The organism is Desulfovibrio sp. ZJ746 (assembly GCF_011039155.1).
Classification (GTDB): domain Bacteria; phylum Desulfobacterota; class Desulfovibrionia; order Desulfovibrionales; family Desulfovibrionaceae; genus Desulfovibrio.
Genome location: NZ_JAAKEK010000007.1, coordinates 1 through 110,568 on the forward strand (window position 1 = coordinate 1; position 110,568 = coordinate 110,568).

109 protein-coding genes and 1 tRNA gene (1 of these 110 only partly in view) are annotated in these 110,568 nt (G+C 66.8%); 48 read left to right on the top strand and 62 right to left on the bottom strand.

Annotated features, from left to right (window positions below):
- Window positions 1–221: 221 nt before the first annotated feature.
- Window positions 222–1,880 (bottom strand): lytic transglycosylase domain-containing protein, encoded by a 1,659-nt coding sequence (locus G7Y54_RS10430; RefSeq protein ID WP_165079423.1) that lies wholly within the window; start codon window positions 1,878–1,880, stop codon window positions 222–224.
- A gap of 168 nt (window positions 1,881–2,048) precedes the next feature.
- On the opposite strand from G7Y54_RS10430, the gene G7Y54_RS10435 reads away from it, so the two are divergent.
- Complete coding sequence (locus G7Y54_RS10435; protein WP_165079422.1) at window positions 2,049–2,879, top strand: RNA methyltransferase; 831 nt, start codon at window positions 2,049–2,051, stop codon at window positions 2,877–2,879.
- A 323-nt stretch (window positions 2,880–3,202) separates the two neighbouring features.
- Here the strand turns inward: G7Y54_RS10435 and fliQ are convergent, their stop codons facing one another.
- The 19 genes from fliQ to G7Y54_RS10530 all read right to left on the bottom strand — a co-directional run bounded on the left by fliQ (window position 3,203) and on the right by G7Y54_RS10530 (window position 19,928).
- On the bottom strand, window positions 3,203–3,472 hold the full coding sequence (gene fliQ / locus G7Y54_RS10440; protein WP_165079421.1) for a flagellar biosynthesis protein FliQ: 270 nt from the start codon (window positions 3,470–3,472) through the stop codon (window positions 3,203–3,205).
- A 15-nt stretch (window positions 3,473–3,487) separates the two neighbouring features.
- Entirely contained in the window at window positions 3,488–4,156 is a 669-nt protein-coding gene (gene fliP, locus G7Y54_RS10445; RefSeq protein WP_165079432.1) for a flagellar type III secretion system pore protein FliP, read from the bottom strand.
- 37 nt (window positions 4,157–4,193) lie between these two features.
- Window positions 4,194–4,862, bottom strand: a complete 669-nt coding sequence (fliO, locus tag G7Y54_RS12695; protein WP_241159467.1) for a flagellar biosynthetic protein FliO — start codon at window positions 4,860–4,862, stop codon at window positions 4,194–4,196.
- Window position 4,863: 1 nt separating this feature from the next.
- Window positions 4,864–5,460 (bottom strand): flagellar motor switch protein FliN, encoded by a 597-nt coding sequence (gene fliN, locus G7Y54_RS10455; protein WP_165079420.1) that lies wholly within the window; start codon window positions 5,458–5,460, stop codon window positions 4,864–4,866.
- A 21-nt stretch (window positions 5,461–5,481) separates the two neighbouring features.
- A complete protein-coding gene (locus tag G7Y54_RS10460; RefSeq protein WP_165079419.1) occupies window positions 5,482–6,099 on the bottom strand; it encodes a flagellar basal body-associated FliL family protein in 618 nt (205 codons plus the stop codon).
- Between the two features lie 66 nt (window positions 6,100–6,165).
- Window positions 6,166–6,897 carry a YggS family pyridoxal phosphate-dependent enzyme gene (locus G7Y54_RS10465; protein ID WP_165079418.1) on the bottom strand — a complete coding sequence of 244 codons (732 nt, stop codon included), beginning with the start codon at window positions 6,895–6,897 and terminating at the stop codon, window positions 6,166–6,168.
- Window positions 6,894–7,841, bottom strand: a complete 948-nt coding sequence (gene era / locus G7Y54_RS10470; RefSeq protein ID WP_165079417.1) for a GTPase Era — start codon at window positions 7,839–7,841, stop codon at window positions 6,894–6,896. Before era ends, G7Y54_RS10465 begins: the two co-directional genes overlap by 4 nt.
- Before the next feature lie 160 nt (window positions 7,842–8,001).
- Window positions 8,002–9,177, bottom strand: a complete 1,176-nt coding sequence (locus tag G7Y54_RS10475; RefSeq protein ID WP_165079416.1) for a phosphoglycerate kinase — start codon at window positions 9,175–9,177, stop codon at window positions 8,002–8,004.
- Window positions 9,178–9,229: 52 nt separating this feature from the next.
- A complete protein-coding gene (tkt, locus tag G7Y54_RS10480; RefSeq protein WP_165079415.1) occupies window positions 9,230–11,245 on the bottom strand; it encodes a transketolase in 2,016 nt (671 codons plus the stop codon).
- A 2-nt stretch (window positions 11,246–11,247) separates the two neighbouring features.
- Window positions 11,248–11,988, bottom strand: a complete 741-nt coding sequence (rpe, locus tag G7Y54_RS10485; RefSeq protein ID WP_165079414.1) for a ribulose-phosphate 3-epimerase — start codon at window positions 11,986–11,988, stop codon at window positions 11,248–11,250.
- Window positions 11,985–12,341, bottom strand: a complete 357-nt coding sequence (locus G7Y54_RS10490) for a MerR family transcriptional regulator (RefSeq protein ID WP_165079413.1) — start codon at window positions 12,339–12,341, stop codon at window positions 11,985–11,987. Before G7Y54_RS10490 ends, rpe begins: the two co-directional genes overlap by 4 nt.
- Before the next feature lie 65 nt (window positions 12,342–12,406).
- The gene (pheT, locus tag G7Y54_RS10495; protein ID WP_165079412.1) at window positions 12,407–14,812 is read right to left on the bottom strand and encodes a phenylalanine--tRNA ligase subunit beta; all 2,406 of its coding nucleotides are present in this window, start codon (window positions 14,810–14,812) and stop codon (window positions 12,407–12,409) included.
- An 82-nt stretch (window positions 14,813–14,894) separates the two neighbouring features.
- Complete coding sequence (locus tag G7Y54_RS10500) at window positions 14,895–15,167, bottom strand: translation initiation factor IF-2 (protein ID WP_165079411.1); 273 nt, start codon at window positions 15,165–15,167, stop codon at window positions 14,895–14,897.
- Between the two features lie 121 nt (window positions 15,168–15,288).
- A complete protein-coding gene (gene pheS, locus G7Y54_RS10505; protein ID WP_165079410.1) occupies window positions 15,289–16,332 on the bottom strand; it encodes a phenylalanine--tRNA ligase subunit alpha in 1,044 nt (347 codons plus the stop codon).
- A 64-nt stretch (window positions 16,333–16,396) separates the two neighbouring features.
- On the bottom strand, window positions 16,397–16,753 hold the full coding sequence (gene rplT / locus G7Y54_RS10510; RefSeq protein WP_165079409.1) for a 50S ribosomal protein L20: 357 nt from the start codon (window positions 16,751–16,753) through the stop codon (window positions 16,397–16,399).
- A 174-nt stretch (window positions 16,754–16,927) separates the two neighbouring features.
- Window positions 16,928–17,125: a 50S ribosomal protein L35 gene (rpmI, locus tag G7Y54_RS10515; protein ID WP_165079408.1), complete on the bottom strand. Its 198-nt coding sequence runs from the start codon at window positions 17,123–17,125 to the stop codon at window positions 16,928–16,930.
- An 81-nt stretch (window positions 17,126–17,206) separates the two neighbouring features.
- Window positions 17,207–17,731 carry a translation initiation factor IF-3 gene (gene infC, locus G7Y54_RS10520; protein ID WP_206214952.1) on the bottom strand — a complete coding sequence of 175 codons (525 nt, stop codon included), beginning with the start codon at window positions 17,729–17,731 and terminating at the stop codon, window positions 17,207–17,209.
- 7 nt (window positions 17,732–17,738) lie between these two features.
- Window positions 17,739–19,691 carry a threonine--tRNA ligase gene (gene thrS, locus G7Y54_RS10525; RefSeq protein WP_165079406.1) on the bottom strand — a complete coding sequence of 651 codons (1,953 nt, stop codon included), beginning with the start codon at window positions 19,689–19,691 and terminating at the stop codon, window positions 17,739–17,741.
- 160 nt (window positions 19,692–19,851) lie between these two features.
- Window positions 19,852–19,928: transfer RNA gene (locus tag G7Y54_RS10530), tRNA-Val, on the bottom strand.
- 147 nt (window positions 19,929–20,075) lie between these two features.
- Between G7Y54_RS10530 and G7Y54_RS10535 the strand changes: the two genes are divergently transcribed.
- The 6 genes from G7Y54_RS10535 (at window position 20,076) to G7Y54_RS10560 (ending at window position 27,240) form a co-directional block, all read left to right on the top strand.
- Window positions 20,076–20,957 carry an amino acid ABC transporter permease gene (locus G7Y54_RS10535; RefSeq protein WP_206214953.1) on the top strand — a complete coding sequence of 294 codons (882 nt, stop codon included), beginning with the start codon at window positions 20,076–20,078 and terminating at the stop codon, window positions 20,955–20,957.
- Between the two features lie 33 nt (window positions 20,958–20,990).
- Complete coding sequence (locus G7Y54_RS10540; RefSeq protein WP_165079405.1) at window positions 20,991–21,857, top strand: transporter substrate-binding domain-containing protein; 867 nt, start codon at window positions 20,991–20,993, stop codon at window positions 21,855–21,857.
- Between the two features lie 65 nt (window positions 21,858–21,922).
- Complete coding sequence (locus tag G7Y54_RS10545; protein ID WP_165079404.1) at window positions 21,923–22,855, top strand: amino acid ABC transporter permease; 933 nt, start codon at window positions 21,923–21,925, stop codon at window positions 22,853–22,855.
- A 44-nt stretch (window positions 22,856–22,899) separates the two neighbouring features.
- Window positions 22,900–23,526 carry a uracil phosphoribosyltransferase gene (upp, locus tag G7Y54_RS10550; RefSeq protein WP_165079403.1) on the top strand — a complete coding sequence of 209 codons (627 nt, stop codon included), beginning with the start codon at window positions 22,900–22,902 and terminating at the stop codon, window positions 23,524–23,526.
- 135 nt (window positions 23,527–23,661) lie between these two features.
- A complete protein-coding gene (locus G7Y54_RS10555) occupies window positions 23,662–25,824 on the top strand; it encodes an AAA family ATPase (RefSeq protein ID WP_165079402.1) in 2,163 nt (720 codons plus the stop codon).
- A gap of 3 nt (window positions 25,825–25,827) precedes the next feature.
- Window positions 25,828–27,240, top strand: a complete 1,413-nt coding sequence (locus tag G7Y54_RS10560) for an LlaJI family restriction endonuclease (protein WP_165079401.1) — start codon at window positions 25,828–25,830, stop codon at window positions 27,238–27,240.
- 90 nt (window positions 27,241–27,330) lie between these two features.
- Here G7Y54_RS10560 and G7Y54_RS10565 read toward each other — a convergent pair whose 3' ends face one another.
- The 7 genes from G7Y54_RS10565 to hydE all read right to left on the bottom strand — a co-directional run bounded on the left by G7Y54_RS10565 (window position 27,331) and on the right by hydE (window position 34,332).
- Window positions 27,331–28,053, bottom strand: a complete 723-nt coding sequence (locus G7Y54_RS10565; protein WP_165079400.1) for a flagellar basal body L-ring protein FlgH — start codon at window positions 28,051–28,053, stop codon at window positions 27,331–27,333.
- 61 nt (window positions 28,054–28,114) lie between these two features.
- On the bottom strand, window positions 28,115–29,389 hold the full coding sequence (gene flgA, locus G7Y54_RS10570; protein WP_165079399.1) for a flagellar basal body P-ring formation chaperone FlgA: 1,275 nt from the start codon (window positions 29,387–29,389) through the stop codon (window positions 28,115–28,117).
- 32 nt (window positions 29,390–29,421) lie between these two features.
- Window positions 29,422–30,207 carry a flagellar basal-body rod protein FlgG gene (gene flgG, locus G7Y54_RS10575; RefSeq protein ID WP_165079398.1) on the bottom strand — a complete coding sequence of 262 codons (786 nt, stop codon included), beginning with the start codon at window positions 30,205–30,207 and terminating at the stop codon, window positions 29,422–29,424.
- Window positions 30,208–30,240: 33 nt separating this feature from the next.
- Entirely contained in the window at window positions 30,241–31,035 is a 795-nt protein-coding gene (locus tag G7Y54_RS10580) for a flagellar hook-basal body protein (protein ID WP_165079397.1), read from the bottom strand.
- A 240-nt stretch (window positions 31,036–31,275) separates the two neighbouring features.
- Window positions 31,276–32,277 (bottom strand): type I glyceraldehyde-3-phosphate dehydrogenase, encoded by a 1,002-nt coding sequence (gap, locus tag G7Y54_RS10585; RefSeq protein ID WP_165079396.1) that lies wholly within the window; start codon window positions 32,275–32,277, stop codon window positions 31,276–31,278.
- A 30-nt stretch (window positions 32,278–32,307) separates the two neighbouring features.
- On the bottom strand, window positions 32,308–33,234 hold the full coding sequence (gene fba, locus G7Y54_RS10590; RefSeq protein ID WP_165079395.1) for a class II fructose-1,6-bisphosphate aldolase: 927 nt from the start codon (window positions 33,232–33,234) through the stop codon (window positions 32,308–32,310).
- A 132-nt stretch (window positions 33,235–33,366) separates the two neighbouring features.
- Entirely contained in the window at window positions 33,367–34,332 is a 966-nt protein-coding gene (gene hydE / locus G7Y54_RS10595) for a [FeFe] hydrogenase H-cluster radical SAM maturase HydE (protein ID WP_165079394.1), read from the bottom strand.
- Between the two features lie 167 nt (window positions 34,333–34,499).
- Here hydE and G7Y54_RS10600 point away from each other — a divergent pair, with 167 nt between their 5' ends.
- The 5 genes from G7Y54_RS10600 (at window position 34,500) to G7Y54_RS10620 (ending at window position 38,146) form a co-directional block, all read left to right on the top strand.
- Entirely contained in the window at window positions 34,500–35,282 is a 783-nt protein-coding gene (locus G7Y54_RS10600; RefSeq protein ID WP_165079393.1) for a DUF4198 domain-containing protein, read from the top strand.
- A gap of 66 nt (window positions 35,283–35,348) precedes the next feature.
- Window positions 35,349–35,996, top strand: coding sequence for a cobalt transporter CbiM (cbiM, locus tag G7Y54_RS10605; protein ID WP_165079392.1), 648 nt, complete (start codon window positions 35,349–35,351; stop codon window positions 35,994–35,996).
- Window position 35,997: 1 nt separating this feature from the next.
- Entirely contained in the window at window positions 35,998–36,666 is a 669-nt protein-coding gene (locus G7Y54_RS10610; RefSeq protein ID WP_241159465.1) for a cobalamin biosynthesis protein CbiL, read from the top strand.
- Between the two features lie 3 nt (window positions 36,667–36,669).
- Entirely contained in the window at window positions 36,670–37,410 is a 741-nt protein-coding gene (cbiQ, locus tag G7Y54_RS10615) for a cobalt ECF transporter T component CbiQ (protein WP_241159464.1), read from the top strand.
- Complete coding sequence (locus G7Y54_RS10620) at window positions 37,403–38,146, top strand: ABC transporter ATP-binding protein (RefSeq protein WP_165079391.1); 744 nt, start codon at window positions 37,403–37,405, stop codon at window positions 38,144–38,146. The genes cbiQ and G7Y54_RS10620 overlap by 8 nt, the downstream gene beginning before the upstream one ends.
- Before the next feature lie 111 nt (window positions 38,147–38,257).
- Here G7Y54_RS10620 and G7Y54_RS10625 read toward each other — a convergent pair whose 3' ends face one another.
- Both G7Y54_RS10625 and G7Y54_RS10630 read right to left on the bottom strand, forming a co-directional pair.
- Window positions 38,258–39,676 carry an MBOAT family O-acyltransferase gene (locus tag G7Y54_RS10625; protein WP_165079390.1) on the bottom strand — a complete coding sequence of 473 codons (1,419 nt, stop codon included), beginning with the start codon at window positions 39,674–39,676 and terminating at the stop codon, window positions 38,258–38,260.
- A 258-nt stretch (window positions 39,677–39,934) separates the two neighbouring features.
- Entirely contained in the window at window positions 39,935–41,380 is a 1,446-nt protein-coding gene (locus G7Y54_RS10630) for a hypothetical protein (protein ID WP_165080262.1), read from the bottom strand.
- A 431-nt stretch (window positions 41,381–41,811) separates the two neighbouring features.
- Between G7Y54_RS10630 and G7Y54_RS10635 the strand changes: the two genes are divergently transcribed.
- From G7Y54_RS10635 to G7Y54_RS10665, 7 genes are all read left to right on the top strand, one after another.
- Window positions 41,812–42,888, top strand: a complete 1,077-nt coding sequence (locus G7Y54_RS10635; RefSeq protein WP_165079388.1) for an RluA family pseudouridine synthase — start codon at window positions 41,812–41,814, stop codon at window positions 42,886–42,888.
- 37 nt (window positions 42,889–42,925) lie between these two features.
- On the top strand, window positions 42,926–44,308 hold the full coding sequence (gene der / locus G7Y54_RS10640) for a ribosome biogenesis GTPase Der (protein WP_165079387.1): 1,383 nt from the start codon (window positions 42,926–42,928) through the stop codon (window positions 44,306–44,308).
- Between the two features lie 197 nt (window positions 44,309–44,505).
- The gene (locus G7Y54_RS10645; RefSeq protein WP_165079386.1) at window positions 44,506–45,633 is read left to right on the top strand and encodes a branched-chain amino acid ABC transporter substrate-binding protein; all 1,128 of its coding nucleotides are present in this window, start codon (window positions 44,506–44,508) and stop codon (window positions 45,631–45,633) included.
- Between the two features lie 120 nt (window positions 45,634–45,753).
- The gene (locus tag G7Y54_RS10650) at window positions 45,754–46,662 is read left to right on the top strand and encodes a branched-chain amino acid ABC transporter permease LivH (RefSeq protein WP_165079385.1); all 909 of its coding nucleotides are present in this window, start codon (window positions 45,754–45,756) and stop codon (window positions 46,660–46,662) included.
- Window positions 46,663–46,664: 2 nt separating this feature from the next.
- A complete protein-coding gene (gene livM, locus G7Y54_RS10655) occupies window positions 46,665–47,903 on the top strand; it encodes a high-affinity branched-chain amino acid ABC transporter permease LivM (RefSeq protein ID WP_165079384.1) in 1,239 nt (412 codons plus the stop codon).
- Window positions 47,900–48,685 carry an ABC transporter ATP-binding protein gene (locus G7Y54_RS10660; RefSeq protein WP_165079383.1) on the top strand — a complete coding sequence of 262 codons (786 nt, stop codon included), beginning with the start codon at window positions 47,900–47,902 and terminating at the stop codon, window positions 48,683–48,685. Before livM ends, G7Y54_RS10660 begins: the two co-directional genes overlap by 4 nt.
- Window positions 48,678–49,382, top strand: coding sequence for an ABC transporter ATP-binding protein (locus G7Y54_RS10665; protein WP_165079382.1), 705 nt, complete (start codon window positions 48,678–48,680; stop codon window positions 49,380–49,382). Before G7Y54_RS10660 ends, G7Y54_RS10665 begins: the two co-directional genes overlap by 8 nt.
- A gap of 479 nt (window positions 49,383–49,861) precedes the next feature.
- On the opposite strand, the gene G7Y54_RS10670 is transcribed toward G7Y54_RS10665, so the two are convergent.
- Window positions 49,862–50,443, bottom strand: coding sequence for a DJ-1/PfpI family protein (locus G7Y54_RS10670; RefSeq protein ID WP_165079381.1), 582 nt, complete (start codon window positions 50,441–50,443; stop codon window positions 49,862–49,864).
- Window positions 50,444–50,581: 138 nt separating this feature from the next.
- On the opposite strand from G7Y54_RS10670, the gene G7Y54_RS10675 reads away from it, so the two are divergent.
- The 8 genes from G7Y54_RS10675 to G7Y54_RS10710 all read left to right on the top strand — a co-directional run bounded on the left by G7Y54_RS10675 (window position 50,582) and on the right by G7Y54_RS10710 (window position 55,718).
- Window positions 50,582–50,839, top strand: coding sequence for a zinc ribbon domain-containing protein (locus tag G7Y54_RS10675; RefSeq protein WP_165079380.1), 258 nt, complete (start codon window positions 50,582–50,584; stop codon window positions 50,837–50,839).
- A gap of 219 nt (window positions 50,840–51,058) precedes the next feature.
- On the top strand, window positions 51,059–51,301 hold the full coding sequence (locus G7Y54_RS10680) for a hypothetical protein (protein WP_165079379.1): 243 nt from the start codon (window positions 51,059–51,061) through the stop codon (window positions 51,299–51,301).
- A gap of 118 nt (window positions 51,302–51,419) precedes the next feature.
- A complete protein-coding gene (locus G7Y54_RS10685) occupies window positions 51,420–51,713 on the top strand; it encodes a hypothetical protein (protein ID WP_165079378.1) in 294 nt (97 codons plus the stop codon).
- Between the two features lie 26 nt (window positions 51,714–51,739).
- Window positions 51,740–52,660 carry a DUF2333 family protein gene (locus tag G7Y54_RS10690; protein ID WP_165079377.1) on the top strand — a complete coding sequence of 307 codons (921 nt, stop codon included), beginning with the start codon at window positions 51,740–51,742 and terminating at the stop codon, window positions 52,658–52,660.
- Window positions 52,661–52,916: 256 nt separating this feature from the next.
- Complete coding sequence (locus G7Y54_RS10695) at window positions 52,917–53,693, top strand: nitroreductase family protein (RefSeq protein ID WP_165079376.1); 777 nt, start codon at window positions 52,917–52,919, stop codon at window positions 53,691–53,693.
- Between the two features lie 179 nt (window positions 53,694–53,872).
- Complete coding sequence (locus tag G7Y54_RS10700) at window positions 53,873–54,202, top strand: MarR family winged helix-turn-helix transcriptional regulator (protein WP_165079375.1); 330 nt, start codon at window positions 53,873–53,875, stop codon at window positions 54,200–54,202.
- Window positions 54,203–54,339: 137 nt separating this feature from the next.
- Entirely contained in the window at window positions 54,340–55,125 is a 786-nt protein-coding gene (locus G7Y54_RS10705) for a nitroreductase family protein (protein WP_165079374.1), read from the top strand.
- A gap of 59 nt (window positions 55,126–55,184) precedes the next feature.
- The gene (locus G7Y54_RS10710) at window positions 55,185–55,718 is read left to right on the top strand and encodes a flavodoxin family protein (RefSeq protein WP_165079373.1); all 534 of its coding nucleotides are present in this window, start codon (window positions 55,185–55,187) and stop codon (window positions 55,716–55,718) included.
- 61 nt (window positions 55,719–55,779) lie between these two features.
- Here the strand turns inward: G7Y54_RS10710 and G7Y54_RS10715 are convergent, their stop codons facing one another.
- From G7Y54_RS10715 to G7Y54_RS10725, 3 genes are read right to left on the bottom strand one after another with little or no spacing between them, the layout of a single operon-like run.
- Window positions 55,780–56,463 carry a class II aldolase/adducin family protein gene (locus G7Y54_RS10715; RefSeq protein WP_241159463.1) on the bottom strand — a complete coding sequence of 228 codons (684 nt, stop codon included), beginning with the start codon at window positions 56,461–56,463 and terminating at the stop codon, window positions 55,780–55,782.
- Window positions 56,460–57,509 (bottom strand): thiamine-phosphate kinase, encoded by a 1,050-nt coding sequence (thiL, locus tag G7Y54_RS10720; protein WP_165079372.1) that lies wholly within the window; start codon window positions 57,507–57,509, stop codon window positions 56,460–56,462. The genes G7Y54_RS10715 and thiL overlap by 4 nt, the downstream gene beginning before the upstream one ends.
- A 1-nt stretch (window position 57,510) precedes the next feature.
- Window positions 57,511–59,793 carry an ATP-dependent helicase gene (locus G7Y54_RS10725; protein WP_165079371.1) on the bottom strand — a complete coding sequence of 761 codons (2,283 nt, stop codon included), beginning with the start codon at window positions 59,791–59,793 and terminating at the stop codon, window positions 57,511–57,513.
- Window positions 59,794–60,232: 439 nt separating this feature from the next.
- Here G7Y54_RS10725 and G7Y54_RS10730 point away from each other — a divergent pair, with 439 nt between their 5' ends.
- From G7Y54_RS10730 to panB, 3 genes are all read left to right on the top strand, one after another.
- The gene (locus tag G7Y54_RS10730) at window positions 60,233–60,790 is read left to right on the top strand and encodes a hypothetical protein (RefSeq protein ID WP_165079370.1); all 558 of its coding nucleotides are present in this window, start codon (window positions 60,233–60,235) and stop codon (window positions 60,788–60,790) included.
- A 399-nt stretch (window positions 60,791–61,189) separates the two neighbouring features.
- Window positions 61,190–62,086: an agmatinase gene (gene speB, locus G7Y54_RS10735; protein ID WP_165079369.1), complete on the top strand. Its 897-nt coding sequence runs from the start codon at window positions 61,190–61,192 to the stop codon at window positions 62,084–62,086.
- Window positions 62,083–62,916 carry a 3-methyl-2-oxobutanoate hydroxymethyltransferase gene (gene panB / locus G7Y54_RS10740; RefSeq protein ID WP_165079368.1) on the top strand — a complete coding sequence of 278 codons (834 nt, stop codon included), beginning with the start codon at window positions 62,083–62,085 and terminating at the stop codon, window positions 62,914–62,916. Before speB ends, panB begins: the two co-directional genes overlap by 4 nt.
- A 77-nt stretch (window positions 62,917–62,993) precedes the next feature.
- Here the strand turns inward: panB and G7Y54_RS10745 are convergent, their stop codons facing one another.
- Window positions 62,994–63,239: a helix-turn-helix transcriptional regulator gene (locus G7Y54_RS10745; protein WP_165079367.1), complete on the bottom strand. Its 246-nt coding sequence runs from the start codon at window positions 63,237–63,239 to the stop codon at window positions 62,994–62,996.
- A 186-nt stretch (window positions 63,240–63,425) separates the two neighbouring features.
- Between G7Y54_RS10745 and G7Y54_RS10750 the strand changes: the two genes are divergently transcribed.
- A complete protein-coding gene (locus G7Y54_RS10750) occupies window positions 63,426–65,048 on the top strand; it encodes an outer membrane homotrimeric porin (RefSeq protein WP_165079366.1) in 1,623 nt (540 codons plus the stop codon).
- A gap of 250 nt (window positions 65,049–65,298) precedes the next feature.
- Here G7Y54_RS10750 and G7Y54_RS10755 read toward each other — a convergent pair whose 3' ends face one another.
- Genes G7Y54_RS10755 through recA form a run of 6 tightly spaced genes read right to left on the bottom strand, consistent with a single transcriptional unit; the run spans window position 65,299 to window position 73,017 of the window.
- Complete coding sequence (locus G7Y54_RS10755; protein ID WP_165079365.1) at window positions 65,299–65,823, bottom strand: AsnC family transcriptional regulator; 525 nt, start codon at window positions 65,821–65,823, stop codon at window positions 65,299–65,301.
- Window positions 65,813–67,015: a heme b synthase gene (gene ahbD / locus G7Y54_RS10760; protein WP_165079364.1), complete on the bottom strand. Its 1,203-nt coding sequence runs from the start codon at window positions 67,013–67,015 to the stop codon at window positions 65,813–65,815. Before ahbD ends, G7Y54_RS10755 begins: the two co-directional genes overlap by 11 nt.
- Complete coding sequence (gene hemB, locus G7Y54_RS10765; protein ID WP_165079363.1) at window positions 67,015–68,001, bottom strand: porphobilinogen synthase; 987 nt, start codon at window positions 67,999–68,001, stop codon at window positions 67,015–67,017. Before hemB ends, ahbD begins: the two co-directional genes overlap by 1 nt.
- Before the next feature lie 23 nt (window positions 68,002–68,024).
- Window positions 68,025–69,209: a 12,18-didecarboxysiroheme deacetylase gene (gene ahbC / locus G7Y54_RS10770; protein WP_165079362.1), complete on the bottom strand. Its 1,185-nt coding sequence runs from the start codon at window positions 69,207–69,209 to the stop codon at window positions 68,025–68,027.
- The gene (gene alaS, locus G7Y54_RS10775; protein WP_165079361.1) at window positions 69,206–71,887 is read right to left on the bottom strand and encodes an alanine--tRNA ligase; all 2,682 of its coding nucleotides are present in this window, start codon (window positions 71,885–71,887) and stop codon (window positions 69,206–69,208) included. The genes ahbC and alaS overlap by 4 nt, the downstream gene beginning before the upstream one ends.
- Window positions 71,888–71,937: 50 nt before the next feature.
- On the bottom strand, window positions 71,938–73,017 hold the full coding sequence (recA, locus tag G7Y54_RS10780; RefSeq protein ID WP_165079360.1) for a recombinase RecA: 1,080 nt from the start codon (window positions 73,015–73,017) through the stop codon (window positions 71,938–71,940).
- A gap of 294 nt (window positions 73,018–73,311) precedes the next feature.
- Here recA and nth point away from each other — a divergent pair, with 294 nt between their 5' ends.
- From nth to fliR, 3 genes are read left to right on the top strand one after another with little or no spacing between them, the layout of a single operon-like run.
- Window positions 73,312–73,989, top strand: coding sequence for an endonuclease III (nth, locus tag G7Y54_RS10785; RefSeq protein WP_165079359.1), 678 nt, complete (start codon window positions 73,312–73,314; stop codon window positions 73,987–73,989).
- A complete protein-coding gene (locus G7Y54_RS10790) occupies window positions 73,986–74,942 on the top strand; it encodes a chemotaxis protein (protein ID WP_165079358.1) in 957 nt (318 codons plus the stop codon). Before nth ends, G7Y54_RS10790 begins: the two co-directional genes overlap by 4 nt.
- A 58-nt stretch (window positions 74,943–75,000) precedes the next feature.
- Complete coding sequence (fliR, locus tag G7Y54_RS10795; protein WP_165079357.1) at window positions 75,001–75,792, top strand: flagellar biosynthetic protein FliR; 792 nt, start codon at window positions 75,001–75,003, stop codon at window positions 75,790–75,792.
- 38 nt (window positions 75,793–75,830) lie between these two features.
- Here the strand turns inward: fliR and G7Y54_RS10800 are convergent, their stop codons facing one another.
- The gene (locus tag G7Y54_RS10800; protein WP_165079356.1) at window positions 75,831–76,697 is read right to left on the bottom strand and encodes a class I SAM-dependent methyltransferase; all 867 of its coding nucleotides are present in this window, start codon (window positions 76,695–76,697) and stop codon (window positions 75,831–75,833) included.
- A gap of 279 nt (window positions 76,698–76,976) precedes the next feature.
- Here G7Y54_RS10800 and G7Y54_RS10805 point away from each other — a divergent pair, with 279 nt between their 5' ends.
- From G7Y54_RS10805 to G7Y54_RS10820, 4 genes are all read left to right on the top strand, one after another.
- Entirely contained in the window at window positions 76,977–77,180 is a 204-nt protein-coding gene (locus G7Y54_RS10805; RefSeq protein ID WP_165079355.1) for a hypothetical protein, read from the top strand.
- A 76-nt stretch (window positions 77,181–77,256) separates the two neighbouring features.
- Window positions 77,257–77,988, top strand: coding sequence for an AzlC family ABC transporter permease (locus G7Y54_RS10810; RefSeq protein WP_165079354.1), 732 nt, complete (start codon window positions 77,257–77,259; stop codon window positions 77,986–77,988).
- Complete coding sequence (locus tag G7Y54_RS10815) at window positions 77,985–78,341, top strand: AzlD domain-containing protein (protein ID WP_165079353.1); 357 nt, start codon at window positions 77,985–77,987, stop codon at window positions 78,339–78,341. The genes G7Y54_RS10810 and G7Y54_RS10815 overlap by 4 nt, the downstream gene beginning before the upstream one ends.
- Window positions 78,338–78,604 (top strand): DUF4911 domain-containing protein, encoded by a 267-nt coding sequence (locus G7Y54_RS10820; protein WP_165079352.1) that lies wholly within the window; start codon window positions 78,338–78,340, stop codon window positions 78,602–78,604. Before G7Y54_RS10815 ends, G7Y54_RS10820 begins: the two co-directional genes overlap by 4 nt.
- A 29-nt stretch (window positions 78,605–78,633) precedes the next feature.
- Here the strand turns inward: G7Y54_RS10820 and G7Y54_RS10825 are convergent, their stop codons facing one another.
- Entirely contained in the window at window positions 78,634–80,649 is a 2,016-nt protein-coding gene (locus G7Y54_RS10825) for a monovalent cation:proton antiporter family protein (RefSeq protein WP_165079351.1), read from the bottom strand.
- A gap of 142 nt (window positions 80,650–80,791) precedes the next feature.
- Here G7Y54_RS10825 and G7Y54_RS10830 point away from each other — a divergent pair, with 142 nt between their 5' ends.
- Window positions 80,792–81,301 (top strand): nitroreductase family protein, encoded by a 510-nt coding sequence (locus tag G7Y54_RS10830; protein WP_165079350.1) that lies wholly within the window; start codon window positions 80,792–80,794, stop codon window positions 81,299–81,301.
- A gap of 17 nt (window positions 81,302–81,318) precedes the next feature.
- Window positions 81,319–82,617, top strand: coding sequence for a glycosyltransferase family 2 protein (locus tag G7Y54_RS10835; RefSeq protein WP_165079349.1), 1,299 nt, complete (start codon window positions 81,319–81,321; stop codon window positions 82,615–82,617).
- Here G7Y54_RS10835 and ybaK read toward each other — a convergent pair.
- The 14 genes from ybaK to G7Y54_RS10900 all read right to left on the bottom strand — a co-directional run bounded on the left by ybaK (window position 82,604) and on the right by G7Y54_RS10900 (window position 95,005).
- Entirely contained in the window at window positions 82,604–83,092 is a 489-nt protein-coding gene (ybaK, locus tag G7Y54_RS10840; RefSeq protein ID WP_165079348.1) for a Cys-tRNA(Pro) deacylase, read from the bottom strand. The genes G7Y54_RS10835 and ybaK overlap by 14 nt on opposite strands.
- A 5-nt stretch (window positions 83,093–83,097) precedes the next feature.
- Window positions 83,098–83,523, bottom strand: coding sequence for a hypothetical protein (locus G7Y54_RS10845; protein ID WP_165079347.1), 426 nt, complete (start codon window positions 83,521–83,523; stop codon window positions 83,098–83,100).
- A gap of 392 nt (window positions 83,524–83,915) precedes the next feature.
- Window positions 83,916–84,242 (bottom strand): hypothetical protein, encoded by a 327-nt coding sequence (locus G7Y54_RS10850; protein WP_165079346.1) that lies wholly within the window; start codon window positions 84,240–84,242, stop codon window positions 83,916–83,918.
- A 307-nt stretch (window positions 84,243–84,549) separates the two neighbouring features.
- Complete coding sequence (locus G7Y54_RS10855; protein WP_165079345.1) at window positions 84,550–85,218, bottom strand: flagellar basal body-associated FliL family protein; 669 nt, start codon at window positions 85,216–85,218, stop codon at window positions 84,550–84,552.
- Window positions 85,219–85,270: 52 nt separating this feature from the next.
- Window positions 85,271–85,651, bottom strand: coding sequence for a chemotaxis response regulator CheY (locus G7Y54_RS10860; RefSeq protein ID WP_165079344.1), 381 nt, complete (start codon window positions 85,649–85,651; stop codon window positions 85,271–85,273).
- A gap of 17 nt (window positions 85,652–85,668) precedes the next feature.
- Window positions 85,669–86,451 (bottom strand): FliA/WhiG family RNA polymerase sigma factor, encoded by a 783-nt coding sequence (locus G7Y54_RS12700; RefSeq protein WP_165079343.1) that lies wholly within the window; start codon window positions 86,449–86,451, stop codon window positions 85,669–85,671.
- A 117-nt stretch (window positions 86,452–86,568) separates the two neighbouring features.
- Window positions 86,569–87,384, bottom strand: coding sequence for a MinD/ParA family protein (locus tag G7Y54_RS12705; RefSeq protein WP_165079342.1), 816 nt, complete (start codon window positions 87,382–87,384; stop codon window positions 86,569–86,571).
- Between the two features lie 32 nt (window positions 87,385–87,416).
- Complete coding sequence (locus G7Y54_RS10870; protein ID WP_165079341.1) at window positions 87,417–88,550, bottom strand: flagellar biosynthesis protein FlhF; 1,134 nt, start codon at window positions 88,548–88,550, stop codon at window positions 87,417–87,419.
- A 179-nt stretch (window positions 88,551–88,729) separates the two neighbouring features.
- Complete coding sequence (gene flhA, locus G7Y54_RS10875; protein ID WP_165079340.1) at window positions 88,730–90,844, bottom strand: flagellar biosynthesis protein FlhA; 2,115 nt, start codon at window positions 90,842–90,844, stop codon at window positions 88,730–88,732.
- A gap of 57 nt (window positions 90,845–90,901) precedes the next feature.
- A complete protein-coding gene (flhB, locus tag G7Y54_RS10880; protein ID WP_165079339.1) occupies window positions 90,902–91,978 on the bottom strand; it encodes a flagellar biosynthesis protein FlhB in 1,077 nt (358 codons plus the stop codon).
- A 120-nt stretch (window positions 91,979–92,098) separates the two neighbouring features.
- Window positions 92,099–93,064, bottom strand: a complete 966-nt coding sequence (locus G7Y54_RS10885) for a Smr/MutS family protein (protein ID WP_241159462.1) — start codon at window positions 93,062–93,064, stop codon at window positions 92,099–92,101.
- Window positions 93,065–93,145: 81 nt separating this feature from the next.
- Window positions 93,146–93,580 carry a preprotein translocase subunit SecG gene (gene secG, locus G7Y54_RS10890; RefSeq protein WP_165079338.1) on the bottom strand — a complete coding sequence of 145 codons (435 nt, stop codon included), beginning with the start codon at window positions 93,578–93,580 and terminating at the stop codon, window positions 93,146–93,148.
- Between the two features lie 90 nt (window positions 93,581–93,670).
- Window positions 93,671–94,435 carry a triose-phosphate isomerase gene (gene tpiA, locus G7Y54_RS10895; protein WP_165079337.1) on the bottom strand — a complete coding sequence of 255 codons (765 nt, stop codon included), beginning with the start codon at window positions 94,433–94,435 and terminating at the stop codon, window positions 93,671–93,673.
- A gap of 36 nt (window positions 94,436–94,471) precedes the next feature.
- Window positions 94,472–95,005: a GNAT family N-acetyltransferase gene (locus G7Y54_RS10900; protein ID WP_165079336.1), complete on the bottom strand. Its 534-nt coding sequence runs from the start codon at window positions 95,003–95,005 to the stop codon at window positions 94,472–94,474.
- Here G7Y54_RS10900 and G7Y54_RS10905 point away from each other — a divergent pair.
- Window positions 95,004–95,552, top strand: coding sequence for an NUDIX hydrolase (locus tag G7Y54_RS10905; RefSeq protein ID WP_165079335.1), 549 nt, complete (start codon window positions 95,004–95,006; stop codon window positions 95,550–95,552). The two genes, G7Y54_RS10900 and G7Y54_RS10905, sit on opposite strands and share 2 nt — an antisense overlap.
- A gap of 4 nt (window positions 95,553–95,556) precedes the next feature.
- On the opposite strand, the gene G7Y54_RS10910 is transcribed toward G7Y54_RS10905, so the two are convergent.
- Genes G7Y54_RS10910 through G7Y54_RS10920 form a run of 3 tightly spaced genes read right to left on the bottom strand, consistent with a single transcriptional unit; the run spans window position 95,557 to window position 98,464 of the window.
- Window positions 95,557–96,381: an inositol monophosphatase family protein gene (locus G7Y54_RS10910; RefSeq protein WP_165079334.1), complete on the bottom strand. Its 825-nt coding sequence runs from the start codon at window positions 96,379–96,381 to the stop codon at window positions 95,557–95,559.
- 17 nt (window positions 96,382–96,398) lie between these two features.
- A complete protein-coding gene (locus G7Y54_RS10915) occupies window positions 96,399–97,424 on the bottom strand; it encodes a rod shape-determining protein (RefSeq protein ID WP_165079333.1) in 1,026 nt (341 codons plus the stop codon).
- Between the two features lie 2 nt (window positions 97,425–97,426).
- Entirely contained in the window at window positions 97,427–98,464 is a 1,038-nt protein-coding gene (locus tag G7Y54_RS10920; RefSeq protein WP_165079332.1) for a GAF domain-containing protein, read from the bottom strand.
- A gap of 193 nt (window positions 98,465–98,657) precedes the next feature.
- On the opposite strand from G7Y54_RS10920, the gene G7Y54_RS10925 reads away from it, so the two are divergent.
- The 7 genes from G7Y54_RS10925 to G7Y54_RS10955 are packed head-to-tail and all read left to right on the top strand — an operon-like array spanning window position 98,658 to window position 106,069.
- Entirely contained in the window at window positions 98,658–100,391 is a 1,734-nt protein-coding gene (locus G7Y54_RS10925) for a hypothetical protein (RefSeq protein WP_165079331.1), read from the top strand.
- Window positions 100,388–101,290, top strand: coding sequence for an RsmE family RNA methyltransferase (locus tag G7Y54_RS10930; RefSeq protein ID WP_241159461.1), 903 nt, complete (start codon window positions 100,388–100,390; stop codon window positions 101,288–101,290). The genes G7Y54_RS10925 and G7Y54_RS10930 overlap by 4 nt, the downstream gene beginning before the upstream one ends.
- A complete protein-coding gene (locus G7Y54_RS10935) occupies window positions 101,287–102,516 on the top strand; it encodes a replication-associated recombination protein A (RefSeq protein WP_165079330.1) in 1,230 nt (409 codons plus the stop codon). The genes G7Y54_RS10930 and G7Y54_RS10935 overlap by 4 nt, the downstream gene beginning before the upstream one ends.
- Window positions 102,513–103,403: a lysophospholipid acyltransferase family protein gene (locus tag G7Y54_RS10940; protein ID WP_165079329.1), complete on the top strand. Its 891-nt coding sequence runs from the start codon at window positions 102,513–102,515 to the stop codon at window positions 103,401–103,403. Before G7Y54_RS10935 ends, G7Y54_RS10940 begins: the two co-directional genes overlap by 4 nt.
- Window positions 103,400–104,383, top strand: coding sequence for a metal ABC transporter substrate-binding protein (locus G7Y54_RS10945; RefSeq protein WP_165079328.1), 984 nt, complete (start codon window positions 103,400–103,402; stop codon window positions 104,381–104,383). The genes G7Y54_RS10940 and G7Y54_RS10945 overlap by 4 nt, the downstream gene beginning before the upstream one ends.
- Entirely contained in the window at window positions 104,373–105,218 is an 846-nt protein-coding gene (locus tag G7Y54_RS10950; protein ID WP_165079327.1) for a metal ABC transporter ATP-binding protein, read from the top strand. Before G7Y54_RS10945 ends, G7Y54_RS10950 begins: the two co-directional genes overlap by 11 nt.
- Entirely contained in the window at window positions 105,215–106,069 is an 855-nt protein-coding gene (locus tag G7Y54_RS10955) for a metal ABC transporter permease (protein WP_165079326.1), read from the top strand. Before G7Y54_RS10950 ends, G7Y54_RS10955 begins: the two co-directional genes overlap by 4 nt.
- Here the strand turns inward: G7Y54_RS10955 and G7Y54_RS10960 are convergent.
- The 3 genes in view from G7Y54_RS10960 to G7Y54_RS10970 are tightly spaced (each overlapping or abutting the next) and all read right to left on the bottom strand, a layout consistent with a single transcriptional unit that may run on beyond the window.
- The gene (locus tag G7Y54_RS10960; protein WP_241159460.1) at window positions 106,038–107,066 is read right to left on the bottom strand and encodes a glucokinase; all 1,029 of its coding nucleotides are present in this window, start codon (window positions 107,064–107,066) and stop codon (window positions 106,038–106,040) included. The two genes, G7Y54_RS10955 and G7Y54_RS10960, sit on opposite strands and share 32 nt — an antisense overlap.
- A complete protein-coding gene (gene rfaE2 / locus G7Y54_RS10965; RefSeq protein ID WP_165079325.1) occupies window positions 107,059–108,537 on the bottom strand; it encodes a D-glycero-beta-D-manno-heptose 1-phosphate adenylyltransferase in 1,479 nt (492 codons plus the stop codon). Before rfaE2 ends, G7Y54_RS10960 begins: the two co-directional genes overlap by 8 nt.
- Window positions 108,537–110,568 carry the 3' portion of a glycosyltransferase gene (locus tag G7Y54_RS10970; protein ID WP_165079324.1) on the bottom strand. 98 nt of this gene lie beyond the right edge of the window, so the window shows 2,032 of its 2,130 coding nt (coding positions 99–2,130); the start codon falls outside the window, past its right edge; the stop codon is at window positions 108,537–108,539. The genes rfaE2 and G7Y54_RS10970 overlap by 1 nt, the downstream gene beginning before the upstream one ends.

Here is a 110,568-nt window from a genome sequence, read left to right on the forward strand (position 1 = left end):
CGCTATTCACTTGTCAATGAACCACCGCCGCCTTTTCGCGGCGCGACGCGTTATATGCGTCCGATTCCCGCCCTTGTCAAGGGGCCTTGCGAAAATTTTTTCACTTGCCCCGGTTCTCGGCGCGGAGTGCTAAAATAGGTTCGCACACCATCCCTGTCAAGGGAATTTTTCAAACTTTTTTCAACGACCCGCAAACCACCGCCGGGCGCGACGTTGCGGGCCTATTCCTCCGCCACCACGAGGCGCGCCCCGGAGCGCAGGCTCTTTTCATCCACCCGGTTCCAGCGCTTGAGGTCGTCCACGCTCACATTGTGCTTACGCGCGATCTTCCAGAGATTGTCATTGGCCTGCACGGTATAGGTGGCCTTGGACGGCTTTTTCTTGCCGATGCTGCCGCTCGCGCCCGCCGTGGGCGCTTTGGCCTGAGACTTGCCGGCCGTACCGGGGATGCGCAGCACATGGCCCTGGCGCAGCCTGCCCGGATCCTGGATGCCGTTGTGCTCCTGAAGGGCGGCCACGCTGACATTGTATTTCCTCGCCACGGCATAGAGCGTTTCATTGGCCTGAAGCGTATGCTCGCCGGCTGCCACGGCCAGCGCGGCCGCGCCTGCCTGCCCTGCCGGCGCTTTCTGGACGCACTTGCCGGCCTTCTCGCCCTTCGCCGACTTCGCGCCCTTGGCCGCCTTTCCGTCAAGGGCGGCCACGGCGGACTTGGACATGTTGACGCCCTTGGGCGCGAGGATGGTCTGGCCGGCCTTGAGCCTGGCGACCTCGGGATTCACGGCCTTGAGGCGCTCCACGGGCACGTTGGCGCGGCGGCTCAGCTTTTCCCAGCTGTCAGCGGAGCTCGCCACCGTGACCGGGCCCCAGCCCGCATAGTTCGCCGGCTGGGCGGTGCAGAGATATTGCTGTGCCTGCTGCTGCGAGCGCAGGGGCACATAGACGAAGGTCGTGTGGTCCGTGCAGGTGATGCGGCGTTTGTGGTGCCGGTTGTAGCTCGCAAATTCGGGCCAGCTCAGGTTGCAGGCCTTGGAAAAGGCCCCGAGGTCGGTGCCGGGCTGGGCCGTGAAGCGCAGCACGCCCGGCGTCTTTTCCGGCTGGATGGGCTCGAAGCCCAGCTGGGGCAGGTTGCGCATGATCTTGGTGACGGCCATGAAGCGCGGCACATATTGCTTGGTCTCTTCGCGCAGTTGCGCCTTCTCGTCGAGAGTGTGGTTGAGCGCCTTGACCTCGAAGAAGTTGCGCCCGCCCGTGCCCTGCTTGGCGCGGCTCATCTTGCCCTCGCCCGCATTGTAGGCCGCGATGGCCGTGGGCCAGTCGCCGAAATCGTTGTGCAGCTTCTGCAGATAGTCGGCCGCGGCTTCCGTGGCCTTGTAGGGGTCGAGGCGCTCGTCCGTCCACCAGTCCTGCCGAAGGCCATAGCGGGTGCCCGTGCCGGGCATGAACTGCCACGCGCCCGCCGCGCCCGCCGGGGACTGGGCGTCGGCCCGGTAGCCGCTCTCCACGATGGCGAGATTGGCGAGCTCCTCGGGCATCCCGCGCGAGCGGAACACCTGCCGCGCATAGTCCAGGTACTGCTCCGAGCGCTTGGAGAAGGTGCACATGGTCTGCCGGCCCTTGCGCAGGAAATACTTGTACTGGAGCGCCACGTCGGCCATGGCCTGGTCGGGCACATCCCTGTCGATATGGCCCGTGGACCTGAGGGCGCTCATCTCCGTCTGGGTGAGCGGGTCGGCGCCGCTTTCCGGCACGATGACGCCGGGCATGGCCACTTCCGGCGAGGCGCCCTTGCGGGCGCCGCAGCCCGTGAGCACAAGACAGAGCGCGCAAAAGACGAGACCCAGGACCGCCGGCCGGAACCGGCGTTTTCGCTGTACCATTTCTCCGCTCCCCAGCAGATGTGGACCCTGCTGCTCTCCCATGCCGGCGCCGCTGTCCGCGGCGCTGGCTGTTCTTCGGCGCTTGCCATCCCGCGCAAAGGTGCGTAGAGAGCCGGAAATCCCCGTTTTTCCCTTGCCGCGCCTGCGGCCCAAGCCAACGGAGTTCCTATGGCGAACGTCACTTCCGAACATGCCCCGCATGCCGCGCCCACCGAAGGCGCGGATGGATCCCTGCTCCTCCCGGGCATGAAGCCCGTGCTGGAACTTTTGGCCGCCACGCCCCAGCGCGTCAGCCAGGTCTATTGCCGCAAGGGGCTCGCGGGCCCCGATGCGGACGAGGTGCGCCGCCTGTGCCGCAAGCACGGCATCCGCTGCAACGCGGTGGACGCCGCCACCCTCGACCGCCTGTGCGGGCGGCCGCGCCGCGGGCATGCCGTGGCGCATCAGGGCGTGGCCGCGCGGCTTGCGGCCACGGAATTCACAAGCCTCGAGGCGCTGCTCCAGTCCGTGCCCGAGGCGCCGCTGCCGCTGCTCCTGGCGCTCGACCAAGTGCAGGACCCGGGCAATGTGGGCACCCTCTGCCGCACGCTCTATGCGCTTGGCGGGGCCGGGCTGCTCGTGCCGAGCCACAACAGCGCCTATCTCGGCCCGGCGGCGCGGCGCACGGGCGCGGGCGCGCTGGAGCGGCTGCCCGTGGCCCAGGTGACCAACCTCGCGCACGCCCTCGACAGCGCCGAGGAGGCGGGCCTTGCCATCTACGGAACGGGGATGGCGGCGGGCGCCGCGTGCGTGGACGCCTTCACCACGCCCATGGAGCTGCCCGCGGTGCTCGTGCTCGGCAATGAGGACAAGGGGCTCAGGCCCGGCGTTGCCAAGCGCTGCGCAGCCTTTCTCCGCATCCCCTTCGCGCGGGACTTTGACTCGCTCAATGTGGCGCAGGCTGGGGCCATCCTCATGGGGCTGGCCGCGCGGCATCACGCACAAAATCCTGTTCGGTAAATGGCAGGGAAACTATAGTGAGGCAATGGGCAAATCTGTAAATATAGTGCCAATATGTTGAAAGACAAGGGAATAAAAAATATCTGTGTCAGCGGAGGACGGGAAGATATTTAGTAGAGATATTCAATAAGCAGTATAAATAAAATCTAGACTTTTTCTGTGTACTCGTGGTAAAGTACATTGGGGCTTTGTTTTTCCTCCATATACAAAAAAAGCGCCCCATGAGGGACGCGATTCCAGTGTTGCGAAACAGGTGCCGTTCGCGGGCCGCCATGGGGCCGACGCAAGCAGAGATACTTTTCGTCAGTCCTTTGGGAAAAGGCCTACTGTACGTACTGCGGGATATTGATGAACACGTCCCTCGTGAAGGTGGTCATGCGCTCCATGAGCCAGGGGAGCGCCACCAACAGGGCGATGAACATGCAGATGATCTTGGGGATGAAGGTCAGGGTCTGTTCCTGGATCTGCGTGGCGGCCTGGATGATGCTCACCACAACGCCCACGCAGAGGCCCACGCCCAGCATGGGGAGCGCCATCATGAGGCAGAGCTCGATGGCCTGCCTGCCGAAACCGATGACAAATTCTGGCGTCATGGCGTCCTCCGGGAGTTACAGAAGAAAACTGTTGACGAGCGAGCCCACCAGGAGGTTCCAGCCGTCCACCATCACAAAGAGCAGCAGCTTGAACGGCATGGAGACCATCATGGGCGGCAGCATCATCATGCCCATGGCGAGCAGGACGCTGGAAACCACCATGTCCATGACCAGGAAGGGGATATAGATGAGAAAGCCGATGGTGAAGGCGGTCTTGAGCTCGCTTATCACATAGGCCGCGGCGAGCATCATGGTGGGCACTTCGTCCTTGTTGCGCGGAAGCTCCATCTGCGAGATGGAATAGAAGATGGAGAGATCCTTTTCGCGCGTGTGCTTGAACATGAAGTTGCGCAAGGGGATCTGCGCCCGGTCAAGCGCCACCTTGTAGTCGATCTGCTCGTTGAGGTAGGGCTGGATGGCGTCGTCGTTGATGCGCTTGCCCACCGGGAACATGATGACCACCGTCATGAAAATGGCGAGGCTCGCCAAAATCTGCGTGGGCGGCAATTGCTGCACGCCCATGGCCTGGCGCAAAAAGCTGAACACGATGATGATGCGCGTGAAGCTCGTGACCGTGAGCATGATGGCCGGCGCCACCGAGAGCACGGTGAGCAGGAAAAGGATCTCCAGCAGGACGGAGACCTTGCCGGGCTCGGGCGCACCGCCGGCAAGGGTGAGGGACATGGTGGGCAGCGTGAGATCCTGCGCGGCGAAGGCGGCGTCAGGCAGCAGGCCCGTCAGGGCCGTTGCCAGCAGCACTGCCGCGGCGGGCTTGCTCCATGATCCCCTGAAAATCGTTGTCACGCGGCGCATCGTGTACTTCTTCCTCTTTGAGCAGGCATATCTGCTGTTCCGTGACCCCCAGCAGCAATCGGGTATTCAAGAAGCGTACCACCATCAGGCCCTTGCGCGGCCCGAGGGGCATCTGCGCCTCCATGATGAGGGAGCCGCGCGGCAGCGCGCCGGGCCTGGGCAGAAAGTTGAAGCGGCCGTACCGCCGCACCAGCCAGAGCGCGAACCACAGCCCGGCCAGGAGCAGGCAGAGGATGCCGATGGCCTGCACATAGCCGCCCCAGCTGAAGACGCTCTGGCCGAGAGCCTGGCCGCCCGCGGCGGACGGCGCCACATCGGCGGCACGCTCGAAGGCCATGCTCGAGGCCGCGTCCACGGATTCGCCCACGGCGTGCCGCGCGAGGTCGAGCCCCTTGAGGATCTCTTCGGCGGCGGCGCGCACCGTGTCGGCGATGTCGCCGGCCGTGGCCGCGCCCCAGTCCGGCGAGGGGACAGGCTGGGCGGCGTCAGTCACGCCCGGCGGCGGGGCGACATTGTCGGCGATGCCGCGCACGGAATTGCCGGAAAGTCCGCCGTTCACCGCGGCGTCCGCGCGCACGTCAGCCAAGCTGCTTCACCCTTTCGATGGGGCTGATGATGTCCGTAAGGCGCACGCCGAATTTCTCGTTGATGACCACGGCCTCACCGCGCGCCACCAGCTTGCCGTTGACATAGACCTCCAGCGGTTCGCCGGCGAGCTTGTTGAGCTCCACCACCGAGCCCTGGCCGAGCTGCAAGAGCTCGTTAATGAGCAGGCGCGTGCGCCCGAGCTCGGCCGAGACATCCAGCGGGATGTCGAGGATGAAGTCGAGCTCGCGCTTGAGCTTGTTGTCGCGCGGCTGGCGCGACATCTCGGTCATGTCCTGGAAATGGGCGTCCTGCGCCTGGGAGCTGAAGGTGCCCCCGCGGGGATTGGTGCCCGCGCCGGAGGCGGCGTTGCCAAAGGTGGCGGGGCCGCGCTCCTCCTCTTCCGCGGCCAGGGCGTCGGCCCACTGGGCCGCCAGCGCCTCGTCGTCCGCGCTGGCGCCGCCGGTGTCGTCCGGGGCGGCTGCCGCCGCGGCCGCGGCCGCTTCAAACGGGTCCGGCTGGTCCCCGCCGTCGCCTTCAAGCTGGGCCGCCCACTGTGCGGCCAGGGCTTCTTGATCGTCCTGCGCCATGTTCAACCTCGTCTACGGATGCTATTCCACCACAAAATCTGTCAGATAGACCCTGACGACCCTTTGCGCCCCGAGGATCTGGTTGAGCCTCGCCGCGATCTCCGCCTTGAGCAGCACCTTGCCGTCGGGCGTGGAGATGTCGCCATAGGACTTCCCGGCGAGGAGCATGATGACGGCGTCGCGGATGCGCGCGCTGTTGGCCTTGAGCTCGGCCGAAACATCGGCGTTCACCTCCACTTCCATGCCGAGCTTGAGGTAGCGGCGGCCACCCGGGTCGGAAAGGTTGACCGTCACCGGCGGCAGGGGCAGCACGAGGCCGCCGCTGCGCGGTAAATCGCTCTGGCGCTCGATGCGCGCGCCCGGCGAGGGCTGGCCCGGCGCGCCCGGGGCTGCCGGCGCCGGAGCCTTGCCCGGCGCGCCCTGCGGCGCCTCGGCGCCGGCTTCGGCTGGCGCCGCCGGAACCTCGTCCACGGGCGTGCGCAGGAAGAGCCACCAGTAGGCGCCGATGCCCGCGCCGCCGAGCGTCATCAGCAATATCGCCAAAATAATGACCAGGCGCTTGAGGCGCGATTTCTTGCGCGGCTTTTCCGCCTGCCCCTCGGGCAGGGCCGCTTCCTTGTCTTTGTCCTTGGCCGCCATGGGCATCCTCTCCGGGCAAACTTCGGGCGGAGCGCAGGGCGCCCCGCACAGTCGTTCATGCAGCCATCATGCCACGGGCGCGGGCGCCTTCAGGGGCCGCGGCCCGAAAATATCCGTGCCGATGCGCACGATGGTGGCGCCCTCGGCCACCGCCGCCGCAAAATCGCCGCTCATGCCCATGGAGAGCTCGGGCATGGCGACGCCGAGGCTGGAGCGCAAGTCTTCGCCGAGGCGCCTCAAGCGCGCGAAATAGGGCCGCGCCGCCTCGCCCGCGTCAAAGACCGGGGGCAGGCACATGAGCCCGCGCAATTCGAGGTGCGGGCAGGCGGCGAGCACATGCGCGCCCAGCGCCTCGGCAGCCTCGGGCATGACGCCGGCCTTCTGCGGCTCGGCGCCGATATTGATCTCCATGAGCACCGGCTGGAGCTGGCCGGTGACGGCGAGGCGCCGCTCCAGCGCGTCGGCCAGCTTCACCGAGTCGAGCGTGTGGATGAGCACGAAGGCCCCGGCCACCTGCGCGGCCTTGCGGCTTTGCACATGGCCGATCATGTGCCAGCGGATGCGCGCGGCCGCCGGGTCGTCCGCGAGCTCGGCCCGCTTTTCCAGCGCCTCCTGGACGTAGTTCTCGCCAAAATCCCGCTGGCCGGCCGCGGCCACGGCCGCGATGTCCGAAGCGGGGTGGAACTTGGACACGGCCACGAGCAGCACATCTTCCGGCCGGCGGCCATTGTCCCGGCAGGCCCGGGCCAGGCTCTCGCGCACCTTGAGCAGGCGCCCGGCGAGATCCTCCGGGGTCATTCCCCGCTCCCCCCGGAGGACTGCTCGAGCTCGCGCAAAAAGGCCGCGTCTTCCGTCCAGTTTTCGCGCACCTTCACCCAGAGCTCAAGGTGCACCTTGCCGTCTATGAGCTCGGCGATCTCCTTGCGGGCCTCGCTGCCGATCTTCTTGATGCCCGCGCCGCCCTTGCCGATGACCATGGACTTGTACGTCGGCCGCGCCACATAGATGACGGCGTGGATGACCGTGAGGCCGCGCTCCGGGTCTTCCTGCCAGCTTTCCACCTCCACGGCGACGCCGTAGGGCACTTCCTGGTGCAGGTAGAGGAAGAGCTTTTCACGGATGATCTCCGCGGCCATGAAGCGCAGGGGCGCCGTGGAGACCTGGTCTTCGGGGAACTGCGCCGGCCCCACGGGCAGTTTGGACTCGATGAGCTCCCGAAGTTCCACGAGGCCGTCGCCGTTCTGCGCGGAGACCGGGAAAATCTCGGCGCGCGGCCACAGCTCGTGCGCCCGCGTGAGCAGGGGCAGCATGCGGCTCTTGTCGCCGAAAACGTCCACCTTGTTGGGCACCACGATGGTGGGCCGCTCCTCTTCCGCGATGGCCTGGCCGAGCGCCCCGAGGTCGCGGTCGAGATATTCGGGATGGCGGATATAGAGATGCGCGTCGAGCACGAGCAGGATGACATTGGCCTGGTTGAGGCTCTGCCATACCGCCTGGATCATGGACTTGCTCAGGTGCCCGCGCAATTGCGCCACGCCGGGCGTATCCATGAAGATGATCTGCGCGCGGGAGTCGGTGAAGATGCCCACGATCTGGTTGCGCGTGGTCTGCGGCTTGGGCGTGACAATGGTCACTTTCTGGCCCAGAAGCGCGTTGAGCAGGGTGGACTTGCCGGCATTGGGGGGGCCGGCGATGGCCACCCAGCCGCAGCGGAACCCGGGGGTGTTTTCTGCTTCGCTCATCGTTTCTCTCCTGAAACCGGCGTGGCGCCGATTCCCCATGAGAGCATGTTTAGAGTTTTTTTACAATGGCGGCGCGAACCCGCCCCACGCCACAGATATGAGCCCCTGCCCGCCCGCGGAAACGGACAGGCAGGGGAAGAAGCGGGCCTGTGGCAAAAGCCTAGCCGGCGGCGCGGGCTTCCAGCGCCGCCACCGAGGGCAGCACCTTGCCCTCGAGCAGTTCCAGCGAGGCGCCGCCGCCCGTGGAGATGTAGCCCATCTTGTCGGCGAGGCCGTAGCCCTCCACGGCGGCCACGGAGTCGCCGCCGCCCACCACCACGAAGGCCTTGCTCTTGGCCAGCGCCTCGGCCAGCGCCTTGGTGCCGGCGCCGAAAGGCTCGGTCTCGAAGGCGCCCACCGGGCCGTTCCAGACCACGGTGGCGGCCTTGTCGAGGATGCTCTCATAGAGGGCCACGGTCTTGGGGCCGATGTCGAGGATCATCTCGTCCGCGGGCACGTCGTCCACGGAATGCACCGTGGCCTTCTGCCCGGGCTCCAGCGCCTTGGCCGTCACCACGTCCACGGGCAGCGGCAACTGCTTGCCCTGGGCCTTGGCGTTTTCCATGATCTTTTTCGCTTCGGGGATGAGGTCGGGCTCGTAGAGCGAGGCGCCCACGTTGTAGCCCGCCGCCGCCAGGAAGGTGTTGGCGATGCCGCCGCCCACGATGAGGCTGTCCACCTTGGCGAGCAGGTTGTCCAGAAGCCCGAGCTTGGTGGACACCTTGGAGCCGCCGATGACCGCCACCAGCGGCCGCGCGGGCTTGTCGAGCACCTTGGCGAAGGCGGAAAGCTCCGCCTCCATGAGCGGGCCGGCGCAGGCCACGACGGCCTCGCGCACGGCGCCCTCGGTGGAGGAATGCGCCCTGTGGGCCGCGCCGAAGGCGTCCATCACATAGATGTCGCCGAGGGAGGCGAGCTTTTTCGCCAGCGTCGGGTCGTTCTTTTTCTCGCCCTTGAAGAAGCGGATGTTCTCGACGAGGACGACCTCCCCGGGCTCGGCCTTGGCTGCGTCGGGCGAAACGGCGATGCGCACGGGCTTGCCCAAAAGCTTGCCGAGATGCGCGGCCACGGGCTTGAGCGAGAACTTCTCCTCAAATTCGCCCTCGGTGGGGCGCCCGAGGTGCGAAAGCACGATGACGCCCGCGCCCTTGTCCAGCGCCATTTTGATGGTGGGCAGCGCCGCGCGGATGCGCTTGTCGTTGGTGATGACGCCATCCTTCATGGGCACGTTGAGGTCCTCGCGGATGACCACGGTCTTGCCCTTGCAGTCCACATCGCGCAGTGACTTGACGGACATGATGCCTCCTTGACGTTTATGCGGAACCAGTCTGCCGAAAAAACCCGGGGCCTCAGCGGGCCTTGACGCCGTGGCGCGCGAGCAGGTCGAGCGCCCGGGCCACCACGTTGTCGGCCGTGAAGCCGAAACGCTCGAACAATACCGAGCCCGGCGCGGACATGCCAAAACCCTTCATGCCGATGATCTCGCCGTCGAGGCCCACATAGGTGGGCCACCAGCCGGGCGAGGCGGCCTCCACGGCCATGCGGCAGCGCACGCCGCCCGGGAGCACGCTCTCGCGCCAGGCCTCGTCCTGCGCGTCGAACACCTCGGCGCAGGGCATGGAGACCACGCGCACCCGATAGCCCCGGGCAGTGAGCGTCACCGCCGCCCCCACGGCGAGCGAGGTTTCCGAGCCGGTGGCCATGAGGATGAGCTCCGGCTCGCCCGCGCAGTCCCTGAGCACATAGCCGCCGCGGGCGATGGCCTTGACCTGCGCCTCGTCCCGCGGGATCTGCGGCAGCTTCTGGCGCGACAGCGCGAGGCAGGTGGGCGTGGTGGCGCATTCCAGCGCCGAGCGCCAGGCCACGGCGGTCTCCACATCGTCGCAGGGGCGCCAGACATGGAGATTGGGCACCATGCGCAGGGTGGGTATCTGCTCCACGGGCTGGTGGGTGGCGCCGTCCTCGCCCACGCCGATGGAATCGTGCGTCAAGACCCAGATGACGCGCAGGCCCATGATGGCCGAAAGGCGCAGGGCATTGCGCGCCTGGTCGGAAAAGGCCATGAAGGTGCCCGCATAGGGGATGAAGCCGCCGTGCAGGGCGAGGCCGTTCATGATGGCGCCCATGCCGAACTCCCGCACGCCATAATACAGGTAGTTGCCGCAATGGGTGGCCGCGTCAAGGGCGGCCGAGGCCTTGGTCTGCGTGCCCACGGAGCCCGAAAGGTCGGCCGAGCCGCCAATGAGCTCGGGGAGCGCCGGCACCAGCACCTCCAGCGCCTTGCGCGAGGCCACGCGCGTGGCTTCGGGCGCGTCCGCGCCTTGGGCGGCCGCCATGAGGCGCGCCGACACATCCGGCCAGTCCGCCGGGAGTTCCCCCTTCATGCGGCGCAGAAATTCCGCCGCCAGCTCGGGGTGCGCCTTGCGGTAGGCCGCGAAGGTCTCGTCCCAGGCGGCTTCGAGGGCGCGGCCCTCCTCGCGCGCGTCCCAGGCGGCGCGAATGTCGTCCGGGATCGCGAAGGGCGGCGCCGTCCAGCCGAGGGCGCGCTTGGTGGCCTCGGCGGCGTCGGCGCCCAGGGGCGCGCCGTGGCTCGCCGCCGAATCCTTCTTGGGCGAGCCGAAGCCGATATGCGTATGGCAGATGATGAGAGTGGGCCGCCGCAGGTTCGCCCGGGCCGCGGCCAGCGCCGCGTCCAGCGCCGCGCTGTCATGGCCGTCCACCGGGCCGATGACCTGCCAGCCGTAGGCCGCGTAACGCTGGCCCACATTTTCACAGAACCAGGCGTCCACCTTGCCGTCGATGGAGACGCCGTTGGCGTCGAAGAGCACCGTGAGCTTGCCGAGGCCCCAGGCCGCCGCCAGGGCGCAGGCCTCGTGCGAGACGCCCTCCATGAGGCAGCCCTCGCCGCAGAAGGCGTAGGTGCGGTGATCGACGATGGTGTATTCGGGCGTATTGAACTGCGCGGCCAGCATGGCCTCGGCGAGCGCCATGCCCACGGCCGAGGCGATGCCCTGCCCGAGCGGGCCGGTGGTCATTTCCACCCCCGGGGTGAGCCCGCGCTCGGGGTGGCCGGGCGTGGCCGAACCCCATTGGCGGAAATTCTTGATTTCCTCCATGGGGAGGTCATAGCCCGTAAGGTTGAGCACGGCATAGAGCAGCATGGAGGCGTGCCCGTTGGAGAGCACGAAGCGGTCGCGGTCGGGCCAGGCCGGGTCGGCGGGATTGTGCCTGAAGCCGTGCCGCCAGAGGGCTTCGGCCATGTCGGCCATGCCCAAGGGCGCGCCGGGATGCCCGGACTTGGCCTTTTCGATGGCGTCGATGGCGAGGGCGCGGATGGCATTGGCGCAGTCTCGGCGGCTCGGCATGGTCATTTTCCTTCTTGCTGGCCGGCCTTGTGCCGCCAGGCTTTCGCGGCGGCGAGGGCCGGGCGCCGCCGCATCTCTGGGGAAAGGCCGGCTTCGGCCGCGGCGGCGAAGGCGGCGAGCCCGGCCGCATAGTCGGCATTGCGGAAAAAGGCCGAGCCCGAAACGAGGATGTCGGCCCCGGCGGCCACAAGCTCCCCGGCGTTCTTGAGCGAGACGCCGCCGTCCACTTGCACCGGCACCTCTGGCCGCCCCCATGCGTCCAGCGCTTCGCGCGCCGCGCGCACCTTGGCCGTGGTCTCAGGCAGGAAGGACTGCCCGGAAAAGCCGGGATTCACGCCCATGATGAGCAAAAGGTCGATGTCCGGCGCGAGCCAGCGGGCGGCGGCAATGTCCGTGCCCGGGTCGAGCGCGAGACCGGCCTTGACCCCCAGCCCGCGGACGGCAGAAAGCGCGCGCTCAGCGTGGCGCACGGCCTCCACATGGATGACGAGCAGGTCGGCGCCGGCCGCGGCGAAGTCTTCCAGGTAGCGGCCGGCCTCCTCCACCATGAGGTGCACATCGAAAAAGAGGCCGCAGCAGGGCCTGAGGGCCTTCACCACCGGCGCGCCGAAGGTGATGTTGGGCACAAAGGCGCCGTCCATGATGTCGAGATGCAGCCAGGGCACTCCCGCGGCCTCGAGGGCTGCCACCTGCTCGCCCAGGCGCGAAAAATCGGCGGAAAGCAGCGAGGGGGAAAGGATCATGGCCGGCCGTCCTCCGTGGGCACGAGCAGCGCGCGCACGGCCACGAGCTCCTGCCGGAGCATGCGCATGAAGGCCGGGTCGGGCACGGCGCTCACGCGCTCCGGCACGGACTCGTCGAGCACGGCGCTGCCCTCGAGCACGCGGCGCGCGCCCTCGATGGTCATGCCCTGTTCGTGCAAAAGCTGGCGGATGCGCCGCAAAAGGGCGAGATGGCTTTCGGTATAGAGGCGCTGGCCCTTGTCCGTGCGCAGGGGGGCGAGCTGCGGGAACTCGCTCTCCCAGAAGCGCAGCACATGGGTCTTGAGGTCAAGCAGCTCGGCGGCTTCGCCGATGCGGTAGGTCTTTTGCTTCACGCCCCATTCTCCCCGGCGCGGCCGGATGGCGCCGGCCTGTCCCGGCGCTTGCGCTTGCGCCCGCGCTAGATGCGGACGCCCAGCCGCCTGGTGAGGGATTCTGCCACCTTCGCCCGCACCTTGTCCACCTCCGCGTCGTTGAGCGTGCGGTCTGCATGACGGAAGGTGAGGCGGAAGGTGAGGTGCCGCTCGCCGTCCGCCTTGTCGCCTTCCGGCTCGAAGCAGTCCACGAGGGCCACGTCTTCCAGCAGGGGCAGCCCGAGCCCGCGCACCGCCTCGATAACCTCGCCCACGGCGAGCCCGGGCCGCGCGATGACGGTGATGTCGCGGCGCACCGGGGGATAGACCGGGAGCGTCCTGAAGGTCACGGCAACCTTGTCATGGAGGCGGCGCAGGGTCTCCAGGTTCAGCTCCGCGAGCCACACCGCCTTGCGCGCGTGGAACTCGGCGGCCATGGCCGGTACGACCCGGCCCATGACGCCGATCTTTTCCCCGTCCACAAGGATGTCCACGGCAGGCAGCAGGAAGGGATGGCCCTCGGCCTGGCGGCACTCCGGCGCCGGCAGGTGCAGGAAACCGAGGAGGTTGGCCACCATGCCCTTGATGTCGGCATAGTCCATGTCCGCCTCGGCATGCGGCCACGCCGCCTCGTGCCGGCGCCCGTAGAGGAGGATGCCGAGCATGCCGGTCTCGCGGGCCGTGGTCTCGGAGGCCGGGTCGGCCTCAAAGATGTTGGCGAGCTCGAAGAGGCGCAGCCCCTGCACGCCCTGGGCGAGATTGTTGCGCAAATCGTGCAGCAGGCCCGGCGCGAGCGCCGTACGCAGCACATCGAGGTCGGCCGAGAGGGGGTTCATGATGGAGATGCGCCCCCCGGCCGGGAGCCTGAGGAAGTCAAGGTCCCCGTGCCCCACAAAGCTGTAATTGACCGCCTCGTTGAGCCCGAGGCCCGCCCCCCACGCACGGATGCGCCCCCAGAAGGCGAAGCGGCTTTCGGGCGCGCCGGCGGCGTCGAGGCGCCGCCGCATGGGTGGCAGCTCCGGCTCGATGGCGTCGAGGCCGTAGATGCGGCCCACCTCCTCGATGAGGTCGGCCTCGCGGGTGAGGTCCGGGCGCCACGAGGGCTGGATGGCCGTCCAGGCGTCGGGGCTGTCCTTTTCCACCGCGCAGCCGACGCTTTCGAGCGCCTCCGCGCAGAAGGCGGGCTTGAGGTCCACGCCCAGAAGGGCGTCGGCGCGAGAGGGCCGGAAGGGAATGCGGCAGGGCCGGAAGGGCCTGGGCTCGGCCACGGAAAAGCCCTGGCGCACGAAGCCGCCGCCGAGCCGCGCCATGAGCGCGCAGGCCCGGTCGAGCGCCCAGACGGTGCGCCGCTGGTCGATGCCGCGCTCGAAGCGGTAGGAAGCCTCGGAGGAAAGGCCGAGCCGCCGCGAGGTGCGGCGGATGGTCTGCGGGCGGAAGACCGCGCTCTCGAGGAAGATGTTACGGCTTTCGGGCGTGATCTCGGTGTTCTGGCCGCCCATGACGCCGGCGAGGCCCACGGGGCGTTCGGCGTCGCAGATGCAGAGGTCGCGCGAGGTGAGCACGCGCTCCTTGCCGTCGAGGGTGACGAAATGCTCGCCCTCGGCCGCCGGGCGCACCACGATGCGGCCGCCCCTGAGCTTGTCGAGGTCAAAGGAGTGCAGCGGCTGGCCGCATTCAAAGAGGATGTAGTTGGTCACATCCACGATATTGGAGATGGCGCGCACGCCCACGGCATAGAGGCGGTAGCGCACCTTTACCGGCGAGGGCGCCACCTTCACTTCGGAGATGACGCGGCCGGAATAGAGCCAGCAGAGCTCCGGGTCGGTGATGTCGATGGGCACTTCAACGGGGGGCGCCTGCGTCTCGAGGATGAGCGGCAGCTCCGGCACCTTGAAGGGCAGCTTGAAGGCCATGGCCGTCTCGCGCGCGAGGCCGAGCACGGAGAGGCAGTCCGCCCGGTTGGGCGTGACGGAAATATCCAGCACTTCGCGGTCCAGCTCGAGCGCGTCCACCATGCGCGAACCCGGCAGCAGCCCCTCGGGCAGCACGAGGATGCCGTCATGCGCGTCGCTCAGGCCGAGCTCGCGCTCGGAGCAGATCATGCCCATGGAGGGCTGGCCGCGCAGCTTGGCCTTCTTGATGACCGTGCCGTCCGGGAGGCGCGTGCCCACCAGGGCCACGGGCACGATCTGGCCGGTGGCCACATTGGGCGCGCCGCAGACGATGTCCAGTATCTGGTCATCGCCCACGTCCACCTTGCAGCAGTGGAGATGGTCCGAATCGGGGTGGGGTTCGCAGAGCGTCACCTTGCCGACGCGGATGTCGGCGATGTCGGCGAAGGGGTTGACGATGTCCTCCAGCTCGAGGCCGAGCATGGTCAGCCTGTCGCCGAGCGCCTCGGCGGTGCCCTCATAGGGCGTGAACTCGCGGAGCCAGGAAAGGGAAAGCAGCATGACGACATCCTTGCCGGGAGGGGAATGATCGGGGCGCGCCGGCCCCCGCGGCCCAAGCCGGGCGCGGTAAGCGGCGGAGCAGTTATTTAAATGACCAGACCGGGGGCGCATCGGTGGCCGCCCCCGGGTCGGGCAGCGGCCGTTCCTGCGGGGCCGCGCCGTAGCCGCCATAGGCGCCCGCGCGGGGCCGCTTGCGCGGCTCCTTTTCGGGCGGCGGCACATCGTCCAGCGTATTGCCGTAGGCGTCCGTATAGCCCATGCCGCCCTCGGCCGTGCGCGTGGGGCCGCCGCCCGGCATAACGTCCGAGGTGCGCGGCCCCCCCGGAGGCTCCATGCCCGAATGCCGCGGGCTCATGGCCGAGCGCGCCTGCGCAGGGGCTGACGTAAGGGCCGCGAGCGCGCAACACAGCAGGCAGGCCCCGAGCAGCCGGCACGCGCGCGCCGCCACAGCCCTAAGCGGGCGCCGCCCCACGGCCCTAGGCGCCCCGCCCGAACTGGGCGAGGAAGCGCACATCGTTCTCGAAAAACATGCGCAAATCGCCGATGCCGTACTTGAGCATGGCGATGCGCTCCACCCCGAGGCCGAAGGCAAAGCCGCTCACCTCGGGCGGATAGTCCACGGCGGCGAACACCGCCGGGTCCACCATGCCGCAGCCCAGAATCTCCACCCAGCCCGTGCCCTTGCACACGCGGCAGGGCTCGTCGCCCACATGGCCCGAGCCGCCGCAGATGCGGCAGGAAATGTCCACCTCGGCCGAAGGCTCGGTGAAGGGGAAAAAGCTCGGGCGGAAGCGCACCCGCGTGTCGGCCCCGAAAACCGCGCGCACAAAGGCCGTGAGGATGCCGCGCAAATGCGCCATGCTGATGCCGTCGCCCACCATGAGGCCCTCGATCTGGTGGAACATGGGCGTGTGCGTGAGGTCGGAATCCCGGCGGTAGACCTTGCCCGGCGCCACCACGGCCAGCGGCGGCTTCTGCGCGAGCATGGTGCGCACCTGCACCGGCGAGGTGTGGGTGCGCATGAGCACGGTCTCGGTGATATACAGGGTGTCCTGCATGTCGCGGGCCGGGTGCTCGGGCGGCATGTTCAGGGCTTCAAAATTGTAGTGGTCGATCTCCACCTCCGGGCCGGAGGCGATGTCGAAGCCGAGGCCCCGGAAGATACCGCAGACCTCGTTCATGACCAGGGTGGTGGGATGGAGCGAGCCCTGCCAGAAGTCGCGGCCGGGCATGGTGGGATCGAAGCGGGCGAGCGCGGCGGCTTCGCGGCCGGCCTCGATGGCGGCCTTGCACGCGGCGAAAAGCTCGCCCATGCGCGCCTTGATGCGGTTGGCGGCCTGCCCGGCGGCGGGCCTGTCGGCCGGGGCGAGCGAGGGGAGCTCCCCCATGATGCGCGCGAGCCGGCCCTTGCGGCCCAGAAACTCCACGCGCAGCTCCTCGAGGGCGTCCAGCGAGCCGGCCTCACTGAGCCCCTTTTCCAGTTCCGGCGCCAGGGCCTCCAATGCTGCCATGAGATCCATGGAATCCCCCATGCTCGAGGTGGCCGGGCGGCAGGGCGCCGCCCGGCAAATGCGGCGGCGCGCCCTACTTCTTGAGGGCGGCTTTCGCCAGCTCGACCACGGCCGCGAAATCGTCCTTGCGCTCGATGGCGAGGTTGGCCAGGACCTTGCGGTTCAGGGCGATGCCCGCGGCCTTGAGGCCGTGCATGAAGCGGCTGTAGGAAAGGCCGCCCAGGCGGCAGCCGGCGTTGATGCGCATGATCCACAGCGCGCGGAAATCGCGCTTGCGCTGCTTGCGGCCGGCAAAGGAATTCTGCCACGCGCGCTCGACGGCCTCGCGGGCGGTGCGGTACAGGCGGTGACGGGCGCCGCGAAAACCCTTGGCCGCGTCAAGATATTTTTTGTGCCGGCGGTGGGTGGTCATTCCTCTCTTCACACGCATGGGTGTTCCCTCCTTCGCCCGGCAAGGCGGAGGCATGCCCGCCGGGGGTAGCGTACTTCAAATTCCCGGGCGCCGGGCGCACCGGGAAGCGGACGCCGCACGGCCCGGGCCCGTTCCGCGGGGCCCGGCGCGCTCGCCCGGACGCCGCGCACGGCGCGGCCCCGTAAAAACCTTCTAGCCGTTGGGCAGCATGCGGCGCACGGCCTTCTCGTTGGCCTGATCGACCAGGGTGGCCTTGCCGAGGCGCATCTTGCGGCCCGGGGACTTCTTGGTGAGGATGTGGCGCATATTCTGGCGCCGGCGGCGGTACTTGCCGCTGCCGGTGAGCTGGAAACGCTTGGCGGCGGCGCGCCGGGTCTTGATCTTGGGCATGACGCACTCCTTGTGGTTCCGGCGGCCATCCCGGACGCCGGGGCTGCATAGTGCCGCAAAAACCGTGCGGCCGCAAGGGGATTATTTTTTCGGCACGAGGAGCATCTGGAGGGTGCGCCCCTCGGCGCGCGGCTCCTGCTCCATCTTGGCCACATCGGCCAGATCCTGCACCATGCGCTCGAGGATGGCCACGCCGCGGTCCTTGTGGACGATCTCGCGCCCCCGGAAGAACACCGTCACCTTGCAGCGGTCGCCGTCCTCGAGGAAGCGGCGGATGTGCCTCAGCTTGGTCTCGTAGTCGTGGTCGTCGGTCTTGGGGCGGACCTTGATCTCCTTGATCTGCACGACGCTCTGGCGCTTCTTGGCCTCGGCCTTCTTTTTCTGCTGCTCGTACTTGAACTTGCCGTAGTCCATGATGCGGCAGACAGGCGGCTCGGAATTGGAGGCCACCTCCACGAGGTCGAGCCCGGCCTCCTTGGCCAGCGCGATGGCCTCGTTGCGCGGCAGGATGCCGAGCTGGTCGCCCTCGGCGCCGATGACGCGCACCTCGCGCGCACGGATGGTCTCATTGCGCCTCACGCCGTCCTGCGGCATGTCGCGGCGCATTCTCATGTTAGGAGAAGCTATAGCGCATCCCTCCTCGCTTGAAGGGCTCCTCCGCGTCCGCGCGGATGAGGGCGGCCACCTCCGCCACGGACTTGAGCCCCAGGTTCTCGCCGCTGCGCAGGCGCACGCTCACGCCGCCGGCCTGCACTTCCTTTTCACCGACAACCAACATATAGGGAACCTTGGCAAGCTGCGCCTCGCGCACCTTGAAGCCCAGCTTCTCGTTGCGCGTGTCCTCGCCGGCGCGGATGCCGAGCGCGAGCAGCTCGGCGCGCAGGCGCTTGGCCGCCTCGGCGGCCTCGTCCGTCACCGTGAGCAGGCGGGCCTGCTCGGGCGCGAGCCATGTGGGGAGCGCCCCCGCATAGTGCTCGATGAGCACGCCGATGAAGCGCTCCACCGAGCCCATGATGGCCCGATGCACCATGACGGGCCGGTGGCGCTCGCCGTCCTGGCCCACATAGACGAGATCGAAGCGTTCGGGCAGGGTGAAGTCCACCTGGATGGTGGAGCACTGCCACTCGCGGCCGAGCGAATCCAAAAGGCGCACATCGATCTTGGGCCCGTAGAAGGCGCCGTCGCCCGCGTTGATCTCGTAGGGGAGGCCCGCGGCCTCCACGGCGCTCATGAGCGCGCCCGTGGCCTGCTCCCACGCTTCGTCCGTGCCGATGCTGCTCTCGGGCCGAGTGGACACGGCCACCTTGTACTCGAAGCCAAAAAGCTCCATGAGCGCGCGGATGAGGTGGATGACGCCCAATATCTCGTCCTGCAGCTGCCCGGGCGTGCAGAGGATGTGGGCGTCGTCCTGCGTGAACTGGCGCACGCGCAAAAGCCCGTGCAAGACGCCGCTCTTTTCGTGGCGGTGCACCACGCCGAGCTCGAAATAGCGCTGCGGCAGGTCGCGGTAGCTGTGCAGCTCGTGCTTGTAGAGGAGCATGTGCCCGATGCAGTTCATGGGCTTGATGCCGTAGGCGTCTTCCTCTATCTGCGTGAAATACATGTTCTCGCGGTAGTGGTCGTAGTGGCCGGAGCGCTGCCACGTCTCCACGCGCAGAAGCTGCGGGCCCTGAACAATGTCATAGCCGCGGCGCAGATGCTCCTTGCGCCAGAAATCCTCGAGGATGGTGCGCACGAGCATGCCCTTGGGCAGCCAAAATACCATGCCCGGGGCCACGTCCTCATGGAAGGTGAAGAGCGAGAGCTCGCGGCCGAGCTTGCGGTGATCGCGGCGTTTGGCTTCTTCCAGCTGGCGAAGATACGCGTCGAGGCTTTTCTGGTCCGCGAAGGCCGTGCCGTAGATGCGCGAAAGCATGGGATTTTTTTCGTCGCCATGCCAGTAGGCGCCGGCCACGCTCATGAGCTTCGAGGCGCGCGCGAAGCCCGTGTGCGGCACATGAGGGCCGCGGCAAAGATCGGTGAAGTCGCCGCAGGTGTAGAGCGAGACCGTCTCGCCGGGGAGATTCTCGATGAGCTCGACCTTGTAGGTCTCCCCCAAGTCCCTGAAGCGGGCGAGCGCCTCGGCCTTCCCCACATCCTCGCGGGTGAAGGGCAGCGCCGCCTCAGCCATACGCTGCATCTCGGCCTCGATGGCCGCGAAATCCTCGCTGGAGAAGGGGCGCTCCACGTCGAAATCGTAGTAAAAGCCGTTATCGATGGCCGGCCCGATGGTGACTTTCGCCTTGGGGAAGAGCTTTTTCACGGCCGCGGCCATCACATGGGCCGTGGAATGGCGGATGAGGGCAAGCCCCTCGGGTGAATCGGCGAACACGGGCTCAAGCGCGGCGCAATCGGCGGGCACGGGCGCGGAAAGATCCAGCAGACGCCCGGGCTCGTCCCCCGCGCCGGGCACGCGGGCGGCCACCACGGCCTTGAATTTCTTGCCGCTCAGGGCCTCACGCAAGACATCGGCCACCGTGGCCCCGGAGGCGGCGCTGACCGCCCGGCCCTCCACCAGAACATCCATACCGGCTCCTTCGAGCATTTTTTGGCGGCGCCCCGTCACTCCAGAACACATGGGCCAAAACAAGCGGGCCAAAACAAATGGGGAGGCAAGCTCCCCATTTCTGACTGCTGCGCGCCGCGGCGCCCGTATGCCTGGGGGAATGCTCCCCTTCCATGCGAATTGGTAGGAACGAGCAGACTTGAACTGCTGACCCCTTCCGTGTCAAGGAAGTGCTCTAGCCACCTGAGCTACGCTCCTACATAGAGGCAAGAGGCGTTATAGACGCGGGCGCCGATTCCGTCAAGTATTTTTTACCGGGGGCGCCATTTTTTGCCGGGCCGGGCGCCGCGGCCGCCGCCGGCCCCGCTTCTTGACAAGGTGCCCGGGGCGCGTTGACAATGCGCCATGCCGCACAATTCCTCCCCGCCGGGCCACAATGCCCCGGAAGCGCCGGACGCGCCGGGCGCACCGAATCCGGGTGGCCCGCACCGCCGCGCCCGCTTTGGCTGGAGGGGGCCGGTCCTCCTCCTCGCGCTGGCCGCGCTCGCTTGGGTCTATCTCGAGCTCGCCAGCGAGGGCATGAGCTACGAATGGCAGTGGAACCGCGTCTGGCGCCATTTCGGCCGCTGGACGGCCCACGGCTTCGTGGCCGGCCCCCTGTGCGAGGGGCTCGTCATGACCCTCGGCATCGCGGCGGCCGGTTTTTGCCTCTCCACCCTGCTCGGGCTCGCCGCGGCCGTGTGCCGCCTGTCGCCGTGGCACTTCTGCCGCCTCGCCGCCGGCGCCTATATCGAGCTGTTGCGCAACACGCCGCTCCTGCTCCAGCTTTTCTTCGTTTATTTCCTGCTGTCGCCGCTCTTTTCGCTCGGGCCTTTCGGCTCGGCGGTGCTGGCCCTCGGCGCGTTCGAGGGCGCCTATATGGCCGAGCTGTTCCGCGCAGGCCTGCTCAGCGTGCCCCGCGGCCAATGGGAGGCGGCGCTGAGCCTCGGCTTCGGCCTTTCCGAGGCCCTGCGCCTCGTCATCCTGCCGCAGGCGGCGCGCAACATGCTGCCCCCGCTCACGAGCCAGATAGTGACGCTCATCAAGGATACCTCGCTCGTGAGCGCCATCGCCGTGGCCGACCTCACCATGCGCGCCCAGGCCATCATCGCCGAGACCTTTCTGGCCTTCGAGGTCTGGCTGCTCGTGGCCGCCATCTACCTCGCGCTGACGCTCTTGGCGTCCGTGCCCGCCTGGCTGCTGGAACGCCGCAACGGCTCGCGGCCCGAGGCCGCCGCGGATTCCTGATACCGCCCCTCACCCCAAACAGGGAGAACTTCCATGCCCAGCTCCGCCCCTCACACCGCCCCCCTGAAACTGCGCCGCCCGGCCCTTGCCGGCGCGCTCGCCTGCCTCCTGCTGCTGGCCTTTTGCCTGCTCACGCCGGCGCCCGCGCAGGCGGCCTCCGAAAAGTTGCCGCCCTCGCTCATCGACAAGGTGCTCGACCGCGGCGTGCTGCGCGTGGGCTTTTCCTCCTTCGTGCCCTGGGCCATGCAGGACAAGAACGGCGAGTTCATCGGTTTTGAGGTGGACGTGGCCCGCCGCCTCGCCAAGGATCTGGGCGTGGAGCTGCAACTGGTGCCCACGCGCTGGTCGGGCATCATCCCGGCGCTGCTCGCCGACAAGTTCGACATCATCATCGGCAGCATGAGCGTCACGCCTGAGCGCAACCTCAAGGGCAATTTCACCATCCCCTATGACTACGCCACCATCGAGGCAGTGGCCAACAAGGAAAAGACCAAGGGCATGAAGTTCCCCGAGGACTACAACAAGCCCGGGGTCGTCATCGCCGTGCGCAGCGGCAGCACGCCCGCGCTGGCCGCCAAAAAGCTCTTCCCCGAGGCCACGCTGCGCCCCTTTGACGACGAGGCGCCGGCCGTGCAGGATGTCATCGCCGGCCGCTCGCACCTCATGCTCTCGTCAGCGCCGCTGCCCGCCTTCTCCGTGCTGCGCAATCCCGATGTCCTTTACCAGCCCACCACCGAGGCCATCTCGCGGCAGCCCGTGGGCTTCCTCATCCGCAAGGGCGACGTGGACTCGCTCAACGTGCTCGACAACTGGATCCGCATGGCGGAAGAGGAAGGCTGGCTCAAGGACCGCCGCAACTACTGGTTCCACAGCACGGACTGGGAGAAGCTCGTTCGATGACGCGGCGCGCCGGGGCGCCCGCGGGCGCCCCCGCCAGAATCACGCACAGCCCTGCGCGGGAGGCCGTGCGGGACGAGTCATGGTCGCCCTTCCGCGCCTGGTGTCGGCGCCCCGCGCCCGGCGATGGCCCAGCCGCGCGCTGGCGCCCCGCCTGGCAGGACGCCTTCCTGTTCTGCGTGCTCCTCGCGGCTGGCGCCTGGTGCGTCTGGCGCGCCGCGAACCTGCCCCAATACCACTGGCAATGGTCTGTCCTCGGGGAATTCCTGCTCCGGCGCGGCGCCAACGGCCAGTGGGAGGCCGGCCTCTTGTTGCTCGGCCTCGGCGTGACCCTGCGCATCGGCTTTTGGGGCATGGTGCTCGCCCTGCTCACCGGGGTTCCCGTGGGCCTTGCCAGCGCCCATGCACGGGGCGCGGCGGCGCTCCCCTCGCGCGTCTACGTGACCATCATCCGCAACACGCCGCCCTTGGTGCTCATTTTCTTCCTCTACTTTTTCGCGGGCAACCTGCTGCCCGTGGCCGCGCTGGAAGATGGCATCCGGCACCTCCCCGGGGTTTTGCGCGAGGCCGTGGCCCTCGGCTTCGCGCCGCCCGGCCAGATGGACAGGATGCTCGCGGCCGTGCTGGCGCTTGGCCTCTACGAGGGCGCCTATGTGGCGGAGATCGTGCGCGGCGGCGTGGAGAGCGTGCCCGCCGGCCAGTGGGACGCGGCCCGCGCCCTCGGCTTTTCGCGCGGCCAGAGCCTTTGGCTCGTCATCCTGCCGCAGGCGGCGCGGGTGGTGCTGCCGCCGCTCGTGGGGCAGACCATCTCCACCTTCAAGGATTCGGCCCTCGCCTCGCTCATCTCGCTCCCTGAGCTCACCTTCCAGAGCCTCGAGGTCATGGCGGTGAGCCAGATGACCTTTGAGATCTGGATCAGCGCGGGCGCCCTGTACCTCATGGTGGGCCTCGCCTGCGCGGGCCTCGGCCGCTGGCTCGAGCGGCGCAGCGACTTTGCGTGAGGCGCAAAGCTTTTTGCAGTCCACACACCAAACAAGGAGACATCATGGCAGCCTATGTGGTCGATCATCCCCTGGTGCGGCACAAGCTGGGCCTTTTGCGCACGGCAAGCACCTGCACCAGCGAATTCCGGCGCATCGCCAACGAGATCGCCGGCCTGCTCATGTACGAGGCCAGCAAGGATCTCCCCACCGAGCCCCGCGAGGCCGAGGGCTGGGCGGGCCCCATCGAGGTGGACGCCCTCTCCGGCAAGAAGCTCACCGTGGTGCCCATCCTGCGCGCGGGCCTGGGGCTCATGGACGGCGTGCTCGCCATGGTGCCGGCCGCCAGGATCAGCGTGGTGGGCCTCTACCGCGACGAGAAAACGCTCAAGCCCGTGGAATATTATGTGAAGCTCGCGAGCGACCTGGAAGACCGCTTCGCCTTCATCCTCGACCCCATGCTGGCGACCGGCGGCTCCATGGTGGCGACCATCGACATCCTCAAGCGCAACGGCTGCAAGCACATCCACACCCTGAACCTCGTCTGCGCGCCCGAGGGCATCGCCGCCGTGGAGGCCGCGCACCCGGACGTGGACATCTACACCGCCGCCATCGACGAGGGCCTGAACGCCGATGGCTACATCCTGCCGGGCCTCGGCGACGCCGGCGACCGCATCTTCGGCACGAAGTAAGGGGCGCCGGGCGCGGCAGCGGAGGGATGAACCGCACACCCGCGGCTAGACGCATGCGGCATGCAGCCCAAGGAACAAAGACAAAGGGACTCGCCCTGCCGTGGGCAAGAAAACGTACGCGAGCGGAGTGACGCTATGGCTCCAGATGAGGGATGGTTCCCGGAAGGATACTCTCCCGGGATTTCCACGGAAGAGTGGCTGGAATTGTTGCATGACAAGGATGTCTGCAAGGAGGGGAGCCTCATCCTGCTCAAGTGCCTGAAGGATTCTGGCGGCGCGGCCTCGTGCAAGCAGCTCTCCCGGAAGTACGGGCGCCATGCCCAGGCGTATAATCGCGCCGGTTCCCGGCTGGCCGAAAGGGTAGCGCGGAAAACCGATTGCCCCGTGCTTCAGCGCGAAAACGGAAAGCCCCGATGGTGGCCTGTCATATTTTTGGGGCGCTTCGCGGATGCTCCTAAAAAGGACGGCTACATCTGGAAACTGCGGCCCGAACTGGCCGAGGCCCTCGAGCACTCTGACCTCAGCGCCATCCCCTTATATGAAAATGCAGGGATGAACCAGATGCCTGTCATGAATGAGAATGCAGAAATTACGGATGAATATCGACGCGCCGCTAAGATGCTCCTCGCGGTTGCGGAAGAGAATGCCATTGACATTGAAGCGATTGCTCATGAAGCAGAAGAAGAGCGACGTACTTTTGTTGAACGCTTTTCCCCGGAGAAACTGCTTGCCATTCCAGATGACAACTTGCTCGCTGCGCTCTATCTCACGCAACCCAGCACCAAAGATTATATGATGTATCATCTGGAGGCAAAAACCGAGAGCTGGGGGAGCATTTGGGGTGGATCATCGCACAAATTCGGTCTCTTCCAACGCGCAAAAGATCATCGCTGGGTAAATGCCAGCGGGCAAGAGCTCACAGAAGCTGACGCCCTTGCCCATGCCAAAGATGTGCGGGAAAAGCTTGTCCAGGGATCACATCTTTTTGAAAATCTCAATCTTTCCCATCGTGAAGAAATTGAAAATCTGGATGCAGCGTTACAGGGGATATTTGGGAACTCTTTTGCATACATATGGATGCGAAAATATTTTGCTTTATTGTATCCTCATAAATTGAGTGGCTTTTATTCTCCGGATTGGCAAAATTATGTCCTCTCCACCTGTCGGATTCCTCCAATGGCCACCCCTTGGGCCAGGAGCGCACAGATTGCGAGAATTTCCCAGCAGAATGGCTGGCAGTATCCGGAATTTTACCAAGTCTTTGTTTCGCGTTTCGGCAAACCGCCAAAAGAGGATAATCCAGAGCCGGTGTTCAAGAAAAAAGTAAATTTTCAACTCCCCTTCTCCTCCCATTTCCCCAAAAACAGGATCATCTTCGGGGCGCCGGGCACGGGCAAAAGCCATAAGCTCAAGCAAGATTCCGGCCCATACTTCGGCCCTAACATTGAACGTGTGACCTTTCATCCCGACTATGCCTATTCCCATTTCATGGGCTGCTACAAGCCGCAGACCACACGGGAGGGGAATATCCGCTACGGCTTCGTGCCCGGGCCCTTCCTGCGCGTGCTCGTCAGGGCGTTGCGCTCCGGCATGGAGGGCAACCCGCAGCCTCACCTGCTGCTCATTGAGGAGCTCAACCGCGCCCGTGTGGCGGCTGTTTTCGGCGACGCCTTTCAGCTTCTCGACCGTGCGGACGAGGGGTACAGCGAATACGACATTGCGGTATCGGAGGACGTGAAGGAGTACCTGTCCCGGGAGCTGGGCTGCGCCCCCGGGGAGTGCGAGCGCATCCGCATCCCGGGCAACATGTTCATCTGGGCGACCATGAACAGCGCGGACCAGGGCGTCTTCCCCATGGATACGGCGTTCAAGCGCCGCTGGTCGTTCGAGTACCTGCCCATTGACCCGGCAAATCCCCCGGACGTGCTCCTGCCCCTGAACATCGGGGGGAACCGCGTCACAATTTCATGGAACAAATTGCGCGGCGCCATCAACGACAGCCTCAGCGCCTTGCGCATCAACGAGGACAAGCTCATCGGCCCCTATTTCCTCAAGCCCTCTGTGCTCGAAGTGGGCGAGAACGGCATCATCAAGAATATTGAGGGCTTCAACGACGTTTTTAAGAACAAGATCCTCATGTACCTCTTTGAGGATGCCGCTCGTCAAAGGCGCCCGGAGCTCTTCAAGGGCTGCGCGGACCATCACCGCTATTCCGCGCTCTGCAGGGAGTACGATGAACGTGGCCTCGCCATCTTCGGGGAGGATTTTGTGAAGACCTTTTCCAAAAATCCGTCCTAGTGTATGAAAGTTTCCGGCTATTTTGCACGCGAAGGGGAAGAGTGCACCACGGCGGAACTTTTTAAAAAATTTTGTCTCTCAAACGAGACTGGGGAACAATTCCTGTCTCTTCTGCTGCAATATGGCGTGCTTGCACCCCAAAAGCGAAACTCGGGGGAACGGGTATTCAAATTTTCCTTTGTCGGCATCGTCGTTTTCAAGGATCTCATTCTCCGCTGTTATCCGAAATATATCCGCAGTACCGCAACGCCGCACAAGGCCTTTGCGCAGGTGATGAAGGTGCTCCGCTGCCATGCCCGGCAAAGCAAGGTCGAATTTGCCCCCGGCGGCGAAAACGAGCCCATGGGCTTCAGCCTGATTGCCGAAGCGCTCGCCCTGCTGGACGATTATGCGGAGCATGGGCTTTATTCACATCCTGTCGCTGACGCGGAGTACAACGGCACAGGCGAGATCCTTTGGGACAAAACGCTCGGCGCCGTAGACCCGTTTTTCTGCGAGGACATCCCCCTCTATCTGGATTTTCACACCAAAAGGACGGTGGACGACACAAGCGACTATGTGACGCGGCTCCACAAGTTCATTCTCACCGAATGCTCCCGGCTCCTCGAAGACGCCGACCTCCTCTCCATGTTCGGCTTGAGCCCGCTGCGGCTGTCGGACGAGCCCAGCGAGCACTTCGGGCCGGAGGAATACGTCCTGCAACGGCTTCGCGCGGAACTCGACATCCAGTTCGAAAGCCATAAACAGGAGCTGCTGCGCCGGCTTCTCCGCTACATCGAGCGCCGTGAGTCCTTGACGGCCGAGCCCCTGCACCTCTATGGCACCACCAGCTTCGAGACCGTGTGGGAAAAGGTGTGCGCCCGGGCTTTTGGCAACCAGCTCAATGTCCTGCTGGAAAAGCTGCCGCTGCGCGCGCCCCTGCATGCGGCCTGCAGAGGGGAAACAACGCTCATAAGCCTTATCAAAAGGCCGGAGTGGCATCTGGCATCAGGGGATTTTTCCGGCAATGGCACGCTCATTCCCGACATCGCTGTTTTGTATCGCCACAACGGGGAAACGGTTTTCCTCATCCTTGACGCCAAGTATTACACGTATGCAACTTTACGGGACAACCATCCGGGCATCGGCGATATTGACAAGCAATACCTGTACGAAGTGGCCTTCAGGCCCTTTCTTGAGACGCATGGCATACACCGGGTAGAGAACATATTTCTGCTGCCCGGCGAAGGGGGCAAGCTGGAGTATAAAGGCTATGTGGAATTTGCCCTGCTCAAAAATCTCGGCTGTGAAGCTATAAAAATCGTGCTTGTTCCGGCGGAACAGGTCTTCGCCGCGTATCTTAAGGACGCCGCGAAAGAAAATCTCGCCCAAAGCCTCCTCTGTGAAGTGGAGCAGAACCACTTGATCCCCCATTGAGCGGTGCATGCCCCTTGCCCATGCCAGCACGCAAAAAGCCCCCGGCATGCCGGGGGCTTTTCCTTGTCGCCTTGTCTCCTTCGCCTTCTGCTAGAAGGGCCAGATATTGTCCATGAGCCTGGTGAACCAGCCGGGCTTCTGCTTGTCGGCGAGCACGCCCTTGCCGTAATACTCGATGCTCGCGTCCGCTATCTTGGTGGAGAGGATGCTGTTGTCCGCATCCACGTCACGCGAGCGGATCATGCCGCGCACCACCATGAACTCGGTCTCCTCGTTGACGCGAATCTCACGCGCGCCCTCGATCTGGAGCAGGCCGCCCGGAAGCACCCGGAGCACGCGCGCCGCCATGGAGGTGGTGACATAGTTCTCGCGCTTGGTCTTGCCCGAGGCGGAAAAGTCGCTCTGCGAGGTGGTGTTCAGCGCGGGCAGGCCCACCGAGGCCTGCGGCCCGATGCCCACGAAGGGGATGAAGCCGGTCTTGCTCTTGCCGAACATGGCCGCCACTTCGTAGTTGTTCTGGTTGTCCTTGTCCGCGCTGGTCTCGGCCTTGTTCTGGGCCTTGGTGCTCTCCACCATCTTGACCACCACGATGTCGCCCACGCGGTGGGCGCGGCTGTCCGCAAAGAGCGTTTCCTCCTCGCTGGCCGCGAAGAGCGAACCCGGATTGTTGCGGCCGTCCACTTCCTGGCGGTATTCCTGCGGCGGAGTGACGGGCTGCTGGAGCGCCGGGCGCTTGTAGGAGCCCCCGCCGCCGCAGGCCGTGCAGAGCAGGAAAGCCGCCCCCAGGGCCGCTGTCAGTGCCTTGCGTTTCATGTGTTTCCCCTCCTCTCGAAATTCATGGCGGCGCTGTGCGCTCGCCTTGCGGCAAGAGCCGCTAGCGGATCTCAACTGTGCTGCCGTCCTTGACGGTGGCATAGACTTGTTTCTTCGTTTGCAAATTCCGCACCGGGATGGTCGCGCCCGGCTCGCCGTCGGCCAGGGCCTCGGCCTGGATGGTCATCTGGACATTGCCGCGCTCGTAGCGCAGGGTCAGGATATTGCCGCGGCGCACCGTGAGGCGGTTCACAAGGTCGCTTTGCAGGATGGGCTCGCCCGTGCCCACGGAGCGCACCACCTGCCAGGGGCCGCCCTGGCCGTCCCAGGGCACGTCCTTGAGCTGGCCCGCGTTGACGCGCATGAAGGTCACGGCCTCGGGCGAAAGCATCTCCCCCTTGGAGAGCGGGCGGCCGGCCGCGGGCACGGTTATCCAGAGCGTGAGGTTGGCCGTGGCCGCCACGCGCCTGAGGACGGTGCCGTCCGCCTCCTGCACGGCAAAGCGCAGGGGCACGCGCCCGGGCGAGAGCTTGCCCGGCTCGAGCTGCACGCGCTGACCGCTGTGGGCGAGAAAAATGTATTCCGGCAGGCGAAAATCCGTCAGTTCCGCTTCGCCCGGCATGGCCTGGAGCTGCGGCGTCAGGCTTTTGACAACATAGGAACGCAAGTCGTCTTCCCGAAAGACGAGGCCCCCGCGCTGGATGACCAGCGAGGACGGCAAGATGCAGCGGCCCGCGTATTCCTTGCCCAAGGCCTGGTGCAACACCTGCGAGAGCTTGGAACGGTTGATCTGGAGGGGCTTGCCCTCCTCCGGCGGCGCGGGCCAGAGCTCGCGCTCGCGCAAATCGTTCCAGAGGGCCGGGTCCATCTGGCCGAGGGGCGTGACGATCTCGCCAAGGCGCACCATGTCGCCATTGGTCACGGCCGCCGGCGCCACCTTGAGGCGCCAGTCGTTTTCGCCCAGCATGGGGAGCTGGTCGCCCGGGGCCGGGGCCGCCGGGAGCGGGGCCGCGCCCGTGGCCACGAGGTTGCGCGTCTTGGCCTGCCGCTCCGCCTGCGCGTTTTCGGGCAGCGGCACCTTGCCCGCGCGCACCTGCGGCGTGCGCAGCTGGTTCTTCACCTGCGCGGGCGAGCGGCGGTGGTTGCGGTCGCTGTCCTGCCAGACGGCCTGGGGCACGCCGCCCTGGGCCCCGGCATGGGCCGCCGCGGGCGCCCAGAGCTGGATGAGCAGGGCGAGCGCGAGGCCCAGCGCGGCGAGCGCGAGCGCCCATCCGTCGGGGGCCGCGGCGGCGAGCACCTGCGGCCGCGCCGCGCCCCGCCATCCTCTGCGTAGCATCATCTCCCTCTACCTCAACTGCCTCAACGGGCCTAGCTGCGCTTGAGCTGCACCGCGATGCCGAGCATGGAGTCCGAAGTCTGGATGGACTTGGAATTGACCTCATAGGCGCGCTGGCCCACGATCATGTTCACCATTTCGTCCACCACTTCCACATTGGACATTTCGAGGAAGCCCTGCGCCAGCGTGCCCACATTGTCCGTGCCGGGCACGCCTTCCTGCTCGTCGCCCGAGGCTTCGGTGGGCGTGTAGAGGTTGCGGCCGCGGGCATCGAGGCCGGCGGGGTTGATGAAGGTGTAGAGCGGGATGTCCGCCCCGGCGATCTCCTGGCCTTCGCTGTCCAGCGCGGCGATGTGGCCGTTGGCCGAGATGGAGATGTTCTTGGTCTCCGCGGGCACGGTGAATTCGGGCTGGAGGATGTAGCCGTTGGCCGTGACCACGGTGCCGTCCTGGTTGAGCTTGAACGAGCCCGCGCGGGTGTACATGAGGTCGCCGTTCACATCCACCTGGAAGAAGCCGTCGCCCTCGATGGCAACGTCGAGCGCGTTGCCCGTGTTCTGGAAGTCGCCCTGGGTGAAGAACTTGTGCACGGCCGTGGGGCGCACGCCCATGCCCACCTGGATGCCCACGGGCAGCATGTTGTCGCCCTCGGTGATGGAGCCCGCGATCTTCATGGTCTGGTACATGAGGTCCTCGAACTCGGCGCGGCTCTTCTTGAAGCCCGTGGTGTTCACGTTGGCGAGGTTGTTGGAAATGACGTCGATGTTGAGCTGCTGGGCCACCATGCCCGTGGCTCCGGTATACAGGGAACGCATCATGGGAAATTCTCCTTCTCACTTGGAGGCGAGCGCCTAGCCGACGCGCCTGCCCACCTTGTCATTGGCCGCGCGGTCGAGGGTGTCCGCGGTCTGCATCACTTTCTGGTAGGCCTCGAACTGGCGGTTCACCTCGATCATGTTCACCATTTCCGAAACCACTTCCACATTGGCCTTTTCCGTAAAACCCTGCTCCAGGCGCGCGCCGCCGGCATAGGCGTCGCCCTCGCCGGCATTGGTCCCGTCGCGCGTCTTGTAGAGATTGGCGCCGAGCTTTTCCAGATTGTGCGGACTGTCCACGCTGAAAAGCGCGATCTGGTTGACGACCACGCCGTCCGCCGAGACCTGGCCGTCGCCGCCGATGACCACATTGCGCGTGCCCGGCGGGATGACGATGTTGCCGCCCGTGCCCTGCAGGGGATAGCCACTCGCCGTCATGACGGTGCCGTCGCTCGAGAGCACGAAATGCCCGCTGCGCGTGAGGTAGTCGCCATTGGGCGTGGTCACGCGGAAAAAGGCGTTCTCGCCGTTGATGCACACGTCGAGCGGGTTGCCCGTGAACTCCATGGAGCCCTGCGAAAAGTCGATCTGCGAGACCGCGATGCGCGGCCGCGCCATGTTCTTGGGCTCGGGAAAGAGCGGCTCGGAGCGCAGGTGCATGAGCGGCTCGCGGATCTCGTCATGGGCGTAGTAGGCCATGGTGTCCTTGAAGGCGAGCGTTTGGCGCTTGTAGCCCGTGGTATTCACGTTCGCCAAATTATTGGCGATGAAATTCATGCGGTGTTCGGTGGTCAGCGCGCCGAAAAGCCCGCTAAACAGTGCGTCCTGCATAGGTTCTCCTTTTGGCGCGGCCCCTTGGGGCCGCTTCCGCCGCCGGCGGATGGTGGCGGAAAAGCCGCCTGCCAGTGCTTGTGCCCGGTTGATTGCAAGGAGCGGGCCAATGCCTGATTTTCCGGCGTCGGCCCGGCGCTCACGCGGCACTGCGGCATATGCAAGGGAGATGCAAAAACAGGGCCGCCGCACCTTCCGATGCGACGGCCCCGTGAGGACGCTGTTGTGCCGGGGGAACGGCTAGAGACTCTTGCCCACCATGCGCACGAGGCGCAGGAGCTGGTTGGTGAAGCCAGCCTCGTTGTCATACCAGATGAGGAGCTTGACCATGGTCTCGCGCAGCACCTGCGTGGAGAGCGCGTCAATAACGCCGCCGTAGGTGCTGCCCCGGTAGTCGATGGAAACCAGCGGCTCGTCGGAATAGCCCAGGTTCTCGTGCAGGGCGCCGAGGCTCGCCGCCCTGAGCGCGGCATTGACTTCTTCGGCGGCGCAGCGCTTTTCCACCTCGCAGGTGAGGTCCACGAGGGAGCAGTCAAAGGTGGGGATGCGCACGGACATGCCGTTGATGCGCCCCGCGAGCTCGGGCATCACCACGCCCACGGCCTTTGCAGCGCCCGTGCTCGACGGCACCATGGAGACGCCGGCCGTGCGGCCGCGCCGCCAGTCCTTGTGGGTGCCGTCGAGGATGCGCTGGCTCATGGTGTAGGAGTGGATGGTGGTCATGAGGCCGTGGTCGAAGCCGAAGTTCTCGTGGATGACCTTGACCGCCGGGGCGAGGCAGTTGGTGGTGCAGGACGCGGCCGAGAGGATGTTGTCCTTTTCGGGGTCGTAGATGTCCTGGTTGACGCCCATGACGATCATGGCGTCCACGCCCTTGCCCGGCGCCGAGATGATGACCTTTTTCGCGCCGCACGCGAGGTGGCGCGCAAGGCCCTCGCGGTCCTTGATGGTGCCGGTGCTCTCCACCACCATGTCCACGCCAAGGCGGCCCCACTCCCACTCGCCGGCCTTGCAGCGCGTCACGGTGATGTGCCGGCCGTTGACAATGAGGCCGTTCTCGTCGTGCCCCACCTCACCCGGGAAGGTGCCGTAGGTGGAGTCGTACTTCAGCAGATAGGCCAGGGCGTCGTTGGAGGCCCGGGCGTTGATGGCCGTGAAGACGATCTCGTCGTCATTGGCGAGCAGGCGGAGGAGGTAGCGGCCGATGCGGCCGAAGCCGTTCATTCCCAGAGTGACGGGCATGCGTGCTCCTTGCGGCTTGGGGGTGGTGTGCTAGGCCTTGCCCGCGGAGCCCATGACATCGCGGATCTTGTGGGCCACCATTTCCTTGACGGCCTCGCGCGCGGGCGCGAGGTAGGAGCGCGGGTCGAACTGCTCGGGATGCTCCACGAAGAACTGGCGGATGGTGGCCGTGACCGCGAGGCGGATGTCGGTATCCACGTTGATCTTGCACACGCCCATGGTGGCCGCCTTGCGCAGCATGTCTTCGGGCACGCCCCGGGCGCCGCCCACCTTGCCGCCGTACTCGTTGCAGAGCTTGACGAATTTCTCGGGCACGCTGGAGGCGCCGTGCAGCACCAGCGGATAGCCAGGGAGCTTGGCGCTGATGGCCTCGAGCCGGGGGAAGTCCAGCTTGGCGTCGCCCTTGAACTTGTAGGCGCCGTGGCTCGTGCCGATGGCCACGGCCAGCGAGTCGCAGCCGGTGCGGTCGACGAAGTCCACCGCCTGGTCCGGGTCGGTATAGACATGCTCCGCCGAGGAGACATGCTCCTCCACTCCGGCGAGCTTGCCGAGCTCCGCCTCGACCCACACGCCGCGCGGGTGCGCGTAGTCCACCACCTTCTTGGTGAGGGCCACGTTTTCCTCGTAGGGCAGGTGCGAGCCGTCGATCATGACCGAGGTGAAACCGCCGTCGATGCAGTCGCGGCACATCTCGAAGGTGGGGCCGTGGTCGAGGTGGACGACGACGGGAATGCCCGGATCTTCCTGCAGGGCCGCTTCCACGAGCTTCATGATGTAGACCTGGCCCGCGTATTTGCGCGCGCCGGCGGACACCTGCAGGATGACCGGCGATTTCTCTTCGGCGGCCGCCCACATGATGCCCTGGATGATCTCCATATTATTGACGTTGAACGCGCCGATGGCATAGTGGCCCGCATAGGCGGCCGCGAACATCTCCTTGGGTCCGACAAGCGGCATGGCTGTCCTCCTTGGAATCGGGCTTGGGTTCCGGGGGCCGGGCCTCACCCGGCCGGAAAAAGATGCGCTGATAGTGCCACAGATGCACGCAAAGCGCAAAGACAAACTTTCCCCGGCGCGAGGACGGCTGCCTCACGCGTCGCCCCGTACAGGGTCCAGTATACGGGCTGTCCGCCCCGCTTGGGCGATGGCGCTCGCGGCGTCGGCCAGGCTCACCGGGGCCTTGTGGTCATAGATGCGGTAGTCGGCGCGGCGCGCCTCCGGGGTGAAACTCGGCATGAGCACATTGGCCCCGGCCCTGAGGCCCTCGGCCTGTCCGCCCGGCGAAAGGCTCGCGAGGGCCGTGGTGGCCGGGAGGTCCGCTTCGGGAAGCGCCAGGCGCAGCACGGAGAGCACGCGCAAATTCTGCGCCGCCGTGCCGCCCGGCGCCTCTCCCAGCGGCGTTTGCGCCTGCGGGATGAAGGGGCCCGCGCCGCACATGGCGACGCCGAGCTCCCGCGCGAGCAGGATGTCGTCGGCGAGGGATTCCACCGTCTGCCCCGGAAGCCCGGTCATGAAGCCCGTGCCCGTGGCATAACCGAGGCCTTTCAGGACGCGCAGGCAGGCGACGCGCTCAGCGAGCGTGTGGCCCGGATGCAGCCGCGCATAGAGGGCCGCGTCCGCGGTCTCGTGCTTGAGCAGGTAGCGCGTGGCCCCGGCTTCGCGCCAGAGGGCGTAGTCCCCCTCCGGGCACTCGCCCACGCACAGGGCAACCGGCACGGAGAGGCCCGTCACTATCTCGCGCACCACTTCGGCGAGCCACGCCGCATCGGACGCCCCCTCGCCCGACTGGAGCACGATGCTGTCAACGCCCAGGGCCACGGCGCGGGCGGCCTCGTCCAGCACCTCCGCCTGCGTGAGCGCATAGCGAGAAAGCGCCCGGTTCTGCACGCGCAGGCCGCAATAGCGGCAGTTGCGGCGGCAGACATTGGAAAACTCGATGAGCCCGCGCACAAAGACGCGTGTCCCCTTGGCGCGCATGAGCTCCCGCTCGGCCGCGGCACGCACGCTTTCGCCGTCGGCCTCATTAAGCAGATGCAGGATGTCCGCGCGGTCCATGCCCATCGCTCCTGCGCCCGGCGCCGGCAGAATGCCGCGTCAGGACGCTCCCGCGAAGGTGGCGCACTTTGGGCCGCGTGTCCAGCGGGCCTCTCCGGATATTGACACATTTTGTAATTTCGTGCTACTAATTACGCACCCTTTCACCACCATACCCCGGAGGCCCCATGCGCATCCCCCGTCTCGCTCCGGCCCTTGCGGCCCTTGTGTTCCTTCTCGCCCACGCAGGGCCGGCCGGCGCGCATTTCGGCATGGTCATCCCCTCCGCGCCCACGGTGACGGAGAGAGCCGCTGCGGACCTCACGCTGGACATCGCCTTCGCCCACCCGCAGGAGCGCAAGAGCATGGTCATGGAAAAGCCGCGCGCCTTCCAGGTCTTCCGCGACGGCAAGGCCGAAGACCTGATCGGCACGCTCAAGGAGGTGAAATTCCTCGACCACAAGGCCTGGCAGGCCAAGTATCGCATCGCGCGGCCCGGCGTCTACCAGTTCGCCGTGGAGCCCGAACCCTATTTTGAGCCGGCGGAAAACTGCTATATCATCCACTACGCCAAGACCGTCGTCGCCGCTTTCGGCGCCGAGGAAGGCTGGGCGGAGCCGCTGGGCCTCAAGACCGAGATCGTGCCCCTGACGCGGCCCTTTGCCAACTATGCGGGCAATGTGTTCGCCGGCCGCGTGCTCCTCGACGGCAAGCCCGTGCCCGGGGCCGAGGTGGAGGTGGAGTTCTGGAACCGCGACGGCCGGCACGAGGCGCCCGACGTATACTATGTCACTCAGGTGGTGCGCGCGGACGAAAACGGCGTCTTTGTCTACGGCGTGCCCTGGGCCGGCTGGTGGGGCTTCGCGGCCCTCAATGAGGGCGGCGAGCGCCCGGGCCCGGACAACAAGCCCGTTCAGGTGGAGCTCGGCGCGGTGCTCTGGGTGGACTTTGTGGCGCCCATCACGCACTAAAGACATAAATGCCGGGCGCTCCGCCCGCCCCTCGCGGGAGCGCCCGGAAACTGTCCCGGAGCAAGCATGCACATCGCGGAAGGTGTCCTTTCCCCAGCGGTGCTCGGCGCGGGCGCCGCGCTCGGCGCCGCCGGCGTTGCCCTCGGCCTGCGGCACATGGACGGCGGCCGCCTCATGGAGGCGGGCATCCTCTCCGCCGCCTTCTTCGTGGGCTCGCTCATCCATGTGCCCATCGGCGTGACGAGCGCGCACCTCCTGCTCACCGGGCTGCTCGGCGTGCTCCTGGGCTGGGCGGCCTTCCCGGCCATCCTCGCCGCGCTCCTGCTCCAGGCGCTGCTCTTCCAGTACGGCGGCCTGACCACGCTCGGCGTCAACACCTTCACCATGGGCACTTCCGCCGTGGTCGCCTGGTACGCGTGGCGCGGCATCCGGCGCCTCTGGCCCGGGCCTGCCGGCGAAAAATTCGCCGCCTTCTGCGGCGGCGCGCTCGGCGTGGCCCTTTCCGCCCTCTTGACGGCGCTTGCCCTCGCCTTTACCAATGAGGGCTTCGTCACCGCCGCCAGGCTGCTCCTGCTGGCGCATTTGCCGGTCATGGCAGCCGAGGGCTTCGTCACCATGATCACCGTGGCCTTCATCGCCCGCGTGCGGCCGGAAATGCTCGCCGAGGCTCTGCCCGTGAGCGCCCCGGCAGCGAGCCCCCGCAAGGAGGACTGACATGCCCCGGAGCTTTCCCTTTTTATCGCTCTTTCTCCCCATGGCGCTCCTGCTTGCCATGCTGGCGCTGCCCGCGGACGCGCTGGCGCACCGGGTGAACATTTTCGCCTGGGTCGAAGGCGAGAACATCGTGGCGGAGTGCGGCTTCAACCGCGCCGCCCCCGTGCGCGGGGGCATCGTCACCGTCTATGACGCCGGGGACGGCACGGTACTGCTCCAGGGGCGCACCAACGAAAGGGGCGTCTTCGTGTTCGCCGTGCCCGAGGCCGTGCGGGAGGGGCATGGCCTGCGCATCGAGGTCAATGCGGGCGAGGGCCATGTCAATGACTGGACCATGACCGCGGCAGAAATCAACGAGGCCCGCGACCTGGGCCACGGCTTTCTCCAGGCCGCGCCGGCCACGGCCGCCAAGCCCCCGGCCACCGCCACCACTTCGATAGCTCCGGCCCCGGAGGCCCCTGCGGCACCGGCCCCGCTCACCGCAGCGGAAGTACGGACCATCGTGGCCGAGGCGCTGGCGAGCGGCCTCGCGCCCGTCCGGCGGGAGCTGGCCGCGCTCTCCTCCCCGGGGCCTTCGGTGCGCGACATTGTGGGCGGCCTCGGCTGGATCATGGGCCTCGTGGGCATCGCCTGCTGGTTCCTGGCCCGGCGCAGGCAGCAGAAGCCCTAGCCCGTGGCAGCACAGCTCCGAGGCATCGACCCGCGCGCCCGCCTCGCCATGGCGGCGCTGCTCTCCGCCTGCGTGGCCGTGGCGCAGGCCTTTGCCGCCTGCATGCTCGGGCTTGCCGTGGGCCTCGCCCTGCTCCTCGCGGCGCGGCCCGCGCCGGCAACGCTCATGAAGCGCTTTGCGGCGGTCGATGTGTTCGTGCTCTTTCTCTGGTGCGTGGTGCCGTGGACCACGCCGGGCGAGCCCGTATGGGCCTTCGGCCCCCTGACGGTGACGGCGCAGGGCCTGACCTTGAGCCTGCTCGTGAGCCTCAAGGCCAATGCCATCTGCGCCATCTTCAGCGCGCTGACCACGGGCATGGACATCGCGACCCTGGGCCACGCCCTGAGGCGCCTCGGCTGCCCGCAGGGCCTGGCGTGGCTCGTGCTCTTCATGGGGCGCTATGTGCATGTCCTCGAGGAGGAGTGGCGCAGCCTCATCACCGCCGCGCGCCTGCGCTGCTTCGTGCCCAAAAGCAACGCCCACACCTGGCGGACCCTCGCCACCCTGCTCGGCCTCCTGCTCGTGCGCAGCCACGACCGCGCCCGCCGCGTCCACGAGGCCATGCTGCTGCGCGGCTTCACGGGCAGCTTCCGCCCGCTGGACACCTTCGCATGGCGCCCGCGCGATACGGCCTTCACCGCGGCGCTGCTCATCCTGGCCGCCCTCCTCGCTTGGACGGAACTTTTTGGAGGCCCCCATGGCTGACGACGCGCCACTGCTCGACATCCGCGGCCTCTCTTTCGCCTATGCCGGCGGCGGCGCGGGCCGGCCCGCGCTCCATGACGTGAGCCTCACGCTCAGGCCCGGGCAGCGCCTCGGCCTCTACGGGCCCAACGGCAGCGGCAAGACCACGCTCTTCCGCTGCATCACCGGCCTCGAGATGCCGCAACAGGGCGAGATCTTCCTCAACGGCGCGCCCGTGCGCACGGAAAAGGAGTTTCGCATCCTGCGCCGCGCCGTGGGCTATGTGCTCCAGAACGCCGACGACCAGCTCTTCTTCCCCACCGTGCTCGAGGACGTGGCCTTCGGCCCGCTCAACCTGGGCCTTGCGCCCGGAGAGGCCCGCGCCCGCGCCGAGGAGACGCTCGCGAGCCTCGGCCTTGGGGCCTACGGGGAACGCCTGGCGCACCGCCTTTCCGGCGGGGAAAAAACGCTGGTGGCGCTGGCCACCGTGCTCGCCATGCGGCCCGAGGCGCTCCTCCTCGACGAGCCCACCACCGGCCTCGACGCGGACGCGCGCGAGCGCATCATCGAGGTGCTCAACGGCCTTCCCACGGCGCGCATCGTCATTTCCCACGACTGGGATTTTCTCGAGCGCGTGGCCGGCGAAATCTGGGGCATGGACAAGGGCCGTTTGCAAACGGGCGTGCCCCTCGAGGCGCACACCCACCGCCACGCGCACCCGCTGGGCGCGGTACCGCACGCGCATGGCACACCGTAGGGACGGCAGGAGCATGGCCACATGTGCCGCGCCCGCGCGGCAATCTTGGCGTTTCTGGGTGCCGGGCAGAAAAACCGGGCCGGGCGTTTTGGGGAAGCTGCCGACCGCCCCCTAGAAGCGGAAATAAATGAAATACCTGTGCGTTGCGCCGAAAATCATCATGGTTGAAACATAGAGGAGCGCGAGCGCCCAGAGATATTCAAGGCCAAGCAGAACCGGGGAAGCCGCGCGTTTCAAAAAAGCGGGTTTTGGCAAGGCCGGCAGGAGAATAAGAAACACCGCGCACCCCAGGGCGATTTTTGGGTAATACCCATGAAAGGCCAGGAGCACGTCCACATTCTCAACCAGCGCCACCCCATTCATGAACGCAAGAGCCTTGTAATAGCCCAGGGCCGAGCCTAGGTCCGGGGCACGAAAGAGCACCCAGCCGGCCATGACGACAAGCATCGTATAGGCGTGCCCGACGACAGGCGCCATGGGCCTGTTATGCGCAAGCCTTTCGAGCACAAGAAAGCAGCCGAAATACGCCCCCCACAGTAAAAAATTTGCGCTTGCGCCATGCCAGAGGCCGCAAGCCAGGAAGACGACCATCATGTTCAGGCATGTTCTTGCCTGCGAAATCCGGTTGCCGCCGAGAGGGATATACAGATAGTCTCTCAACCAGCGGGTAAGGCTCATATGCCAGCGTTGCCAAAATTCCCTGACGCTCCGCGCCAGATAGGGCGCATTGAAGTTTTCGGGAAAGGTAAAGCCGAGCATGTGGCCCATGCCGATGGCCATGTCGGAATAGGCGGAAAAATCAAAAAAAATCTGGAGGCTGTAACAGAGCATGCCAAGCCATGCGGCTTCGCCCGAAAGCGTGGCGGGCGGGATGTCAAAACATGCGTCAGCGATTTTTCCAAAGGTGTCCGCGAGCAGGCACTTCTTGGCGAGGCCATAGATAAAGCGGCGGCAGCCGTCAGCCACAGGCGTGGCCTTGGGCGACCGCTCCCCGAGATTCCCGGCAATTTCGCTGTAACGGACTATGGGGCCCGCTACCAGTTGGGGAAACATGCACAGGTATGCCAGGAAGTCCACGAGATTTCTTTGCGGCGAGATGCTCTTTTTAGAGACATCCACAATATAGCTTATGCCCTGGAACGTATAAAAACTGATGCCCAGTGGCAGCGCGATATTCTGGATAAAGTTCCATTGCGACGTGATTTCCCCGCCCATGAAGATGATTCCGTCAGCCAGCATGCCGGCGTACTTGAAGACCACCAATATCCCGACATTTACGGCAAGCGCCAGGACAAGGCCGGGCTTTCCCGCCGCCTTGCGCGCGAGCCACAGGCCCATTGCGTAATTAAAGACCCCGCAAAAGAGCAAGAGGCCGAGATGAAGCGGGTTCCCCCACGCATAGAAAACCAGGCTCGCCACCACCAAAAAGGAATTTGCAAGAAAAAATGCCCGCATCCTGACGAAGAGGAAGTAGAGGAGCAGTGTCGCCGGCAGAAACACAAAGAGAAAAATCGGGGTATTAAACAGCATCAGTTCCCCCCCTTGAGGCTGGGCAATTCAAGAGGGAGAATGGTAAGCGCGGCTTTTTCGGGGAGGAGTATCCTGGCGTCCAGCTCTATGTCCGGCCGGGAAAAAATTTGCGCATACAGGATATCCGGGAAAGTCTCTATCCGGCCATAGCTGAGGGTCGGGGCATCCTGCCAGCCGCCTCCCGGCGCACGGAACTGGCAGCGGGGGGGCTGGCCCCGCGGCGCCTGTATTCTCGCGGCGATAACAGCGTAGCCATCCTCATTGGTTTTTACGGGCGGCAAAGCAATACATGCTACCCCCCCCCCCCCCCGTTTGAATTGCAATACTCGAGGTAATTGCATTAGCATAAACATATTTCATTGATATTTGACCATGCAACTTCAGTGATTCAACAGGTGTATTTGGTGACAGGACAAATTTAAGATTGCCCAAAAATTTTTCTCCCAGCAGCATCGTCGGGATATGCGCCTCCCGCGAATCGCCATCGCCCAAGGTTCGTTCACAGTGCGCATCAATGACAACGAGGGGCTTCAAGGCGGCTATCTTTTCCAGCGTGCGCAGAGTAAACTCGGCACGATCGATGGTATAGATCGTCGCAAAATTACACGCCCACGGGGGAAAAGGCCCTATGAACCGGTTGTTGGTGCTGAAAGCAAAGGCCCCGTAAAACGAATCCCGCGCGATGACCATGGCCCCCGAGGCATTCGGCAAATGGTTGGTTATTTTCATCCCGTCCGCATGCACTTGGAGCAGCGGGAAGCCGGCTTCGACAAACCTGCAGCGTTCTGTGGTGAAACTTTCGGGCGTAAGGGAGTAATAATAGGACGCCACCGCCTCAGACCCGTAGGGCGGCGTGCGTACTTCGGCGATCCTTTCTTTTGCAGAGGGTGTATTTTCAAAAGATTTGCCGGGCAAAAGGGCCGCGAGCTTTCGCTCAACTGCTGCATTCGCCAGCATGAAGCCCTTGCGGCTCCAGTGAAAGAGATCCCTTTTTTGATAAAAAAGGCTCTGCGGCTCTTCCTCGGCGGCGAAAAGCGAATCAAAGACCATAAAATTGATGCCTGACCGGGAGAGCATCCGTTGCACTTTATATGCGAAATTATGGCGCTCGTTGAGGACGGGAAACCACCATGCGATATCCCTGCCGAGGACGCTTTCCTTGTCTGGGGGGATCACCAGAAGATATGTTATGCCATGCAGCTTTAAATATTCCTGCCGTGCCGTCCAGAGCGCCCGTAATTGGAAAAGCCGCTCCTTTTCATGCGGAAAGGGCGTGATATGGCGCCTGATAAGCCTGAGGGCGTAGAGGCCGTACTGTTCCCCTCTCAGGGCGTAGGTGACGGGCGTGTGCAGGTACCACTCAAAAAAGCGCATCTGGCTGGCGATGAACCACTTCCTGAGCCCAAGATTGTCTGTGAGATACTTTTCGAGGGCGTGGGGCCATTTTGCAAGGGGCTGGTTCAACAGCGGCGGAAACTTTTCCGGCGCGCGGTTCTGGCGGATAAGGTCGGCCTTGAGAAAGGCCGGCTCCCCCACCGCGAACATGACCCCGGGCGTGCATAAGAAGAGAAGGAAAAGGACGATAAAACTCTTCCGCAACAGGATGCGCGGATCATTCAGGCCCCGAAACCGCATGGCAGTGACCTTTTTCTTCTCCAGTGAAGATGAACGCGGACCCTTGGGCTTCCCTTCATCCCTTTCCACTCCTCTTCCCGCGGTTCGGAGCCAGGAATCCCGCGCCAGCTTGCCCTGAAACCGCTGCGCGCCCCTGCAGCTGGAGCGCCGGGAGGCCGCGTGCCAAGTCCCCCGCGCCTTGCGGGAAAGCCCGCGAGACGCGCAAGCCGGCGCCGAGGGCGGGATGAAGGCAGCAAATGTGCCAAAATTGGCGAGGAAAGTCGAGAAGGAATGTGGCCGCATCCGGGGCGCCCCCTCCATGTCGGAGGCCGCGGCGCGTGGGTGTCCGCCGCTGGCTGGAAGGCCGGAAGACAGGCCGGGGCGGAATCCCAGCCCCACATGGCGGACGGCTGCCTGCGGACCAGCGGCGGCGTTTCGCAGCAAGGCGCGGGCAAGCGGGGCCTGGCGGGCCGGGGCGCCGCTCCCTTGACGCGGGCCTTGCCTTTAGCCACTATGGCGGCATGTCCGAGCTCGAAACGGCTGCGGATCCCGGCCCGGCGGACGGTTCGCCCTTTCCCCCGGTGGGCCGGGCGGAAAGCGGCCAGAAACTCCTCCAATTTCTCCAGCGCCGGCTCAACCTGCCCCCGGCCCTCCTCCACCGCTGGATACGCACCGGCCAGATCCGCCTCAACGGGCGCCGGGCCAAGCCCTTCGCGCGCGTGAACGAGGGAGACATGGTGCGCCTGCCGCCCTTTGCGGGCGCCCTGGCCGCCCAGGCGGGCGCGCCCCTCACGGACGGCCGCGCCGCCGAGCCCCCGCAGGGCCCCACCGCCACGGCGGATGCGCCCCCCCTGCCGCCGCTGGTCGGCACTTTCGGCGACATCTGGGCCTTCCACAAGCCCGCGGGCCTTCCCACCCATCCCGGCACCGGCCATGAGGACAGCCTGGGCACGCGGCTCGCCGCGCATGCGCCGGGGGCGGCCTTTCCGCCAACGCCCGCGCACCGGCTGGACAAGGACACCTCGGGCATCCTCCTCGTGGCGGCAACGCACGCGGCCCTGCGCGATCTCCAGCAGGCCTTCCGCGAACGGCGCATGGTCAAGGAATATGTGGCCTGGGTCGCCGGGAAGTGGCCCTTCGCCGAGCCCCGGCTGTTGCGCGCCCATGTGCATAAGGAAGGCGCGCCCGGGGCCGAGCGCATGCGCGTCTGCGAGCCGGGCCGCGAGCCGCCGGACGCCCGCGAGGCGCTCTGCGTGGTGCGGCCCCTCGTCACCGGGGAGGCGGCAAGCCTGCTCCAGATCCGGCTCATCACCGGGCGCACCCACCAGATCCGCGTGCAGCTTGCGGCGCTCGGCCATCCCGTCCTCGGGGACGGCAAGTACGGCCGCGGCCGGCGCGAGTCGTGCCCTGCCATGTGCCTGCACGCCCTGCGCGTCATCCTGCCCGACGGGCGCGCCCTCGAGAGCCTGCCGGACTGGGCGCCCCCCTACGCCCTCGACGCACTCCCGGAACCCATGCCCATGGAAGCCGCGGAAGCGGCCCCCCACCATATTTTCCCCATCCCCGCCGCCGGGGCCGAGCCCGGCGCGCCGCACTGAAACCGGCGCATCCGCCGCCGCATGCCAGAGGCTCACCGTGCCAGACGCTCCCGCTGAAAAACTCCCCGTGGTCGTGCTTCTCGGGCGCCCCAATGTGGGCAAGTCCACCCTGTTCAACCGGCTCATCAGGAGCAACCGCGCCATCACCCACGACATGCCGGGCGTCACGCGCGACCGCATGGAGGGCGTGGTGCGCCGCAAGGGCCAGCCCTCCTTCGCCGTCATCGACACGGGGGGTATCACCCTTGACGCCCACGCGGGCGTGGCCGAGGGGCCCGAGGGCATCCGCGGCTTCGAGGCCCACATCCTCGCCCAGGCGGACGCGGCCCTCGCCACCGCAGCGGCCGTGGCCCTCGTGGTGGACGGGCGGGCCGGGTTGCTGCCGCTGGACGAGCACCTTGCCGCACATGTGCGCCGCAAGGGCCTGCCCACGCTTTGCGTGGTCAACAAGGTTGACGGCGCGGAGCACGAGGACGAGCAGCTGGCGGAATTCCACGCCCTGGGCTTCCCGCTCCTGGCCGTCTCGGCCGAGCACGGCCACCATATGCCGGCGCTGGCCGAAGACCTCGCCGCGCTCGTCTCGCCCGGGGGCGAGGAACTGGCCGCGCCGCCCGAGGCCCCGGCCCTGCGCCTCGCCATGCTCGGCCGCCCCAACGCGGGCAAGTCCTCCCTGGTCAACGCGCTCGCCGGCGAGGAGCGGATGATCGTCTCCGACGTGGCCGGCACCACGCGCGACAGCGTGGATGTGCGCTTCACCCGGGGCGGCCGCGACTACGTGTTCGTGGATACGGCCGGCGTGCGCCGGCGCACGCGCATCGAGGACAGCGTGGAGAAATATTCGGTGAACGCGGCCATCAAGTCCACCACCAAGGCCGACGTGACGGTGCTCGTGCTCGACGTGGCCGAGGGCGTGAGCCAGCAGGACAAGCGCCTCATCGACATGCTGGACACGCGGCGCATCCCCTTCCTCATCTGCCTCAACAAGTGCGACCTCGTGCCGCGCGGCCAGCTGGACGCGGCCAAGAAGCGCGTGGACGAGATCCTCGCCTTCTGCCGCTATGTGCCGGTCTTGCCCGTTTCCGCGCACACGGGCAAGGGCCTTGACGCCATCCTGCCCATGGCGGAGGAGATCAAGCGCGAGTGCGGGGTGCGCGTGCCCACGGGCCAGCTCAACCGCGCCATGGAAGCGGCGCTCACCAGACACCAGCCGCCGGTGGTACGCCGCTCGCGGGCCAAGTTCTTCTATATGACGCAGGCCGAGTCCGAGCCGCCCACCTTTGTGTTCTTCGTCAATGACGCCGAACGCGTGCCCGAGAGCTATGTGCGCTACCTTGAGCGCACCCTGCGCGAGATGTTCGGCATCAAGCACGCGCCCATGCGCATCCACCTGCGCTCGAGCCACAAGAAAAAGGGGGAGTAAGGACGGCAAAAGGCGCGCCGGCGGCCGGCCAGCGGATTGACAGGCTTGCCGCAATAGGGCACAACATGACACTTCCCCACGCGAGACCTGTGCGCGCTTTTCAGCCGGGACCGTCTTCTTCAGGCAGCCCTGTGGCTTGCGCCCGCGCCCCGCGTTTGTGCAGCCCCGGATCATCAGTTTTTTAAGGAGACCCGCTCATGAAAAAAGGCTTGGCTCTTTTCGCAATGGCCTGCATGCTCGGCTTTGGCGCTTCCGCGGGCGCGGCCGACAGCATCAAGATCGGCGTCCAGGGCGCCCATTCCGGCGACCTCGCCTCCTATGGCGTGCCCAGCCTGAACGCCGTCAAGCTCGTGACCGAGCAGGCCAACGCCAAGGGCGGCGTGCTCGGCAAGCAGGTGGAAATCGTCGCCCAGGACGACCAGTGCAAGCCCGAAATGGCCACCAGCGCCGCCACCAAGCTCATTTCCGACCAGGTGGGCGTGGTCGTGGGGCCCATCTGCTCCGGCCCCACCACGGCCTCGTTGCCGCTCTTCCAGGAGGCGGGCCTCATCGCCGTTTCGCCCACGGCCACCACGCCGGGCCTCACCGAGACCGGCAAGAACCCGCTCTTCTTCCGCACCGTGGCCAATGACAACGCCCAGGCCAAGCTCACGAGCGATTTCATGCTCAACAAGCTGAAGGTGAAGAAGATCGCCTATCTGCATGACAACGGCGACTACGGCAAGGGCTTTGCGGACAACAACCGCGCCCTCATGGAAAAGGGCGGCGCCGAGACCGTGCTCTTCGAGGCCGTGACGCCGGACGCCGTGGACTTTTCCGCCGTGGTGCGCAAGCTGCGCCGCGCCAAGCCCGACATCGTGGTCTTCGGCGGCTACCAGCCCGTGGCCTCCAAGCTCGTGCAGCAGATGCGCCGCGACCGCCTCGACACGCCCTTCATCGGCCCGGACGGCGTGAAGGACGAGACCTTCCTCAAGATGACCGGCAAGGACAGCGAGGGCGTCTACGCCTCCTATCCCAAGGACACGAGCTCCCTCGAGGAATACAAGCACGCCCGCGACGCCCACGTGAAGGCCTATGGCAGCGAGCCCGGCTTCGGCTATTACAACGCCTATGCGGCCACCCAGTGCCTGCTCGACGCCATCGCCAAGACCGGCGGCACGGACACGGCCAAGCTCAAGGAAGCCCTGCGCACCAACGCCGTGGACACGCCGCTCGGCAAGATCCGCTTCAATGACAAGGGCGACGCCGCGGGCATGGCGCTCTCCATCTATCAGGTGAAGGACGGCAAGTTCGTGGAGCTCGACCACAGCGTGGTCCTCGAATAACAGGGAAACCGGGAACAGGCGGGGCGGCTCCCGAGAGGCCGTCCCGCACCCGGCAAGCGCCGGGCGCGCCCGGCGGCTCCTGCGCGACCGTCCTTTCGGCAAGGCAACACGCACACGCAGATGGACATCCAGTTCTTCATCGAGCTCTTCTTCGGCGGCCTCACCCGGGGCAGCATCTACGCGCTCATCGCGCTCGGGTACACGCTCGTCTACGGCATCATCGAGCTCATCAACTTCGCCCACGGCGAAATCTACATGCTCGGCGCCTTCACGGCCCTGCTCGTGGCCGGGGCGCTCGGGGTGTACGGCTTCCCTGCCGGCGGCATCCTCGTGGTGGCGGCGCTCGTGGCCGTCATCTGGTGCGCGGCCTACGGCTACACGCTGGAGAAAGTGGCCTACAAGCCCCTGCGCGGCGCGCCGCGCCTTTCGCCGCTCATTTCGGCCATCGGCATGTCCATCTTTTTGCAGAACTATGTGCTCTTGGCGCAAACCTCGGACTTCGTGCCCTTTCCGCGCCTGTTGCCGGAAATGGAATTTCTCGAGTACATCGACTATGTGATGGGCCCGAGCGACTTCCTCATCCTGCTCGTGAGCACGCTCGCCATGGTGGCGCTCTCGCTCTTCATCCGCTTCACGCGCATGGGCAAGGCCATGCGGGCCACGGCGCAAAACCGCAAGATGGCGCTTTTGCTCGGCATCAACGCGGACTGGATCATCTCGCTCACCTTCATCATCGGCTCGGCGCTGGCCGCGCTCGGCGGCGTGCTCATCGCCTCGCACATGGGCCAGGTGAACTTCGGCATCGGCTTCATCGCGGGGCTGAAGGCCTTTACCGCGGCCGTGCTCGGCGGCATCGGCTCCATCCCCGGCGCCATGGTGGGCGGTCTCGTGCTCGGCCTCGCCGAGAGCTTCACCACCGGCTATTTCTCCGGCAATTATGAGGACATCCTGGCCTTCGCCATCCTGATCCTCATCCTCATCTTCCGCCCCGACGGCATCCTGGGCAAAGCCAAGGTGCAGAAGGTCTAGCCATGCACAAGCTCGGCAAAGCCCTCATCACCGCCGTCTGGTTCATGGTCCTGACCCTCCCGGTCATGGGCATCCGCCTGAACCTGCTGGAAAATTCCGTCCAGTGGCGCCTTGACCGCATCCTCGCGCTGGGCGTGGCCATCTTCTTCCTCTCCCTGCTCTGGAACTGGTGTTTCGCGCGCAAGGCGCGGGGGCTGCCGCTCGTGGCAGTGCCGCCCGCGCTCGCCGCAGGGGTTCAGGAGCTCATGGCGCAGCAGGGGCTTAGGCGCGGGGGCCTCGCGCTGCTCGTCCTGTGCCTGCTCGCCATGCCGCTCGTAGGCTCCTTCTACCAGACCAACATCATGATTTCGGCCATGCTCTACATCATGCTGGCGCTCGGCCTGAACATCGTTGTCGGGCTGGCCGGCCAGCTGGTGCTGGGCTATGTGGCCTTTTACGCCGTGGGCGCCTATGCCTACGGCCTGTTGAACCAGTTTTTCGGCTGGGGTTTCTGGACGTGCCTGCCCATCGGGGGGCTGCTCGCGGCGCTCTTCGGCCTGGGCCTTGGCTTCCCGGTGCTGCGCCTGCGCGGCGACTATCTCGCCATCGTCACCCTGGGCTTCGGCGAAATTGTCCGTCTCGGCATGCTCAACTGGACGAGCCTCACCGGCGGCCCGCGCGGCATCAGCGATATCCCGAGGCCCGGCTTCTTCGGCATGGAGATGGGGATCAACGAGTCCACCATCTACATCTATTATCTCGTGCTCGCCGCCGTGGCCGTCACCGTGGCCGTCATCTCGCGCCTCAAGAACTCGCGCGTGGGCCTCGCGCTCCAGGCCTTGCGCGAGGACGAGATCGCCTGCGAGGCCATGGGCATCGACATCACGCGGGTCAAGCTCTCGGCCTTCGCGCTCGGCTCCTGCTGGGCCGGCTTCGCGGGCGTCATCTTCGCCGCCAAGACGACCTTCATCAATCCCTCGAGCTTCACCTTCATGGAGTCGGCCATGATCCTCTCCATGGTGGTATTGGGCGGCATGGGCTCCATCTCGGGCGTGATCATCGCGGCCATCATCCTCATTCTCGCGCCCGAATACCTGCGCGCCTTTTCCGAATACCGCATGCTCATCTTCGGGGCCATCATGGTCATCATGATGATCTTCCGGCCGCAGGGCCTCATCAGCGGCGAGCGGCGGCACTACCGCATCAGCGCGCTCCAGGGCGGCAAGAACGGCGGTGCGCCCGCTGACGGGGGCCGGCCATGAAGCCCGTGCTCGAGGTGGAGGATCTCTCCCAGAATTTCGGGGGCCTCAGGGCGCTCAACGACCTGAGCCTGCATGTGGACGCGCGGGAAATCGTGGCGCTCATCGGCCCCAACGGCGCGGGCAAGACCACCTTTTTCAACTGCGTGACCGGCATCTATACGCCCACCGAGGGCCGGGTCTACCTCTATGACGCCGAGGGCGAGCGGCACCTGCTCAACGGCAAGAAGCCGCATGCCATCACGGCGCTGGGCATGGCGCGCACCTTCCAGAACATCCGCCTCTTCAACGAGATGACCGTGCTTGAAAACGTCATGGTGGGGCGGCACTGCCGCACGCATGCGGGCATCCTCGGGGCGCTTGCGCGCGGGCCGCACACCCGGCGCGAGGAGCAGGAGAGCATCGACGTGAGCTATGCCCTGCTCGAGAGCGTCAACCTGCAGGAAGTCTGGAACGAGACCGCGCGCAACCTCGCCTACGGCGCGCAGCGCCGGCTCGAGATCGCCCGGGCGCTGGCCACCGAGCCGCGCATGCTGCTCCTGGACGAGCCGGCCGCCGGCATGAACCCGCAGGAGACGCGCGAGCTCGAGGCTCTCGTGCGCGGCATCCGCGCCTCGCGCGAGATCTCCATCCTGCTTATCGAGCACGACATGAGCATGGTCATGTCCCTTTCGGACCGCATCTACGTCATGGAATACGGCTCCTGCATCGCGCAGGGCACGCCCGATCAAGTGCGCGGCGACCCGCGCGTCATCAAGGCGTACCTGGGGGAAAGCGATGCTTGAGATGCGCGGCGTGGACTCCTATTACGGCAATATCCAGGCCTTGCGGGATATTTCGCTGCATGTGGACGACGGCGAGATCGTCACCCTCATCGGAGCCAACGGCGCGGGCAAGTCCACGACGCTGATGACCATCTGCGGCATCATCCGGCCCCGGCGCGGCGAAATTTTCTGGAACGGCAGGCCCATCCACGAGCTCGCGCCGCACGAGATCGTCATGCTCGGCATCTCGCAGGTGCCCGAGGGGCGCCTCATTTTCCCGGACCTGAGCGTGCAGGAAAACCTCGACCTCGGGGCCTTTTTGCGCCGCGACCCGCAGGGCGTGCGTGAGGACATGGACTATGTGTTCGAGCTCTTCCCCATCCTCGCCGAGCGGCGCCGGCAGGCCGGGGGCACGCTCTCGGGCGGCGAGCAGCAGATGCTCGCCATCAGCCGAGCGCTCATGGCCCGGCCCTCGCTGCTTTTGCTGGACGAACCCTCGCTGGGGCTCGCGCCCATCATCATCCAGCAGATCTTCGCCATCATCGGCCGGGTGAACGCCAACGGGACAACGGTCTTTCTCGTGGAGCAGAACGCCAACCAGGCGCTCCGCATCGCGCACCGGGGCTATGTGATGGAGAATGGGCGCATCGCCATGGAGGGCCTTGCGCAGGACCTGCTCCAGAGCCCGGAAGTGCGCAGCGCGTATTTGGGGATGTAGGCGGTGTTGCACATCCATTCTCGATGCTTTGTTGCTTGAGTTGGTCTGTGCCTGTGCGGCCTCTGTAATGCCGAAAGTATCCGTCAAAAACAGCCTTTTTTGTTCCGACTGCGTCAGAGAAAAATTTCCTCGGTCGAGTACTTAAGTACACTCCCTTCGGAGCTTCAGCCGTTGCGACGAAGGAAGCTACGGATGAAGACAGCAGCAAGTTACCGCGAAAGTCAACCAACGATGCCACTGTCGCTATCCGTAAGGCTCGTGGACTCGCCAACGGCTAGCGCAATTTTTATCTTCCTTGTCGGAACAAAAAAATCTTATTTTTTAGGATTCTTCCGGCGGTAGCACCCGTCTTCCGCTTCGCTCCAGACGGAATTAAGGAATATCTGTCAACTATCGCGTTCCTTGCCCACAATTAAAATAAAACAGCCCGCGGTGAAGCAGTTCGCCGCGGGCTGTGTGTCTCTTTTTCCCGGTAGCGGCTAGATGCTGATCTTGCCGCCGAGCAACTTGATGAACTCGGCCATCCACGCGGGATGCGCGGGCCATGCCGGCGCGGTGACGAGCATGCCGTCCACCACGGCGTTGCTGCACGCGGCGTTGGGGTCGGCCCAGGTGGCGCCGGCGTCCACCACGTCGGGCTTCACCGCCGGGTAGGCCGTGCAGGTGCAGCCCTTGAGCACGCCCGCGGCCACGAGGATCTGCGGGCCGTGACAAATGGCGGCGATGGGCTTTTTGGCGGCGTGGAACTCGCGCACGATGTCAAGGATGCGCTCGTTGAGGCGCAGGTATTCGGGCGCGCGGCCGCCCGGGATGACGAGGCCCGCGTATTCCTTCACGTCCACGGTGTCAAAGTCGTGGTTGATGGCGAAATTGTGGCCGCGCTTCTCGCTGTAGGTCTGGTCGCCCTCGAAGTCGTGCACCGCCGTCTTGACCGTGTCCCCGGCGCGCTTGCCCGGGCAGACGGAATGCACCTCGTAGCCCGCCATCTGGAGCATCTGGAACGGAACCATGGCTTCGTAATCTTCCACATAATCGCCGGCCAGCAACAGGATCTTCTTCATGGCGTCTCCGCGTGGGGCCCGGGCGGCCGGGTTGCGGCGCCCAGGGTTAAACGGTTTCCTTTTTCCGTGTATTTCAGTATATCCGCACTGGACGCCTCTCCGCAAGCGCGCGGAAGGCACAGAGACCGGGAGTGGCCCATGCCGATGTTCGAGTTTTGCTGCCGCGCCTGCGGCGAGGTCTTTGAAGAACTGCTCAAAAGCGGCGACGCGGCGGCGCCGGCCTGCCCCAAGTGCGGCGCGGCCGACACCGTGCGCCGCATCGGAGCGCCCGCGCCGCTCAAGACGGGCGCCTTTCCCTACAAGCCCGGACCGATGCGCCCGCTCGGTACGGGCGGCCCCTCCTGCGGGGCTTGCGGGAGCGGTGGCGGCATGGGGGGCGGTGGCTGCGGGGCCTAGCGGGCACCCGGCGGGCGCGGCGGCGATGTGCGCCTCTCTTTTTCCCTGCCCTAATGCTTTCTTGCAAACAGCCGATGAATCCGGTAGTTTGGCACTCTAGGGTGTCTTCCTCCCCGCATGGGGAAAGCACGCTGACGCGGCGAGTGGCGCCGCGCTTCCGGCGGCCTGTTCAGGGCCCGGAGGCGCCGCGGCAGGGCCGCACAACGAGGAGACCGCATCATGCCCGTTCCTGTTGTCTACACCCCCGTACAACCCATTGACATCACTGATCATGTCCTGACCATGCTCGGCCAGAGGCTCGGCCACGGCCACGAGCTCACGCTCTCCGAACGGCTCATGGCCATGACCGCCACCGCTGCCACCACGTCCGACCGCTATGGCCCGGGGCCCGCCGACATGGTGGTGTCGAAGCCGGAACTCCCCGAAACCGTCAAGGGCGTCCTGGCGAGCTACATCGGCTGAACCGCTTTCGGGCGCCGGGCCTGAGGGCCGGGAGGCGCGTTCCCGGCCCGTAAGGCGGCGCCGCTTGCGATGAGGCGCCCCGGCACAAACGCCGGCCCGAAACGCCGCGGAGACAAGCGTGAACGAATCCATCGACGACCTCACCGTGGAATATGAGGAAAACGGCCAGCTCCTCGTCAAGGAGATCGACAAGGCCGTGCTCTCCAAGGGCGCCTGGACGACCATCCTCTTCCGCTACCAGCAATGGCAGCCGGAGACCGGCGACTACGGCCCGGACAAATACGTCATCCAGCGCTACAAAAAGTCCGGCGGCGAATATCGCCGGCAATCCAAGTTCAATATTTCCAGCAGCGAGCAGGCCCGCAAGATCGTGGACACGCTTTCCGCCTGGATCGACAGCGCCGATGCCTGAGCGCCGCGCGGCATGAGAGGACACGCATGAAACTTCAGGACATTCCCGGCATCCACAAGACCCGCATCGTGCTCAGGACACTGGGCGTCCAGTTCTGCATCCTGCTCGGCATCCTCGTGGCGCTCTGGGGACTGCAAAGGCTCTATTCCGCGGTGGACCAGACCAGCTTCCCCGAGGCCATGGCCCTGCCGGAGAACGCCGCCAACCTCCCCGAGAACGAAAAGGGCAAGATCCTGCTCGACGCCATCACGTACCAGATGCGCCACGAGCTTGATTCCACCTTCGGCTGGACCTTCAACGACATCATCTTCAACCGCTTCTTCTTCGACAACCGCGCCTACCGGCAGTACGGCGTCTATCACGCGACCAGGTTCCTGCTCGACCTCTATTCCAGCCAGATCGCCAAGCTCGGCGCCAGCGACCGGGAGAGCGAATTCCTCTACAAGGCGCGCATCAACAATTTCGCCATCGACCCGCGCAGCTTCATGTTCCCCTCGGCGGAGGGCTCCTACAAGAAGGGCCTCAAGCTGCTCGAGCAGTACAAGAACTCGCTGGACACGGGCAAGGGCGTTTACAATTGCCGCACCGACGACCTCTATGCCTCCTTCGTGACCGTCACCGGCGAGAACATGCTCGGCTACTGCCTCGGCCTGCTCGAAAACTCGCAGGAAATGCACTTCTATGAGCTCGACAACCGCATCTATGAAGTGCAGGGCATCTGCCTCGTGCTGCGCGACTTCATCAACACCCTCTATGCGCTCTATCCCGAGATCAGCGCCAAGAACAACGCCGAGAACATGAGCGCGGCCATGGGGTATCTTGACCGCATCTGCACCTATGACCCGCTGTGCATCACCTCCTTCTTCAATTCCGGCGAACTCGTGACCTCCTGGCTGCTTTTCGCCAAGGCGCGCCTTGAGGACATCCGCGACAGCATCCGCATATAAGCGGCGCCTTTTCCCGCCGTGGAGCCCCCGGAGCGGCCTGGTTTCAGGAGCGTCGGGGGCTTTTTTGCGCCGCCGTGAAAGGGTTGACAGGAAAAACCATTGCATATACATGGATTTTGTCAGGGTATGCACTCTCTGCCGTCGGGCGCAGCCCCGGCAATTTTCCCATCCTTTTCCCAGCTTCGGCGCGAAGCGCTGCGCTGCGCCTTTTACGGGTGGCACTACTCGTCACGCCGAGCCAGTGGAGGCGAAACTCATGGCTCCTGTCACCTTCCACGTCGATGCCGATACCTGCGTCCGTTGCGGGCTGTGCATCAAGGATTGCCTTTTCAAGATCATCGAGATGGGCGAGGTTCCCTTCATCGACCAAGAGAACCGGGAGAAGTGCATCCATTGCGGTCACTGCCAGGCCATCTGTCCCACGGCCTCCATAACGCTGGACGGGCATGACCCGCACATGCTGGAGGCGGCGGAAAAGCCCCTGGCCGAGGCGCAAGTGCGCGCCCTCATCCACGGGCGGCGCTCCGTGCGCGAGTACCAGCGTGAGGATGTGGATGACGCGCTGCTTGAGCGGATCATCCGCATGTGCTGCTGGGCTCCCACAGGCTCCAACAACCGGGGCGTCGGCTACATCGTTTTCAACGGCCGGGCGAAAGTGGAACAGCTCCTCCAGGCCACCCTGGAGATAATGGACCGGCATGGCTTGTACCCAGCGGCCGCGAAACTGGTTGCGGCCGGCAATGACCAGGTCTTCCGCGGCGCGCCCTGCGTGCTGCTGACCCATGCGCCGGCGCAACTGCTGGCGGGCGCGGATTGCGCCACGGCATTGGCCGCTCTGGAGCTGGCGCTCCCCAGCTTTGGGCTCGCCTCCTGCTGGGCCGGGATATTCACGCGCGTCTGCGACAAGGGGCTGCCCGCCGGCCTCTCCCTCCCCGAGGGGCACAGGCTCTACGGCGGCCTGATGATCGGCAAGCCGGCTGTCTCCTATAAGCGCGTACCCTTCAGGCCCGAGCCCTCCATAACGTGGATGTAGTGTCAGGCCAGGCCGAGTCCCCATGACTGGCTATGTTGTCCCCTCGGCCGCATGACAGCACAGGGAGGTGATGCCCCATGAGTGATATACGCTATAAAACGAGTTGCCTCTGCCTCCAGACGCGGCGGGCGGACCGGGTGCTGACCCAGCTGTATGATTCCTTCATCAGAAAGGCCGGCATGAAAAGCACCCAATACTGCCTGTTGCGCTGCATCAGCAATCTCGGCGAGCCCTGCCTTTCGGACGTGAGCTCGGCCCTGTGCATGGACCAGACCACGGTGAGCCGGAATATCGACAAACTCGAGCAAAACGGGCTCATCGTCACCGCCCCCGCCAGTGAGGACCCGCGGCGCAGGCTCATCCGCGCCACACCCGAGGGGCGCACGAAACTGCAGGCGGCGCGCGCCGCCTGGGAGCAGGCCCAGCGTTCAGTAAAAGATCGCATCGGCGAGGAGGATTTCCAGCAGCTCTACCTGTTGCTGGACAAGATCGCCGATGTGCTGGGCTAGTTTCATCAAGCCGTTCGGGAACGAGGGCGGTTGCGGGAGTCCACGCGGATTTTCGGAAACATACATGTAGATACATACATTTTGCGAGGCGATGTGCCGCGTCGGACGCTTCTCAACAACAACCAAGGGAGGAAACCATGGAGCCTGTGAAATTCAAGGCCGATGCCGAAACCTGTGTGCGCTGCGGTCTATGTGTGAAAGACTGCCTTGAGGGTATCATCGAACTTGGGGAGATCCCGGCCATCGCCCCGGAAAACCGGGGCAGATGCATCCACTGCGGCCACTGCCAGGCCATTTGCCCCACGGCGTCCATAAGCCTGGACGGCCATGCCGCGGGAGACCTCGAGGCCATGCCGAATCCGCTCAGCGAGGCGGACGTGACGGGGCTTATCAGGGGCAGGCGCTCGGTACGCGAATACAAGACCGAGCCCGTTGACGAAAAACTGCTGGAACGGATCATTGACCTCGCCTCCTATGCGCCCACGAGCACCAACAGCCGTCAGATCGGCTACCTCATCGTCAACGGCAGGGAGAAAGTCGAAAAGCTCGGCCGCCTGACGGCCGACATCATGCGCAAGGACGCTTTTCTCACCCGCCTTCTGGAGGACGCCCCGGCCGGGCGCGACAGGATCTTTCGCGGCGCGCCCTGCGTGCTCATCGCCCACGCGCCGGAGGCCATCCCGCTTTCCGCCGCGGATTGCGCCACCGCCCTGGCCGCCCTGGAACTGGCGCTGCCGTCCTTCGGGCTCGCCTCCTGCTGGGCGGGCATCTTCACCGTTGTCTGCGGCAAGGAGACGTCGCGGGAGCTCCCGCTCCCGCAGGGCGACAGGATCTATGGCGCGCTGATGATCGGGCGCCCCGCCATTGCATATAAGCGCGTCCCGTTCAGGAGCAGGCCGCGCATCGACTGGCTGAACCTGTAAAAGACGGACGGGGACGTGTCGAAGGACGCAAGACATCATATACAAAAAAGGAGCAGACGATGAAGATCCTCGTTCTCACCGGGAGCCCCAGGAAAAAGAGCAATTCCAACATCCTTGCCGATGAATTTATACGCGGCGCATCTGAAAACGGCCATGACATCTTCCGCTTTGACGCGGCGCGCAGCGACGTTCATCCCTGTGTCGGCTGCAATTCCTGCAAAAAGGACGGCCCCTGCATTTTCAAGGACGATTTCCAAAAAATCCGGGAGCATATCCTCCCGGCCCGCATGGTGGTTTTCGTGAGCCCCCTCTACTGGTTCGGCTTCTGCACACAGTTGAAAACGGTCATCGACAGGTTTTATGCGCTGGACAAAAAACTCCATGCGCCCAAGGAGGCGATCCTGCTCTCGACGCATCTCAACACAGCCGAGGAGCCCAATATACCCCTTGCCATGACCTATCAGGCCATGCTCGCCTATCTCGGCTGGAGCAACAGGGGCATCATCCAGGCCGGCGGCCTTGAGGAAGCCGGCTCCATCACGGCAACCGGCTTCCCCCGAGAGGCCTATGAACTCGGGAAAAGCATCGCCTGAGGCGAGCTCGCGCCTGCCGCAAGGCCGTTCCGCCCCGCCGGGGCAGTAGCGGCCTTGCGGTTCACGCCCCCAGCGTCAAAAGCTGCACGGCCGCCAGGTGTTCCAGCTCCTCGCTCATGGTGAGGGCGGCCCCGAGGCTCGGCGCAAAGGCGCAGAGGCCGTGGCCCTCCATCCACACCGCGCCGCCGGCAGCGTTCACGGCCGTTTCCGGCAAGGTGGCCGCGGCTCTCGCCACTTCGTCCGCCAGTTCCCGCGTGCCGGGCGCGAGCGCCGCCGCCACGGCCAGCCTTGCGCGCCAGACATCGGCCTCGAAAAGCGGCAGCCGCAACAGCCCCGCGGCGCCCTCGCCCCGCGCCCGCAAGACGAGGGAGAGGGCGAGCAGCCGGCGGGGATGCGTGTGCAGCACGGCCCCGCACCGGGCCTGCGAGGCGTAGAGCGCCAGATGCACCGCCGCCTCCGAGGAGGCCGGCCCGTTGGCGAGGCATGCGCCCGTGGCCGCATCCAGCAGGCACATGTCCGCTGGCGTAAGGCGCCCCTTGGCCGCGCCCGTGCGCGTCATGCAGAGCAGCCCCGCGCAAGCGTCGGATGCCTCCAGCCGCAGGCTGGCGTTGCCGTTGCAGCCGGAGAGCAGGCCCTCCCGCCAGGCGTCGCGGCACACGGCGCGAAGCTCCTCAACCGCGCGGCACACGAGCTCCGGCGCGGGCATAGCGGCCGCCGCGCCCTCCACATTCTCCTCGTTCTTCATTGCCCCGCTCCTTCTCCGGCACTCTCGAAATGGTCAAATCCGTGCAGCCCGGCCAGGGACTCGCCGTTGCAGGTGAGGCCGCCGCCGTCCGTAACCGTGCCGATGGCCATGAAGCCCGGGATGGCCGCATGCAGGGCGGGCAGCATGTCGGGCGCGCAGGCGCCGAGCAGGGCGTAGTCCTCCCCGCCGAGCAGGGCCTCGTGCACAGGGTTTTTGCCGGTTTCTGCGGCATGGCGCAGCACTTCCGCATGCAACAGGCGCTGCGGCAGCACGAGCTCCGCGCCCAGGGCATTGCCGTGCAGCCCGAGCTCGCCCGAGAGGCCGAGCAGGCGCGGCAGGTCGCGCAAAATGCCATCCGAAAGGTCCATGAGCGCGGGCGGCCGGGCATTGCTCCCCGCGCGGGCGAGCATGAGGCCCGCGCCCGCCTGCGGCTCGGGCCGCAAATGCGCGGCGCAGGCTGCCGGCCAGTCTTCCAGGGCGGCGCGGCCGCGCGCTTCCAGCACGGCGAGGCCCACGCGCGCGAGCCCGAGCGGCCCCACCACGAAGAGCGCGTCGCCGGGGATGCTCCCCCCGCGGGAGAGAAAGGCATCCATCTGCGTGCCGTTGGCGCTCTCGCCCCACACAGTCACCGAGATATGCAAGTCCTTGCTGCGCGAGAGGTCGCCCCCGGCCAGCGCCATGCGCTGCTCGCGCGCAAGAGTGGCCATGCCCCCAAAAAAGGCGTCCAGCCAGGCCATGCCGGCCCATGGGGGGAGGCCGAGGCAAAGCGTGAAGGCCAGCGGCCGCGCGCCACAGCCGGCGAGGTCGCTCACATTGACGGCCAGCGCCTTGTGGCCCAGCTCCTGCGGGGTGAAATAGGAGCGGCGGAAGTGCACATCCTCCAGAAAAAGGTCGCTGCTCACGCAGAGCGGCCGCTCGGCGCGCAGCACGGCGCAGTCGTCGCCGCGGCCGAGCAGGAGCGAGGGATGCGTGTTGGGGAAGTGGCGGCCGAGCAGGCCGAGGATGCCGTCCTCCGAAGGCACGGACGGCGCTGGCGCGGACAGCATTTCAATCCTCCATGAGGAGATAGTCCGTCAGGATGACCTTGAGGCCAAAACCGGGAAAATTCACCTGTGCCTTGTCCGGCGGGATGCGGCGCACGATCTTGCCGCGCCCGAAGATGCGGTGCCGGCAGTGGCAGAGCGGGCCATCCGCCGTGCTTTCCGGCGCGCCGGTCTCCCCGGGCGCCGGGCCGTGCGCCGCGCTGATACCCGTGAGCCCGGCTGTCTCGGGCCATTCGTCGGGGGGGAGCTGGCAATCCTCGCCAGCGTCATCCCCCGCGTTCGCGGCCGGGAATGTGGGCACCGGCCGGCGCAGCCCACCCTCGCGCCGGCGGCAGAGGCGGCCGCCAAAGCCCTCCGTCCATTCCTCGGCGAGCCCGGGGCCGAGCTCGCGCACAAAGGGGCTTTGCGCGGCGTGCACGGCGCCGCGCTCCGAGCGGCTGTAGATGGTGGCGGGCGCGTAGAGCTCCAGCTGCTTGCGGGCGCGCGTGCAGGCCACGTACATGAGGCGCCGCTCCTCCTCGAAATCCTCGGGCCGCGTGAGGGCGTGGCGCGAGGGGAAGCGGTCCTCCACGAGGTCGATGACGAGCACGGCGCTCCACTCCAGCCCCTTGGCCGAATGGATGGTGGAAAGCGTGACCTTGCCGTCGCCGTCGTCCGCCGCGGCCTCCTCCTCCGGCGATTCCAGGGCCTGCTCGGCCACGAAGAGGTCAAGGTCGGTATAATTGGCCGCGATCTGGAGGATCTCCTCCAGGTCTTTCTGGCGCTGCGGCCAGTCATCGGGATAGCGGCTCTCAAGGCGCGGGCGGTAGCGGTCGATGACCTGCTCGAAAAAATCCACGGGCGCGGGCGAGGCCTCGCGCAGGCTCTCCACAAAGCGCAGGTCGTCCGCGAGCTCCGGGTAGCGGGCGAAGGCCTTGGCCTGCGCGGCCGCATCGCCGGTGCGCAGGGCCGCATACAGCCTTTCCACCGTCTTGGGCCCCACGCCCTTGTGCATGGCCGCGATGCGCGAAAACGAGGGCAGGTCGAGCGGGTTGAGCGCGAGCCGCGCGAAGGCGACCACATCCTTGTTATGGGCGAACTCCGCAAAGCGCAGGCCGCCGTATTTGCGGAAGGCGATGCCCGCGCGCTTGAGCGCCGCCTCCAGCGCGAAGGAGTGCCGCCCGGCGCGGAAGAGCACCGCGATCTCGTGCGGGGCGTAGACTTCCAGCAATTCGGCGATGCGCCGCGTCACGAGGGCGGCCTGCGTCTCGTCGCTCAGGGGCGTCACGAGCCGCACTGGCTCGCCGCCCTCCTTCTTCGTGTAGAGGTGCTTGTTGAACGATTCCGCCGCGTGCTCGAGCAGGCTGTTGGCCACGTCGAGCACGTGCTTCGTGGAGCGGTAATTCTCCTCGAGGGGCAGCACGCGCGCGCCGGGAAAGAGCTTGGGAAAGTCTAGGATATTGCGCACATTGGCGCCGCGGAAGGCGTAGATGGATTGCGCCTCGTCGCCCACGGCCATGACATTGCACAGCGCGGGCGCGCCGTGGCCACCCTCGCCGCCCGTGCCGCCCTCATCAACTGGCCCGGCCAGCAAGCGCACGATGCGCGCCTGCACGAGATTGGTATCCTGGTACTCGTCCACGAGGATGTGCCGGAAGCGCGCCCTGAGCGCCGCCGCGGCCTCGGGATTCTCACGCAGCAGGGCCTCCAGCTCGAAGAGCAGGTCGTCGTAATCCAGAAGCCCGTTTTCGCGCTTGTAGGCGGCGTAGGCTTCGCCCAGCTTCCCGAGCTGCTCCGCATAGGGCTCGAGGTGGAAGGCCTCGCGCCGGAGCACCTCGGAAAGCGGCAATTCCTTGTTGCGCGCCTTGCTCAGGAAGGCCACGATGCTCGCGCTCTTGGGGAAGGAGCGGTCGCCCTTGCCGAGGTCGAGCCGGGCCTTGCACTGGCGCACGGCGGCCGTGATGTCGGACTGGTCCATGAGGGTGAAGGGGCGCCCCGTAAGCCATGCCGGGCGCCAGCGGCGCAGCACCCCGTAGGCGAAGGCGTGGAAGGTGCCCCCCGCAACGCCCGAAAGCCCCTGCCCGAGCAGCGCCCCGGCCCGCTGGAGCATCTCGCGCGCGGCCTTGCGCGTGAAGGTGAGCAAGAGGATGGACTCAGGGCTCACGCCGTGCTCGGCGAGCCATGCGAGGCGGTAGACGATGGTGCGCGTCTTGCCGCTGCCCGCCCCCGCCACCACCAGCACCGGGCCGTCGCCGGCGGTGACGGCCGCGAGCTGTGCTTCGTTGAGCGCCTGGGCGTAGTCGATCATCAGTGCTTCCCGAAAGGCTCCGCTTTCCCTGCGAGTGGGCGGTGTGTGCTGCCCTGTAACGCCGAAATTATCCGTCAAAAACAGCCTTTTTGCTGCTGGCGGCGTCAGAGAAAAATTTCCTCGGTCGAGTACCTGAGTACACTCCCTTCGGAAATTTTTATCTTCCTTGCCAGCAGCAAAAAATCTTATTTTTTAGGATTCTTCCGGCACTAGCACCCGTCTTCCGCTTCGCTCCAGACGGAATGAAGGAAGATCCCTCAACCGTATGGTATACCTGAGCTCCAAAAATCCTGCGGCCACGGTGCCAAGTTACAACATGAACCTGAGCCGTTGTCATCCTCTACCACAGGGGCGGGCGAAGGTACAGCCGGCCGCCCCGCGTTGACGCAGGCCCCGGGCGCGCATATGCTGCCGCATCGAAAAACCCAGGGGGGACGCCATGCCGCAGGGGCAGAAGGAATTTCGCGAGGCTGTGGAACAGGCGCTGGAAGCCGTGATGTTCGAGAGCTGGCTGCGCTTCTATTTTATCGAGGAAGTGCCGCCCGAGCCCGCCAAGGCTGGAGGCGACGCCGCTAAAGCTGGGGACAGCGCGGAGCGCCTTGTCATCCGCGTGCCGGAAAAGGGCATGGCCCGCATCAAGGAGCTCTATCCCAACCTGCTGCCGCTCGCCGAGAGCATGAACGGCCATGAGGTCGATTTCGAGACCTCGCGACGCGCGGTCTGCACCTTCGTGCTCGGCCACCTCGACGGCAAGACCATGCCGCGCGACATGGCCGCGGTGGTCTTTGAAAGCGCCACCTTCCAGATCCAGCTCCAGCTCTTCCATACCTGGCTGACGATGCACGAGGACCAGCTCGACCAGGGCTTCCAGGAATTTGGCGCCTGGCGCAACCTCTTCGCCCAGTGGCGCGCCACCCCGGGCGCGCGCGAGCTCGCCGAAAAGCTGGCGCTGGCCGCGCAGGGCCGGGCAGCCGCCGAAGGCGCGGGCCCGCAATAGGCGCCCGCCCCTCCCCCGCCCCGGCACGGACAAGAATTTTTACACCGCCGGGCCGGAAATGGAGCCCGGGCCGCGGGAATGTTAAATTTTTTATACATCCCTGCCGTGCCCGGCATAAAATATATCATTGAATATCAATAAGTTGGCAATATCCTTCCATTTGGCATGGCGGTTGCAGTATTCAAAGTACCTTCCTTTCTTTTGCTGACAGCCTCCTCCAAAATCAACGGCCCGCATCCCCGGCGGGCCGTTTTTGGTGTCCGGCGCCGGAAATGCGGGATTTTTCCCTTGCCGCCCGCGTCCGGCCATTGCCGTTTCGCCCCGTATGGGTGACAATGCCGGGGGCGCATCCCTTGCGCCGCTTTTTGCCGCTTCCGGCCCGCTTCAAGGAGTTATCGCATGAGTGACGCCTTCCTCGCTTCCGAATATCCGCCGGCCGCGCCCGAGGCCGCGGCCTTCCACGTCATCCCCGTGCCGCTGGAGCGCAGCGTCTCCTACGGCGGCGGCACGGCGGGCGCCCCCGCAGCTATCCTTGCCGCCTCGCAGCAGCTCGAGGGGCTCGAAAACGGCATGGCCCCGGGCGAGTCAGGAATTTATACCGCGCCTCCCGTGGATGTTTCCGGCCATCCCGAGGCCGTGCTCGGCCGCGTCGAGAACGCGGTGGACAAGGCGCTCAAGGCCGGGGCCGTGCCGGTCATCCTCGGGGGCGAGCACACCGTCACCCTCGGCGCCCTGCGCGCGCTGGCCCGCGCGGCCGAGAAGAGCGGCGAGCCTTTCGGCGTCGTCCAGTTCGACGCGCACGCCGACCTGCGCGACGAATACCAGGGCGACCCCTTTTCACATGCCAGCGTCATGCGCCGGGCCGTGGCCGACCTCGGCCTGCCGCTCGTGCAGTTCGCCGTGCGCGAGTTGAGCCGCGAGGAGGTGGAGGTGCGCCGCCGCTACGGCGTCACCCATTATGACGCCTATTTTCTCGCGCGGGTGGGCCTGCCCGAGCAGCCCCTGCCCGGGGGCTTCCCGCGGCGCATCTACATCACTTTTGATGTGGACGGGCTCGACCCGGCCCTCATGCCGGCCACGGGCACGCCCTCGCCGGGCGGCCTCACCTGGAAGGAGACCGAGTTCATCCTCGAGCGCTGCGTCAAGGATCATGAGGTCATCGGGCTCGACGTGGTGGAGCTCGCGCCCATCGCCGGGCTGCACCATGCGGACTACACGGCCGCTCGGCTCACACATTTGCTCATGGCGCTGGCCGCGCACAAGGATACGGAACCGAAAGGGGAGGACGCGCAATGAAAAAGATGACCACCACCGGCTTTCGCGAAGCCAAGGGGCAGAAAAAGCTCACCATGCTCACGGCCTATGACTATACCATCGCCCGGCTCATGGAGCGGAGCGGTATCGACGCCCTCTTGGTGGGCGATTCGCTCGGCATGGTGATGCTCGGCTATCCCGACACCCTGCCTGTCACCGTGGAGGACATGGTGCGCCACTGCGCTGCCGTGGCGCGCGGGGCGGCCGCGCCGCTCGTCGTCTGCGACATGCCCTTCATGAGCTCGCAGTGCGGCGTGGAGGCGACCTTGCGCAATGCCGGGCGCCTCGTCAAGGAGGGCGGCGCCCAGGCCGTCAAGCTGGAGGGCGGGGCCGACTTCACCCCGGAGATCCGCGCGCTTGTGCGCGCCTCCATCCCGGTCATGGGGCACCTGGGCCTGACGCCGCAATCGGTGAACGCGCTCGGCGGCTACAAGGTGCAGGGCAAGAGCATGGGCGCGGCGCAAAAACTGCTGGACGACGCCCGCGCCGTGCAGGACGCCGGGGCATTCGCGCTGGTGCTCGAGTGCGTGCCCGCGGCGCTGGCGGCCCGCGTCACGAGCGAGCTTGAGATACCCACCATCGGCATCGGCGCAGGGCCCGACTGCGACGGGCAGGTACTCGTCTGGCAGGACATGCTCGGCATGTTCGACCGGGTGGCGCCCAAGTTCGTGCGCCGCTTCGGCGAGGTGGGAGAAGCCATGCGTACGGCGTTCACGGCCTATGCCGAGGCCGTGCGCGAAGGCAGCTTCCCCGCGGCCGAGCATTGCTACGGCCTTGAGGACGAGGCCGAGGTGCTGAGCAATCTTTACTGAGCAGCGCGTCGTGCTTTCCGGTTGGTGCAGTGTTATGCTGCATCTGTGAGCGCGGCCCGGAGCACCCCGGTCCTTCCCTAGCCCATGCGGCAGGGTGAAGGGCCGGGGGCTTCCATTTCCTCCCTTTCCCAGCTGTACAGGTCAGAAACGTCCACATCCAGCGCGGCGGCCAGCTTTTCCAGCGTGAGCAGCTTGCAGGTGGCGATGCGGCCGTCTTTGGCGCGGGCCACGGTGTCGGGCCCCACGTTGGACTGGAATTGGAGCTCCTCATAGGTCAAATTTTTTTGACGCATCAACTCGCCGAGATTACTGACAAAAGGCATACATCCCCCTCATCTGAACCAGATTTTTACTTGGATGTAGCCTAGAAAACATTGACATCCACTTGGCTAGAGCCTAGTAATTGCGCACGGGCCAATGCGCCGGCAGCTTGCCCCGGGTGGGGCAAAAATTTGTACGGCATGGGGAACGGCCCGGTTTCGGCAACCTTTTCTGGAAGGAAGGAAGAAATGAAAAAGATCGCCACGCTTCTTTTGGCGGCCGGCCTGGTGTTCGGCGCCGCCACGGGTGCCAGCGCCATTGACTTCAAGGCCAAGGGCCAGTGGATCATGTCGTTCGACTATGGCCAGAACGGCACCTTCATGGGCAAGAACGACGGCCACCGCAAGGCCGGCTTCGGCAACGGCGAGGACGACTTCGAAGCGCGCCAGCGCGTGCGCCTGCAACTGGACGCCGTGGCCTCCGAGTCCCTCTCCGGCACGGTGTACTTTGAAATCGGCGACACCTTCTGGGGCCAGAACTCCTCCGGCGGCGCCCTCGGCGCTGACCAGAAGATCGTGGAGCTGAAGCAGGCCTACATCGACTGGATGGCCCCCGAGACCGACCTCAAGGTGCGGATGGGCATCCAGAACATCACCACGCCCGCCTATGCCTCCGGCAACTCCATCCTCAATGACGACGTGGCCGGCATCGTGGCCAGCTACCAGGTCAACGAGATGGTGGGCATCACCGCCTTCTGGGCCCGCCCCTACAATGACAACTTCGGCGGCTACACCGATCCGCAGGGGCACAAAGGCTGGCGTGCCAACTACATGGATAACATGGACATGGGCGGCCTGCTCGTTCCTTTGACCTTTGACGGCGCCAAGGTGACCCCCTGGGGCATGTATGGCGCCATCGGCCCCAACACCTTCCGCAAGGCTGACTTTGCGGATAAGGAAGTGGAAGTGATGGTTGACGGGGAAAAGATAAAGATCCCGTATAAGCGGTACCAGAATAGCTGGAGCGGGAATATCAAGAACATGGGCGCCGGCTGGAAGTTCGCCAACGCCGGCCTCTTCCCGGTGAACGGCGCCATGCACCGCGACTTCAAGCCCGCCAACAACGAGCGCAAGCTCTCCACCTACGGCAACGCCTGGTGGGGCGGCATCTCCAGCGAAATCACCATGTGGGATCCCTTCCGCGTGGCCTTTGATTTCGAGTACGGCTCCGTGACCTGGGAAGACGACGGCCGCCTGAACCGCCAGGGCTGGTTCGCCACCCTGCTCGCCGAGTACAAGCTCGACTGGGCCATACCGGGCATCTACGGCTGGTACGCCTCCGGTGACGACAGCAACCCGGCCAACGGCTCCGAGCGCCTGCCCACCCTCGACGGCAACAACACCAACAAGTACTCCAACTTCGCATTCGACGGTGACCCGTACATCGCCCGCGACGCCGTGGTCGGCCACAGCATGGCCGGCACCTGGGGCATCGGCGGCCGCTTGAAGGATATGAGCTTCATCGACGACCTGAAGCACACCTTCCGCATCAACTACATCGGCGGCACCAACAGCACCACCATGGCCAAGAAGATGTCCAACGCCGGCCTGTGGGCCAACCAGGGCGCCGTTGACAACGTCATGGGCATGGACGCCCTGTACCTGACCACCGGCGACAGCGCGCTGGAAATCGGCCTCTCCAACTACTACAAGATGTACGACAACTTCACGATCTCTCTTGAAGCCGACTACATCGCCCTGTGGCTCGACACCAGCACCTCCGCGTGGGGCGCCCGCCACAAGAGGAGCGAAGCCATCCCGCAGACCAAGGACGCCTGGAACATCAACGCGAGCTTCGTGTACTCGTTCTAGGGCTGTGAAAAAAAGGAGCGGTGTGACAAACTTTGTCACACCGCTCCAATGAAGACTAAACGGCTTTGGGGCCCGTGGCCCCAAAATGGGGCGCCCGCCCAAAAGCCGAGCTAACCTTCGCGGCTTTCAGGAGGCACCCCATCACAGGCGGTGGGCGGAACGGCGGGTGCCGTTCCGCCCCGTTGATTTTGTGGCCGCTTCGCGCGGGCATGTCAAGCCGGGCTGGGCAGGGGTGCTGGCGCGGCCGACGCTAGCGTTCTTCGGGTGCGCCGTCCATGCGAAAGTCCACCCGGATCTTGAAGAGCTTTGTGGCCGGCAGGTCGAGGATGGGGACGCCCGTGCGCTCGGTGAGGCCCTCCAGCACGGCCCGGGCCTCCTCGCGCGAGGGGCTGATGAGCGTGAACCAGATATTGTAGGCGTGGTCGCGCAAATAGTTGTGGGTCACGCCCGGCTCGGCATTGACCGCGGCGATGAAGGCCTCGAGCTTTTCCTCGGGCACCTTGGCCGCGCAGAGCGTGGAGACGAAGCCCAGTTTCGCCGACTGGAAATTGGCCCCCAGGCGGCGGATGACCTTGTTTTCGCGCAAGGCGCGCACCCGGCCGAACACTTCCTCTTCGGGGAGGCCCAGGCGCTCGCCGAGCACGGCATAGGGGCGCGGGGCCAGCGGAAAGCCCGTCTGGATGATGTCGAGGATGCGGCGGTCGACGGCGTCCAGCGCTTCGGCGGTTTTCGCCTCCTGCGGGGCCACGGCGCCCTTGCCTGCTTCAGCGTGCATGCGCCTCCCCCGCCAATCCCTGCTGGGCCCGCAATTTTTTGGGCACATAGCTGCACAGCGGCTCCTCGCCCAGGTGGTTTCCGCTCATGCTTTGGGCGCGCGCCCGGCAGCCGCCGCAGACGCGGTGGTATTCGCACACGCCGCACTTGCCCGCATAGGCCCGCTGGTCCCGGAACTCCCGGAAGTACCTGCTCTCGCGCCAGATTTTGGGAAAAGGCGTCTCGCGCACATTGCCGCAGTCAAGCTCCAGATAGCCGCAGGGCTGCACCCGCCCCACATGGCTGATGAAGCAGAAGCCCGTGCCCCCGAGGCAGCCGCGCGTCATGGCGTCCATGCCGAAGGTCCCGGGCGTGACGGCTGTGCCCTCCTCGTGGGCGCGCTGGCGCATGATGCGGTAATAGTGCGGCGCGCAGGTGGCCTTGAGGTGCATGGACGTGCCCTTGCGGAACTCATAGAGCCAGTGGAGCACGTCTTCGTATTCTTCCGCCGTGATGACCTCGTCCGCCAACCCGGCGGCGCGCCCCATGGGCACCAGCAAAAAGATATGCCACGCGGCCGCGCCCAGGCGCTCGCAGAGCTCGAAGATGCGCTTGAAGCTGTGGAGGTTGCCGCGCGTGACCGTGGTGTTGATCTGGAAAGGGAGCCCCGCCGCCTTGAGGTACTCGATGCCGCGCAGGGAGGCCTCGAAGGCCCCGGGCACGCCCCGGAAGGCGTCGTGGCTTGCCGCGTCCGCGCCGTCGATGGAGATGGAGCAGCGGCTCACCCCGGCCTCGCGCAAGCGCGCCGCGTTCTCCGGCGTGATGAGCGTGCCGTTGGGCGCAAAGGCGCAGGTGAGGCCAAGGCCGCGCGCATGGGCGACAAGCTCGTACACGTCCGGCCGCATCATGGGGTCGCCGCCGGTGAAGATGACGATGGGGTCGCCCACCCCGGGGAAGGTGTCGATGAGCGCCTTGGCCTCTTCCGTGGAAAGCTCGCCCTCGTAGGGCTCGGGATGGGCCTCGGCGCGGCAGTGCCGGCAGGCGAGATTGCAGGAACGCGTGACCTCCCACGCGATGAGCCGGCAGGCCGGGCTGCCGTCTTCCAGAACGCGCGGCGGCTGCCCCGGCGCCGCGCCCGGATGGGCTCCTGCGGGATGACCTTCGGGCTTGCCGGCGGGATGACCGGCGGGATGCCCTTGCAGATGTCCGGCCATCAACGCGCCAGCCCCTCGCGAAGCAGGGTCTCGGTGAAATAGGTGATAAGCATGTCCGCGCCGGCGCGCTTGAGGCCAAGCAGGCTTTCCAGCATGACCGCGCGCTCGTCTATCCAGCCGTTGAGGCCGGCCGCGCGGATCATGGAGTATTCGCCGCTCACCTGGTAGGCGGCCAGCGGCACGTCCACGGCGTCGCGCACGGCGCGCAAAATGTCCGCATAGGGGCCGGCCGGCTTGACGATGAGCATGTCCGCGCCCTCGGCAAGGTCGGCGCGGGCCTCGATCATGGCCTCGCGGGCATTGCCGGGGTCCATCTGGTAAGCCTTGCGGTCCCCGCAGGCCGGGGCGGATTCGGCGGCCTCGCGGAAGGGCCCGTAGCAGGCCGAGGCGTACTTCACCGCATAGGACATGATGGGCGTGGCCGTGAAGCCGGCCTCGTCCAGAGCCGCGCGAATGGCCGCGATGCGGCCGTCCATCATGTCCGACGGGGCCACGATGTCCGCGCCGGCGCGGGCGTGGCTCACGGCCGTGCGGCAGAGCAGCGGCAGGGTGGCGTCGTTCTCCACCACGCCGTCAGGCCTCAAGATGCCGCAATGCCCGTGGCTCATGTATTCGCACAGGCAGACATCGGTGATGATGACGAGCGAAGGAAAGCGCTCGCGCAGGCGGCGCACGGCCTGCTGCACGATGCCGTCCTCGGCCCAGGCGCCGCTCGCCCGCTCGTCCTTGACCTTTGGGATGCCGAAAAGCAGCGCGGCCATGAGGCCGTCGGCCACGGCCGCGCCGACCTGTTTTTCCAGCTCGTCAAGCGAGAGCTGGAACTGCCCCGGCATGGCGGAGATCTCCTTGCGGAAGGCGGGGTCGCCCGTCTCCACCACAAAGTAGGGCATGATGAGGTCTTCACGCAGAAGGGGCGGCGTCTCGCGCACGAGGGCGCGCAGTGGCGGACTCTGGCGCAGGCGCCGCCCGCGATGGAAAGTGGTCATGGATGCCTCGGAAGTTTGCCGGCCTAGAGGCCGATTTCCTCGTCCGTCAGGTAGCAGGCCGGGTCTTCGGCCCAGATGTCGCCGTGATACGCCTCGGCGCGCGCGCGGAAATTGCCGCCGCAGATATTGAGGTGCCGGCACTTGGCGCAGCGGCCGCCCACATGGGCCTTCTTGTCCTTGAGGCGGTGCAGGAGCTCGATTTTTGGGTCGTCCCAAATCTCGGAGAACGGCCGCTCAAGCACATTGCCGAACACATGGCCGCGCCAGAACTGGTCCGCGTGGACCTTGCCGTCCCACGAGATGCAGCCGATGCCCCGGCCCGAGCTGTTGCCCTCGTTGTATTGGAGAAGCTCGAACACCTCGGCGGCGCGCTTGGGGTCCTCCTTCTGGAGGCGCATCCACACATAGGGGCCGTCGGCGTGGTTGTCCACGGTAAGGATCTCGCGCGGCTTGCCCGCCTCGAAGAGCGCCCGCGTCTCGTCCATGATGAGGTCGAGCACGGCGCGCGTCTCCGCGTGGTCGAGGTCTTCCTTGATGAGCTCCGAGCCGCGCCCGGAATAGACGAGATGGTAAAAACAGGCCCTCGGCACCTCGAGGTCGCGCAACAGGCGGAAAATGCCCGGGATCTCGCCCGCGTTGCGCTTGTTGATGGTGAAGCGCAGGCCCACCTTGAGCCCCTCGGCCTGGCAGTTGGCGATGCCCTCAAGCGCCTTGCGGAACGCGCCCGGCACGCCGCGGAAGCGGTCATGGACCTCCTCCATGCCGTCCAGCGAGATGCCCACGTAGGAGAGCCCCACCTCTTTGAGCTCGCGCGCCTTTTGCGGCGTGATGAGCGTGCCGTTGGTGGAGATGACCGCGCGCATGCCGCGCTTGGTGGCGTGGCTCGCCAGTTCCACGAGGTCCTGGCGCACCAGCGGCTCGCCGCCGGAAAAGAGCATCACCGGCGCGCCGTAGGCCGCGAGGTCGTCGATCATGGCCTTGGCCTGTTCCGTGCCGATGTCGTCCTTTCCCCGCTGCGGGTCCACGGCCTGGGCATAGCAGTGGACGCACTTGAGGTTGCAGCGCTTCGTCATGTTCCAGACGACCACGGGCTTCTTGTCCTTGGAGAACTGGAGCAGGTGCGAGGGCAGCTTGCCCGACTGGCGCCCGTAGCGCAGGGCGTCCGACGGTTCCACCTGACCGCAGTAGAGCTTGGAGATGCCGATCACTTGTTGCCCTCCACCAGGGCGCGCAGGGCCGCGAAGGCCTGGTCCAGCCCCTCGGGCTTCGTGCCGCCGGCCTGCGCGAGGTCGGGCCGGCCGCCGCCGGAGCCGCCGCAGGGCGCGGCCACTTCTTTAATGAGCGCCGGGGCGGTGAGGCGGCCGTGCAAGTCCTTGGAAACATAGAGCAGCAGGCTCACCTTGCCGTCGGTGACCCCCGCGAGGCAGGCAACGGCCGGCCCGGAGAGCCGGCTGCGCACATCGTCCATGAGGTCGCGGAGCGCCTTTACCGGCACGCCGTCCAGCCGCCGGGCCACGAGCGCCACCTCGCCCACCTTCTCGGCGCCGGCCGCGAGCGTGGCACCGTCCACGCTGGCCGAGGCGCCCTTTTCCACCGCGCGCCTGAGCTTCTTGAGCTCGTCCTGCACGGCGGCGAGGCGCTGCGCGGCCTGTTCCGGCTTCGCCTTGAGCGCGGCCGCCACCATTCCCAATTCGGCACGCTGGCCAATGGCGAGGCCGTAGGCGTTCCAGCCGGTGACCGCCTCGATGCGGCGCACGCCGGCGGCCACGCCGCCCTCCGAGACAATGAGGAAGAGCCCGGCCTCGCCCGTGCGGGCGAGGTGCGTGCCGCCGCACAGCTCCACGGATTCGGGCGCCGCGCCCTCGGCGCCCACGGTGAGCACGCGCACCACGTCGCCGTATTTCTCGCTGAAGAGCGCCATGGCCCCGGCGGCAAGGGCCTCGTCGCGCGGCATTTCGCGCGCCGTCACCGGAAGGTCTGCCATGATGACGCGGTTGACATCGCGTTCCACCGCGGCGAGCTCCTCGGGCGTGAGCGCCGAAAGGTGCGAAAAGTCAAAGCGCAGCCGCTGCCCGTCCACGAGGGAGCCCGCCTGCTTCACATGCTCGCCGAGCACGCGCCTGAGGGCCGCATGCAGGAGGTGGGTGCAGGTGTGGTTGCGCGCGGTGGCCAGGCGCTGGTCCGCGTCCACGCGCAAGGCGGCCTCCTGGTCGGCATGGATCTCGCCGCGCGTGACCTCGATGCACTGCACGATGGCGCGCCCGGCCTTGAGCACGGCCATGACCCGGGCCTCGCCGGTAGGCGTGGTGATGACGCCGGCATCCGCGGCCTGCCCGCCGGATTCCGCATAGAACGGCGTCTTCTCGGCCACGAGAAAGCCCGACCCGCCCTCGCCCACGCTCTCGGCGGGCGCGCCGCCCGAATCCAGCAGGGCCGCGATGGGGCTTTGCGCCTCAAGCGAGGCATAGCCCACAAAGGTCGTTACCAACTGCTCGCCAAGGCTCTTGAGCGAGGCCGCGATCTCGTTTTCGCCGCCGTGGCCGAAAAGGCCCTCGGCCTTCTGGTTGGCGCGGGCGCGCTCCCGCTGTTCGCGCATGTGGGCCGCGAAGCCCTCGGCATCCACGACAAAGCCCCGCTTTTCCGCCACGTCGTTGACGATGTCCAGCGGGAAGCCGTAAGTGTCATAGAGGCGGAAGCAGACTTCGCCGGGGATGGTACGCTCGCCCCTGGCCTCAAGGCGCCTCAGCTCGTCTTCCAGCAGGCGCAGGCCGTTGCCGAGGGTCAGGGCGAAGCGGCGTTCCTCCTCGTGCACCGCGCGCTCGATGAAGTCCGCATGGCGGGTGAGCTCGGGGTAGGCCCCGCCCATGACCTCCGTGACCTTGCGGGCCACGGCGTGCAGGAAGGGCTCCTCCACGCCCATGAGCGTGGCGAAGCGCAGGGCGCGGCGGATGAGGCGGCGGAGCACATAGCCCCGGCTCTCGTTGGAGGGGAGCACCCCCTCGGCGATGAGGAAGGCAGCGGCGCGGGCATGGTCCGCGATGACGCGCAGGGCCGTGTCCACATCGTTGGTGTCCGGCGCGCTCGCGCTGTAGGTCACGCCGGCGCGCTTTGCCGCAAACTGGATGATCTCCTGGAAGAGGTCGCAGTCGAAGTTGGAGCGCTTGTCCTGGCACACGGCCGCGATGCGCTCGAGGCCCATGCCGGTGTCGATGTTGGGCGCGGCGAGCAGGGTGCGGCTGCCGTCCTTCGCCTGGTCAAACTGGGTGAAGACAAGGTTCCAGATCTCGAGGAAGCGGTCACAGTCGCACTTGCCGATGCCGCAGCCGGGCCCGCAGGCCATGTCCTCGCCCTGGTCGATATAGATCTCCGAGCAGGGGCCGCAGGGGCCGGTGTCGCCCATGGTCCAGAAATTGTCCTTCTCGCCCATGCGCACGATGCGGTCGTCGGGGAGGCCGGCAACCTCCTTCCAGATGGCCGCGGCCTCGTCGTCCTCCCTAAAGACCGTCACCCACAGGCGCTCGGCCGGGAGGCCGAGGTCAGTGGTGACGAATTCCCAGGCCCAGGTGATGGCCTCGCGCTTGAAATAGTCGCCGAAGGAGAAGTTGCCCAGCATCTCGAAAAAGGTGTGGTGGCGCGCGGTGCGGCCCACGTTTTCGAGGTCGTTGTGCTTGCCCGAGACGCGCAGGCACTTCTGGCAGGAGGCAGCGCGGGTGTAGGCGGCCTTTTCCTCCCCGAGGAAGAGGCCCTTGAACTGCACCATGCCCGCGTTGGTGAAGAGCAGGCTCGGGTCTTCAGGCGGGATGAGCGGGCCCGAGGCCACGACCGTGTGGCCGTGCTTGCGGAAGAATTCGAGAAAAAGGCGGCGGATTTCCTGTGCGGTCAGCATGTGGACTCCATCCGTGCTGGCCCCGTAAGGGGGCGGGGTGAGAGGCAAAACTACGCTTCAAATTCGGGGTCGACGCCCTCGTCCATCTCCTCGGCGGTGGGCTTGAACTCCTTGGGATGCAGGCCCAGAAATTCCACCACCTTGGCCTCCACGGCGCCGCGCAGGTCAGCGTCCTCGTCCAGCAGGGCGCGCACCTTTTCGCGGCCCTGGCCGAGCTTTTCCGCGCCGAAGGCGAACCACGAACCGCTCTGCTCGATGATCTTGGCCTCGATGCCGAGGTCGAGCAGTTCGCCCGAGCGGGAAATGCCCTGGCCGTAGAGGATGTCGAAAAACGCCACGCGGAAGGGCGGCGCCACCTTGTTCTTCACCACCTTGACCTTGGTGCGCGAGCCGAAGGCCTCGTCCTTGTCCTTGAGGGTGGTGGTCTTGCGGATGTCGATGCGCACCGAGGAGTAAAACTTGAGGGCATTGCCGCCGGTGGTGGTCTCGGGGCTGCCGTAGCCCATGGTGCCGATCTTCATGCGGATCTGGTTGATGAAGATGACCGAGGTGCGCGACTTGTGGATGGTGCCGGTGAGGCGCCGCATGGCGTGGGACATGAGGCGCGCGTGGCCGCCCACCTGGGTCTCGCCCATGCTGCCCTCGAGCTCGGCCTGCGGGATGAGCGCGGCCACCGAGTCGATGACCACGAGGTCCACAGCGCCCGAGCGCACGAGCATGTCGGCGATGTCCAGCGCCTGCTCGCCGTAGTCCGGCTGGGAGATGAGCAGTTCGTCCGTGTTGACGCCGAGGCGGCGGGCATAGGCCACGTCCAGCGCGTGCTCGGCGTCGATGAAGGCGCAGGTGCCGCCCATCTTCTGGCATTCGGCGATGATATGCAGGGTGAGCGTGGTCTTGCCCGAGGATTCGGGCCCGAAGATCTCGGTCACGCGGCCGCGCGGAATGCCGCCCACGCCGAGGGCGAGGTCGAGCCCGATGGAGCCCGTGGGAATGACCGGCACCTCCACCTGCACGTCGTCGGAAAGTTTCATCACCGCGCCCTTGCCGTACTTGCGCTCGATGGTGGTGAGCGCGGTGGAGAGGGCTTCGGCGCGGGCGGCCTCGGGGCTTAGGGCCGGCTTCTTGGCCATGATCGACTCCGGATGTGGTGAATGAAGTTCCCGGCGCGCACGGCGCCCCCGGGAAGCGGTGTATTGTAGCAGAGCGGCCCCCGCATGGCAAATGCGGCCGCGGCCGGGCCCGCATGGCGCAGCCTGGGGGATACAGAATATGCGGCCGAAGGCCTCCCGCGTCAATCCCCGGGGCGCGGGGCTGCGCGCGAAGGTGTGGCCCGGCCCTTATCCTCCGGCCATTCCTGCCGATGTAAAGATGGGAGGCGCGCGGCGCGCCTTGCGGGGCGCGGGGGCCTGTGGCATACTTGTGGAATGACACTCCAGAAACGCCGCGAACAGGCACAGCGCGTTCTCGAGGCGCTTGCCGCCCGCTATCCCGAGCCGGCCTCCCACCTTGTGTATCACAACCCGTGGGAGCTTTTGGTGGCCACCGTGCTCGCCGCGCAATGCACGGACGCGCGGGTGAACACCGTCACGCCGGAGCTCTTCCGGCGCTGGCCCGGCCCGGCGGAACTGGCGGAGGCGAACCTTGCGGAGCTGGAAGAAGTCATCCACCCCACGGGCTTTTACCACAACAAGGCGAAGAACCTCATCGGCGCGGCGACGCGCGTGCGCGACGCATTCGGGGGCCGGGTGCCGCGGACGCTGGAAGATCTCGTCACGCTCCCCGGGGTGGCGCGCAAGACGGCCAATGTCGTCCTGTTCGGGGGCTTCGGCATCAACGAGGGCCTTGCCGTGGACACGCACGTGAAGCGCATCAGCCACCGTCTCGGCCTGACATCGGCCACGGACCCGGTGGCCGTGGAGCGCGACCTCATGGCCGTCTTCCCCCGTGAGGAGTGGGGCGACGTGAACCACCGCATGGTCTGGTTCGGCCGCGAGGTGTGCCGGGCGCGCAAGCCGGGCTGCGATGCGTGCCCCATGGTTTCCTTTTGCCCCAGGCTCGAGCCGCCGCGCGACGCGGCGCCCGCCCAACGAGGCAGATCATGAGCATGAATCCCCTGCTCAGCACCAATGAGCTGGAAGTGGTGGAATTTCTCCTGGACGAGCGCCAGGACGACGGCACAACCTATACCGGGCACTATGCCATCAACGTGGCCAAAGTGCTCGAGATCATCCGCCTGCCGCAGGTCACGGCCATGCCCGGCACCCACGACCCGTCGGTGATGGGCTCGTTCAACCTGCGCGGCAAGGTGCTGCCGCTCATCAATCTCGCCACCTGGCTCGGCAAGTCCATGGCCGTCACCAAGAACGACAAGGTGCTGGTGACGGAATTTTCGGGTGTCAAGGCGGCCTTCCTCGTCTCGTCGGTGATGAGCATCCACCGCCTCGACTGGGAGCGCATCGAGCCGCCCAACAAGTATGTCCAGACCTTCTCGCGCGACAGCATCACCGGCATCTTGCGCATCGGCGAGCGCGTGCTCTTCATCCTCGACATGGAGAAGATCCTCGCGAGCCTCGACCACTCGCTCGACATGTCGCGCATGGAGCCGGAACCGGCCAAGGTGGAGATGCCCGAGCAGGTGCGCCTGCTCCTCGCGGACGACTCGAGCTCGCTGCGCAAGATCGTCAAGTCCTTCCTCGAGAAGTCGGGCTACCAGGTGACCACGGCGAGCAACGGCCGCGAGGCCTGGGAATACTTGAACAACCTCGCGCAGGCGCAGTCCGGGCAGGGGGCGGGCAAGGAGGACCTTTCCGAGATCGTGGACCTCGTCATCTCGGATATCGAAATGCCCGAGATGGACGGCCACGCCCTGACCAGCAAGATCCGCGAGAACCCGGCCCTGCACAAGCTGCCCGTGGTGCTCTTCTCGTCGCTCATCACCGACGCGCTCCGCGCCAAGGGCATCAAGGTGGGCGCGGACAGGCAGGTCTCCAAGCCTGACCTCGCGGGCCTCGACAAGATCGTCAAGGAAATCATGGAAGAACGCCTGCACAAATAGGCGCGGGGCGCCCGCTCACGCCGGCGCCGCTGGCCGCGGAATTGCATAGCCTTTTCGCATGGACATTTTCAGTTACGATCCTACCGCGGTGCTGAGCCTTCTGCTCACCATCATGCGCGTGAGCATCGTGATGTTCATGCTCCCGGTGTTTTCCACCAACAATATCCCGGTATTGGTCAAGGCCGCCGTGACCATGGTCTTTTCGCTCGCCGTGTGGCCGCATCTCGCGCTTTCCGGCTCGCTCATGCCGGCGCACCCCTTCGACCTCGCCATCATGGCCCTGGGCGAGGTCTTCATGGGCCTCGTGCTCGGCATGGCCGTCAATTTTCTGTTCATGGGCATCCAGTCCGGCGGCGAACTGCTCGGTTTCCAGATGGGCTTCACCATGATCAACTTCGCCGACCCCATCACCGGCAACCAGACCGGCGCCACGGCCTTCTTCCTCTGGATGGTGAGCCTGCTCACCTTCCTCACGCTCGACGGGCATCTCTACATGATCAAGGGCTTCGCCGCCTCCTTCGCCATCGTGCCGCCGGGCGCCCTCTTCATCGGCGAGAACCTGCTCTGGGAGGTGCTCGAGCTCTCGAGCCAGGTCTTCGTGCTCGCGCTGCAGATCGCCGCGCCCGTCATGGTGGCGCTCTTCATGGTGGAGGTGGCCCTCGGGCTCGTGGCGCGCACCTCGCCGCAGATCCACATCATGGAGTTCGGCTTCCCCATCAAGATCGGGGTGGGCTTCTTCTTCGTGGGCCTGTTGCTCGTGGTCATGGCCAACAAGATCGAGGAGTTCATCACCGGCATGGACGGCCTGTTCACCAATCTTTTGCGCGGCATGAGCACTCTGTTCCAGTAGGGCGTTGTCCACACCGGCGTGGCGGCCCCGAACGGGGCCTATTCCCCTTTTTGGGCAGCGTGCGCGGGTGATGGCGTGGGGAGTTGCCCGCGAATTGTTTTTTTAATCAATTGCTTGTTATTCCATTTCCAGATTCTGGAAAACCATTCTGCTGCTTCCTCTCCGTAATACTTTTTAAAAAAATCATGATAAATATGAAGCTGCCCAGTAGTAATAAAACGTCCCCATGGCATACTTAGGGCCGAAAATATATTTTCGACATGCGCATAGGTGTCTTCAGTTATCTGAAGCGCACAAAGATTCGCATCATTCGGCGTAAGCTGCGGGGGAGTGATTTTCTTGCCTACGCAGGCGTCAAAAAGAACGCGCGTTGCCAAGGCCCCCTCTTTCCAGTAATAAAGGGCAGTATCGTGCATCGCGATGATGCCGTTCTCGTGCATAAACGGCAAGACAACGAGATAGTCAAGAAGCTCTCCCGGGAGCCTGTGCACCGTATCCAGAAAGCAAAAATCAAATTCAATGTTCAACTTCTCGATGATTTCGGGGAGATACTTCCCGGTATGGAGATGCCAGTTTTTCTTGTCGGGATAGAGCTTCGCCGCAGCCCAGCCGGTGGCAAGGGTATTGTCAAGATACCATCGCTCCGCCAGGTCCACCGACACCACTTCACTTTCAAGGCCAAGTTTCTCCAGAATGTGTAAAAGAAGGGCAGACGAACCGCCGGCGGACACCCCAACCTCAAGAAGCGTTTTCGGGCGAAAACGCTTGATGAGCCCCGCAAGGAACATGCAGTTCTCCGCTGAGAGCTCTATGCCGGACTCCACTGCAGGAAAGGTTTCCATGACCGAGGGATCATAGACATCGGGATCAATCATTTTAAGCGTCATGGGAAAGCGCGGGTTCATCTCTGCTCCTTCTGGAGAATTGCCTGGGCATTTTGCCGCATTGAATGGCCAGCCTGTTGGGAGATCATGGAACGGGAGGGGCTTTTGCCATCGATCGCCCGCCCCCCGCTGGCGTGAAGAACGCCTGCCCCACGCATATCAGGGAAAAGAGGGGGTTTCGGCCCGGATTTTGTATATCAAAGTCCCCCCAAAAGCAAACCGGGCGCCCCCTGGCCCCGCGCCAGAAAGCCTTTGAAACTTTGACGGAAACCCCGTATCCTCTCCCCCGGAGGATCCGCCATGAGACGTAAACTCTTCCTCATCGTCATGGGCATCATCGCCCTGCTCGTCATCTTCCTCTGCTTCCGCATGGACGCCCTCTTCGTGGACGGCGCGCTGGAGGTCTTCCTGGTGGGCGTGGGCGTGGGCCTCGTGCTCGGCATCATCCTCACCGTCTGGATCGCCCGCAAGGTCGACGAACCCGAAGACAGGGACAAAGCCTGAACCGCGCTTCCGGGCGACTCCCCGCTGCCGGGCCGGCATGCGCCCGGGGCGGCCCTCGCCCGGCAAGGATAGCCTGATGCCAGCAACTGCCAGCGTGCGCCAGCCCGGGCCGGCCTGGGCCGAGGGGCTTCGGCGCGCGCTCCCCATCACCCTCGGCTATGTGCCCGTGGGCTTCGCCTTTGGCGTGCTCGCCGTGAAAAACGGCATCCCCGCGGGGCTCGCCGTGGCCATGGCCGTGCTCATGTTTTCGGGCTCGGGGCAGTTCGTGTTCGCAAGCCTCTGGGGCGGCGGCGCGGGCATCCTCTCCACGGCGGCGGCGGTGGGCATTGTGAACCTGCGCTACCTGCTCATGTCCGCCGCGGAATCGCCCTGGCTCTCGCGCATCTCGCGCATCAAGCGCTTCCTGCTCGGGCTCGGGCTCACGGACGAGACCTTCGCGGTGCACATCACGGCCCTGCAGGAGGGCTGGCCGCTCAACACGGCCACCATGTATATCTGCAATTCCACCACCCACCTCTCCTGGGTGGCCGGCTGCACCATCGGCGCCTTTTGCGGCAACCTCGTCAACGACGTGCGCCCGCTCGGGCTCGACTACGCCATCACCGCCATGTTCCTGGCGCTGCTCGTGCCCCAGTGCGCAAGCCGGCTGCATGTGCTCATCGCCATCTTCACCGGCGCGCTCTCGGTGGCGCTCAAGGCGGGGGGCATGAGCCAGTGGAACGTGGCTGTGGCCACGGTGGCCGGCGCCACCCTGGGCCTTGTGCTCTCCCTGCGCCAGAAGCGCGCCGGGCCGGAGGACGCGGCATGAGCGGCCTCTTCGCGTGGGCCGGAGAGCACGAGGCGCTGTTGCTCTGCGTGGTCTGCGCCACCCTCGTGACCGTGCTCCCCAAGGTGCTGCCCGTGACCTTTTTGCGCGGGGATTCGCTGCCGCCGCTCTTGCGCCGCTGGCTCGACTTCGTGCCCGTGGCCGTCATGGCGGCGCTGGTGGCGCCGGACATCTTCATCTATGACGGCCGTTTCGACCTCTCCACCGGCAACCTCTTCCTCATGGTCTCCATCCCCACCTTCCTGGTGGCCTGGAAGACGAAAAATTATTTCGTCACCATCGCCGTGGGCATCGGCCTCGTCATCCTCGCCCGCTGGGCGGCCTGGGCGGTATGAGTCCGCGGCCCTGCGCCCCGCCGCCAAGGCACAGCGGGCGCCTGCTCGTGCGCCTGGCGCCGGGGGACGTGGCGATCTTCCGCTTTTTCCTCGAAGCGTACGAGAACCTTGCCCTCTTCACCGTGCTGGAGCGCAAGGCCGCGCTGCTTAAAGTGGTGTTTTCCCCGCGGCAGGAAGACGCCGTGCGGAGGGCGCTGGCGGAAATCGGCGCGAGCGTGCCGCTCGCGGTGGGGGACTGGCCCTTCGCGCGGCCGGAAGACTGAAAAAGCGCTGGAGCGACGCGGGCGCCGGCTCAGGCGATGGCCGCCTGCGGCCCCGGGTCGTCCTGCCCGCGCACGGGCCCCGAAAAGACGGGCTTGACGGCCATGAGCTTGTCCGTGCGGCCGAAGATATAGACCACGTCGTCCACCTCGAAGCGGAAGTGCGGCCCGGGGGCGGCCTCCACGTTGTCATGGCGCAGGATGGCGACCACCGTGACCCCGTAGTTGGGCCGAAGCCCGCAATCCTTGAGCTCCTGCCCGCAGAGGGGCGAGCCGGGCCCCACGCGCATGGCCTGCACGCCCATGTCCGGGAGGCGCCCAACGGCGTCGGTGAGCGAGTCCACGGCGCTGCTCATGCGCCGGATCATGCGGTAATTGGCCTCGCGCAGGTGCGCCGCGAAGGCGTCGATGTCCTGCCGGGGCACGAGGTATTGCGAGAGCACATGGCTGAAGACCTCGATGGAGGTCTCGAATTCCTCGGCGATGACCTCGTTGGCGCCAAGGCTGTGCAGCGGCCCCACCTCGGTCACGAAGCGCGTGCGCGCCACGATGTGCAGGTTCGGGTTGAGCTTGCGCGCCTCGATGGTGATGGCGCGCACGGCCGCCGGGTCGGAAATGATGATGGCGAGCACGCGCGCCTTTTCCACGCCGAGGTGCTCCAGCACGATGGGCTGCGTGGCGTCGCCGTGGGAGATGGGCTCCTTGTCACGGTAGCGGCGCACGGTCTCCGGGTTCATTTCAAGGATGGTGTACGGGATGCCGGACTCGTGCGCCACATGGGCGAGGTGCTTGCCGCTGATGCCGAAGCCCACGATGATGAGATGGTCTTCGAGCCCTTCGTGCTTCCTGCCCTCCTCCTCCGCCACGGCGGGCACGCGCTTGCGGCGCAGGCGGTCCACGGCGGCGGCGACGGAGGGCGCGGCCGAGATGAGGCCCGGGGTGAGCATCATGGTGAGCACGCTCACGGCGAGGAAATTCTGGTAGGATTCCATGTCGAAAAGGCCGGCCGCAAGACCCTGCGCCGCGAGCACGAAGGAAAATTCGCCCACCTGCGCGAGCGAGAGGGCCGTGATGATGGCCGCGCGCAGGGGATAGCCCTGCACGAGCACCGCGGGCAGGGTGAGCACGCTCTTGAGGAGCAGGAAGAGCAGGGTGCCCACGATGATGGCGACAAAGTGCTGCGTGAAATAGCCGACGTTGAGCATCATGCCCACGGAGATGAAGAACAGGCTCATGAACACATCGCGGTAGGGCAGGATGCCGGAAATGACGCTCATGCTGTACTGCGAGCGCGCAAGGAGCAGCCCGGCCAGGAAGGCGCCCAGCGAAAGCGAGAGCCCGAGGGCGCTCGTCAGCAGCGCCATGCCGAGGCAGAGCCCGAGGGTGGTGAGCAGCAGTATCTCGCGGGTGCGCGTGCGCATCACCGCCTCCATGAGGCGGTTGAGACCGAAATGCGCCACCACGAGCACGCCGCCCAGGATGAGCGCCACCTTGAGCACGGAAAGCGCGGCCTGCTCCAGCGAGAGGTCCAGCGTACCGGCGAGCAGGGGCACGCAGAGCAGCATGGGCGCCACCATGATGTCCTGGAAGACGAGGATGGCGAGCGAGAGCCGGCCCGTGGGCGTGCTGCTGGTGCCGCGCTCCTGCAAGATGCGCAATACGATGGCCGAGGAGGAGAGCGCCACGAGGCAGCCCCAGAAGACGCCCCGCTGCCAGGTGGTGCCGTAGGCGAGCGCGAGCCCGGCCACGGCCGCGATGGTGAGCCCGATCTGGAGGCTGCCGCCGAGAAACACCGGCCGCTTGAGGCGGCTCAAGGCATCGCCGGAAAGTTCCATGCCGATGGTAAAGAGCAGCATGGCCACGCCCACCTCGGCCACCTGGTCGATGGCCTCGCGGTCGCTGACGATGCCGAGCAGGGAGGGGCCGCAGAGCACGCCGGTGATGAGGAAGCCCACCGTGGCCGGCAGCCGGAGCCGGTTGCAGACGAGGGTGACGCCGATGGAGAGCAGGAAGATGATGACGATTTCGGAGAGAAAGGGAACTTCCATGGGCGCACTCCTCTCCCCCCAGCCTAGCATGGCGGCGCGCCGGCCGCAAGGACGCCCATGCCTTTACTTTCCGGCCCAAGCGGGCATAATCGGGGCGCACGGGGCGCGAAACGCGCCACAAGATCCAGCAAAGGAGCCCGCCATGGATGTGTTTGAAGCCCTGTTCACGCGGCGCAGTATCCGCAAATATACCGACCAGCCCGTGAGCGACGCGGACGTGGAAACCATGCTCAAGGCCGCCATGCTGGCCCCGAGCGCCAAGAACGAGCGCCCCTGGGCCTTCGTGGTGGTGCGCGACGCGGGCCTCAGGGGGGAGCTTTCCGAGGCCACGCCCTATGTGAAGATGGCGGCGCAGGCGCCGGTGGTCATCGTGGTCTGCGGCGACCTCAATGAGGACAAGGCCGGCGGCCGCTGGGTGCAGGACTGCTCCGCGGCCATCGAGAACATGCTCATCGCGGCGCGGGGCCTCGAAATCGGCACGGTCTGGTGCGCGTTGCACCCCGATGCCGAGCGCGTGGCCAGGGTGCGCGCCATCCTCGGCATCCCGGATCACGTCGTCCCGCTCGGCCTCGTCTGCGCCGGCCACCCGGCCCAGCCCTTCGCCGAGGCCAGCCGCTTCATGCCCGAGCGCATCCACCGCGAGCGCTGGTAAGACGCGCGGGAGGCCGCATGCCGGAAGCGCCCGCCGTTTCCGTGGTCATCCCGGTCCACGGCAACTTCGCCCTCACGCGGGACTGCCTGAAAAGCCTCGCGCGCACCGCAGGCCAGCCGCTCGAGGTCATCGTGGCCGACAACGGCTCCACGGACGAGACGGCGCGGGAGCTCCCGGCACTGGGCGCCGCGCTCTTCGGCGCCGCCTTCCGCCATCTCCGCTTCGAGAGGAACCGCAACTTCGCCCCGGCCTGCAATGCCGGGGCGCGCGAGGCCCGCGGGGACTTCGTCTTCTTCCTCAATAACGACACCCTGCTCACGCAAGGCTGGCTCCCGCCGCTCCTGCGCCGCTTCCACAGCGTGCCGCGCCTCGGGGCGGCGGGGCCGCTGCTCACCTATCCCGACGGCACGGTGCAACACCTCGGCATCGCCATCCAGCCCGGCAACAAGGTGCGCCACCTGTACCGCGGCCTCCCCGCCCGGCACCCGCTGGCGCAAAAACGGCGTTTCCTCCAGGCGCTTACCGCGGCGGCGCTGCTGCTGCCGCGCGAGCTCTTCCTTTCCGCCGGCGGCTTTGACGAGGGCTTTGTCAACGGCTTTGAGGATGTGGACCTCGGGCTCAGGCTGGGCGCCGCGGGCCTCCGGCACACATGCGTGCCCGAAAGCCGGGTCATCCACCTCGAGAGCAGGACGCCGCGCCGCTTCGGCCATGAGGCCGAGAATACCCTGCGCCTGTACCAAAAATGGCGCCTCGACCGCCTCGTGGACCTGCCGGACCTCGTGGCCGCGGACGGCTACTGCCTGAGCGTCCTGCCGGAGCTCGAGCCGCGCGTGACGGTGACCCCGGCGGTCTCCGCGCGGCTGCTCCCCCGGCTGCGGCCCTTTGACCCGGCGCTCTGCCTTGAACTGCTCACCGAGGAACCGCTCTGGGACGAGGGTTATGCGCTGCTCGGCGCCTGGCTTGAAAAAAACGGCCAGCCGGGGGCCGCGCTCGACCTCTACCGCCGCGCCATGCGCATGAGGGATTCGTGCTCCTTCGCGGATTGCGAGCGCCTGCTGCGCGTGGAAGCCGCCCTCGGGCAGGACAGCACTGCCACGCGCGCGTCGCTCGCGCGGCTCATGGCCGAGCTGGCGCCGGATGCCTATGCGCAAAAAAAGGCGCTGATCCTGCAAACGCTTGCCGGGGGCAGCGAAGCGCAACAGGCGCTCATCCCGGCCTATGAAGCGGCCTGGGCCGAGGGCTTGAGGCTGAGAGAAAAAGCCAGGGCGGAAGGAGAGCGGGAGCAGGGCCGGGGCGGCCCCTTCAGCCGCGCGTGAGGTCGGCGAAAACCGCGCCGCAGGCCCGGGCAAGGTCCCCGGGGGCGAGCTCAAGCTGCACGCCGCGCTGTCCCGCGCTTACGAAGATGCGCTCCCACCTGCGGGCGCTTTCATCCATGAAGACGGGATAGGCCTTTTTCGCGCCCAGCGGGGAGCAGCCCCCGCGCACATAGCCCGTGAGCGGGCGCACCTCGGCAAGTGGCACCATGGCCGCATGCCGGCTGCCCGAGGCGGCGGCCAGCGCCTTGGGCGAGAGCTCGGCCGGCGCCGGTATGCAGGCCATGACCACGCCCGGCCCGTCGGCGCGCGCCACCAGCGTCTTGAACACCCGCGCCGGCTCCACGCCGAGGCGCGCCGCCACCGTGGTGGCCGAGAGGTCGCTCTCGTCCACCTCCACATGGTGCAGCGTGTAGGCGATGCCCAGCCGGTCGAGCAGGCGGGCGGCGTTGGTTTTAGGGGTCTTGTCGTGCGCCATGGGGTCTAGGGCTCCTGCGCGAGGATGAGCTCCACCTCGTCCACGCTGAGGCCGGCATTGCGGGCGATCTGGCGGCTGGAAAGCCCCTTGCGGCGCCCGTTGAGGATGATTTCGCGCAAAAACTGCGGCGAGCGCGAGATGCCCTCGGCCTGCTCCAGGAGGCGCTTGAGTTCAGCCACGCGGTCGGAGAGCTTTTCGTCCAGCTCGCGCAATTCGGCCTGGCGCTGGGCGAAGGTGGCGACGATCTCCCGCTCGAGGCGGGCGTTCATCTCGATGCGCGCGAGCAGGCTCTGCTGGTTGTCCTGCAGGGTGTTGAGCAGGCTCTCGGAGCGGCGCAGGCGCAGGTAGAACACGAGCGCCCCGCCGAGCACGAAGAGCTCGAGCAGGGTGCAGAAGCCGATGAAGATGAGGAAGAGAAGGTCATTGGGCATGGGAGCCGTCCCCGCGTTGGAGACGCGTGGTGGATGTTGGAGCCATTCGCCGTTCTTCCGCGTTGTTATGCCATACGATGTAGTGGAGAGTACTTCCTTCAGTCCGTCTGGAGCGTAGCGGAAGACGGGTGCTGGTGCCGGAAGAATCCTAAAAAATAAGATTTTTAGGTTCCGGCGAGGAAGAAAAATAATTTCCGAAGGGAGTGTACTTAAGTACTCGACCGAGGAAATTTTTTTCTGACGAAGCCGGAAGCTAAAAGACTGTTTTTGACGGATAATTTCGGCATTACCCAAGACGCACAGCCAAACGCCAACTCGCATGCGAAATCAAGGCTTCCGCATGGTCCGCTCACACCCCGCTTCCAGAGCGACCTGGCCGCTACCGCCCAGCCCTACACCCTGACATTGAGCAAGTTGCCCACCAGCGGTGATGCCGAGGGCCGCGCCCCGTCCGGCTCTTCGGCCTCCAGCGGCGCCCGCCGCCCGCGCCAGCGCCGGCTGCCGAACCACGAGGAGCCGTGATGCCCGTCCGGCTGGATGTCCGGCCCGTCGGTCTTTTCGCTCTTTTCCACCTGCTGGCGCTCCATCCGCGCCTGTTCGGCGGCGAGCACGCGCGACATGGCGAGCGAGGCCTGGGGCGCCACGGCCGCGGCGTTGGCCACGGAAGTGGAGAGCCCGCTCTGGGCGTAGAGCACGGCCATGGTGGTGTCGATGCTCATGGAGCCCTCCGCGCGACGGCGGCTTGTTGCGGCAGCGCTTTACCTGTGCGTCGCGGCCGCTCTGCTGGGAATCGTGCTGCTCCTCTACTGCCGAAATTATCCGTCAAAAACAGCCTTTTCGGTGCTGCCTGCGTCAGAGAAAAATTTTCTTGGTCGAGTACTTGAGTACACTCCCTGCGAAAATTTTTATCTTCCTTGCCAGCACCGAAAAATCTTATTTTTTAGGATTCTTCCGGCACAAGCACCCGTCTTTCGCTCTGCTCAAGACGGACTTAAGGAAGGGAGGCAAAGCAACTGTGCTCCCCGGCTACTGGTTCAGGTAGCTCTCGAACAGGATGTCCTCGATCTTGCCCTGCGCCATGTAATCGTTGAGCACGCCCAAAAGGTCGGACTTGATCTGCGGGCCGTTGTGCGCGTCCATGAGGAAGGCGTTGTCCTTGCTGCGCAGGTAGTAATAGATGGCGTCGCGCAGCGAGAGCATGCGCTGGTCCATCTCGCGGCCCACGGCCGGGTCCTTGATGATGGCGGAAAATTTGCAGACAAGGAAGCGCGTGCCGTCTTCCGGCTGGTGGCTCGGCACAACGAAAGGCGCGAATTCCTTGACGATATCCGGCGTGGACCGCGCGGCGGGCGCGGAGGGCACCACCACCACATCCGGCTTGGGCGGTTCCGGCGGCGGCGGGGGCGGCGTGCGGAACATGAACCACCACACGGCCGCGGCGGCCACGAGCAGCACCACGCCGGCGATGGCGCCAAGCAAAAGGAGCTTCTTGCGCTTGCCCTTGCCCGCGCCGGCGGCCGCCTCGTCGGGCGTGGCCGGCGTGTCGTCGCCGCGCGGCACGGGCGGGGCCGCGGGCTTCTCTTCCTCAAGAAAGGGCGCGTCGTCGAGATCCAGCTCCACCTTCTTGAGCTGGCCTCCCGAGCCCCCCACCTCCACGTCGAGCGGGGCCGCCTGTTTCACCTGGGTCTCTGCCACCTCGTCACCCCGGGGGCAGGCGCTTCATGGCGCCCACCAAACGTGCTGGCCGCTAGGGGAAGATCTTGTCGATCTTCTGCTTGAGTGTATCGGCCGTGAAGGGCTTGACGATATAGTTGGAGACCTTCGCCTGCGCGGCCTCGATGATATTTTCCTGCTGGGCCTCGGCCGTGACCATGAGGAAGGGCGTATCCGCGAACTGCTCGCTCGCGCGCACCTTGCGCAGAAGCTCGATGCCCGTCATCTTGGGCATGTTCCAGTCCGAGACGATGAAGTCGATCTTTTCGCGGTTGAGGGTCTCCCAGGCGGTGGTGCCGTCATCAGCCTCCACCACGTTGTTGAAGCCGAGCTGGCGCAGGATGTTGCGCACGATGCGGCGCATGGTGGAGAAATCGTCCACGATGAGGACACGCATATTGGGATTGTAGGGCATGGCTCTTCCCCCGCGGTTCAGAGATCTTCGGATTCGCCGTAGCGGCTGACGAACTCCCGGCGCAGGCGGTTCAGGGCCTGCGTGTGGAGCTGCGAGACGCGGCCCTCGGTGATGCCCATCACCTCGGCGGTCTCGCGCATGTTCAGTTCATCCGTATAGTAGAGCGACAGTACCAACTTTTCCCTTGGCGTCAAGCGCTCGATGAGCGGGGCCACGCGCTCGGCGAGCTCGCGCATGGCCGTGTCGCTGTAGGGCTCGCCGCCGTTTTCCACGGTGTCGCCCGAGACGCTGTCCTGGATGGCGTCCAGCGAGAGCCAGAGCTGGTTCTGCAGGGCCTCGAGGCCCTGGCGCACCTCCCGAAGCTCGAGGCCGGTGATGCGCTGGAGCTCCTCCTCGGTGGCCTGGCGGCCGTGCTCGTGCTCCACGCTGCGCATGGCCTCGTCGAGCACGCGCACGCGCTGGCGCAGCGAGCGCGGGAACCAGTCGAGCCGCCTCAGCTCGTCCAGCATGGCGCCGCGGATGCGGTTTTCCGCATAGGTCTCGAAGCGGATGCCGAGCTGGGGCCGGAACTTGCCCAAGGCCTCCATGAGGCCCAGCGTGCCCGAGCTGATGAGCTCGCCGAGCTCCACGCTCTTGGGCAGCTTGGCCTTGAGCCTGAGCGCGAGGAAGCGGATCTTGGGCGCATAGTGGCGCACGATCTGTTCCTGCTCGTGGGGCGAAAAGTCCCCCCATTCTGTGGCGCCCGTCTCCAGCGATTCCCAGGGCTGGAGGACATCGGCGTGCGCAGTGCCGCTTTTCATTGCATCCTTCCCGCGTTGTGCCTCTTCGTCTCCCGGCGGGGCCAGCCCGCCCTTGAGGTTACCGCCTCCCCTCTGCCCGCCCGGCGGGGTGACGGCTCGGTGGTCACAAGTCCGGCGCTAGCCGAACAGGAGTTTTTTCCAGAAAAACTTGATGTTGCCGTCGGTCTGGCGCGGCGGCTCCCAGCGGGAGACCGTCTGCGCCAGGCGCTCGATGGCGAGCGCGGCCGGCCGCCCCGCCCTGTCGCCCACGCAGAGGGGCTTTTGGGCGACCACGGCCTCGCGCACCGCGGTATCGCGCGGGATGACGCCCGCGAGATCCAGCGAAACGCCGCCGAGGAAGTGGTCGCAGGCCTGGTAGAGGCGCGAGAAGATCTCCCTGGCGCTCTTCTCGTCGTGGGCCATGTTGACGCAGACCTTGAAATGCTCCACCCCGTGCGTCTGCTTGAGCACCTTGATGAGCGCATAGGCGTCAGTGAGCGAGGTGGGCTCGGGCGTGAGCACCACAAGGCGCTCCTGCGCGGCGAGGTTGAAATAGAGCACATTGTCGCTGATGCCCGCGCCGGTGTCGACCAAAAGGCAGTCCACCTCGTCCTCCAGCTCGCCCACGGATTCCAGAAGCTCCAGCTTCTGGCCCGTGGTCAGGGCGAGCATGCCTTCCACGCCCGAGGAGGCGGGGAGGATGCTGAAGCCGTAGGGCGTTTCAAAGAGCACGTCGCGCAGGGAGGCGCCCTCGTGGAAGAGGTGGAAGAGATTTTTCTGCGGGGTCAGCCCGAGGACCACGTCCACGTTGGCGAGCCCGAGGTCCGCGTCGACGAGCACCACGCGCTTGCCCATGCGGGCGAGGCAGCAGGCCAGGTTGACGGAGAGGTTCGTCTTGCCGACGCCGCCCTTGCCGGAAGTGACGGACATGACGAGGGGTAGCGTGTCACTCATAAATGCTCCGCGTGATAGCGCTCAGTGCGTGCTCAGGCCGTGCGCCCGGCCAGCCTGCCGGCGGCGCGCCCCGGGGCGGCCGCCTTGGGCCGCGGGGGCGGCGCCGCATGGCCGGGGATCTGCCGCTTGAATACCAGCCGCCAGATGAGCGGCTCCGTGGCCGGGGAGAGGCTTTCCTTGAGTTCCGCCCCGTAGGACAAGGCGGAAACGGGCAGCCCCGCGCCGGCGCCCACATTGACGATGGTGCCGAAGCTCACGGCTTCGTCCAGCTTGGCCCAGACGATGCTCGCCGGGCCCTCGGCGTGGTAGCGCCCGAGAAATTCCTTGGTCTGGAGGGCGTCCAGAAAGGGCGCCAGCACCAGATGGCTCGCCGCCTCGTCCACGGCCACGGCGTCAAGGCCCATGGCCTCGCGCCACTCGGCGAGCGTTTCGCCGGCCGTCATGCCCGGCACATCGATGAACACGGCGTCCGCCCCGGAGGTCTGCGTGAGCGCGCGGGCCATGGTCTCGCGGTCGGCCGCCTCCAGATAGACGAAACCGGAAAGCTCGGCCCAGTGCCTGAGCACCAGGCGGCCGTTGCCGCGCAGGCAGTCGGCGTTGATGAAGGCCACCTGCAGGCCCGCGTCATGCGCCCGCAGCTGGAGCGCAAAGCGCAGGGCCGTGGTGGTCTTGCCGGCGCCGAAGGGGCCGGTCAGAAGGTGCAGCCGCTGCGGCCATTCCGCGGCGCCCCACGGCTTCACCGGCACCATGCCGGCGAGGCATTCGAGCACCGATGCCCCGGGATCGGCCAGAAGCCGGTTGTAGAGGCCCACGGCCACGGAGTCGGCCACGCCCTCGCGCTGGAGATATTCCAGCGCCACGCGCTGGCGCGGGGTCAGCCGCTCGAGCTGGATGGCCGGCTTCATGAGGGCGTAGAGCTGATCCTTGATCTGCATCCACTCCCTGTGCCATTCGTTCCAGCCGCTGGGGGGCGTCTCGCCGCCGCCCGGCCCTTGCGCGGGCGCGCCGGGGCCCGGGCGCTCGAGCCCGGCCGTGATTTCATGGCAGACCACGCCGTTCTTGCGGTAGGTGCGGTTGCCGAGAATGACGGCATCCGGCCCCATCTCGGCCTTGACCCGCGCAAGCACTTCTTGCGACGACGCGCCGGTGAATGTCTTTACCTGCATGGTCCGCTTCCTTTGCCGCGCGGCAAGCCGCGCCCCGTGCCTCCGCCGTTCCTTCGGCGGCGCACACCCAAAATATGCAAAAAAAGCGCCAGTGTAAAACGGGATTTTAATGTCAAAAACCCGCCAGCCGGGGGACGGCTGGCGGGTTCGGGAGTGTCAGTATTCAGGATGGGGGCGGCCTACTCGGCGCCCACCGTGCCCACGGACTGGAGCCGGATGTCCGCCGGGATCTCGGCCTGGGAGATGACCGGGACCGTGGGCATGAAGCGCGTGATGAGCTGCGCCAGGTGCGGCCGGACCATGGGGCTCGCCAGGATGACGGGCTGGCCGTCGGTGTTGACCGCGTTCTCCACGGCCGCGCCGATGTTCTGCATGAGGCGCTGCGCCGCCGCCGGGTTGAGCGACAGGAAGGTGGCGCCGTTGTCGGTCTGGCGGATGCCCTCCTGCACCATGCGCTCGGCGTTGCCGTTCAGGGTGAGCACCGGCAGCACGCCCTGGCTGTCGAGGTAGGGGCGCACGATGGAGCGGGAGAGCTTTTCGCGCACATACTCGGCCAGCATTTCGGGGTTCTTCACGCCGCCGCCGAAGTCGCCCAGGGTCTCCACGATGGTCAGCATGTCGCGGATGCTCACGTTTTCGCGCACGAGCAGCTGCAGCACCTTCTGGACGCCGCCCAGACTGATGGTGCCGGGCACGAGGTCCTCCACGGCCTTGGGCGAGTGCTTGGCCACCGTGTCGAGCAGCCCCTGCACGGCCTGCCGGTCGAGGAAGTCGGCGAGGTGGCGCTTGAACACTTCGGTCAGGTGCGTGGCGATGACCGTCGCCGGGTCCACCACGGTGTAGCCCGCGAGCATGGCCTCTTCGCGCTGGCTTTCCGGGATCCAGATGGCGGGCAGGTTGAAGGCCGGCTCGCGCGTCTCGATGCCGCTGATGTGGGTGGTGACGTTGCCCGGGTCCATGGCCAGGAAGTGGTCCACAAGGATCTCCGCCGAAGCCACCTGGTTGCCCTTGATGAGCAGGGAGTACTGGCCGGGCTTGAGCTGGAGGTTGTCGCGCAGGTGCAGCGAGGGGATGACCACGCCCATGTCGAGGGCGAACTGCCGCCGGATGGAGCGGATGCGGGAGAGGATGTTGCCGCTCTGCTCTTCGTCCACCAGGGGGATGAGGCCGTAGCCCACCTCGAGCTCGAGGGTGTCGAGCGGGAGCAGCGCCTGCACTTCCTCGGGGGTGTCGGCGGTGGCCGGGGAGGACGCGCCGCCGCTCTTGGCCTTGGCCTTGGCGTTCTTCTTGCCTTCCGCACCCTCGGCCTCGTCCTTGGCGGAAACGCGGGACACGAGGAAGAGCAGCACCGCGAGCACGAGGAAGGGGATGGCCGGGAGGCCGGGCACCAGGGCGAACACCACGAGCACGCCGGAGACCATCTTGAGCGCCTGGCTGTTGAAGGTGAGCTGCGCCAGGAACTCTTCGCCCATCTTGGCTTCGGAAGCCGCGCGGGAAACGAGCAGGCCGGTGGCCGTGGACACGATGATCGACGGGATGGTGGAGACCAGGCCGTCGCCGATGGTCAGGAGCGAATAGGTGGTGAGCGCGGAGCTGAAGTCCATGTCCTTCTGGACAACGCCGATGATGATGCCGCCCACGATGTTGACCATGGTGATCATCATGCCCGCGTTCACGTCGCCGGAAACAAATTTACAGGCACCGTCCATGGCGCCGTAGAAGTCCGCCTCCTTGCGCAGGGCGTGGCGGCGGTCATTGGCTTCTTCCTCGTCGATGAGGCCGGCGTTGAGGTCGGCCTCGATGGCCATCTGCTTGCCCGGCATGGCGTCCAGAGTGAAGCGGGCCGCCACCTCGGCGATGCGCGTGGTGCCGGCGGTGATGACCGACTTGTTGAGGATGAACATGATCATGAAGATGACGCCACCCACAACGTAGCTGCCGCCCACGACGAATTCGCCGAAGGAGCGGATGACGCTGCCCGCGGCCTCGACGCCGGCATCACCGTTGAGCAGGATGAGGCGCGTGGAGGCCACGTTGAGCGCCAGCCTGAGCAGGGTGGTGATGAGCAGGAGCGAGGGGAAGATGGTGAACTCGAGCGGCGAGTTCATGAACATGGTCGTCACGAGGACGAGCAGGGAAATGGATATGCTCACGCAGAGCATGATATCCATGAAGAATGTCGGCAGCGGCACCAGCATGACGAAGAGGATGACGACCACGCCCGCCGCGAGGGCAAGCTCGCCATGCTTGGAAAAGCGGCTGTAATCGAATTGAGGCAGTCCTGTCGTTGCCATTGTTTTGACACTCCCATCCGTAGTTCCGGCCCGACCCCCCTTCTCCCGGCCTTCCCGCTACGCGGCCGCTCTGGGCTTGAGTTTCCAGATGCTGGCGAGCAGGGTGGCCACGGCCTTGTACAGCTCTTCGGGGATCATGTCACCGATTTCCACTGCTTTATACAAAGCTCGTGCCAAAGGTACATTTTCGCGGATGGGCACGTTGTGTTCCCGGGCCACGGCCTTGATTTTCTCGGCCAGGTGGTCGGCGCCCTTGGCGAGGACGACCGGCGCCGGGAACTCGTCGGCATTGTAGCGCAGGGCCACGGCGATGTGCGTCGGGTTGGTGACGACCACATCGGCCTTGGGCACGTCCTGGAGCATGCGCTTCATCACCATCTGCATCATCTTCTGGCGCTGCTTGTTCTTGATCACCGGGTCGCCGTCGGCCTGCTTGCGCTCGTCCTTGACCTCGTCCTTGGTCATCTTCATGCCTTCCTTGTAGGCGAAGCGCGACTGCCAGACATCGAAGGCCGTGATGGCGAGGATGGGCACGAGCGCGTAGCAGGCGAGCTTGAAGGCCATCTGGAGCATGTAAGCCGCCACGCCCTCAGTGGTGGCGTAGTACATGGGCAGGAAGTTTTCATGCTCCTGCCAGATGATCCAGCCGGGGATGATGCAGAGGATGATGGCGAAAAGCAGGCTCTTGATGGTGCGCAGCGCCGTCTGCGGCGAGAACATCATCTGCTTGATGCCCTTGAAGATGTTGAAGCGCTGCCACTTGAACTTGAAGACCTTGGTGGTCCAGAGCTTGCCCACCTGGATGCGCTGGGCGAGGAAGCCCAGGAAGGCCAGGAAGAGAATGACGGGCATGATGATCTTGCACAGCTCGATCATCAGCTCCTGCGTCAAAATATAGACGTTCTGGGGATTGGGATCGAACTCCCAGGAATGGACGAGAAAACGGCGGAACACAGCCTTGATGGAATCGGCCATGGGGCCGATCCAAACCGAGAGCGCCATCATGCCGCCCGCAAGGCTCACGGCCTTGCCGAGCTCCGCAGACTTGGGAACATTGCCCTCTTCGCGCTGCTTTTTTACGCGCTTGGGCGTTGCTTCTTCTGTTCTGCTTGGGTCTTTCTGGGCTCCGAACATCCGCTCCCCCTTTCATTGACGGCCCGCCCGCATGCAGCGGGCGCCGCCGGGTGTCGCCAGAGGGATAGCAAGAAGGGTGCCAGCGATTTGAGACGGCGGGCGGGTGGCGGCGGCATCCCCCTACACGAGGTCGGGGTCCATGGGCATGCGCTCCCAGAAGATGCGGCCCTTCTTGCGGAACTTCCGCAAAAGGACGTACACGCTGCCCGGGCCGCCGTCATGCGGCCTTGCCGTGCAAAACGCGAGCACCGCGCGCTTGAAGGGCTCCTGGGTGAGCCAGAGCTGGAGCTTTTCGCGCAACACGGCCCGCCCCTGCGGGGAATTGCGGCCCCGCCCCGGCACCACGAGCACCACGCGCAGGCTCTTGAACCACGCGCCACGCATGAAGTCGCGCAGGGCCTCGAATGCCTGGACGGAATTGAGGCCGTGGAGGTCGAGATGGGCCTCGGGGCTGAGGCCTCCGGCGCGCAGGCGCCCCATGATGAGCGGGTCGAGCCCGACCACGTGGCCTTCAAGGTATTCGTCGGAGTGGGAGACGGCGAATTCCAGCGTGCCTTCCATGAGCTCGCGAAAGCTGAGCCCGCTTGCCGGGGGCGGCGTGGCCGTTTCCGTCACGGGCGCCACCTCGCGGCCGCGCCCCGCGAGCGGCCGGGCATCGCCCATGGCGCGCAAAAAGGCCGCGCTCTCCTCGTCTTCAGCGGGGGCCGGGGGCCCGGGCGCCCTGTCCACGCTCTCCGCAAGCGGCCCGGGAGCTTGGGCCGCAGCCGTTTCCTGCTTGGCGCGAGCCCGGCGCCGCTTTTTCGGGCTCGACACCTCGTCCAGGGCGCCCGTGTCCGCCAGGCGGAAGCCGCCCCGCGCGCTGGTTTCCGCAGGTTGCACACGGCTCATGGCGGCCATGAACAGCGCCGCGTCCTCGGGGTCGGTGTCGGGCACAGCCCCGGCCCGGGGGCCCTTGGGCGCGCGGACCGTGGTGCCGGCCCCCGCACCCGCCTTCCCGCTCGCGCCCCGCCCCCTCTTGGCGGGAAAGCGCGCCGCATCGAGCTTGCGAAAAGGATTGTCGGAAAATTCGTCAGTGTCGGACATCATGTCTCCCCCTGCACCCACTTCCTGACCCATGAAAAAAGCCGCGGCAGGGCCACGGCTTTTTCTTGGCTGGAGTGATGGGGCCTAGGGCTTTTGCGGTGCCGCTGTGCCGGCGGCCGCGTCCGGCGCCGGGGTCTGCGCAGGGGCTGCCCCCGCGGCAGGGGCCTTGGCGCCGGGTTCTGAACCCTTGGGCGCCTCAGGGGCTGCCCCCTCAGGCGCCGCCGGGGCCGTGCGCGCCGGGGCCTCGGGCTCCTCGATCTTCACGTTGAGGATGGTGGACTCGTTGCTGGGCCGGGCGCTCGTCACATAGGTATAGCTCAGGGACGTGATGACAAAGATGATGGCCATGAGCGTCGTGAGCTTGGCGAGGATGCCCCCGGCCCCGCTGCTGCCGAAGACCGAGGTGTTGCCGCCGCCGCCAAAGATAACGCCCATGCCCTCCTTGCCCGACTGGAGCAGGATGAGGATGACGAGCAGGACGCAGACAATGATATGCAGTGTGAGAATAAGGGTCTGCACAAATTCCTCCCGGCCCGCGGCACGACCGGCCAGTACCATGACGGGCCGGGGCCATGCCGCGGGGCGCGCCGGCACCCGCGCTTCGGCGGGTCACGCGCCCAGAATCTGGAGAAAGCTCTTGGCTTCCAAAGAAGCGCCACCTACCAGAAGACCGTCCACGTTGTCAAGGTTAATGAGCGCGCCGGCGTTGTCGGGCTTGACGCTGCCGCCGTAGAGGATGGGCAGGTCCTGCGCGGCCACGCCGAGGATATTGGTGAGGATGTTGCGCGTGACGAGGTGCGCGTCCAGCACTTCCGCCGGGCCGGCCACCTTGCCGGTGCCGATGGCCCACACGGGCTCGTAGGCGATGGCGAAGCTCCCGGCGAGCTTGGCGCGCAGGGTGGCGTCCATGGGCTCGATGGCGGTCTTGAGCTGGCGCTCCAGCACGTCGTGGAGGTGCCCGGCCTCGCGCTCCTCAAGGGTCTCGCCCACGCAGAGCATGACCTTGAAGCCCTTTTCGAGGCCGTAGGCCGTCTTGCGGGCCACCAGGGCGTCGGATTCGCCAAAAATGTGACGGCGCTCGGAATGGCCGGTGAGCAGCCACTGGCCGCCGGCGTCGCGCACCATGGCCGGCGAGATCTCGCCCGTGAAGGCGCCCTGCTCCTCGGGGTAGAAATTCTGGGCGCCCACCTCGAGGTTTTTCACCCCGGCCACGGCGTCGGCCACCACGGCGAGGTCGGTGAAGGGCGCGAACACCACGGCGAGGCGCTCGAGGGGCGTTCCGCCCTTGAGGGCCAGCGCCAGTTCCGCGGCCGTCTCTCCAGCCTGCGGGCGGATCTTGTGCATCTTCCAGTTGGCGGCGATGATCTTCTGCATGGGGCTCTCCTTTGTGACCTGATATGGCCTCGCGCCTCAGGCCGGGGCGCGGGCCGCTGGTTCGGCAAGGGGGCATTCGAGCACGAGGGCGTCCTCGCCCGTATCGGCATAATAGCGGCGGCGGCGGCGGCCGGTCTCGTGAAAGCCGCTCGCCCGGTAGAGGGCGAGCGCCGGGGCATTGCCCTCGCGCACCTCGAGAATCGCTTTTTGCATACCCATTTTGCGCCCGGCTTGCAAGGCCAGCAGGAGCAGCCGGCGCCCGCAGCCCCGGCGCCGCGCGGCAGGCTCCACCGCGAGATTGAGGATTTCCAGTTCCCCGCAAGGGGCGTAGGATAGGTGGGCCGGCGACCCCGCGTGGTACAGGGAGATATAGGCGAGAAGGCGCGGGCCGCTCCAGAGGCCGAAGGCCGCGAAGGCCGGCTGGCCGAAGGCGGCGCGGCATTGCTCCTCGCTCCACGGGAGCGTGAAGCAGCGGCGCTCCAGCTCCCACACGGCGCGGGCGCTCGCCGCGTCAAGCCGCCGCGCGGCAAGCTCCGCCGCGGTTTTTGCCACTTCGTGAGGAGAAACCATGCCCCAGAGCTCCCCCTTGCCGCCTCTGCGGCTCCCGCCGCAGTCCCCGGGCCCCGCGCTCCGGGAGGTGGTGGACGAGGCCGGCCGGCCGCTCTGCCTGCTGCCGGAAGCCGTGCTCCTCAGGCAGGGGCTGCGCCACCGCGCGGTCGCTCTCGCCATATTCGATGCCCAAGGCCGCGCGCTCCTCAGGCCGGGCGCGGACGGCTGGGACTTTTCCTCCCGGGCGCTCCCACAGGCCATGGAGGCCACGGAAGATTGCTGCCGGCGCCTCCTCGAGGCGGAATGGCGCCTCGCCGGCATCGCCCCGCGCGTGCTGCGCCGGGTGGACGCCTGCGCCGAGACCGGCATGGCGTTCTTGACCCTTTTCGCGGCGCGCATCGCGGTGGCCACCGCCCGGGAGATGGCCGCGCCGGGCGCCTTCGCGCCCGAGGGCCTGCCCCTGCTGGACGCCGTGGAGCTGGCCGGGCTCGCCGGGCAGGAGCCGCCCATCCTTGCGCCGCTTTTGCGCCACGCCGTGCGCGCCGGGTGGCTTGCTGAGCAGAAATGAACGCCTAGGCCCGCTCCAGCGTCGGCCCCAACAGCGCCACCATGGCCGGATGCAGGGGGCCATTCGTCGCCAGCAGCGCCTCGCCGAAGCGGAAGGGCGCGCCGTCAAGGCCGCTCACCGTGCCCCCGGCCTCCTCCACCAGGAGCCAGCCCGCGGCGAGATCCCAGGGCTTGAGCCAGTCTTCATAAAACACGTCCAGCCGCCCCGCTGCCACGAAGGCGAGGTCCAGCGCGGCCGAGCCCAGGCGCCGCATGCCCTGCGTGGCCGGGAGCACCCGCCTGAGCCGCTCCAGCACCAGCTCGAGCCGCCCCGCAAGCTCGTAGGGAAAGCCCGTGCAGGCCAGCGCGTCGGTGAGCGCTCCCGCGCGGGACACGGAAAGGCGCCGCCCGTTGAGGAAGGCTCCGGCCCCGCGCAGGGCCGAGAAGCATTCGCCCTCCGGCCCGAGCATGGGCCCGTTCACCACGCCGAGCTGCACCGCGCCGTCCGCCCACAGGGCCACGGAGGTGCTCATCTGCGCCAGCCGGTGCACGAAGTTGGTGGTGCCGTCCACCGGGTCGATAATCCAGCAGGGGCCGGAATCGGCCGCCGGCCCTGCGGGCGCGCTGCTCTCCTCCGCGAGGAAGGCCGATCCGGGCAGAAGCGCCCCCAGCCCCTCCTTGAGAAAGGCCTCCACGGCGAGGTCCGTATCCGTCACAAGGTCGACGGCGCCCTTGTGCGTGACCTGGCTCGGGCCGTCCCAGCGCTCGCGGATCGTGGCTCCCGCCTGGCGCACGAGGCGCACGCAGCCCTCCAGCAGTGCGGCCGCGTCGCGGCCCGCGATCTCCCTCATGCCGTATCCCTGCTTTTTCAATTGATAAAGACGGACGCAAAGCCCTTGCGGTCGGCCATGGCGCGGGCGGTGCCGCGCAGCACCGTGGTGAGCGGGTCGGTGTCGACAAAGACGCGCAGGCGGGTCTCGCGGGCGAGGTATTGGTCCAGCCCCTTGAGCAGCGCGCCCCCGCCGGCGAGCAAGAGCCCGTTGCGGCTCACGTCCGCGGCGAGCTCGGGCGGTGTGGCCTCCAGCGCGCGGAGCACCGTGTCGCGCACGGCCTGGAGCGGCTCGGCCAGCGCCTCGCGGATATGGCCCTCGCTCACGGTGACGGCCCGGGGACGCCCCTGCACGAGATCCTTGCCGGACACCTCGAGCACGGGCGCGTCGGGCTGGGGCCAGGCGGAGCCCAGAAGGATCTTGACGTTCTCCGCCGTGTTCTCGCCCACCTCCATGCGGAAGACCTCGCGCAGGTAGCGTTGCACGGCGTGGGTCATGGCGTCGCCGGCCACGCGTACGGACTGCGCCGCCGCCACGCCGCCGAGCGAGATGACGGCCACCTCGCTGGTGCCGCCGCCGATGTCGAGCACCATGTTGCCCACGGGCTCGCGGATGGGGAGGTCGGCGCCGAGGGCCGCGGCCATGGGCTCCTCGATGAGAGCGATGTCATCGGCCCCGGCGAGCTGCGCCGCGTCGATGACCGCCCGCTTCTCCACCTGGGTCACGCCCGAGGGCACGCAGATGACCATGGAGGGCCTGACCAGCCGCCAGCCGTCGATGGCCTTGCGCACGAAGTGCGAGATCATGGCCCTGGTCACGTCAAAGTCGGCGATGACGCCGTTCTGCATGGGCCTCACCGCGCGGATGGCCGCGGGCGTGCGCCCCACATAGCCGCGCGCCTGCGTGCCCACGGCGAGCACGGCGCCCGTGCGGGCGTCCAGCGCCACCACCGAGGGCTCGTTGACCACGATGCCATGCTTTTTGGTGGCCAACAGGGTGTTGGCCGTGCCCAGGTCCATGGCGATGTCGGTGGCGAAGAGCCGCAGGAAACGGCGCGGGAACATGGTCAGCGTTCTTCGCGGGGCGGCGCCGGCGCCATGTCGGGGTCAAAGACGCGCGCGCCGTCGCTCTCCACGGTGGCCTTGGGCAACAGGGCCTTGAGCCGCGTGCGGAGATAGAGATTTTCGAGGAAGAGGCCGAGATGGTCCACGGCCTGCCTGACGAAGCTGCGCAGGCCCTCGTCGATGCTGCCCGCGCCGGTGCGCGCGAGGCAGAGCACGCCGCGCGCGGTCTTGTGCACCATGACCGGCATGCAGATGGCCGTCCTGAAGTCCGGGGCGCCCTCCACCTTGCCGAAGAGCGCCGTGGGGGCCGCGGCGGCCTCATCGTCCACAAAGACGGGCTGCTCGTCGCGGAAGGCCCAGCCCACGAGGCCCGCGCCCAGGGGCCGACAGGCGGGGGCGCCGTCCCTCAAAAGAAGCGGCCGGGATTCGGCCTCCACGCAATACTCGTCGCCGCCCGGGTCGAGCGAGGCGAAGGCGCAATATTCGAAGCCCGTGGCGTCGCGCATGGTGAGCAGGAAGTTCTCGAGGAAGACCGGCCAGCGCTTGTAGCGGAAGCGCAGGTCCTGGATGACGCCGAGCTCGGCGAAATAGCGGGGGATGTCGCCCGCCATGTCCTCCCCGGGGAGATTGGTCTCGAGGCGCGCGATGAGCTCGGCGAAGAGCTGGAGGAGCTTGGCGTCCTTGTCGGAGAAGGAATACTGCCGCTTGCTGTCCACGCAGAGCACGCCGCCCGTGGGCACCGGGCAGCCCATGAAGGCCTTGATGCCGGTTTCCGCGCCGTCTACGTAATAGCCGAGATTGCTGGGCCGCTGGTCGAAATGCGTCAGCAGGAGCGGCTGGCGGTTGCGGATGATCCAGCCCACAAGGCCGGCGCCCGGGCGGATGACGGCATCTTCACAAATGCTGTCCCCAAGGCTGAAGGCCGCGGAAAGCCGGCAGGCGTCGTCGATCTCTTCCGGCAGGAAGAGCACGGCGGAATGCGCGTCAAAAACGCTGCAGATGATACAGAGGACTTGCTGTTCAAGGGAGGTGGCGTTCATGGCGCGGCGGGGTTGGAGGTGGCGGGCGCTTGGCCCGGGGGCGCACACCGTTTTTGTAGCAAAGCGGCCGGCCGGCCGCAACCGCTTTCCCCTGCGCGGCGAAAGAGGATGCCGCCGGGGCGCCGCGGCACTGGAACTTTTTTGAAAAATCTGTTAGTACTGGAAAATACTCAAAAACAACGGATACCGCGTCATGATTCGCTGGCAAGATGTATTCAGCAAGGACGGCCACCCCTGGCGCGACGCCTTCACCCTCTCCGACGCCCTCGCCCTGCGCGACCTTGCCTCGCTCAAGCGCTTTCTCGACGCCGTCCACATCCGCTACTGCCTCGTGCGTCCCTACCAGGAGCTGAAAGACTATCCCCTTGTGGAGGGCCGCGAGCTTTTGCCCTCCTTCGACAACGACATGTTTGAATACAAGGACCTCCCCGGCTTCGCCATGGTGGCCTTTGCGCGCGAGCTCGACTACTTTTCCGAGATTTTCCAGTTCGACAAGCTCCATCCCGTGCTTCTGGGCGAGGGCGGCGCCTCCTGCCCGCTGGAGCAGCAGGTCATGGAGCAGAACCTCCAGACGCTGGCCGCGCGCCTGCCCCGCGCCCTGCAGGACACCTTCCGGCAGGAGTTCCGCTCGGTGGACACGGGCCTTGTGGAGTCCTATCCGTCGCTGCTCCCCTACCTGCTCCAGATGGACAGGGCCCAGGTGTTCGCGTGGGACGCGGACAGGCTCTTCCACCTCGCCGGGGTTTTCGCGTCCTTCCCGTCGGACATCGACAGCGAGCTCAAGCGCTTCGGCATCCGCATCGGCAAGTTCGTCTACGGCGACAGCCAGATGTACGAGCGCAACCGCATGTTCGTGTACCAATACCTCATGGAGCTCTACGGCTTCCCCATCGTGTCGGAGCGGCGCACCTCGAGCGCGCTCTTCGCCCGCAAGCTGCACAAGATGGGCGAGCACTTCATTTTGCGCGTGCTCGGCCAGAGCGACCGCACCCTCACCACCTACACCTCGGACGGCGAGAACCGGCGCTATCCGCTGGTGGAAAAGATCGCCCTCGTGCGCGTGGACGAAGACCAGGAGGAGGCGCTGGAAGCCATCGGGCGCGACGGCTTCTTCCTCGACCCGGGGCGCCGCGTGGTCATCCTGCGCGTCACCTACCGGCAGCACCGCTTCGACGCGAGCAACGTGCGCCAGGACAGGGCGCTCTCCGTGGCGGCGCAGGAGGTGCTCAACCCGCTCACCGGCGAGGCACTGCGCGGCCTCAACATCATCAAGGACGCGAGCAACATGTTTCTTCGCCTCAACGACATCGTGCGCGGCGAATACACGGGCCGCATCATCTACAAGCGCAACGAGGTCGTGGAGAACACGGACACGCACGAGAAGCGCCTCAAGTTCCTCTACAGCTGGCTCAGCAAGCACCAGCGCCGGATGATCAGCTACAGCGACGAATTTTTCGCCAAGGTGAGCAAGGTGGTGACGGGCTACCTGTATTCGCCCAAAAATGTGGAGATCTTCGACACCATGCACGACCTCCACCAGGAGGTGTGCACACGCTTCAGCTATATCCAGCAGGCAAGGCGCGTGCATATCCTCGAGGACATCTGCCACCGCCTCTACAAAGGGGAGCGCATCTCCTACCGGCGCATGACGCGCGAGGCCGTGGCCCTGCTGCACGAGCTCCAGTACGAGATCGTCAACTTCTTCCCCGACCTCGTGGACGACATCATCGCCTGTGTGGAGACCATCCTCCACGACCGCTACCTCACGCGCACCTATATCGACGTGCCCGAAACGGCGCTCACGCCGGCAGGCCAGGAGATCCGCAAGAATTACGGCAAGCTCGTGGCCCTGCTCGACCGCTTCCGGGCGGTGCGCAAGTCGCGCCTCGCCTGTGAGGAGCGCCAGGCCCGCGAGGCTGTGGCGTGAGCGGGCGGACCATGCAGGGGCGCCGAGGCGACGAGGCCCCGCGGGACGTGGATATGTTCGACGGGTTGCCGCGTTTCTATCTCGCGCCACAATGCTGGCCCGCCGCCGGGCCGGACGGTGAGGCGCCTGCGGGGGCGGAAGTCCTCATTGATGGCCCGGAGGCCGCGCATCTGCGCGTGCTCAGGCTCGAGCCCGGAGAGGCCGCCCTGCTGCTCGACGGCAAGGGCCGCATCGGGCGCTGCCGGGTGCTCGCCGTGGGCCGCAGGGAGGCGCGCCTTGCGCTCCTCGGCTGGAGCTTCCAGCCACAGCCCGCTTCCCGCGCGGTCATGGCGCTGGCCCTGAGCAAGGCCGTGCGCCGGGGCTTCTTCATGGAAAAGGCGGCGGAACTCGGCGCCACCGGCGTCTGGCTCTGGCAGGGCGACCACAGCCAGGGGCGCCTCCCCGAAAATGCCGCGGCGGCGTCGCTCGGACAGCTCGTCGCCGGCGCCAAGCAATGCGGCAACCCGTGGCTCCCGGAAGTGCGGGCTTTCGACGGCATCGGCGGGGTCATCGCGCAGGCCGCGGGGGCGGACTTCCGCCTGCTCCCGTGGGAGCGGCAGGAGGGAGTCCCCATGCTCGGGCCGGGCATGGCGGGGCGCGCGGGCCTCACGGTCTATGTCATCGGGCCCGAGGGCGGCTTTTCCGCCCGGGAGCTTGCGGCCTTGCGCGAAGCCGTATTCACGCCCGTGAGCCTCGGCGCCCGCATCCTCCGCTGCGAGACGGCGGCCGCGCTCTGCCTGGGCCTGCACTGGTGGGCCTCGCAGTTGCCGGGGGGGCCGGATTTCCGGCCCGCGCCGGAAAAGAACGGGCCCGAAACTGCCGGGCCTCAAAATGACGGCCCTGAAGGCCCGCTCCCATGAGCGTTGACCGCCCCCTCCCCGAACGCCTGCGCCCGGACGACATGGCGCACTTTCTGGGGCAAACGCACCTCGCCGGGCGCATAGCCTCGCTCATGCAGGCCACGCGCCTGCCGAGCCTGCTCTTTTTCGGGCCGCCGGGCTGCGGCAAGTCCACCCTGGCGCTGCTCCTCGCCAAATCCACGGGCAAGAAATACCTGCGCCTTTCCGCGCCCGAGGCCGGGCTCCAGCATTTGCGCCGCTCGCTCGCCGGGGTGGAGATCCTCGTTCTCGACGAATTGCACCGCTTTTCCAAGGCGCAGCAGGATTTCTTCCTGCCGCTGGTGGAATCGGGCGAGCTCACCCTGCTCGCCACCACCACCGAGAACCCGTCCTTCAGCGTCACGCGGCAACTGCTCTCGCGCCTCCATGTGCTCCGGCTGCGGCCGCTGGGGCGCCATGAGCTCAGGGAGCTCGCGCGGCGCGGCGCGCTCTCGCTCGCGCTGGAACTCGGCGAGGACGTGCTCGACCTCTTGGCCGGCTCGGCCAACGGCGACGCGCGCACCCTGCTCAACCTCGTGGAATATGTGGCCGCCCTCCCCGGGGAACAGCGCGGGCCCGAGGCCGTGCGCGCGGCGCTCCCCGAGATCCTCGTGCGCCACGACAAGGACGGCGACAGCCATTATGAGCTCGCCTCGGCGCTCATCAAGTCCATCCGCGGCAGCGACGTGGACGCGGCGCTCTATTACCTCGCCTGCCTTCTGGAGGGCGGGGAGGACCCGCGCTTCATCTGCCGGCGCCTCATCCTTTCCGCCTCGGAGGACGTGGGCCTCGCCGACCCGGCGGCCCTGCCGCTGGCCGTGGCCTGCCAGCAGGCCGTGGAATTCACCGGCATGCCCGAGGGTTTCATCCCCCTCGCCGAGACCACGGTGTATCTCGCGCTGGCGAAAAAGAGCAATTCCGCCTATGCCGCCTATCTCAACGCCGCGCGCGAGGTGAGGCAGGGCGGCCCGCTGCCGGTGCCGCTGCACCTGCGCAACGCCACGACGCCGCTCCAGAAGGAATGGGGCTACGGCAAGGAATACAAGTATCCGCACAACTATCCCGAGTCCTTCGTGGAGCAGCCCTACCTGCCGCCCGAGCTCGGCGGCCGGCGCTTCTACCAGCCGCGCGACAATGGCGCGGAGCCGCGCCTCGCCCAGTGGTGGCAAAAGATCCACAACCGCAAAAAACCGGACGGTTCCGCATGACGCACGCTCCCGAGGCGGCCGCGCCCGGGGAGGCCCCGGCCTTTCCCGTGGCGCCCGCGCCCTTCCCGCCCTTTACCGAGGGCGTCATCCCCAACAAGTACGGCTCGGGCGACACGTACCGCGGCCCGCGCGTGACGCCGGGCCTTGTCACGCGCATGGCGCCCTTCCCCTCCTTTTACAGCCGGCTCTTCCTCGGGCCGGTGGCCTGGCTCTCGCGCAGGGCGGCGCAGGGACGGTGCGACGACGCGGCCTGGGCCTATTCGAGCGACTGGGTCACGGACCTCATGGAGCGCATGGGCTGCCCGGTGGACATCGACGGCATGGACGCCATCAGCGCCACGGAGGAGCCCTGCATCTTCGTGGCCAACCACATGAGCACGCTCGAGACCTTCATGCTGCCCGGCATCATCCGGCCCCGCCGCCCCGTGACCTTCGTGGTCAAGGAGAGCCTAGTCACCATGCCCTTTTTCGGGCCCATCATGCGCTCCCGCGACCCCATCGTGGTGGGCCGCACCAACCCGCGCGAAGACCTCGCGGCCGTGCTGGACGGCGGCGCGGAACGGCTCGGCCGGGGCATCTCGCTGGTCATCTTTCCGCAGAGCACGCGCTCGCTCACCTTTGACGAGCGGCACTTCAACAGCATCGCGGTCAAGCTCGCCCGCAAGACCGGCGCCCCGCTGGTGCCGCTGGCCCTCAAGACCGACGCCTGGGGCCAGGGCAAAAAAATCAAGGAGCTCGGCCCCGTGAAGCCCGGCATGCCCATCCGCTACCGCTTCGGCGCGCCCCTGCGCGTTTCCGGCAACGGCAAGGAGGAGCATGCCGCCATCTGCGCCTTCATCGCCGCCGCCCTCGGGGAGTGGCAGGCAAAGGACGGGATCAACGCATGAAGCGCCGCCATTTTTTCCCCCTCTGGAGCGCGCTCTGCGCGCTGATTTGCCTGCTCACGCTCGCGCCCTGCCAGGGAGCCCGCGCGGCGGAGGCGGCTCCCGCGTCCGCTGGCGAATTTCGCGTGCTCGCCACCACCTTCCCGGTGTGGCTCTTCACGCGCAATGTCTGCCACGAGGTAAACGGCGTGCGCGTGGAGCTGTTCGTGCCCGCGCAGACGGGCTGCCCGCACGAGTTCACGCCGAGCCCGGCCGATCTGCGCAAGCTGGCCGCAGCCCGGGCCATCGTCATCAACGGCCTCGGGCTCGAGGCATTTCTCAGCCAGCCGCTGCGCGCGCTGGACAAGGAACATGCGGTCATCGACGCGAGCCGCGGCGCCGACCCGCTGCCCGCCCCCGCAGAGGCCGGCCACGGGCATGATGACGGCCATGACCACGCGCATGACCACGGCTCGCCCGGGGTCAATCCGCACATCTTCGCCGGGCCGGCGCAGGCCGCGCTCATGGCGCGCGCCATCGGCGAAGGCCTCGCCCGGCTGGACCCGCCCCACGCCGAAGCCTACCGCGCCAATGCCGCCGCCTTCGCCGGCAGGCTCGAGGCCGTGGCCGGCACGCTCGCGGCCATCGGCAAGGCCGCGCCGCGCAAGGGCATCGTGCTCCAGCATGACGACCTCGCCTACCTCGCCCACGAAGCCGGCCTCGAAACCCTGGCCGTGCTTAGGGCGGGCGATGAGGGCTCGGCGCTTTCCGCCTCGCAGCTCCATGGCCTGACCCGGCGCCTGAAGGCCGAGGCGCCCGTGCTCATCGCCGGGGAGCCGCCGGCCCCCGACCGCGCGGTGGAACTGCTCTCGGCCGAGAGCGGCGTGCCCTTCGCCCTGCTCGATCCCGTGGCCTCGGGCCCGGCGGACGCGCCGCTCGACTATTATGAACGCGCCATGCGCGCCAATGCCGGGACCCTGCGGCGGTATTTCGATGTTCCCTGAGCCCCGGAAAGAGACGGTCTGCCTCACGGCGCCGGCGGTGCGCTTCGAGCATGTGGGCGTCGTGGCCGGCGGCCGCACCATCCTTGCAGATGTGGACGCCGTGGCCCCGGCGGGCGGCGCCACCGTGCTCATGGGCCCCAACGGCGCGGGCAAGACCACCCTGCTCCACTGCCTGCTGGGCGAGCGGGCCTACAGCGGCCGCATCGTCCTCGAGGGCGGGCAGCGCGTGGCCCATGTGCCGCAGCAACTGGTGGTGGAACGCGGGCTGCCGCTCACCGTGCGCGAATTTCTCGCGCTCGGAGCCCAGCGGCGCCCGCTCTGGCTCGGGGTATCGGCCGGCGCGCGCCTGCGCGGGCGCGCCCTGCTCGAAACCGTGGACGCGGCGGACCTTGAGGGGCAGCGCCTGGGCGATCTCTCGGGCGGCGAATTGCGTCGCGTGCTCCTCGCCGCGGCCCTCGGGCACGACCCTGACCTGCTCGTGCTCGACGAGGCCGAGGCCGGCGTGGACGTGCACGGCGAGCGCCTGTTCTGGGAAGTGCTGGACGCGGCCCGGCGCGAGCGCGGCTTCACGCTCATCATGGTGAGCCACAACCTGCCCTTGGCGGCCCACTACGCCACCCACGTCATCTGCCTTGACGGGCGGATGCTGGCCCAGGGCCCCCCGCGCGAAACCCTCACCGCCCGGCTCCTGCTCTCGCTTTTCGGGGTGCCCATCCACCTCTATCCCGACCAGTGCGACCTCGATGCCCCCGGCTGCCCGCAATGCGGCGCCCTTTCGGCGCCTGGCCACCGGGGGCGGCTGCCCGTGGGCCTTGGCGACGGGAGCGCCCCATGACATCCTTGCTGGCCGCCGCGTGCGACGCCCTCTCCGTGCTGCCCTTTGAATGCCTCGAGCCGCGCTTCATGCGCCGCGCGCTGCTCGCGCTGCTGTTGCTCACGCCCATGACCTCCATGCTCGGCGTGCAGGTGACGCTCTTCCGCATGGCCTTTTTTTCGGACGCCGTGGGCCATTCGGCCTTCGCCGGTGTGGCGCTCGGGCTCATCCTCGGCGCGCCGCCGGAGACGGCCATGCTTGTCTTCGGGGTGCTCGTGGGCATCGCGGTCATGGCCGTGCAGCGCTCAAGCGGGCTCTCGGCGGATACGGCCATCGGCATCATCTTTTCGGCCGTGGTGGCCTTCGGCCTCGCCGTGGTGAGCCGGGCCAGCGGCCTCGGCCGCCAGATGGGGCAATTCCTCTACGGCGACATCCTCACCGTGGGCGACGGCGAAATGGCGGCGCTGGCCGTGCTGTTCGGCCTCCTGCTGCTCTTCGAGCTTATGGGCTGGAACCGCCTGCTCGCCATGGCCCTGAGCCCGGTGACCGCACGGGTCGAGGGCATCCATACGGCCTTCTGGAACTATCTCTTCGCCGCCGTGCTGGCGCTTGTCGTCATGTTTTCGGTGCGGGCCGTGGGCGTGCTGCTCATGACGGCCCTGCTCGTGGTGCCGGCGGCCACGGCGCGCAACCTCGCCAGGAGCGCGGGGGGCATGTTCTGGTGGTCGGTGGTCGTGGGCGTGAGCTCGGGCGCGGCGGGCCTGCTCCTGTCCGCGCAGGAGTGGCTCGCCACGGCGAGCGGCGCCACGGTGGTGCTCGTGGCCTGCGCCTGGTTCGCCGTCAGCTGTGTCGTGCGGGCGTGGCGGAAGTAGAGGAGGGCTGCTCGAGCAGCATGCGGCCATATTGGGCCGCGCCCCAGAGGCCGCTCTCGTCGTCTTCCATGAGGCGCACCGGGATTTCCCGGAGCCAGTGCGCGAAGGAGGGCTCGGCGAAGAGCTCGGCGAAAAACTCCGGGCTGCCCACGCAGAGGGGATTGCGGGCGGCGATGCCCCCGGCGATCCACAGGCCGCCCGTGGAGAGGCAGGAAAGCATGAGGTTTCTGCAGGCGCGCCCGTAGAAGCGGGCGTACCAGCTCAAGGTCGGCGAGGGCGCCGAGAGGGCCTTGCGGCCCACTTCGCCGGGCGTGAGCCGCTCGCCGGTGAGGAATTCGTGCAGGAGCGCGAGGCCGCGGCCGGAGAGCACGTCGTCCCCTTCCGCCACGGCGAGACCGAGCGCCGTGCACAAAAATTCATGAAAGGCGTTCTCCTCCGCGCCCGCGAAAGGGAAGGCCATGTGGCCGCCCTCCGAGGGCGCCACGAGCCAGCCCCCGGCGCCGGCGACTGCCATGTCCAGCGGGTAGAGGCAGGCCACGCCGAGGCCGGTGCCGGCGCCGATGACCGCGCGCGGCGCGCGCAAGGGGCCAGGGGCAGGCGGCACGGGCCAGAGCAGGCGCGCCTCGTCGCCGAGTTCCGTGAGGCAGGCGCAAGCCTGGGCCACAAAGTCATTGATGACGCGGTAGACGCCTTGCCCCCGCGCGGCCAGCGGGCGCAAGTCCACCCTGAGGCTGCCGTTGGTGAGGCCGCCGGTGAGGCCGTCATGCACGGGCCCCGCGATGGCGAGCACCGTGGCGTCCGCCCGGGCCGGATGCAGCTCAAGCTCGCGCTCCAGCGCGGCGAGCAGGTGCTCGGTGGTGCAGAGATCCGGGCTCTCCAGCCAGGCCGAATGCTCGCGCGCGAGCCGGCCGTCCGGGCCGAGCGCGAAGCGCGCCAGCCGGCAATTGGTGCCCCCGATGTCGGCGGCGATGAGATGGCGCACGCCGGCCTCAGGCATGGGCGCCGCCCCCCGCGTCGCCGCCCTGCGCGGGCCGCATCTTGCGCACGAGGCCCGTGGTGCTGCAGCCGTCCACAAGGTCCACGAGATGCACCTCGCCACCGCGGCCGAGCACGAAGTCGGCGCCGACCACATTTTCCACCCGGTAGTCGCTGCCCTTGACGAGCACGTCCGGGGCTACCTCATGGATGAGGCGCTCCGGCGTGTCCTCGCCGAAGAGCACCACCGCGTCCACGGCCTGCAACGCCGCGAGCAGCAAGGCCCGGCTCGTCTCGTTCTGGATGGGGCGCTCGGGCCCCTTGAGCCGGCGCACCGAGGCGTCCGCATTGAGGCCCACCACCAGCCGGTCGCCCAGGGCCGCGGCCTGGCGCAAAAGGGAGATGTGCCCGGGGTGGAGCAGGTCGAAGCAGCCGTTGGTGAAGACGATGCGCTCGCCGCGGCGCCGCCATTCCTCCAGCTTGTGCCTGAGCGCCGGAAGCGCGAAGAGCTTGGGATTGTCCATGCCCTCCCGCAGGGCCTCGTTGAGCTCGGCCAGGGCAACCGGCGCGGTGCCGGCCTTGCCCACGGCCACCCCGGCGGCGGCATTGGCCACCGCGGCGCTCTCGGCCCAGCCGAGGCCCCCGGCCACGCAGGCCGCAAGGGCCGCGATCACCGTATCGCCCGCGCCGGAAACGTCCGCCACTTCACGCACGGCCGCGCGGATGCGCACAGGCTCCTCGCCGGGGGTGTAGAGGATCATGCCCCGGGGGCCGCGCGTGAGCAAAAGCCGCGCAAAGCCGTACTTCCCGCACAGCCCCTCGGCCAGCTCGCGGCGCTCGGCGCCACCCGGCCGCGCGGCGGGGGTGAGCCCGCAGGCCTCGAGGAATTCCGCCGTGTTGGGCGTCACGCAGGCCGCGCCCGCATAGCGCGACCAGTCCTTCCCCTTGGGGTCCACAAGCACGGGGACGCCCGCTGCCTTGGCCTGCGCCATGATGTCCGCGCAGAGGCTTGCGCCATCCTCGCGGCGCAGGAAGACGCCCTTGCCGTAATCCGAAATGATGACAGCGCCGCAGCCCGGCAAGAGCCGCGCCACGGCCGCGCGCAGGGGCTCGAGCTCGGCGGGGGTGAGGGGCGTCACGCGCTCTTCGTCAAGGCGCAGGAGCTGCTGGCCATGCCCGAGGATGCGCGTCTTGCTGGTGGTGGCGCGGTCATGCGAGAGGGCCAGGGCGTCCTCGATGCCTTCGGCCGCCACGGCCGCGCGCAGGGTGCGGCCCTCGGCATCGTCCCCCACAAGGCCCACCAGCCGCGCGGCCACGCCGAGCCGCGAAAGGTTGCGGGCCACGTTGCCCGCGCCACCCGGCACGCTCCAGCGCTTTTCGAGGCGCACCACGGGCACGGGCGCCTCGGGCGAGATGCGCGCCACGTCGCCGGCGAGATAGCGGTCGAGCATGACATCGCCCGCCACCAGGATGGCCGTGCCCGAAAAGTCCATCAGCGCCCCTTTTTCGCGGGCGGCCTGCCCTTGCCGGGGGAGCCTCCCACGGGGGCGGACGTCGCCACTTCGCCGGGGGCGTTTGCGGGGGCGCCTGCGCCGGCTGCCGCGGACGTTTCCGCACCCCCGGGCGCCGCGCCGGCCCCTTCCTTGGCCCGGGCGGCGGAACGCGCGGCCTCGATGAACAGCTCCTTGAGCTTCTCCTCGCTCGCCTGCGCGTCCAGCAGGGCGTGGATGCGCTGGCGCGCGGCGGCGCCCAGGCGCTTGCGCTCCTCAGGGTCTTTGGCAAGGCGCTCCAGCGCCTGCGCCAGCGCCGGCACATCATTCTGCGGCACCACGAGGCCGGTGACCCCGTTTTCCACCGCTTCGAGCTGGCCCGGCAGGTCGCTCACCACCACGGCGATGCCGAAGGCCATGGCCTCGGCGAGCGCCGAGGGCAGCCCGTCCATCTCGCCCTTGCGCGTCTTTATGCCGGGCGAAACGAAGATGTCCGTATGCCGGTAGGTCTCGGCCATCTTCTCATGGGCCACCTCCCCTGCAAAACGCACGAGGCGCCTGAGCCCGAGCCGCCACGAAAGCCAGCGCAGCTTGAGCCGCGCGGGCCCCTGGCCCACGATGGCCAGGCGGAAGTCGATGCCGGCCTGTTTCAGCCGCGCGCAGGCCCGCAAGAGCAGGTCATAGCCCTTGCGCGGGGCGATGGTGCCCACGGCGAGCAGTTCCAGCGGCTTGACAGCTTCGGGCGCGCTGCCCGCCGGCGTCGGGATGGTCTCCACCTCTTCCTCGGGGGGCGTGAGGGTCAGCGGGTCGCGCAAAAGGACGATCTTGTCCGCGGGAAGGCCGGGCAGGCGTTCGCGCAGCGCGCGGACCACGGCCTCGGTGTCGCACCGCACGAAGACGGCCTCTTGCGCCTTGACGGCCCAGTCCGCGCCGTTGAGGGAGAGATCCTGCGCGCGCACGGAAAAAGCGAAGGGCAGCCGGAGCAGGCGCGCCGCAACGAGGCTGGCCGTGGCCTGGTTGCCGGCCCCCGAGGCGTAGAAAAATTCGATGCGCTCCTGGAGGCCCCAGCGGGCGAGCAGGGTGCCGCAGGCAAAGGCCCAGACCTGGGCGAAAAAGCCGCGCCCCCAGCGGGAATGGGGCATGTGCCGCCACAGTGACCACAGGGACTGCGAGGCCCGGGCGCGCCTCACCAGCGCCCCGAGCGCCGCCGGCGCATGCCAGAGGCCGATGCGGCGCACGGCGAGCGGCAGGGCATAGCCCGCCGGGTTGCCGAGCAGGCCGCTGCCCCTGATGGCATAGATGCGCGAGAGCAGGCCGGCCGCATGCAGATGGTGGGCGATCTCCATGAGGCACTGGCCCGAAGGCTCGGGAAAACGCTCGGCCACGAGCGCCCCGCGCACGATGGGGTCTGGCGCGGCGAGCAGGCTCTTGGTGGCGCCCTCCTTGAGGTCGGCGAGCTCGTGCTTGCGGCAGTGGAGGATGCCGTCCTCCAGCGTATAGACGCTGTCGCAGAACTCGGCCATCTTGGGGTCATGCGTGACCATGACCATGGAGACGCCGCCTGAATGGCAGAGCGCGCGGAAATTGTCCATGATGAGGCGGCTCGTCTTGGCGTCGAGCGCGCCCGTGGGCTCGTCCGCGAGCAGGATGCGCGGGTTGTTGACCATGGCGCGCGCGATGGCCACGCGCTGCTGCTCGCCGCCGGAGAGCCGGTTGCTGCGGTAGTGCACGCGGGCCGAAAGGCGCACGAGCTCGAGCGCCCTGATGACGCGCTCCCAGCGCTCCTGCGGGGGCACCTTTTCATAGATGAGCGGGAATTCCACGTTCTCGAACACCGTGGAATGCTCGAAAAGGTTGCTCGACTGCATGACGAAGCCCAGGTTCCCGCGGCGGAAGGCCGCCGTCTGCTCGCGGGTGAGCTTGAGCACGTCCGTGCCGAGGATGGTGAGCGAGCCCGCGTCCGGGGCGTGGAGCAGCCCCAGGATGTGGAGCATGGTGGACTTGCCGCAGCCCGAGGGGCCCATGATGGCCACC

Coding starts and splice junctions, on each gene's coding strand:
- G7Y54_RS10430 (WP_165079423.1), bottom strand. CDS start 1,880: ATGGTACAGCGAAAACGCCGGTTCCGGCCGGCGGTCCTGGGTCTCGTC.
- G7Y54_RS10435 (WP_165079422.1), top strand. CDS start 2,049: ATGGCGAACGTCACTTCCGAACATGCCCCGCATGCCGCGCCCACCGAA.
- fliQ (WP_165079421.1), bottom strand. CDS start 3,472: ATGACGCCAGAATTTGTCATCGGTTTCGGCAGGCAGGCCATCGAGCTC.
- fliP (WP_165079432.1), bottom strand. CDS start 4,156: ATGTCCCTCACCCTTGCCGGCGGTGCGCCCGAGCCCGGCAAGGTCTCC.
- fliN (WP_165079420.1), bottom strand. CDS start 5,460: ATGGCGCAGGACGATCAAGAAGCCCTGGCCGCACAGTGGGCGGCCCAG.
- G7Y54_RS10460 (WP_165079419.1), bottom strand. CDS start 6,099: ATGGCGGCCAAGGACAAAGACAAGGAAGCGGCCCTGCCCGAGGGGCAG.
- G7Y54_RS10465 (WP_165079418.1), bottom strand. CDS start 6,897: ATGACCCCGGAGGATCTCGCCGGGCGCCTGCTCAAGGTGCGCGAGAGC.
- era (WP_165079417.1), bottom strand. CDS start 7,841: ATGAGCGAAGCAGAAAACACCCCCGGGTTCCGCTGCGGCTGGGTGGCC.
- G7Y54_RS10475 (WP_165079416.1), bottom strand. CDS start 9,177: ATGTCCGTCAAGTCACTGCGCGATGTGGACTGCAAGGGCAAGACCGTG.
- tkt (WP_165079415.1), bottom strand. CDS start 11,245: ATGCCGAGCCGCCGAGACTGCGCCAATGCCATCCGCGCCCTCGCCATC.
- rpe (WP_165079414.1), bottom strand. CDS start 11,988: ATGATCCTTTCCCCCTCGCTGCTTTCCGCCGATTTTTCGCGCCTGGGC.
- pheT (WP_165079412.1), bottom strand. CDS start 14,812: ATGCTGCTTTCCCTTTCCTGGCTCCGCGAGTTCACGCCCTATGAGGGC.
- G7Y54_RS10500 (WP_165079411.1), bottom strand. CDS start 15,167: ATGAGCCCGCGGCATTCGGGCATGGAGCCTCCGGGGGGGCCGCGCACC.
- pheS (WP_165079410.1), bottom strand. CDS start 16,332: ATGGATCTCATGGCAGCATTGGAGGCCCTGGCGCCGGAACTGGAAAAG.
- rplT (WP_165079409.1), bottom strand. CDS start 16,753: ATGCGTGTGAAGAGAGGAATGACCACCCACCGCCGGCACAAAAAATAT.
- rpmI (WP_165079408.1), bottom strand. CDS start 17,125: ATGCCCAAGATCAAGACCCGGCGCGCCGCCGCCAAGCGTTTCCAGCTC.
- infC (WP_206214952.1), bottom strand. CDS start 17,731: ATGCGCCGCGACATGCCGCAGGACGGCGTGAGGCGCAATGAGACCATC.
- thrS (WP_165079406.1), bottom strand. CDS start 19,691: ATGGATGTTCTGGTGGAGGGCCGGGCGGTCAGCGCCGCCTCCGGGGCC.
- G7Y54_RS10535 (WP_206214953.1), top strand. CDS start 20,076: ATGCCGCACAATTCCTCCCCGCCGGGCCACAATGCCCCGGAAGCGCCG.
- G7Y54_RS10540 (WP_165079405.1), top strand. CDS start 20,991: ATGCCCAGCTCCGCCCCTCACACCGCCCCCCTGAAACTGCGCCGCCCG.
- upp (WP_165079403.1), top strand. CDS start 22,900: ATGGCAGCCTATGTGGTCGATCATCCCCTGGTGCGGCACAAGCTGGGC.
- G7Y54_RS10555 (WP_165079402.1), top strand. CDS start 23,662: ATGGCTCCAGATGAGGGATGGTTCCCGGAAGGATACTCTCCCGGGATT.
- G7Y54_RS10560 (WP_165079401.1), top strand. CDS start 25,828: ATGAAAGTTTCCGGCTATTTTGCACGCGAAGGGGAAGAGTGCACCACG.
- G7Y54_RS10565 (WP_165079400.1), bottom strand. CDS start 28,053: ATGAAACGCAAGGCACTGACAGCGGCCCTGGGGGCGGCTTTCCTGCTC.
- flgA (WP_165079399.1), bottom strand. CDS start 29,389: ATGCTACGCAGAGGATGGCGGGGCGCGGCGCGGCCGCAGGTGCTCGCC.
- flgG (WP_165079398.1), bottom strand. CDS start 30,207: ATGATGCGTTCCCTGTATACCGGAGCCACGGGCATGGTGGCCCAGCAG.
- G7Y54_RS10580 (WP_165079397.1), bottom strand. CDS start 31,035: ATGCAGGACGCACTGTTTAGCGGGCTTTTCGGCGCGCTGACCACCGAA.
- gap (WP_165079396.1), bottom strand. CDS start 32,277: ATGCCCGTCACTCTGGGAATGAACGGCTTCGGCCGCATCGGCCGCTAC.
- fba (WP_165079395.1), bottom strand. CDS start 33,234: ATGCCGCTTGTCGGACCCAAGGAGATGTTCGCGGCCGCCTATGCGGGC.
- hydE (WP_165079394.1), bottom strand. CDS start 34,332: ATGGACCGCGCGGACATCCTGCATCTGCTTAATGAGGCCGACGGCGAA.
- G7Y54_RS10600 (WP_165079393.1), top strand. CDS start 34,500: ATGCGCATCCCCCGTCTCGCTCCGGCCCTTGCGGCCCTTGTGTTCCTT.
- cbiM (WP_165079392.1), top strand. CDS start 35,349: ATGCACATCGCGGAAGGTGTCCTTTCCCCAGCGGTGCTCGGCGCGGGC.
- G7Y54_RS10610 (WP_241159465.1), top strand. CDS start 35,998: ATGCCCCGGAGCTTTCCCTTTTTATCGCTCTTTCTCCCCATGGCGCTC.
- G7Y54_RS10620 (WP_165079391.1), top strand. CDS start 37,403: ATGGCTGACGACGCGCCACTGCTCGACATCCGCGGCCTCTCTTTCGCC.
- G7Y54_RS10625 (WP_165079390.1), bottom strand. CDS start 39,676: ATGCTGTTTAATACCCCGATTTTTCTCTTTGTGTTTCTGCCGGCGACA.
- G7Y54_RS10635 (WP_165079388.1), top strand. CDS start 41,812: ATGTCCGAGCTCGAAACGGCTGCGGATCCCGGCCCGGCGGACGGTTCG.
- G7Y54_RS10645 (WP_165079386.1), top strand. CDS start 44,506: ATGAAAAAAGGCTTGGCTCTTTTCGCAATGGCCTGCATGCTCGGCTTT.
- G7Y54_RS10650 (WP_165079385.1), top strand. CDS start 45,754: ATGGACATCCAGTTCTTCATCGAGCTCTTCTTCGGCGGCCTCACCCGG.
- livM (WP_165079384.1), top strand. CDS start 46,665: ATGCACAAGCTCGGCAAAGCCCTCATCACCGCCGTCTGGTTCATGGTC.
- G7Y54_RS10660 (WP_165079383.1), top strand. CDS start 47,900: ATGAAGCCCGTGCTCGAGGTGGAGGATCTCTCCCAGAATTTCGGGGGC.
- G7Y54_RS10665 (WP_165079382.1), top strand. CDS start 48,678: ATGCTTGAGATGCGCGGCGTGGACTCCTATTACGGCAATATCCAGGCC.
- G7Y54_RS10670 (WP_165079381.1), bottom strand. CDS start 50,443: ATGAAGAAGATCCTGTTGCTGGCCGGCGATTATGTGGAAGATTACGAA.
- G7Y54_RS10675 (WP_165079380.1), top strand. CDS start 50,582: ATGCCGATGTTCGAGTTTTGCTGCCGCGCCTGCGGCGAGGTCTTTGAA.
- G7Y54_RS10680 (WP_165079379.1), top strand. CDS start 51,059: ATGCCCGTTCCTGTTGTCTACACCCCCGTACAACCCATTGACATCACT.
- G7Y54_RS10690 (WP_165079377.1), top strand. CDS start 51,740: ATGAAACTTCAGGACATTCCCGGCATCCACAAGACCCGCATCGTGCTC.
- G7Y54_RS10695 (WP_165079376.1), top strand. CDS start 52,917: ATGGCTCCTGTCACCTTCCACGTCGATGCCGATACCTGCGTCCGTTGC.
- G7Y54_RS10700 (WP_165079375.1), top strand. CDS start 53,873: ATGAAAAGCACCCAATACTGCCTGTTGCGCTGCATCAGCAATCTCGGC.
- G7Y54_RS10705 (WP_165079374.1), top strand. CDS start 54,340: ATGGAGCCTGTGAAATTCAAGGCCGATGCCGAAACCTGTGTGCGCTGC.
- G7Y54_RS10710 (WP_165079373.1), top strand. CDS start 55,185: ATGAAGATCCTCGTTCTCACCGGGAGCCCCAGGAAAAAGAGCAATTCC.
- G7Y54_RS10715 (WP_241159463.1), bottom strand. CDS start 56,463: ATGAAGAACGAGGAGAATGTGGAGGGCGCGGCGGCCGCTATGCCCGCG.
- thiL (WP_165079372.1), bottom strand. CDS start 57,509: ATGCTGTCCGCGCCAGCGCCGTCCGTGCCTTCGGAGGACGGCATCCTC.
- G7Y54_RS10725 (WP_165079371.1), bottom strand. CDS start 59,793: ATGATCGACTACGCCCAGGCGCTCAACGAAGCACAGCTCGCGGCCGTC.
- G7Y54_RS10730 (WP_165079370.1), top strand. CDS start 60,233: ATGCCGCAGGGGCAGAAGGAATTTCGCGAGGCTGTGGAACAGGCGCTG.
- speB (WP_165079369.1), top strand. CDS start 61,190: ATGAGTGACGCCTTCCTCGCTTCCGAATATCCGCCGGCCGCGCCCGAG.
- panB (WP_165079368.1), top strand. CDS start 62,083: ATGAAAAAGATGACCACCACCGGCTTTCGCGAAGCCAAGGGGCAGAAA.
- G7Y54_RS10745 (WP_165079367.1), bottom strand. CDS start 63,239: ATGCCTTTTGTCAGTAATCTCGGCGAGTTGATGCGTCAAAAAAATTTG.
- G7Y54_RS10750 (WP_165079366.1), top strand. CDS start 63,426: ATGAAAAAGATCGCCACGCTTCTTTTGGCGGCCGGCCTGGTGTTCGGC.
- G7Y54_RS10755 (WP_165079365.1), bottom strand. CDS start 65,823: ATGCACGCTGAAGCAGGCAAGGGCGCCGTGGCCCCGCAGGAGGCGAAA.
- ahbD (WP_165079364.1), bottom strand. CDS start 67,015: ATGGCCGGACATCTGCAAGGGCATCCCGCCGGTCATCCCGCCGGCAAG.
- hemB (WP_165079363.1), bottom strand. CDS start 68,001: ATGACCACTTTCCATCGCGGGCGGCGCCTGCGCCAGAGTCCGCCACTG.
- alaS (WP_165079361.1), bottom strand. CDS start 71,887: ATGCTGACCGCACAGGAAATCCGCCGCCTTTTTCTCGAATTCTTCCGC.
- recA (WP_165079360.1), bottom strand. CDS start 73,017: ATGGCCAAGAAGCCGGCCCTAAGCCCCGAGGCCGCCCGCGCCGAAGCC.
- nth (WP_165079359.1), top strand. CDS start 73,312: ATGACACTCCAGAAACGCCGCGAACAGGCACAGCGCGTTCTCGAGGCG.
- G7Y54_RS10790 (WP_165079358.1), top strand. CDS start 73,986: ATGAGCATGAATCCCCTGCTCAGCACCAATGAGCTGGAAGTGGTGGAA.
- fliR (WP_165079357.1), top strand. CDS start 75,001: ATGGACATTTTCAGTTACGATCCTACCGCGGTGCTGAGCCTTCTGCTC.
- G7Y54_RS10800 (WP_165079356.1), bottom strand. CDS start 76,697: ATGAACCCGCGCTTTCCCATGACGCTTAAAATGATTGATCCCGATGTC.
- G7Y54_RS10805 (WP_165079355.1), top strand. CDS start 76,977: ATGAGACGTAAACTCTTCCTCATCGTCATGGGCATCATCGCCCTGCTC.
- G7Y54_RS10810 (WP_165079354.1), top strand. CDS start 77,257: ATGCCAGCAACTGCCAGCGTGCGCCAGCCCGGGCCGGCCTGGGCCGAG.
- G7Y54_RS10815 (WP_165079353.1), top strand. CDS start 77,985: ATGAGCGGCCTCTTCGCGTGGGCCGGAGAGCACGAGGCGCTGTTGCTC.
- G7Y54_RS10820 (WP_165079352.1), top strand. CDS start 78,338: ATGAGTCCGCGGCCCTGCGCCCCGCCGCCAAGGCACAGCGGGCGCCTG.
- G7Y54_RS10825 (WP_165079351.1), bottom strand. CDS start 80,649: ATGGAAGTTCCCTTTCTCTCCGAAATCGTCATCATCTTCCTGCTCTCC.
- G7Y54_RS10830 (WP_165079350.1), top strand. CDS start 80,792: ATGGATGTGTTTGAAGCCCTGTTCACGCGGCGCAGTATCCGCAAATAT.
- G7Y54_RS10835 (WP_165079349.1), top strand. CDS start 81,319: ATGCCGGAAGCGCCCGCCGTTTCCGTGGTCATCCCGGTCCACGGCAAC.
- ybaK (WP_165079348.1), bottom strand. CDS start 83,092: ATGGCGCACGACAAGACCCCTAAAACCAACGCCGCCCGCCTGCTCGAC.
- G7Y54_RS10845 (WP_165079347.1), bottom strand. CDS start 83,523: ATGCCCAATGACCTTCTCTTCCTCATCTTCATCGGCTTCTGCACCCTG.
- G7Y54_RS10850 (WP_165079346.1), bottom strand. CDS start 84,242: ATGAGCATCGACACCACCATGGCCGTGCTCTACGCCCAGAGCGGGCTC.
- G7Y54_RS10860 (WP_165079344.1), bottom strand. CDS start 85,651: ATGCCCTACAATCCCAATATGCGTGTCCTCATCGTGGACGATTTCTCC.
- G7Y54_RS12700 (WP_165079343.1), bottom strand. CDS start 86,451: ATGAAAAGCGGCACTGCGCACGCCGATGTCCTCCAGCCCTGGGAATCG.
- G7Y54_RS12705 (WP_165079342.1), bottom strand. CDS start 87,384: ATGAGTGACACGCTACCCCTCGTCATGTCCGTCACTTCCGGCAAGGGC.
- G7Y54_RS10870 (WP_165079341.1), bottom strand. CDS start 88,550: ATGCAGGTAAAGACATTCACCGGCGCGTCGTCGCAAGAAGTGCTTGCG.
- flhA (WP_165079340.1), bottom strand. CDS start 90,844: ATGGCAACGACAGGACTGCCTCAATTCGATTACAGCCGCTTTTCCAAG.
- flhB (WP_165079339.1), bottom strand. CDS start 91,978: ATGTTCGGAGCCCAGAAAGACCCAAGCAGAACAGAAGAAGCAACGCCC.
- G7Y54_RS10885 (WP_241159462.1), bottom strand. CDS start 93,064: ATGATGTCCGACACTGACGAATTTTCCGACAATCCTTTTCGCAAGCTC.
- tpiA (WP_165079337.1), bottom strand. CDS start 94,435: ATGCAGAAGATCATCGCCGCCAACTGGAAGATGCACAAGATCCGCCCG.
- G7Y54_RS10905 (WP_165079335.1), top strand. CDS start 95,004: ATGCCCCAGAGCTCCCCCTTGCCGCCTCTGCGGCTCCCGCCGCAGTCC.
- G7Y54_RS10900 (WP_165079336.1), bottom strand. CDS start 95,005: ATGGTTTCTCCTCACGAAGTGGCAAAAACCGCGGCGGAGCTTGCCGCG.
- G7Y54_RS10910 (WP_165079334.1), bottom strand. CDS start 96,381: ATGAGGGAGATCGCGGGCCGCGACGCGGCCGCACTGCTGGAGGGCTGC.
- G7Y54_RS10915 (WP_165079333.1), bottom strand. CDS start 97,424: ATGTTCCCGCGCCGTTTCCTGCGGCTCTTCGCCACCGACATCGCCATG.
- G7Y54_RS10920 (WP_165079332.1), bottom strand. CDS start 98,464: ATGAACGCCACCTCCCTTGAACAGCAAGTCCTCTGTATCATCTGCAGC.
- G7Y54_RS10925 (WP_165079331.1), top strand. CDS start 98,658: ATGATTCGCTGGCAAGATGTATTCAGCAAGGACGGCCACCCCTGGCGC.
- G7Y54_RS10935 (WP_165079330.1), top strand. CDS start 101,287: ATGAGCGTTGACCGCCCCCTCCCCGAACGCCTGCGCCCGGACGACATG.
- G7Y54_RS10940 (WP_165079329.1), top strand. CDS start 102,513: ATGACGCACGCTCCCGAGGCGGCCGCGCCCGGGGAGGCCCCGGCCTTT.
- G7Y54_RS10945 (WP_165079328.1), top strand. CDS start 103,400: ATGAAGCGCCGCCATTTTTTCCCCCTCTGGAGCGCGCTCTGCGCGCTG.
- G7Y54_RS10950 (WP_165079327.1), top strand. CDS start 104,373: ATGTTCCCTGAGCCCCGGAAAGAGACGGTCTGCCTCACGGCGCCGGCG.
- G7Y54_RS10955 (WP_165079326.1), top strand. CDS start 105,215: ATGACATCCTTGCTGGCCGCCGCGTGCGACGCCCTCTCCGTGCTGCCC.
- G7Y54_RS10960 (WP_241159460.1), bottom strand. CDS start 107,066: ATGCCTGAGGCCGGCGTGCGCCATCTCATCGCCGCCGACATCGGGGGC.
- rfaE2 (WP_165079325.1), bottom strand. CDS start 108,537: ATGGACTTTTCGGGCACGGCCATCCTGGTGGCGGGCGATGTCATGCTC.